Source organism: Streptomyces sp. NPDC048248, assembly GCF_043201875.1.
GTDB lineage: Bacteria > Actinomycetota > Actinomycetes > Streptomycetales > Streptomycetaceae > Streptomyces.
The window spans coordinates 337,641-452,983 of record NZ_JBICZL010000008.1 but is presented as its reverse complement, the minus strand read 5'-3'; the positions used below and the strand labels follow the sequence as shown (position 1 = coordinate 452,983).

98 protein-coding genes (1 of these 98 only partly in view) are annotated in these 115,343 nt (G+C 72.2%); 65 read left to right on the top strand and 33 right to left on the bottom strand.

What is annotated here, in order from left to right; all coding sequences use genetic code 11:
• The 3 genes from ACGFZW_RS20200 to ACGFZW_RS20190 all read left to right on the top strand — a co-directional run.
• Positions 1-883 carry the 3' portion of a FecCD family ABC transporter permease gene (locus ACGFZW_RS20200; protein ID WP_393894504.1) on the top strand. Its footprint begins 122 nt before the window's first position, so 883 of the gene's 1,005 nt are visible here — the last part of the coding sequence; its start codon lies off the left edge, out of view; it ends in the stop codon at positions 881-883.
• A 146-nt stretch (positions 884-1,029) separates the two neighbouring features.
• Positions 1,030-2,091: a FecCD family ABC transporter permease gene (locus ACGFZW_RS20195; protein WP_393894531.1), complete on the top strand. Its 1,062-nt coding sequence runs from the start codon at positions 1,030-1,032 to the stop codon at positions 2,089-2,091.
• Positions 2,092-2,287: 196 nt separating this feature from the next.
• Positions 2,288-3,172 carry an ABC transporter ATP-binding protein gene (locus ACGFZW_RS20190; protein ID WP_393894503.1) on the top strand — a complete coding sequence of 295 codons (885 nt, stop codon included), beginning with the start codon at positions 2,288-2,290 and terminating at the stop codon, positions 3,170-3,172.
• 42 nt (positions 3,173-3,214) lie between these two features.
• On the opposite strand, the gene ACGFZW_RS20185 is transcribed toward ACGFZW_RS20190, so the two are convergent.
• On the bottom strand, positions 3,215-3,562 hold the full coding sequence (locus tag ACGFZW_RS20185; protein ID WP_393894502.1) for a sterol-binding protein: 348 nt from the start codon (positions 3,560-3,562) through the stop codon (positions 3,215-3,217).
• 248 nt (positions 3,563-3,810) lie between these two features.
• Here ACGFZW_RS20185 and ACGFZW_RS20180 point away from each other — a divergent pair, with 248 nt between their 5' ends.
• The 6 genes from ACGFZW_RS20180 to ACGFZW_RS20155 all read left to right on the top strand — a co-directional run bounded on the left by ACGFZW_RS20180 (position 3,811) and on the right by ACGFZW_RS20155 (position 10,763).
• Positions 3,811-4,143, top strand: coding sequence for a hypothetical protein (locus ACGFZW_RS20180; protein ID WP_393894501.1), 333 nt, complete (start codon positions 3,811-3,813; stop codon positions 4,141-4,143).
• Positions 4,144-4,150: 7 nt separating this feature from the next.
• The gene (locus ACGFZW_RS20175) at positions 4,151-4,966 is read left to right on the top strand and encodes a TlyA family RNA methyltransferase (RefSeq protein ID WP_393894500.1); all 816 of its coding nucleotides are present in this window, start codon (positions 4,151-4,153) and stop codon (positions 4,964-4,966) included.
• Between the two features lie 59 nt (positions 4,967-5,025).
• Complete coding sequence (locus ACGFZW_RS20170; RefSeq protein ID WP_393894530.1) at positions 5,026-5,904, top strand: NAD kinase; 879 nt, start codon at positions 5,026-5,028, stop codon at positions 5,902-5,904.
• 553 nt (positions 5,905-6,457) lie between these two features.
• Entirely contained in the window at positions 6,458-8,185 is a 1,728-nt protein-coding gene (gene recN / locus ACGFZW_RS20165; protein ID WP_393894529.1) for a DNA repair protein RecN, read from the top strand.
• A gap of 108 nt (positions 8,186-8,293) precedes the next feature.
• Complete coding sequence (locus tag ACGFZW_RS20160) at positions 8,294-9,082, top strand: hypothetical protein (protein WP_393894499.1); 789 nt, start codon at positions 8,294-8,296, stop codon at positions 9,080-9,082.
• A 529-nt stretch (positions 9,083-9,611) separates the two neighbouring features.
• On the top strand, positions 9,612-10,763 hold the full coding sequence (locus tag ACGFZW_RS20155) for a glycosyltransferase family 4 protein (RefSeq protein ID WP_393894498.1): 1,152 nt from the start codon (positions 9,612-9,614) through the stop codon (positions 10,761-10,763).
• A gap of 47 nt (positions 10,764-10,810) precedes the next feature.
• Here ACGFZW_RS20155 and ACGFZW_RS20150 read toward each other — a convergent pair whose 3' ends face one another.
• Positions 10,811-12,466: a PucR family transcriptional regulator gene (locus tag ACGFZW_RS20150; protein ID WP_393894497.1), complete on the bottom strand. Its 1,656-nt coding sequence runs from the start codon at positions 12,464-12,466 to the stop codon at positions 10,811-10,813.
• Between the two features lie 218 nt (positions 12,467-12,684).
• Positions 12,685-13,728: a LacI family DNA-binding transcriptional regulator gene (locus ACGFZW_RS20145; protein ID WP_393894496.1), complete on the bottom strand. Its 1,044-nt coding sequence runs from the start codon at positions 13,726-13,728 to the stop codon at positions 12,685-12,687.
• A gap of 141 nt (positions 13,729-13,869) precedes the next feature.
• Here ACGFZW_RS20145 and ACGFZW_RS20140 point away from each other — a divergent pair, with 141 nt between their 5' ends.
• The 3 genes from ACGFZW_RS20140 (at position 13,870) to ACGFZW_RS20130 (ending at position 17,600) form a co-directional block, all read left to right on the top strand.
• Positions 13,870-14,988 carry a glycoside hydrolase family 16 protein gene (locus ACGFZW_RS20140; RefSeq protein ID WP_393894495.1) on the top strand — a complete coding sequence of 373 codons (1,119 nt, stop codon included), beginning with the start codon at positions 13,870-13,872 and terminating at the stop codon, positions 14,986-14,988.
• The gene (locus ACGFZW_RS20135; protein ID WP_393894494.1) at positions 14,985-16,154 is read left to right on the top strand and encodes a beta-1,3-glucanase family protein; all 1,170 of its coding nucleotides are present in this window, start codon (positions 14,985-14,987) and stop codon (positions 16,152-16,154) included. The genes ACGFZW_RS20140 and ACGFZW_RS20135 overlap by 4 nt, the downstream gene beginning before the upstream one ends.
• Positions 16,155-16,271: 117 nt before the next feature.
• On the top strand, positions 16,272-17,600 hold the full coding sequence (locus ACGFZW_RS20130) for an MFS transporter (RefSeq protein WP_393894493.1): 1,329 nt from the start codon (positions 16,272-16,274) through the stop codon (positions 17,598-17,600).
• 73 nt (positions 17,601-17,673) lie between these two features.
• On the opposite strand, the gene ACGFZW_RS20125 is transcribed toward ACGFZW_RS20130, so the two are convergent.
• Entirely contained in the window at positions 17,674-19,479 is a 1,806-nt protein-coding gene (locus ACGFZW_RS20125; RefSeq protein WP_393894492.1) for a glycoside hydrolase family 15 protein, read from the bottom strand.
• 418 nt (positions 19,480-19,897) lie between these two features.
• On the opposite strand from ACGFZW_RS20125, the gene ACGFZW_RS20120 reads away from it, so the two are divergent.
• From ACGFZW_RS20120 to der, 14 genes are all read left to right on the top strand, one after another.
• Entirely contained in the window at positions 19,898-21,553 is a 1,656-nt protein-coding gene (locus ACGFZW_RS20120; RefSeq protein ID WP_393894491.1) for a CTP synthase, read from the top strand.
• Positions 21,554-21,644: 91 nt separating this feature from the next.
• The gene (locus tag ACGFZW_RS20115; protein ID WP_393894490.1) at positions 21,645-22,271 is read left to right on the top strand and encodes an NUDIX domain-containing protein; all 627 of its coding nucleotides are present in this window, start codon (positions 21,645-21,647) and stop codon (positions 22,269-22,271) included.
• A gap of 176 nt (positions 22,272-22,447) precedes the next feature.
• Complete coding sequence (locus tag ACGFZW_RS20110; RefSeq protein ID WP_393894489.1) at positions 22,448-24,637, top strand: tetratricopeptide repeat protein; 2,190 nt, start codon at positions 22,448-22,450, stop codon at positions 24,635-24,637.
• Positions 24,638-24,805: 168 nt separating this feature from the next.
• A complete protein-coding gene (gene ald / locus ACGFZW_RS20105; protein WP_393894528.1) occupies positions 24,806-25,921 on the top strand; it encodes an alanine dehydrogenase in 1,116 nt (371 codons plus the stop codon).
• A gap of 487 nt (positions 25,922-26,408) precedes the next feature.
• Positions 26,409-27,425 (top strand): ParA family protein, encoded by a 1,017-nt coding sequence (locus ACGFZW_RS20100; protein WP_393894488.1) that lies wholly within the window; start codon positions 26,409-26,411, stop codon positions 27,423-27,425.
• Positions 27,410-28,054: a hypothetical protein gene (locus ACGFZW_RS20095; RefSeq protein ID WP_393894487.1), complete on the top strand. Its 645-nt coding sequence runs from the start codon at positions 27,410-27,412 to the stop codon at positions 28,052-28,054. The genes ACGFZW_RS20100 and ACGFZW_RS20095 overlap by 16 nt, the downstream gene beginning before the upstream one ends.
• 187 nt (positions 28,055-28,241) lie before the next feature.
• A complete protein-coding gene (locus tag ACGFZW_RS20090) occupies positions 28,242-29,528 on the top strand; it encodes a segregation/condensation protein A (RefSeq protein WP_393894486.1) in 1,287 nt (428 codons plus the stop codon).
• A 65-nt stretch (positions 29,529-29,593) separates the two neighbouring features.
• The gene (gene scpB / locus ACGFZW_RS20085; RefSeq protein WP_393894527.1) at positions 29,594-30,241 is read left to right on the top strand and encodes an SMC-Scp complex subunit ScpB; all 648 of its coding nucleotides are present in this window, start codon (positions 29,594-29,596) and stop codon (positions 30,239-30,241) included.
• Entirely contained in the window at positions 30,241-31,392 is a 1,152-nt protein-coding gene (locus ACGFZW_RS20080) for a pseudouridine synthase (protein ID WP_393894485.1), read from the top strand. Before scpB ends, ACGFZW_RS20080 begins: the two co-directional genes overlap by 1 nt.
• A gap of 202 nt (positions 31,393-31,594) precedes the next feature.
• On the top strand, positions 31,595-31,957 hold the full coding sequence (aroH, locus tag ACGFZW_RS20075; protein ID WP_393894484.1) for a chorismate mutase: 363 nt from the start codon (positions 31,595-31,597) through the stop codon (positions 31,955-31,957).
• A complete protein-coding gene (locus ACGFZW_RS20070) occupies positions 31,954-33,039 on the top strand; it encodes a prephenate dehydrogenase (RefSeq protein ID WP_393894483.1) in 1,086 nt (361 codons plus the stop codon). Before aroH ends, ACGFZW_RS20070 begins: the two co-directional genes overlap by 4 nt.
• Positions 33,040-33,137: 98 nt before the next feature.
• Positions 33,138-33,860, top strand: a complete 723-nt coding sequence (gene cmk, locus ACGFZW_RS20065; protein WP_393894482.1) for a (d)CMP kinase — start codon at positions 33,138-33,140, stop codon at positions 33,858-33,860.
• Positions 33,857-34,513, top strand: coding sequence for a lysophospholipid acyltransferase family protein (locus ACGFZW_RS20060; RefSeq protein ID WP_393894481.1), 657 nt, complete (start codon positions 33,857-33,859; stop codon positions 34,511-34,513). Before cmk ends, ACGFZW_RS20060 begins: the two co-directional genes overlap by 4 nt.
• A gap of 69 nt (positions 34,514-34,582) precedes the next feature.
• Positions 34,583-36,043: a ribosome biogenesis GTPase Der gene (gene der / locus ACGFZW_RS20055; protein WP_393894480.1), complete on the top strand. Its 1,461-nt coding sequence runs from the start codon at positions 34,583-34,585 to the stop codon at positions 36,041-36,043.
• Between the two features lie 90 nt (positions 36,044-36,133).
• On the opposite strand, the gene ACGFZW_RS20050 is transcribed toward der, so the two are convergent.
• Entirely contained in the window at positions 36,134-36,469 is a 336-nt protein-coding gene (locus ACGFZW_RS20050) for a hypothetical protein (protein ID WP_393894479.1), read from the bottom strand.
• A 117-nt stretch (positions 36,470-36,586) separates the two neighbouring features.
• A complete protein-coding gene (locus ACGFZW_RS20045) occupies positions 36,587-37,369 on the bottom strand; it encodes a hypothetical protein (protein WP_393894526.1) in 783 nt (260 codons plus the stop codon).
• Between the two features lie 305 nt (positions 37,370-37,674).
• Between ACGFZW_RS20045 and ACGFZW_RS20040 the strand changes: the two genes are divergently transcribed.
• From ACGFZW_RS20040 to ACGFZW_RS20025, 4 genes are all read left to right on the top strand, one after another.
• The gene (locus ACGFZW_RS20040) at positions 37,675-38,256 is read left to right on the top strand and encodes a transglycosylase family protein (RefSeq protein WP_393894478.1); all 582 of its coding nucleotides are present in this window, start codon (positions 37,675-37,677) and stop codon (positions 38,254-38,256) included.
• A gap of 267 nt (positions 38,257-38,523) precedes the next feature.
• Positions 38,524-39,783: a glycosyltransferase family 4 protein gene (locus ACGFZW_RS20035; RefSeq protein WP_393894477.1), complete on the top strand. Its 1,260-nt coding sequence runs from the start codon at positions 38,524-38,526 to the stop codon at positions 39,781-39,783.
• Positions 39,780-40,835: a hypothetical protein gene (locus ACGFZW_RS20030; protein ID WP_393894476.1), complete on the top strand. Its 1,056-nt coding sequence runs from the start codon at positions 39,780-39,782 to the stop codon at positions 40,833-40,835. Before ACGFZW_RS20035 ends, ACGFZW_RS20030 begins: the two co-directional genes overlap by 4 nt.
• A gap of 161 nt (positions 40,836-40,996) precedes the next feature.
• Positions 40,997-41,956, top strand: a complete 960-nt coding sequence (locus ACGFZW_RS20025; RefSeq protein WP_393894475.1) for a helix-turn-helix transcriptional regulator — start codon at positions 40,997-40,999, stop codon at positions 41,954-41,956.
• Here ACGFZW_RS20025 and ctaD read toward each other — a convergent pair.
• Positions 41,925-43,604 carry a cytochrome c oxidase subunit I gene (gene ctaD / locus ACGFZW_RS20020; protein ID WP_393894474.1) on the bottom strand — a complete coding sequence of 560 codons (1,680 nt, stop codon included), beginning with the start codon at positions 43,602-43,604 and terminating at the stop codon, positions 41,925-41,927. The two genes, ACGFZW_RS20025 and ctaD, sit on opposite strands and share 32 nt — an antisense overlap.
• 535 nt (positions 43,605-44,139) lie before the next feature.
• On the opposite strand from ctaD, the gene ACGFZW_RS20015 reads away from it, so the two are divergent.
• The gene (locus ACGFZW_RS20015) at positions 44,140-44,355 is read left to right on the top strand and encodes an I78 family peptidase inhibitor (protein WP_393894473.1); all 216 of its coding nucleotides are present in this window, start codon (positions 44,140-44,142) and stop codon (positions 44,353-44,355) included.
• Positions 44,356-44,461: 106 nt separating this feature from the next.
• Here ACGFZW_RS20015 and ACGFZW_RS20010 read toward each other — a convergent pair whose 3' ends face one another.
• Together ACGFZW_RS20010 and ACGFZW_RS20005 are read right to left on the bottom strand one after the other, a co-directional pair.
• Entirely contained in the window at positions 44,462-45,502 is a 1,041-nt protein-coding gene (locus tag ACGFZW_RS20010; protein WP_393894472.1) for a phosphatase PAP2 family protein, read from the bottom strand.
• 263 nt (positions 45,503-45,765) lie between these two features.
• On the bottom strand, positions 45,766-46,962 hold the full coding sequence (locus tag ACGFZW_RS20005) for a hypothetical protein (protein ID WP_393894471.1): 1,197 nt from the start codon (positions 46,960-46,962) through the stop codon (positions 45,766-45,768).
• A gap of 211 nt (positions 46,963-47,173) precedes the next feature.
• Between ACGFZW_RS20005 and ACGFZW_RS20000 the strand changes: the two genes are divergently transcribed.
• On the top strand, positions 47,174-48,802 hold the full coding sequence (locus ACGFZW_RS20000) for an MFS transporter (protein WP_393894470.1): 1,629 nt from the start codon (positions 47,174-47,176) through the stop codon (positions 48,800-48,802).
• A 224-nt stretch (positions 48,803-49,026) separates the two neighbouring features.
• Positions 49,027-50,220: an acyl-CoA dehydrogenase family protein gene (locus tag ACGFZW_RS19995; protein WP_393894469.1), complete on the top strand. Its 1,194-nt coding sequence runs from the start codon at positions 49,027-49,029 to the stop codon at positions 50,218-50,220.
• A 172-nt stretch (positions 50,221-50,392) separates the two neighbouring features.
• Here the strand turns inward: ACGFZW_RS19995 and ACGFZW_RS19990 are convergent, their stop codons facing one another.
• The 3 genes from ACGFZW_RS19990 to ACGFZW_RS19980 form a co-directional block, all read right to left on the bottom strand.
• Positions 50,393-50,842 (bottom strand): cell division protein SepF, encoded by a 450-nt coding sequence (locus ACGFZW_RS19990; protein WP_393894468.1) that lies wholly within the window; start codon positions 50,840-50,842, stop codon positions 50,393-50,395.
• A gap of 446 nt (positions 50,843-51,288) precedes the next feature.
• Positions 51,289-52,239 carry an ABC transporter substrate-binding protein gene (locus ACGFZW_RS19985; RefSeq protein ID WP_393894467.1) on the bottom strand — a complete coding sequence of 317 codons (951 nt, stop codon included), beginning with the start codon at positions 52,237-52,239 and terminating at the stop codon, positions 51,289-51,291.
• On the bottom strand, positions 52,236-52,742 hold the full coding sequence (locus tag ACGFZW_RS19980; RefSeq protein WP_393894466.1) for a GNAT family N-acetyltransferase: 507 nt from the start codon (positions 52,740-52,742) through the stop codon (positions 52,236-52,238). The genes ACGFZW_RS19985 and ACGFZW_RS19980 overlap by 4 nt, the downstream gene beginning before the upstream one ends.
• Before the next feature lie 647 nt (positions 52,743-53,389).
• On the opposite strand from ACGFZW_RS19980, the gene ACGFZW_RS19975 reads away from it, so the two are divergent.
• The 6 genes from ACGFZW_RS19975 to ACGFZW_RS19950 all read left to right on the top strand — a co-directional run bounded on the left by ACGFZW_RS19975 (position 53,390) and on the right by ACGFZW_RS19950 (position 60,461).
• The gene (locus ACGFZW_RS19975) at positions 53,390-54,307 is read left to right on the top strand and encodes an amino acid ABC transporter permease (protein ID WP_393894465.1); all 918 of its coding nucleotides are present in this window, start codon (positions 53,390-53,392) and stop codon (positions 54,305-54,307) included.
• The gene (locus ACGFZW_RS19970; RefSeq protein ID WP_393894464.1) at positions 54,304-56,232 is read left to right on the top strand and encodes an FAD/NAD(P)-binding protein; all 1,929 of its coding nucleotides are present in this window, start codon (positions 54,304-54,306) and stop codon (positions 56,230-56,232) included. Before ACGFZW_RS19975 ends, ACGFZW_RS19970 begins: the two co-directional genes overlap by 4 nt.
• Positions 56,233-56,349: 117 nt before the next feature.
• Positions 56,350-57,138, top strand: coding sequence for an amino acid ABC transporter ATP-binding protein (locus ACGFZW_RS19965; protein WP_393894463.1), 789 nt, complete (start codon positions 56,350-56,352; stop codon positions 57,136-57,138).
• A gap of 186 nt (positions 57,139-57,324) precedes the next feature.
• Positions 57,325-58,110: a DUF1684 domain-containing protein gene (locus tag ACGFZW_RS19960; protein WP_393894462.1), complete on the top strand. Its 786-nt coding sequence runs from the start codon at positions 57,325-57,327 to the stop codon at positions 58,108-58,110.
• 277 nt (positions 58,111-58,387) lie between these two features.
• Complete coding sequence (locus ACGFZW_RS19955; RefSeq protein ID WP_393894461.1) at positions 58,388-59,293, top strand: S1 family peptidase; 906 nt, start codon at positions 58,388-58,390, stop codon at positions 59,291-59,293.
• A 178-nt stretch (positions 59,294-59,471) separates the two neighbouring features.
• Positions 59,472-60,461, top strand: coding sequence for a slipin family protein (locus ACGFZW_RS19950; protein WP_393894460.1), 990 nt, complete (start codon positions 59,472-59,474; stop codon positions 60,459-60,461).
• 78 nt (positions 60,462-60,539) lie between these two features.
• On the opposite strand, the gene ACGFZW_RS19945 is transcribed toward ACGFZW_RS19950, so the two are convergent.
• Positions 60,540-60,671, bottom strand: a complete 132-nt coding sequence (locus ACGFZW_RS19945; RefSeq protein ID WP_393894459.1) for a hypothetical protein — start codon at positions 60,669-60,671, stop codon at positions 60,540-60,542.
• Between the two features lie 523 nt (positions 60,672-61,194).
• Between ACGFZW_RS19945 and ACGFZW_RS19940 the strand changes: the two genes are divergently transcribed.
• Complete coding sequence (locus ACGFZW_RS19940; RefSeq protein ID WP_393894458.1) at positions 61,195-62,226, top strand: S1 family peptidase; 1,032 nt, start codon at positions 61,195-61,197, stop codon at positions 62,224-62,226.
• Between the two features lie 97 nt (positions 62,227-62,323).
• Here ACGFZW_RS19940 and ACGFZW_RS19935 read toward each other — a convergent pair whose 3' ends face one another.
• The 3 genes from ACGFZW_RS19935 to ACGFZW_RS19925 form a co-directional block, all read right to left on the bottom strand.
• A complete protein-coding gene (locus ACGFZW_RS19935) occupies positions 62,324-63,130 on the bottom strand; it encodes a metallophosphoesterase family protein (RefSeq protein WP_393894525.1) in 807 nt (268 codons plus the stop codon).
• 144 nt (positions 63,131-63,274) lie between these two features.
• The gene (locus ACGFZW_RS19930; protein ID WP_393894457.1) at positions 63,275-63,712 is read right to left on the bottom strand and encodes a subtilase-type protease inhibitor; all 438 of its coding nucleotides are present in this window, start codon (positions 63,710-63,712) and stop codon (positions 63,275-63,277) included.
• 411 nt (positions 63,713-64,123) lie between these two features.
• Complete coding sequence (locus tag ACGFZW_RS19925; RefSeq protein WP_393894456.1) at positions 64,124-64,783, bottom strand: TetR/AcrR family transcriptional regulator; 660 nt, start codon at positions 64,781-64,783, stop codon at positions 64,124-64,126.
• A 125-nt stretch (positions 64,784-64,908) separates the two neighbouring features.
• Between ACGFZW_RS19925 and ACGFZW_RS19920 the strand changes: the two genes are divergently transcribed.
• Entirely contained in the window at positions 64,909-65,673 is a 765-nt protein-coding gene (locus ACGFZW_RS19920) for an SDR family NAD(P)-dependent oxidoreductase (protein ID WP_393894455.1), read from the top strand.
• A gap of 64 nt (positions 65,674-65,737) precedes the next feature.
• Here the strand turns inward: ACGFZW_RS19920 and ACGFZW_RS19915 are convergent, their stop codons facing one another.
• Positions 65,738-66,796: a DUF3533 domain-containing protein gene (locus ACGFZW_RS19915; protein WP_393894454.1), complete on the bottom strand. Its 1,059-nt coding sequence runs from the start codon at positions 66,794-66,796 to the stop codon at positions 65,738-65,740.
• Positions 66,797-67,075: 279 nt separating this feature from the next.
• On the opposite strand from ACGFZW_RS19915, the gene ACGFZW_RS19910 reads away from it, so the two are divergent.
• Both ACGFZW_RS19910 and ACGFZW_RS19905 read left to right on the top strand, forming a co-directional pair.
• Positions 67,076-70,615 carry a PHP domain-containing protein gene (locus ACGFZW_RS19910; RefSeq protein WP_393894453.1) on the top strand — a complete coding sequence of 1,180 codons (3,540 nt, stop codon included), beginning with the start codon at positions 67,076-67,078 and terminating at the stop codon, positions 70,613-70,615.
• Complete coding sequence (locus tag ACGFZW_RS19905) at positions 70,612-71,742, top strand: helix-hairpin-helix domain-containing protein (protein WP_393894452.1); 1,131 nt, start codon at positions 70,612-70,614, stop codon at positions 71,740-71,742. Before ACGFZW_RS19910 ends, ACGFZW_RS19905 begins: the two co-directional genes overlap by 4 nt.
• On the opposite strand, the gene ACGFZW_RS19900 is transcribed toward ACGFZW_RS19905, so the two are convergent.
• A complete protein-coding gene (locus ACGFZW_RS19900) occupies positions 71,733-72,371 on the bottom strand; it encodes a pyridoxamine 5'-phosphate oxidase family protein (protein ID WP_393894451.1) in 639 nt (212 codons plus the stop codon). The two genes, ACGFZW_RS19905 and ACGFZW_RS19900, sit on opposite strands and share 10 nt — an antisense overlap.
• Before the next feature lie 305 nt (positions 72,372-72,676).
• Between ACGFZW_RS19900 and ACGFZW_RS19895 the strand changes: the two genes are divergently transcribed.
• A complete protein-coding gene (locus tag ACGFZW_RS19895; RefSeq protein ID WP_393894450.1) occupies positions 72,677-73,528 on the top strand; it encodes an esterase/lipase family protein in 852 nt (283 codons plus the stop codon).
• An 87-nt stretch (positions 73,529-73,615) separates the two neighbouring features.
• Here the strand turns inward: ACGFZW_RS19895 and ACGFZW_RS19890 are convergent, their stop codons facing one another.
• From ACGFZW_RS19890 to ACGFZW_RS19880, 3 genes are all read right to left on the bottom strand, one after another.
• A complete protein-coding gene (locus ACGFZW_RS19890; RefSeq protein ID WP_393894449.1) occupies positions 73,616-74,629 on the bottom strand; it encodes a lytic polysaccharide monooxygenase in 1,014 nt (337 codons plus the stop codon).
• Positions 74,630-75,090: 461 nt separating this feature from the next.
• Positions 75,091-75,318 (bottom strand): hypothetical protein, encoded by a 228-nt coding sequence (locus tag ACGFZW_RS19885; protein WP_393894448.1) that lies wholly within the window; start codon positions 75,316-75,318, stop codon positions 75,091-75,093.
• A 196-nt stretch (positions 75,319-75,514) separates the two neighbouring features.
• A complete protein-coding gene (locus tag ACGFZW_RS19880; protein ID WP_393894447.1) occupies positions 75,515-76,219 on the bottom strand; it encodes a response regulator in 705 nt (234 codons plus the stop codon).
• Positions 76,220-76,361: 142 nt separating this feature from the next.
• On the opposite strand from ACGFZW_RS19880, the gene ACGFZW_RS19875 reads away from it, so the two are divergent.
• The 4 genes from ACGFZW_RS19875 (at position 76,362) to ACGFZW_RS19860 (ending at position 80,785) form a co-directional block, all read left to right on the top strand.
• Positions 76,362-77,345, top strand: coding sequence for a Bug family tripartite tricarboxylate transporter substrate binding protein (locus ACGFZW_RS19875; RefSeq protein ID WP_393894524.1), 984 nt, complete (start codon positions 76,362-76,364; stop codon positions 77,343-77,345).
• The gene (locus tag ACGFZW_RS19870) at positions 77,342-77,866 is read left to right on the top strand and encodes a tripartite tricarboxylate transporter TctB family protein (protein WP_393894446.1); all 525 of its coding nucleotides are present in this window, start codon (positions 77,342-77,344) and stop codon (positions 77,864-77,866) included. Before ACGFZW_RS19875 ends, ACGFZW_RS19870 begins: the two co-directional genes overlap by 4 nt.
• 3 nt (positions 77,867-77,869) lie before the next feature.
• Positions 77,870-79,441 (top strand): tripartite tricarboxylate transporter permease, encoded by a 1,572-nt coding sequence (locus ACGFZW_RS19865; RefSeq protein ID WP_393894445.1) that lies wholly within the window; start codon positions 77,870-77,872, stop codon positions 79,439-79,441.
• Positions 79,442-79,597: 156 nt separating this feature from the next.
• Positions 79,598-80,785 (top strand): methyltransferase domain-containing protein, encoded by a 1,188-nt coding sequence (locus tag ACGFZW_RS19860; protein WP_393894444.1) that lies wholly within the window; start codon positions 79,598-79,600, stop codon positions 80,783-80,785.
• 14 nt (positions 80,786-80,799) lie between these two features.
• On the opposite strand, the gene ACGFZW_RS19855 is transcribed toward ACGFZW_RS19860, so the two are convergent.
• Positions 80,800-81,747, bottom strand: a complete 948-nt coding sequence (locus ACGFZW_RS19855; RefSeq protein ID WP_393894443.1) for a GNAT family N-acetyltransferase — start codon at positions 81,745-81,747, stop codon at positions 80,800-80,802.
• Positions 81,748-81,996: 249 nt separating this feature from the next.
• Here ACGFZW_RS19855 and ACGFZW_RS19850 point away from each other — a divergent pair, with 249 nt between their 5' ends.
• The 3 genes from ACGFZW_RS19850 to ACGFZW_RS19840 all read left to right on the top strand — a co-directional run bounded on the left by ACGFZW_RS19850 (position 81,997) and on the right by ACGFZW_RS19840 (position 84,221).
• Complete coding sequence (locus tag ACGFZW_RS19850; RefSeq protein ID WP_393894442.1) at positions 81,997-82,386, top strand: GntR family transcriptional regulator; 390 nt, start codon at positions 81,997-81,999, stop codon at positions 82,384-82,386.
• A 76-nt stretch (positions 82,387-82,462) separates the two neighbouring features.
• Positions 82,463-83,239 carry a dimethylargininase gene (gene ddaH / locus ACGFZW_RS19845; protein ID WP_393894441.1) on the top strand — a complete coding sequence of 259 codons (777 nt, stop codon included), beginning with the start codon at positions 82,463-82,465 and terminating at the stop codon, positions 83,237-83,239.
• A gap of 19 nt (positions 83,240-83,258) precedes the next feature.
• Positions 83,259-84,221, top strand: a complete 963-nt coding sequence (locus ACGFZW_RS19840; protein ID WP_393894440.1) for a pirin family protein — start codon at positions 83,259-83,261, stop codon at positions 84,219-84,221.
• Between the two features lie 144 nt (positions 84,222-84,365).
• Here the strand turns inward: ACGFZW_RS19840 and ACGFZW_RS19835 are convergent, their stop codons facing one another.
• The 3 genes from ACGFZW_RS19835 to ACGFZW_RS19825 all read right to left on the bottom strand — a co-directional run bounded on the left by ACGFZW_RS19835 (position 84,366) and on the right by ACGFZW_RS19825 (position 87,300).
• Positions 84,366-84,641, bottom strand: coding sequence for a hypothetical protein (locus ACGFZW_RS19835; protein ID WP_393894439.1), 276 nt, complete (start codon positions 84,639-84,641; stop codon positions 84,366-84,368).
• 148 nt (positions 84,642-84,789) lie between these two features.
• The gene (locus tag ACGFZW_RS19830; RefSeq protein WP_393894438.1) at positions 84,790-85,902 is read right to left on the bottom strand and encodes a DUF5925 domain-containing protein; all 1,113 of its coding nucleotides are present in this window, start codon (positions 85,900-85,902) and stop codon (positions 84,790-84,792) included.
• Positions 85,903-86,061: 159 nt separating this feature from the next.
• Positions 86,062-87,300, bottom strand: coding sequence for a S8 family peptidase (locus ACGFZW_RS19825; protein ID WP_393894437.1), 1,239 nt, complete (start codon positions 87,298-87,300; stop codon positions 86,062-86,064).
• A 325-nt stretch (positions 87,301-87,625) separates the two neighbouring features.
• On the opposite strand from ACGFZW_RS19825, the gene ACGFZW_RS19820 reads away from it, so the two are divergent.
• From ACGFZW_RS19820 to ACGFZW_RS19810, 3 genes are all read left to right on the top strand, one after another.
• Positions 87,626-88,432, top strand: a complete 807-nt coding sequence (locus ACGFZW_RS19820) for an SGNH/GDSL hydrolase family protein (RefSeq protein ID WP_393894436.1) — start codon at positions 87,626-87,628, stop codon at positions 88,430-88,432.
• 262 nt (positions 88,433-88,694) lie between these two features.
• A complete protein-coding gene (locus ACGFZW_RS19815) occupies positions 88,695-88,958 on the top strand; it encodes a hypothetical protein (RefSeq protein WP_393894435.1) in 264 nt (87 codons plus the stop codon).
• Positions 88,959-89,350: 392 nt separating this feature from the next.
• Entirely contained in the window at positions 89,351-91,090 is a 1,740-nt protein-coding gene (locus ACGFZW_RS19810) for an amidohydrolase (protein WP_393894434.1), read from the top strand.
• Positions 91,091-91,131: 41 nt separating this feature from the next.
• On the opposite strand, the gene ACGFZW_RS19805 is transcribed toward ACGFZW_RS19810, so the two are convergent.
• Complete coding sequence (locus tag ACGFZW_RS19805; protein WP_393894433.1) at positions 91,132-92,388, bottom strand: type ISP restriction/modification enzyme; 1,257 nt, start codon at positions 92,386-92,388, stop codon at positions 91,132-91,134.
• Positions 92,389-92,594: 206 nt separating this feature from the next.
• Here ACGFZW_RS19805 and ACGFZW_RS19800 point away from each other — a divergent pair, with 206 nt between their 5' ends.
• Positions 92,595-93,986 (top strand): MFS transporter, encoded by a 1,392-nt coding sequence (locus ACGFZW_RS19800; protein ID WP_393894432.1) that lies wholly within the window; start codon positions 92,595-92,597, stop codon positions 93,984-93,986.
• Positions 93,987-94,041: 55 nt separating this feature from the next.
• Here the strand turns inward: ACGFZW_RS19800 and ACGFZW_RS19795 are convergent, their stop codons facing one another.
• Both ACGFZW_RS19795 and hmgA read right to left on the bottom strand, forming a co-directional pair.
• Positions 94,042-94,791 (bottom strand): GntR family transcriptional regulator, encoded by a 750-nt coding sequence (locus ACGFZW_RS19795; RefSeq protein WP_393894431.1) that lies wholly within the window; start codon positions 94,789-94,791, stop codon positions 94,042-94,044.
• Positions 94,792-94,807: 16 nt separating this feature from the next.
• Positions 94,808-96,142, bottom strand: coding sequence for a homogentisate 1,2-dioxygenase (gene hmgA, locus ACGFZW_RS19790; protein ID WP_393894430.1), 1,335 nt, complete (start codon positions 96,140-96,142; stop codon positions 94,808-94,810).
• A 167-nt stretch (positions 96,143-96,309) separates the two neighbouring features.
• On the opposite strand from hmgA, the gene ACGFZW_RS19785 reads away from it, so the two are divergent.
• The 7 genes from ACGFZW_RS19785 (at position 96,310) to ACGFZW_RS19755 (ending at position 106,901) form a co-directional block, all read left to right on the top strand.
• Entirely contained in the window at positions 96,310-97,014 is a 705-nt protein-coding gene (locus tag ACGFZW_RS19785; RefSeq protein WP_393894429.1) for a TetR/AcrR family transcriptional regulator, read from the top strand.
• Positions 97,015-97,190: 176 nt separating this feature from the next.
• A complete protein-coding gene (locus ACGFZW_RS19780; RefSeq protein WP_393894428.1) occupies positions 97,191-99,500 on the top strand; it encodes a molybdopterin-dependent oxidoreductase in 2,310 nt (769 codons plus the stop codon).
• Between the two features lie 120 nt (positions 99,501-99,620).
• A complete protein-coding gene (locus tag ACGFZW_RS19775; RefSeq protein WP_393894427.1) occupies positions 99,621-101,078 on the top strand; it encodes a CitMHS family transporter in 1,458 nt (485 codons plus the stop codon).
• A gap of 54 nt (positions 101,079-101,132) precedes the next feature.
• Positions 101,133-102,425 (top strand): MFS transporter, encoded by a 1,293-nt coding sequence (locus ACGFZW_RS19770; RefSeq protein ID WP_393894426.1) that lies wholly within the window; start codon positions 101,133-101,135, stop codon positions 102,423-102,425.
• Between the two features lie 208 nt (positions 102,426-102,633).
• Positions 102,634-104,028, top strand: a complete 1,395-nt coding sequence (locus tag ACGFZW_RS19765) for an aldehyde dehydrogenase family protein (protein ID WP_393894425.1) — start codon at positions 102,634-102,636, stop codon at positions 104,026-104,028.
• 220 nt (positions 104,029-104,248) lie between these two features.
• The gene (locus ACGFZW_RS19760; protein WP_393894424.1) at positions 104,249-105,331 is read left to right on the top strand and encodes a Zn-dependent alcohol dehydrogenase; all 1,083 of its coding nucleotides are present in this window, start codon (positions 104,249-104,251) and stop codon (positions 105,329-105,331) included.
• A gap of 193 nt (positions 105,332-105,524) precedes the next feature.
• A complete protein-coding gene (locus tag ACGFZW_RS19755) occupies positions 105,525-106,901 on the top strand; it encodes an MFS transporter (protein ID WP_393894423.1) in 1,377 nt (458 codons plus the stop codon).
• 13 nt (positions 106,902-106,914) lie between these two features.
• Here ACGFZW_RS19755 and ACGFZW_RS19750 read toward each other — a convergent pair whose 3' ends face one another.
• Together ACGFZW_RS19750 and ACGFZW_RS19745 are read right to left on the bottom strand one after the other, a co-directional pair.
• Positions 106,915-107,991 (bottom strand): urea transporter, encoded by a 1,077-nt coding sequence (locus ACGFZW_RS19750; protein WP_393894422.1) that lies wholly within the window; start codon positions 107,989-107,991, stop codon positions 106,915-106,917.
• Positions 107,992-108,174: 183 nt separating this feature from the next.
• On the bottom strand, positions 108,175-108,816 hold the full coding sequence (locus tag ACGFZW_RS19745) for a TetR/AcrR family transcriptional regulator (RefSeq protein WP_393894421.1): 642 nt from the start codon (positions 108,814-108,816) through the stop codon (positions 108,175-108,177).
• A 124-nt stretch (positions 108,817-108,940) separates the two neighbouring features.
• Between ACGFZW_RS19745 and ACGFZW_RS19740 the strand changes: the two genes are divergently transcribed.
• Together ACGFZW_RS19740 and ACGFZW_RS19735 are read left to right on the top strand one after the other, a co-directional pair.
• Entirely contained in the window at positions 108,941-110,101 is a 1,161-nt protein-coding gene (locus ACGFZW_RS19740) for an acyl-CoA dehydrogenase family protein (protein ID WP_393894420.1), read from the top strand.
• 128 nt (positions 110,102-110,229) lie between these two features.
• Positions 110,230-110,859, top strand: a complete 630-nt coding sequence (locus ACGFZW_RS19735) for a TetR/AcrR family transcriptional regulator (RefSeq protein ID WP_393894419.1) — start codon at positions 110,230-110,232, stop codon at positions 110,857-110,859.
• An 81-nt stretch (positions 110,860-110,940) separates the two neighbouring features.
• Here ACGFZW_RS19735 and ACGFZW_RS19730 read toward each other — a convergent pair whose 3' ends face one another.
• Positions 110,941-111,402 (bottom strand): MaoC family dehydratase, encoded by a 462-nt coding sequence (locus ACGFZW_RS19730; protein ID WP_393894418.1) that lies wholly within the window; start codon positions 111,400-111,402, stop codon positions 110,941-110,943.
• Between the two features lie 164 nt (positions 111,403-111,566).
• Between ACGFZW_RS19730 and soxR the strand changes: the two genes are divergently transcribed.
• On the top strand, positions 111,567-112,175 hold the full coding sequence (gene soxR, locus ACGFZW_RS19725) for a redox-sensitive transcriptional activator SoxR (protein ID WP_393894417.1): 609 nt from the start codon (positions 111,567-111,569) through the stop codon (positions 112,173-112,175).
• Positions 112,176-112,224: 49 nt separating this feature from the next.
• On the opposite strand, the gene ACGFZW_RS19720 is transcribed toward soxR, so the two are convergent.
• The gene (locus ACGFZW_RS19720; protein WP_393894416.1) at positions 112,225-113,667 is read right to left on the bottom strand and encodes an amidase; all 1,443 of its coding nucleotides are present in this window, start codon (positions 113,665-113,667) and stop codon (positions 112,225-112,227) included.
• Positions 113,668-113,864: 197 nt separating this feature from the next.
• Positions 113,865-115,241, bottom strand: coding sequence for an OFA family MFS transporter (locus ACGFZW_RS19715; RefSeq protein WP_393894415.1), 1,377 nt, complete (start codon positions 115,239-115,241; stop codon positions 113,865-113,867).
• Positions 115,242-115,343: the final 102 nt, after the last annotated feature.

Sequence of the window (115,343 nt, the reverse complement as noted above, 5' to 3'; positions counted from 1 at the left end):
GTGGCACGGAGTCTTCGACTACTCCGGTTCCGATACCGACGTGGTCGTGCGCGATCTGCGCTTCCCGCGCACCCTGCTCGCGCTGCTCGTCGGTGCCGCGCTCGGCCTTGCCGGCACCGTCATGCAGGCACTGACCAGAAACCCCCTCGCCGACCCCGGGGTGCTCGGCATCAACGCCGGCGCCTCCGCGGCGGTCGTCTCCGCCATCAGCTTCTTCGGCGTCACCTCCCTGACCGGATATGTGTGGTTCGCGTTCGCCGGCGCTGCGGTCGTCTCCGTCGCGGTGTACGTCCTGGGCGGCACCCGCAACGCCACCCCCGTACGGCTCGCGCTCGCCGGCACCGCGCTGACCGCCGTCCTCGTCGGCTACATCAACGCCGTCAACCTGATGGACACCGCGGCGCTCGACAAGATGCGTTTCTGGACGGTCGGTTCGCTGGCTTCCGCCACCATGCCGACGGTCACCCACATCGCGCCGTTCCTCGTGGTGGGCGGCGTGCTCGCGCTGCTGCTCGCCCGGCCGTTGAACGCCGTCGCCCTCGGCGACGACCAGGCGCGGGCCCTGGGTGCCCGGCTGACCCGCACCCGCGTGCTGGCGATGCTCGCCGTCACACTGCTGTGCGGCGGCGCGACCGCCGCCTGCGGCCCGATCGTCTACGTCGGGCTGATGGTGCCGCATGTCGTACGCGCCATCACCGGGCCCGACATGCGCTGGATCCTGCCGTACTCGGCGGTGCTCTCGCCGGTCCTGCTGCTCGGCGCGGACATCCTCGGCCGGGTCGCGGCCCGGCCCGGCGAGTTGCAGGTCGGCATCGTCACGGCTGTCGTCGGCGGACCTGTCTTCATCTATCTCGTACGGCGTCGGAGGATGGCCCAGCTGTGAGCGCGACCGTGAAGCCCGGAAAGGGCGGGCAGCCCGAGACGCCCGAGATATCCGAGAAGGGGGCCGACGACGTGACGGAGAAGGGGCGCCGCACGCCGACCGGTCCGGGCGCGAAGCGCGGTGCGGGAGAGACGGCGCCGCGGCGGGTGATCCCGGTGCGCACCGCGGGCGGGCTCTCCCTCCGGCTCGATCTGCGTGCCGTCGCGACCGGACTTCTGCTGCTCGTCGTCGCACTGGCCGTGGCCGTCGCGCTGATCGGCTCCGGCGACTACCCGATGACACCGGGCGAGGTGCTCAGCACCCTGACCGGTGGCGGCAACCCCGGCCAGGCATTCATCGTGCAGGACCTGCGGCTGCCGCGGGTCCTGGTGGGGCTGATGGTCGGCGCCGCGTTCGGCATCTCGGGTGCCGTCTTCCAGACCGTCTCGCGCAACCCCCTGGGCAGCCCCGACGTCCTCGGCTTCGCCCAGGGGTCGTCCGTCGGGGCGCTGGTCGTCATCGTCTACTTCCAGGGCGGCACCTTCGCCGTCGCCGCCGGCGCGGTCGTCGGCGGTGTCTTCACCGGCCTCGCCATCTTCCTGCTCGCCTGGAAGCGCGGTATCCAGGGATACCGCTTCGTGCTCGTCGGAATCGGCGCCTCCGCGATGCTCTACGCCTTGGTGCTCTACCTCCTGACGAAGGCGAACATCTTCGAGGCGACCCGCGCCACCACCTGGATGACCGGTTCGCTCAACGGCCGGGACTGGTCCCAGGTCTGGCCGTTGGCCGCCGTCTGCGTCGTCCTCATCCCGCTGGTGCTCCTCCAGGGGCGGCCGTTGCGCATGCTGGAGATGGGCGACGACGCCGCGTACGCGCTGGGCGTCCGGGTCGACCGGGTGCGCGTGGTGACCCTGTTCGCCGCGGTCCTGCTGGTCGCCTCGGCCACCGCAGCGGCCGGTCCCATCTCGTTCGTGGCGCTCACCGCACCCCAACTGGCGCGACGGCTCCGCCTCCCGCGCTTCCGCAAGGGCGCCCGAAGCGCTCCCACGCCCGGCCCCAACCTGCTGTCGTCCGCCCTCATGGGCTCTGTGCTGCTGGTCGCGGCCGACTGGGTCTCGCAGGGTCTCTTCGGCGCGGACCAACTGCCGGTGGGCGTGCTCACCGGAATGCTGGGCGGCGGCTATCTGCTGTGGCTGCTGGCCACCGAGCGCAAGGCCGGGCGGATATGAGCGCGGGCACGCCCGGTGCGAGGGACGGTGCGACGGCCGGTAGGGCGGTCGGGGCCGAGCCCGGCGGACGGACGACGAGCCCGCCTCCGGCGGCCGGTGACCGCCCGGCGGCGGACGCGCCGCGCGGCGCACACCGGTGCGCCCCACCGCGGACGCCGGACCACAGCAGCGACACGACAACCCCAGGAGCCCCGAAGTGAGCCGTCTCACGGCCGAGAACGTCACCCTCGCCTACGACCAGCGGGTCATCGCCGAAGACCTCTCGGTCCGCATCCCCGACCACTCCTTCACGGTCATCGTCGGCCCGAACGCCTGCGGCAAGTCCACCCTGCTGCGTGCCCTCTCCCGGATGCTCAAGCCGGCCGCCGGGTCGGTACTGCTCGACGGCTCGGTGATCTCCTCGCTCCCGGCCAAGAAGGTCGCCAGGACCCTCGGGCTGCTGCCGCAAACCTCGGTCGCACCCGACGGCATCACGGTGTCGGACCTGGTGGCGCGGGGCCGCTACCCCCACCAGGGCCTGCTGCGCCAGTGGTCGGGCGAGGACGAGCGGATCGTCCAGGAGTCGCTGGCCGCGACCGGCATCACGGGCCTGGCCGAGCGCTATGTCGACGAGCTCTCGGGCGGCCAGCGGCAGCGCGTGTGGATCGCGATGGCACTCGCCCAGCAGACCCCGCTGCTCCTGCTGGACGAGCCGACGACCTACCTGGACATCCAGCACCAGATCGAGGTTCTCGACCTGTGCGCCGAGCTGCACGAGGAGCAGGGCCGCACGCTCGTCGCCGTCCTGCACGACCTCAACCACGCCGCCCGCTACGCGACGCACCTCATCGCCATGAAGGACGGCGCGGTCGTCGCCGAGGGCGCCCCGGGGGAGATCGTCACGGCGGAGCTGGTGGAGGACGTCTTCGGGCTCGGCTGCCAGATCATCGACGATCCGCAGACGGGCACGCCCCTGGTCATCCCGGCCGCCCGCACCCCCCGCAACGGCGGTAGCCGGAGCGGCGGCGGTCTGCCCGGGACGGAGACGGCCCAGGCCGACGGGACGGCGGGCCGGAAGGATCGCGTGCACGCGGGTTCGTGAAAGCGGGCCGCGTCCGGGGCGGTCACCTGGCGGTGGCCGGCGCTACAGCAGCGTCCGCAGGCGCAGCAGGTCGCGCAGGCCGGCTTCCAGCTTGACGCGGCCGGTGCCCCACGCCTTCGCGAAGTTGAGGCGCCCGTCCACCAGGGCGACCAGATCGTCCCCGGCCATGGCGAGACGGATCTCCGCCTTGTGCGGCGGCGGGCCGGGCACGTGGGTCACGTCCTGGATGCTGCCGTTCGCCAGCCGCCCGAGGAACGTGACGTCGAGGTCCGTGATGCGGCAGCTGAGGGAGCGGTCGAGCGCGGCGGCGCTGCGCACGCCGCCGTCCGCCGAGGAGAGGTTCTGGGCCAGCCGGTCGAGCGCGGCGCGGCACTGGTCGAGGGTTGCCATCGTGATCGACGATACGCCAGGTCGGGGGCGGCTCGTACGCCGTCGAGGGGCTTGCGCAAGGTAGCGTCGGGGGCATGGAAGAGCCGACGTCAGGCCCGGAGCCGGAAGGGCCCGCCGCTGCCGCGGACCCGGGCGTGCGCACGGGGCACGAGGACCGGGCGGGCAGCGCGTCAGGAACAGCCGGACCCGCCGGGCCGGCAGGGAGCCCCTGGCCTGCCGGGAACGCCGTGAGGGCTCCTGGGACGGACATGACAGCCGGGGCGACGGACCCTGCCGGGGCGGCGGAAGCCGTGGCGCCCGACGGGGCCGCAGAGCCGGTCGGCACCCCCGAGCCCGTGGAGCCGACCGACCCCGTGGGGCCCGCGGCGCCGCAGCCGATCGGGATCGCGCTCACGCCGACCGGCGACGCCGCGGTCGACGCCCGGCTGCGGCGGCTCGCCGACGCCGACCACCTCCCCGCGAGTGGCCACCTCCAGGTGTACGAGGATGTGCACCGTGGGCTGCGCGACGCGCTGGCCGCCCTCGACCAGCGCCCCGGGCCGCCCGCCCCTTCCTCGACGACGCACGACAACAGGAGCTGAACCACAGGTGGCAGGAGTGGCACGACGCCGACTCGACGCGGAGCTGGTGCGCCGCAAGCTGGCCCGCTCACGCGAGCACGCGAGCCAGCTGATCGCCGCGGGGCGGGTGACCGTCGGCGGGGCGACCGCGACCAAGTCCGCCACCCAGGTCGAGACCAGCGCCGCCGTCGTCGTACGCGAGGACGAGGGCGACCCCGACTACGTCTCGCGCGGCGGCCACAAGCTCGCCGGCGCGTTCGCCGCCTTCGTCCCGCAGGGCCTGAAGATCGAGGGCCGGCGGGCGCTGGACGCGGGCGCCTCGACCGGCGGCTTCACCGACGTGCTGCTGCGCGCCGGCGCCGAGCACGTCGTCGCCGTCGACGTCGGCTACGGACAGCTGGCCTGGTCGCTGCAGAGCGACGACCGGGTCACCGTCAAGGACCGCACGAACGTACGCGAGTTGACGCTGGAGCAGATCGACTCCACACCCGTCGACCTCGTCGTCGGCGACCTCTCCTTCATCCCGCTCGGGCTCGTCCTGCCCGCACTGGTCGGCTGCGCGGCGCCCGACGCCGACCTGGTGCTGATGGTCAAGCCGCAATTCGAGGTCGGCAAGGAACGGCTGGGCAGCGGCGGAGTGGTGCGCAGCGCGGAGCTGCGCGCCGAGGCGGTGCGCGCGGTCGCGGGCCGGGCCGCCGAACTGGGACTTGGCATTCTTGGCGTAACCGCGAGCCCGTTGCCCGGACCATCGGGGAATGTCGAGTACTTTCTGTGGCTGCGCGCCGGGGCGCCTGCACTCGACCCGGCGGATGTCGACCGTGCAGTGGCGGAGGGGCCCCGGTGACCACAACCCAGGCAGTTGAAGGCAGCGCAGCACACGAGCGGGACGGCGTGGAGCGGACCGTGTTCCTGCTCGCGCACACCGGCCGCCCCGCGGCCATCCGCAGCGCCGAACTCGTCGTCCAAGGCCTGCTGCGCAGCGGTATCGGCGTGCGGGTGCTGGCCGAGGAGGCTGCGGACCTGCCGCTGCCGCCGTCCGTCGAGCGCGTCGAGACGGAGCCGTGCGCCGCCGAGGGCTGCGAACTGCTGGTGGTGCTGGGCGGGGACGGCACGCTGCTGCGGGGCGCGGACTTCGCGCGGACGTCCGGCGTGCCGATGCTGGGCGTCAACCTCGGCCGGGTCGGCTTCCTCGCCGAGGCCGAACGCGACGACCTCGACAAGGTCGTCGACCGGGTCGTCACCCGCGCCTACGAGGTGGAGGAGCGGATGACGCTCGATGTCCTCGTCCGCAACAACGGCAATGTCGTGCACACCGATTGGGCGCTGAACGAGGCGTCGGTGGAGAAGGCCGCACGGGAGCGGATGCTGGAGGTCGTCACCGAGGTCGACGGCCGTCCGGTCTCGCGCTTCGGCGGCGACGGGGTGGTCTGCGCGACACCGACCGGCTCGACGGCGTACGCCTTCTCGGCCGGCGGCCCGGTGGTCTGGCCCGAGGTCGAGGCGCTGCTGATGGTCCCGATCAGCGCGCACGCCCTGTTCGCCAAGCCGCTGGTCACCTCGCCGAATTCGGTGCTGGCGGTGGAGGTCCAGCCCAAGACGCCGCACGGCATCCTGTGGTGCGACGGCCGGCGCAGCGTCGAACTCCCCGCCGGCGCACGGGTGGAGGTGCGCCGCGGCGCCGTCCCGGTACGCCTCGCGCGCCTGCACCACGCCTCCTTCACCGACCGTCTCGTCGCCAAGTTCGCCCTGCCGGTGGCGGGGTGGCGGGGGGCACCGCACTAGGGGGACCGGGGACCGGGGACCGGGGAGCGGCGGGGGACACCGTGCCGTGCCTTGGTGGGCCGGGAGCTTCGGGCGTCGGACCCGGCTACGGAATCCGGCCATGGAAACTGCCGGGAGAGCTGCCGGGCCGCCCGAGGGATGTCCGGCAGCTCCCCTCGTGGACGGCTTCCCGATGACCGGGCCCCGGGAATCGACATGTCGATGGACACGGGGAGGGGCGCCGGCCGTCGGAGCGCGGCAGGGCAATGCCGTGATCCGGATCCGACTCCGGACCGTGGTCCCGGCTCCGGCCCGCAGCCCCGCACCCGCCGACGAGCCGGGTACGAATGCACCTTTCGTTCGGTACGTACGCGGCTTTCCTTCGTGCGTGAGCGGTCCGGCGGCCGGGTGCGGCCGGCTGCTGCCGGGCTCCCATCTGGGCCGCGAGGGCCTGCCCCAGGAGGAATCCGACGGGTGGCGGGTGGGTTTTCGGCGGCTTCCGGGGCAGGGGAGAGGGGGAGGCCGTCGCGGGGGGACCTCGGGACCTCGTAAGGTCGTATCCGTGTTGGAGGAGATGCGGATCCAGTCCCTGGGCGTCATTGATGACGCCGTTGTCGAGCTGTCCCCGGGCTTCACGGCGGTGACGGGCGAGACAGGCGCGGGCAAGACCATGGTCGTCACCAGCCTCGGCCTGCTGCTCGGCGGGCGCGCCGACCCCGCCTTGGTGCGGATCGGTGCCAAATCGGCGGTCGTGGAGGGCAGGATCACGACGGCCGACGGCGACCCGGCGGCCGTACGGGCCGAGGAGGCCGGTGCGGAGCTGGACGACGGCGTGCTCCTGATCAGCCGCACCGTCTCCGCCGAAGGACGCTCCCGCGCCCATGTGGGAGGCCGGTCGGTACCGGTCGGACTGCTGGGGGAGTTGGCCGACGATCTTGTCGCGGTGCACGGCCAGACCGACCAGCAGGGTCTGCTGCGGCCGGCACGTCAGCGCCAGGCCCTGGACCGCTACGCCGGCGACGCGGTCAGCGTTCCGCTCGCCGCCTACGCCACCGCCCACCGCCGGCTGCGCGCCGTCGCGAGCGAGCTGGACGAGCTGACGACCCTGGCCCGCGAGCGGACGCAGGAAGCCGATCTGCTGCGCTTCGGCCTGGAGGAGATCGCGGCGGTCGAACCGCTGCCCGGGGAGGACACCGACCTCGCCGCCGAGGCCGAGCGGCTCGGGCACGCCGAGGCGCTCGCCTCCGCGGCGACCGCCGCGCACGCCGCGCTGGCCGGTGACCTCGAAGACCTGGAAGCCGTGGACGCCACCACCCTGGTCGCCGGTGCCCACCGCGCGCTCGACGCCGTACGCAGCCACGACCGGGAGCTGTCCGCACTGGCCGACCGGCTCGGCGAGATCGGCATTCTCCTGTCGGACGTGGCGGGCGAGCTGGCCGGCTACGCCGACGGCCTGGACGCCGACCCGCTGCGACTTGCCGCCGTCGAGGAGCGCCGTGCCGCCCTGACCCAGCTGACCCGCAAGTACGGGCAGGACATCGCGGCCGTGCTGACCTGGTCCGAGGAGAGCGCCGCTCGCCTCGCCGAACTGGAGGGCGACGACGACCGGATCGGTGAGCTGACCGCCGAGCGGGACGCGCTCCGCGCCGAACTGGGCCAGTCGGCCCAGGCGTTGACCGATGCCCGCACCGCGTCGGCGAAGGAGTTCGCCGACGCCGTCACCGCGGAACTCGCCGAACTCGCCATGCCGCACGCCCGGGTGAGCGTGGAGATCCGGCAGGTCGAGGTGGCGGAGGACGCCGACGGCATCGAGGTCGGCGGCCGTAACGTCGCCTACGGCCCGGCAGGCGCCGACGAGGTCGAGCTGCTGCTGGCCCCGCACCCGGGCGCACCGCCCCGGCCGATCGCCAAGGGGGCGTCCGGCGGTGAGCTCTCCCGGGTGATGCTCGCCGTCGAGGTGGTCTTCGCCGGCTCCGACCCCGTGCCGACCTACCTCTTCGACGAGGTCGACGCGGGCGTCGGCGGCAAGGCGGCCGTCGAGGTCGGCCGGCGGCTCGCCAGACTCGCGAAGTCGGCACAGGTCGTCGTCGTCACGCACCTTCCGCAGGTCGCGGCGTTCGCGGACCGGCAGCTCCTCGTCGAGAAGACGAACGACGGGTCGGTCACCAGGAGCGGTGTCACCGTCCTGGAGGGCGAGGAGCGCGTGCGGGAACTCTCCCGGATGCTGGCCGGCCAGGAGGACTCCGAGACGGCCCGGGCGCATGCCGAGGAGCTGCTGGAAACGGCGCGTTCCGGACGCTAGCGGCCCGCGGAGCGTGTCGGGTCCGCACCGCAGGGGCGGCGGACATCAGGATCTCGCCCTCGGAAGACGGGCGTGGTGCGCGGCATGGCGTCGCGCGAGGGGAGAGACATGGCGGCAGCAGACACCGGCGCGTGGGGGCGGATCGCGGCGCTCGCCGGGGCGGCGGGAGCCACCAGGACGGCATACGCGGCGCTCAGGAACCGGCCGCCGGGCGGCGCGGCGCGCTGGGAGCGGACGAACTACGCGGGCCGTACGGTGCATTTGCACGCCGGCCTCGCGACGGCCTTCGGCACCGCGTTCGCCGCCGCCACCACGCCGGGACTGCCCGCACGGACGAGGGGCGCCGCAGCGCTGGCGGTGTTCGCCGCGGGCGGCTGCGGGGCGTACGACGACACGGTCGGCGCAGGCGATGCCCGGCGCGGCTTCCGGGCACACCTCTCGGCCCTGCGCGGCGGGGAGGTCACCACCGGGGCGGTGAAGCTGTTCGGGATCGGCGCGGCCGGGCTGGCCGCGGGCGCGCTGCTCAAGGAACGCCCGGTCGACAAGGTGCTGGCGGGCGTGGTGATCGCCGGCTCGGCCCATCTGGTGAACCTGCTGGACGTCCGGCCCGGTCGGGCGGCCGGTGCCGTGGTGGCCCTCGGCGCGCCGGGACTGCTGCGCCGCGGACCGGCCGGCCCGTTGTCCGCCGTGCCCGTGGGTGCCGCGGCTGCCGTCGTCGGTGACGATCTCGGGGAGCGCACCATGCTCGGGGACGCCGGGGCGCACGCCCTCGGTGCGGGCCTCGGGCTCGCCATCGCCACCGGAAACGGCCGCAAAGGGCTACTCGCCCACGCCGCCGGGCTGATCGTGGCCGCGGCCGCGGGGGAGCGCGTCAGCCGGGCCGCCGGCGCACTCTGACCACGGGGCCCCTGATCAGGGGGCGCTTCCGGCCACCATTCCGACGCAGTCCGGCCTCTTTGGCCGCCTGCGGTCCGGCGTGCGTCGCCAAAGCCGGAGCGCGGCGCCCTTTCCCGGCGTGGAGCGGTTCTCCCCGGCGTGCGTCAGGCTGTCCGGCGTACGCCCGAGCCAACCTCGAACGGGTGTCGAGGCGGGCGGTTTGTCGCCCATGTGGGTGAACCCGTGGATGTGCGGGTGAGACTTCCCACCGGAACGGCATACAAGCGGTGCGGAATTGACGCCGCCGGGCTGGCATCCTGGGCGCGGTGCGCAGCGTCGGGCGCGCTCGCCACGTCCTGCCCCGGTGGAGGTCGTCGGTGCGGCCGGCCTCGCCTGCCGCACCCTTCGCGGCGCTCCCCGGCCCCGCGCACGACCCCGCACCACCCCGACGCCGCACGACCACGCAGCAACCGCTGCACGCAGCCCGCAGTTCCCGGACCGCCCCCGCCGGGCGGCCCGTACCGTCCACCGACACAGGAGCCCCGACCACGTGAGCAGCGTCCCGACCTCGTCGCACGGGCAGTCGCCGCTGCGCACGGTCCAGGTGCTGGGGCACGGCAGCGCCGGCAGCGCGGCACACGTGCGCTCCTTGGCGGAAGGACTGGTCGCGCGCGGGGTACGGGTGACCGTATGCGCCGCTCCCGAAGCCGAGGAGACCTACGACTTCACCGGCGTCGGAGCGCGGTTCACCCCGGTCGCCCCTCGTATGGACCCGGCCGGTGTGGCGGCACTGCGCAGCGCCTGCTGGGGCGCCGACCTCGTCCACGCGCACGGCCTCCGGGCCGGACTGCGGGCCTCCATGGCCCTGCGCGGCCCCCGGGGAGCACACGTACCTCTGGTCATCACCTGGCACACAAAGGCGCACACCGCGGGCGCGCGTGCCGGGCTCGTGCATCTGATGGAACGGCGGGTGGCAAAGGCAGCCGCTGTCGTCCTCGGCGTCTGCTCCGACCTCGTGGACCGGGCGCGCGAGCGGGGCGCACGCGATGCCCGTCTCGCGCCGGTCGCCATCCCCCGGCCCCGGCCCGGCGGCGCGCCGCCCGCGTCCGAGGACGAGGAGTGCAAGCGCGACAAGGAGCGGGCCGAACTGGGCGCCGTGGACCGCCCCCTGCTGCTCGCGGTCGGCCGCCTCGACCAGGGCCAGGGCCACGACCTGCTGCTCGACGCGGCGCACGCCTGGTGTGGCCGTGATCCGCAACCGCTGCTCGCCATCGCTGGGGAGGGGGACCAGCGGCTCGCGCTCCAGCGGCGCATCGACAACGAGCTGCTGCCCGTCCAGCTGCTCGGCCGCCGCGACGACGTACCCGAACTCCTCGCAGCCGCCGACCTGGTGGTGCTGCCCAGCCGCTGGGAAGCCCGTTCACTGATCGCCCAGGAGGCGCTGCGGGCAGGTGTGCCGCTGGTGGCGACCGACACCGGAGGCACCCGGGAGCTGGTGGGCAGCGGAGCCGAGCTGGTCCGCTACGGCGATGCCGCCGCCCTGGCCCGTACGGTCCTCGACCTCCTCGCCGACCCCGCCCGCCGGGACGCCCTGGCCGCGGCGGGCCGGGCCCAGGCGGCCGGGTGGCCAACCGAGGACGACACGGTCGCCCAGGTGCTCAGCGTCTACGACGAGCTGACGCAGCCGGTTCTGCCGGCCTAGGGCGGGGCGCTCTTCCCTCGCTTCGCCGCCCCCTTCGTCCCCCTGGGCTACGCCTTGTCCGCGGGCCGGTTGTCCGTGTGCCGTCGGGCGCGCAGGGCCAGCCGCAGGCCCAGGACCGTCTGCGGGTCCTCCAGGTCCGTTCCGAGAAGCTGGCCGATACGGGCCAGGCGGTCGTACAGGGTCTGCCGGTTCACATTGAGGTCACGGGCGGTCTCGGCCTTGCGGCCCGCGCTCGCCAGATACGCCTCCAGTGTCGGCAGCAGCGGCTGGCGCGCGCCCCGGTCATGAGCGAGCAGTGGGCCGATGGCGCGCTCCACGAAGTCCGCGAGGACGCCCTGCTCACCGTGTTCGCGCATCCGCCACAGCAGCAGCTCGATGTCCAGTCGGCGCGCGTCGTACCAGGTCTGTTCCGGCAGCCCCTGCGCCGCGGCCGCCGCCTCCGCGGCATGGCGCAGTCCGGGCCCCGCTGCCGCCCAGTCGCCCGTCGTGCCCACGACGACCACGGGCCGGTGCGCGGACGGCCGGTCGACGCCCGCCCGCACGACGCCCGCGCGCAGCGCCTCGGCGATGCGGTCCGCGACGGTGTCCCGGTCCTGGCCCGCGCGCAGCGCCACCAGCACCGGGACCCGTCCTTCCACGGGCCGTACGCCGAGCAGGACGGGCACCCCGGTGGCGGCGAGTTCCTCGCGCAGCGTCTGCGCGAGGAGCGCCCAGCTGCCGGGAGTGGGCAGTCCGGCGGGCAGCCGCATGACCACCGGGAACACGGGCGCCTCCGGACCGGGGCGGAAGCCCAGCAGGCGCGCCTGGCCCGGTGCCTCGGCCGCGGAGATCCGGCCCTCCGCGAGATCGGCGAGGAAGTCCCCCCGGCCGCGGGCGGCGAGCACCTCCTCCTGACGGGACTGCAGCATGACCACGGCCAGCAGGTCGGCGGCGCGTTCCGCGGCGATCCGGTGGACCTGCGCCACGGGGGTGTTGACGGGCAGCAGGACCAGACGGGCGCGCACCGCGTCGGGGCCGTGGCCGCCGCCGGGCACGTCGATGCGGACGCCGGTGTCGCGCAGGCCCTCCCAGGCCAGCAAGGGGTCGGCGTCCGCCGGGCCGCCGCTGTCGTCGTCGCCATCGGGTCCTGCCGCGTACAGCGGGCTGCCGTCGGGGGCCTCCAGGCACAGCGGATTACCGGTGAAGACGGCCAGCAGGCGGAGCACCTCGGGAGCGCCGCCGCCGCGCAGCAGGACGTCCGTACAGCGGCGCAGGATCTCGTCGGCCCGTCGCAGCAACAGGTAGTGGCTGTTGATGATCTCGGTGTGGATCGCCTCGGTCACCGTGACGTAGGGGACCTCGCGATGCAGCTGGATCAGCGGAAGCCCGCAGTCGCGTGCGCTGTCGACCATTGCCGAGGGCAGCGCTTCGAAACGCGAACCCAGCTCCACGACGAGAGCGGCGATCTCGCGGTCGGCGAGCTTGCGGATGAAGGCGCGCTGCTCGGAGGGCCGCGCGCCCAGCCCGAGGCCGGTCGTCAGCAGCAGCTCGCCGCCCTTGAGCAGCGAGGCGATGTGCGGGACCTCCCCGGCGTGCACCCAGCGCACCGCCCGGTCCAGGCGGTCCTCACCGGCCACCACCTCCGGCAGGCCCCGACGCAGCGCGGGCAGCTCCAGTGCCCTGCGTACCGTGATCTCGGCTTCGATTTTCGCTTCCGGCCCCATGGCGTCGAACGGTACCCGCACTCCGCTATCCGGAACGCCCAGGTCCGCCTCCGGTGCCGGGGCGTGGCACGGGCGAGCGGTGCGCGGAAGGGGCGTGGGCCGGGTGGTACGAGGTGTGGGTGCGGCACAGGGAGGGGCGAGCGACAGGCGGGGTGGGTGCGGTGCCCGGCCGTACGGTCCGCGGCGCCGCTCCCGGCTCCCCCGCCCGCCCGGCCGGCTCACCCCGACTCCCGCACCACCAGCTTCGCCTCGGTGACCACCGGTGCGAGGTCCTCGTCGTCCGCCTTCCGCGGGCCCAGCCGACGGAGCAGCAGCCGGGCCATCACCCGGCCCATCTCCTCGACGTCCTGCCGCACCGTGGTCAGCGGCGGGTCCGCCCAGGCCGCCGGCTCCAGGTCGTCGTAACCGACGATCGCCACCTCGTCCGGCACTCGTCTCCCGCGGGCCCGCAGGGTGCGCAGCGCGCCGTTCGCCATCAGGTCGGAACAGGCGAAGACCGCGTCCAGGTCCGGCGCCGAGTCCAGGAGTTCGGCCATCGCGCGCTCGCCGCCGCTCGCCGTGAACCCGCCGTCCGCGATCAGCCGCGGGTCCGGCTCTGCCGTGCCCAGCGCGTCACGGTAGCCGTCGAGGCGGTCGAGGGCGGACGTCTGGTCGAGCGGTCCGGTGATGACGGCGATCCGGCGCCTGCCCCGGCCGAGGAGATGCCGTACGGCCTGGCGTGCGCCGTCGCGGTTGTCGGTGTCGACATAGAGCGGCCGGGGCGCACGGTCGGCGCCGCTCCAGCCGGGCCGGCCCCCGTAGACCGTGGGCAGCCCGGCGCGCTCGGCCATGCCGGGCAGCGGGTCGTCGCGGTGCAGCGAGAACATCAGCGCACCGTCGACATGCCCGGCCGACAGATAGCGGCCGATCCGGTCGTAGTCGGCGCGGTGCTCGACGAACAGCAGCAGCAACTGCATGTCGGCGGCGGACAGTTCGCGGCTGATGCCGCGCAGCTGGCGACCGAAGAAGGGGTCGGAGAAGACCCGGGTCTCCGGCTCCGCGATGACCACCGCGATCGCGCCGGTACGCCGGGTGACCAGCGAGCGGGCCGCGCTGTTGGGTACGTACCCCAGCTCGGTCACCGACTGCAGGACCCGCTCCTGGACCGCGGCCCGTACGCCCGCACCCCCGTTGACCACGCGGGACACCGTCGCACGGGAGACCCCGGCATGCGCCGCGACCGCCTCGAGCGTCGGCCGTGGGCCGTTCGGTTCAGACACCATCCAACTCCTTTTTCCACGCGGTGACTTGACGGTGCGCCGTCGAGTCGGCAGGGTTCACCGCACACGATATGAGAGCGCTCTCACGACGTGTACCCCCCAAGAACTCCTCACTACCCCCCACCGTGCCGAGGAGAGAATGTCATGAGCATGAGAGTGAGCAGGAGAACACGAACGAGAGCAGTGTTCTTCGCCGCGAGCACAGCACTCGTCACGACCTGCGCCCTTACCCTTCCGACGGCTTCGGCCGAGGAATCGGCCCCCCGAGCCGGGCAGTCGACCACCGACCGGCGCTCCGCCGACGACCGGACGACCTCCCGGGCCCTCCAGGAAGTCTGGCGCACCGACTTCGACGGCGCCGCCGGATCGCGTCCCTCCGCCGACGACTGGATCATCGACACCGGCACCGGCTATCCCGGTGGCCCCGCCAACTGGGGCACCGGCGAACGCCAGACCTACACCGACCGCCCCGAGAACCTCCAGCTCGACGGGGACGGCCACCTCAAGATCACCGCATTGAAGGACGGCGGCAACTGGACCTCGGGCCGTATCGAGTCGCAGCGCACCGACTTCGCGGCCCCGGCCGGCGGCAAGCTCCGTATCGAGGCGAGCATCCGGATGCCCGACGTCTCCGGTGACGGTGCGCTGGGCTACTGGCCGGCGTTCTGGACGCTGGGCGCCGACTACCGCGGCAACTACTGGAACTGGCCCGGCATCGGCGAGTTCGACATCATGGAGAACGTCAACGGCATCAACAAGGTCTGGGGCGTGCTGCACTGCGGCGTCAACCCCGGCGGGCCGTGCAACGAGACCCAGGGCAAGGGAAACTCCCGCGACTGCCCGGACACCGCCTGCCAGGCCGGATTCCACACCTACGCGCTGGAGCTCGACCGTACCGACAGCGCCGCGGAATCGCTGAACTGGTATGTCGACGGCCAGAAGTTCCACACCGTCAACTCCTCGGAGATGGACGCCGCCTCCTGGGCGAACGCGACCCACCACGGGCACTTCCTGCTGCTCAACCTGGCGATGGGCGGGGCATTCCCGGACGGCGTGGCCGGCTCGGCCACCCCCACCGACGGCACCGAGCCCGGCGGCTCGCTGCTCGTCGACCATGTCGCCGTCTCCGTCGAGCAGCCCGCGAAGGCCGCTGACGCCACCCGAGGCGATCCACCCCCGATGTCCCGGTCCGCGCGGGCGGCCCAGCCCGACCGGTCCGCACCCGCCGCCCGGCGCCCCGTACCGCAAGGAGCCACCTCGTGATCACTCGTCGCAACCTCCTCGGCGGTCTCGCCGCCGGCGCCGCCACCGTCTCCGGAATGGCCCTGGCCGGCCGTGCCATCGGAGCCCCCGCCCCGGCCGGCCGGGCCGCTGCGGGCATGCCGTTGCACATCGTCAACCACTCCGGGGCGTACGCCAACTCCTCGGTCTGGATCTACATCGTCGGCAACGACGGCACCCAGCAGGTACGTGTCACCCCCGAGGGGGAACTCAAGCCCGTCGCACTGGCCGACAACGGCTCGGACGGATTCACCGACTACGCCATACCGCTCGCCGCGAGCGGCACCACGACCCTCCAACTGCCCCGGATGTCCGGCCGGATCTACACGGCGCTCGGCAGCAAGCTCAAGTTCAAGGCGGTCGAGGACGGCGACGGCAAGGCCGCGCTCGCCTATCCGGCGGGCTGGGTCGCCGGCGACCCCAACTACGACGTCCTGCACGACTGCGCCGAATTCACCTACAACTCCGGTGGTATGTACTGCAACACCACCATGGTGGACATGTTCAGCGTGCCGCTGGCGATCAAGCTCACCGGCGCGAAGGACCAGACCACCGGCACGCTCAAGGACGGCGCCCGCGCCAAGGTCTTCGCCGACGTCAAGGGCGCCGAGGGCTTCGACGCGCTGGTCATCGACGACAAGCGCATCATCGCCCCGGGACACGGCCTCGACAGCGGCCTGTTCGGCAAGGACTACTTCGCCCCTGCCATCGACGAGGCGTGGTCCGCCTACGAGTCCAAGGACCTGTCCGTCACCACCAACGCGGGCACCTTCACCGGCCGGGTCAGCGGCGGCAAGCTCGCCTTCACCGGCCCCGGTTCGGTCTCCTTCGACAAGCCCTCCACCCGCGACGTCCTCTTCTGCGACGGCACGCTCGCCGCACCCAACGACGGCACGCTCGGGCCGGTCGCCGCCATCCTGGGCGCCGCACTCAACCGCTCCACGCTCGCCTCCGACGCCGCCCAGCCCGGCACCGACCCCGCCGCCTTCTACCAGGCACAGCTGACCAACCACTACGCCAAGGCCATGCACGCGGCGACCCAGGACGGCAAGGCGTACGGCTTCGCCTTCGACGATGTCGCGGGGTTCGCCTCGTACATCGAGGACGGTGCGCCCAAGGAGATCACCCTGACGCTGACCCCGTTCTGACCGGTCCGCCACGGGTGGCGGCTCGTGCGGTACCGGTCCCACCGCCGGCTCCCGCGTCCCGTGACGCGGCCGGAAATGCGGAGACGCGCCCCGGCCCCCGCTTCTACGCTGAGTCGCATGTCAGGTACCGCACAAGCCCGCAAGGACCCTGACGACCGCGGGAGACCGCACACCGTGACACCTCAGGACCCGGACCGTGCGACCGTTGCCGCCGTGCAGCGCCGCACGCTCCGGGTCCTGGTGTCCGCGCAGGTCGTCGCCGGTATCGGAATGGGCTCGATGCTCTCCTCCGGGGCGCTGCTCGTCGCGCGGCTCACCGGTTCCGAGGCCCTCGCGGGCCTCGCCACCACCTCCGTCACCCTCGGCGCCGCGCTGCTCGGCATCCCGCTCGCCGCGCTCTCCCGATCCCGGGGCAGGCGGGCGGGCCTCGGCGTGGGCTGGCTGTTGGCCGCCGCCGGGTCACTGACGGTGCTCGTCGCCGCGCACCTCGGCTGGTTCCTCCTGGTCCTCGCCGGGACCCTGCTCATCGGATCCGGTACCGCCGCCAACCTGCAGTCCCGCTACGCCGCCGCCGACCTCGCCGAGGACGCTCACCGGGCGCGCGCCCTGTCCCTGGTGGTGTGGTCCACCACGGTCGGCAGCGTCATCGGGCCCAACCTCAGCGGCCCTGGGGAACCGGTCGCACGCGCCCTGGGACTGCCCGAGGAGGCGGGCACCTTCGTCTTCTCCGTCGGTGCCTTCCTGGCCGGCGCGGCGCTGATCTGGTTCCTGCTGCGACCTGACCCCCTGCGCCTCGCGGCCGCGCGGGCGGGCGCACACGTCCCGGCCGGCGTCACGGAACCCGTCGCACCCTTCCGCACCCGGATCGTCGCCGCCGTGCGGCACGTCCGTACCTCGCGGCCGGCGCTGCTCGGCCTGTCAGCCGTCGTCCTCGGTCATGCCGTGATGGTGTCCGTGATGACCATGGCGCCGCTGCATCTCACCCATCACGGTGCCGCGTTGAGCGCCGTCGGCTTCAGCATCAGCCTGCACATCGCCGGGATGTACGCGCTGTCGCCGCTCGTCGGATGGCTCACCGACCGGCTGGGCCGGGTCCGCGTGATCCTCGCCGGCCAGGCCGTCCAGGTCTGCGCCGCCGTCACCGCGGGTATCGCGGGCGGCGCGCCGTGGGCCGTCGCCGCGGGTCTGTTCCTGCTGGGTCTGGGCTGGTCCTGCGCCACTGTGGCCGGCTCGACGCTGCTGACGGAGTCCACCGCGGCCGCGCACCGCTCCGAGGTGCAGGGGCTCGCCGACACCCTGATGAATCTTGCCGGCGCCGCCGGTGGCGCGGTCGCCGGCGGCATCGTCGCACTGATCGGCTTCGGCGGCCTCAACTTCGCCGTCCTCGCCGTGCTCCTCCCGGTCACCGCCCTGGCGCTTGCGCCACGTACGCGGGACCGGGCATGACCGGCGCCGAGCGGGGCAGGGCCACGCGGCCGGAGCGGACGTGGAGTCCGCCGACCCGGCCCCGCCCGCCGATCTACCCGCCGTACGCCCCGCTCGCCGTCAGCCGCAGTGCCGTGTCGATCAGCGGGACGTGGCTGAACGCCTGCGGGAAGTTGCCCACCTGACGCTTGAGCTTGGGGTCCCACTCCTCCGCCAGCAGACCCAGGTCGTTGCGGAGCGAGAGCAGCCGCTCGAAGAGCTTGCGGGCCTCCTCGACGCGTCCGATCATCGCCAGGTCGTCGGCGAGCCAGAACGAGCACGCCAGGAACGCGCCCTCCTCGCCCTCCAGGCCGTCCACGCCGAGGTCGTCCGCGCCGGAGGTCGGGTAGCGCAGCACGAAGCCGTCCTCGGTGGCCAGCTCCCGCTGGATCGCCTCGATCGTGCCGATGACGCGCTTGTCGTCCGGGGGCAGGAAGCCCATCTGCGGGATCAGCAGCAGCGAGGCGTCCAGCTCCTGCGAGCCGTAGGACTGGGTGAAGGTGTTCCGCTCCTTGTCGTACCCCTTCTCGCAGACGTCCCGGTGGATGGTCTCGCGCAGGTCCTTCCACCGCTCCAGCGGGCCGTCCACGTCCCCGGACTCGATCAGCTTGACCGTGCGGTCCACCGCGACCCAGGTCATCACCTTGGAGTGCACGAAGTGGCGGCGCGGACCGCGGACCTCCCAGATCCCCTCGTCCGGCTCGTCCCAGTGCTGCTCGACCCAGCGGATCAGCTTCAGCTGCAGCACCGAGGCGTAGTCGTTACGGGCCAGACCCGTCATGTGCGCCAGGTGCAGGGCCTCGGTGACCTCGCCGTAGACGTCCAGCTGAAGCTGGCCCGCGGCACCGTTGCCGACCCGTACCGGCTGTGAATTCTCGTACCCCGGAAGCCAGTTGAGTTCGTTCTCGCCCAACTCGCGCTCACCGGCGATGCCGTACATGATCTGCAGGTTCTCCGGGTCGCCGGCCACCGCCCGCAGCAGCCACTCGCGCCACGCGCGCGCCTCTTCGCGGTAGCCGGTGCGCAGGAGCGACGACAGGGTGATCGCGGCGTCCCGCAGCCAGGTGAAGCGGTAGTCCCAGTTGCGGACACCGCCCACGCACTCGGGCAGCGAGGTCGTCGGCGCCGCAACGATCCCACCGGTCGGCGCGTAGGTCAGCGCCTTGAGCGTGATCAGCGAGCGCACCACCGCGTCCCGGTAGGGGCCGTGGTAGGTGCAGTGCTCGACCCACTCGCGCCAGAAGTCCTCGGTGGCCGTCAGCGACGCCTCGGGCTCCGCCAGCGCCGGCGGCTGGTGGTGCGAGGGCTGCCAGCTGATCGTGAAGGCGATCCGGTCGCCCGGCCGGACGGTGAAGTCGGAGTACGTCGTCAGGTCCTTGCCGTAGGTGTCCACGGAGGTGTCCAGCCAGACCGAGTCCGGTCCCGCGACCGCGACCGTGCGGCCGTCCACCTTGTGGACCCATGGCACGACCCAGCCGTAGGAGAACCGCATCCGCAGCGCGGAGGTCATCTGGACGCGTCCGCTGACCCCTTCCACGATGCGGATCAGCTGCGGTGCGCCGTCACGGGGCGGCATGAAGTCGATGACCCGTACCGTTCCGCGCGGTGTGTCCCATTCCGACTCCAGCACGAGCGAATCGCCCCGGTAGCGGCGGCGGTCGGCGGGCAGCGGCTTGCCCTCGGGGCCGTGCGAGGGCCCCATCCGCCAGAATCCGTGCTCCTCGGTGCCCAGCAGTCCGGCGAAGACCGCCGGCGAGTCGAAGCGGGGGAGGCACAGCCAGTCGACCGTGCCGTCCCGGCACACTAGGGCGGCGGTCTGCATATCGCCGATGAGTGCGTAGTCCTCGATGCGCCCGGCCACGTGCCTCTCCCGTCGAACTGGAGTGACGCCCCCCACGGGACGTGTGATGTATCCGTCCTGCCCATGAAACGTCGCCGAGCAGCGGGACCGGAAATCGGGGCGGGGGTGGTGCCTTCCCGGACGGCTCGATTGCGAGTGTCCGAGCAGGATACGACGCACGCGGATGATCTGCGTGACCCTCGCGTCGAGTGGGGTGGTCCGAACGGGTGGCCTGTGTCACGTGAGAGTCCGGGTGCGTGGCCGGGAGCGACCATGCCAGGTCGCTGATAGCCTGGTACCCCGTGGACCGGTGGGACCCCAGAGCTGTCACGGCAGATGTCACGGCACCCCCGAACCGCAGCGAAGGCACCCCTGAAACTCCAGGTCGGCGCCGCATCGCACCTCTCCACCTCGCGACCACGGGAGTTCCCTCTTGGCCATGCCGCCCAAATCCACGACGACCAAGCACCTCTTCGTCACCGGGGGCGTCGCCTCCTCGCTCGGCAAGGGGCTCACGGCCTCCAGCCTGGGTGCGCTCCTGAAGGCGCGCGGCCTGCGGGTCACGATGCAGAAGCTCGACCCCTACCTCAACGTCGACCCCGGAACGATGAACCCGTTCCAGCACGGTGAGGTCTTCGTCACCAACGACGGAGCCGAGACCGACCTGGACATCGGCCACTACGAGCGGTTCCTCGACGTCGACCTCGACGGCTCCGCGAACGTGACCACCGGCCAGGTCTACAACACCGTGATCGCCAAGGAGCGGCGCGGTGAGTACCTCGGCGACACCGTGCAGGTCATCCCGCACATCACCAACGAGATCAAGCACCGCATCCGGCGGATGGCGACCGACGACGTCGACGTCGTCATCACCGAGGTCGGCGGCACGGTCGGCGACATCGAGTCGCTGCCGTTCCTGGAGACCGTCCGCCAGGTCCGCCACGAGGTCGGCCGGGACAACGTCTTCGTCGTGCACATCTCGCTGCTCCCGTACATCGGCCCGTCCGGTGAGCTGAAGACCAAGCCGACCCAGCACTCGGTCGCGGCGCTGCGCAACATCGGTATCCAGCCCGACGCGATCGTGCTGCGCGCCGACCGCGAGGTGCCCACCGCGATCAAGCGCAAGATCTCGCTGATGTGCGACGTCGACGAGGCCGCGGTCATCGCGTGCCCGGACGCGCCGTCCATCTACGACATCCCCAAGGTCGTGCACGCCGAGGGCCTGGACGCCTTCATCGTGCGCAAGCTGGACCTGCCCTTCCGTGACGTGGACTGGACCCAGTGGGCGGACCTGCTGGACCGCGTCCACAACCCCGGCCACGAGGTCAAGGTCGCGCTGGTCGGCAAGTACATCGACCTGCCCGACGCCTACCTCTCGGTCACCGAGGCGCTGCGCGCCGGCGGCTTCGCGAACAAGACCCGCGTGAAGCTGAAGTGGGTCACCTCCGACGACTGCAAGACCCCGACCGGGGCCGCCGAGCAGCTCGCGGACTGCGACGCCGTCTGCATCCCCGGCGGCTTCGGCGACCGCGGTGTCGACGGCAAGGTCGGCGCGATCACCTACGCCCGCGAGAACAAGCTGCCGCTGCTCGGCCTGTGCCTGGGCCTGCAGTGCGTGGTCATCGAGGCGGCCCGCAACCTGGCCGGCATCGAGGGCGCGAACTCCACCGAGTTCGACCCGGCGGCGGCCGACCCGGTCATCTCCACGATGGCCGAGCAGATGGACATCGTCGCCGGTGAGGGCGACATGGGCGGGACGATGCGGCTGGGGATGTACCCGGCCAAGCTCGCCGAGGGCTCGATCGTCCGTGAGGTCTACGACGACCAGCCGTACGTCGAGGAGCGCCACCGCCACCGCTACGAGGTCAACAACGCCTACCGCGGTGAGCTGGAGAAGAAGGCAGGTCTGCTGTTCTCCGGCACGTCCCCCGACAACAAGCTCGTCGAGTACGTCGAGTACCCGCGCGAGGTGCACCCCTACCTGGTCGCCACCCAGGCGCACCCGGAGCTGCGCTCCCGCCCGACCCGCCCGCACCCGCTCTTCGCGGGCCTGGTCAAGGCGGCCGTCGCCCGCAAGACGGGTGCCGGGAAGTAAGGCACGGCACGACGGATACGGTTGCCGGGGTACGGCCTCTTCGAGGTCGTGCCCCGGTTTCTGCGTTGAGGCTCACCAAGGAGGACGCCGCATGGCGATCAAGGACACCCCCGAGGAGTGGACGGTCACCGCGACCACGACGCCGTTCACCGGGAAGAAGACCAGCGTGCGCACCGACGAGGTCGTCATGCCGGACGGCTCCACCGTCACCCGCGACTACCAGGTGCACCCCGGTTCCGTCGCCGTCCTCGCCCTGGACGACGACGGCAACGTACTGGTGCTCTGCCAATACCGTCACCCGGTCCGCCAGAGGCTCTGGGAGATCCCGGCCGGACTGCTCGACGTCCCCGGCGAGAACCCGCTGCACGCCGCGCAGCGCGAGCTGTACGAGGAGGCGCACGTCAAGGCAGAGGACTGGCGGGTGCTGACCGACGTCTACACCACCCCCGGTGGCTGCGACGAGGCCGTACGGATCTTCCTCGCCCGCGACCTCTCCACGGCCGAGGGGGAGCGCTTCGAGGTCTTCGAGGAGGAGGCCGACATGGAGCTGGCGCGGGTGCCGCAGGCCGAGCTGGTCCGCGGTGTGCTCGCCGGCGAGCTGCACAACAACTGCCTCGTCGTCGGCGTTCTCGCGCTGACCGCGGCCCAGGGCGGCGAGGGGCTGGACGCGTTGCGCCCGGCCGAGGCGCCGTGGCCGGCCCGCCCGTTCGAGAGCTGATCCGGCCGGTCGCGCCGCCGGCCCTCCGTCTTCCGGTCCGATGATCTGCTGATCCGATCGAGTGACTCAACCGCCCTGCTCAGCACGGCTTGTGACGGGGTGTGAACTACCCTCGGTCGCATCCCCGTCCGCGTCCGCGGCGGGCTCGTACGCGCAGGTGGACGGGAGCGTGGCCGGTGACGGATCAGGCGGTGGGCGGGGGGCACCTCCCGCCGGAGACGGCGGGGCGGCCCGCCACGGCGGCGCGCGATCTGCAGGCGTCACCACCCCGCCAGGACGGCGTCGCCGGCGGCCCGCAAAGTCGCCGCGGCGCCCCTGAGGGGACCGCCCCGGGGGCTCCCGCCGCGCCTCCGGCGTCCCGTTTCGCCGGCCGGCGCCGGGAGCTCAAGGCGCTCCGCGCCGACATCGCGCGGACCGGCCTCGACACCCTCTCCGGCCGCAGGGGAGCCCGCAGTCGCGTCCTGCTCATCGCGGGCCGCCCCGGGGCCGGCCGCACCGCCCTCGCCGAGGAGCTGCTGCGCGAACTCGCGGACGACTACCCCGACGGTGTGCTGCGGGCCGCTCTGACCGCGCCGGGCGGCGAACCGGTCGGCACCGACCGCACCGCCCGTGAGCTGCTCACCGCGCTCGGTGTCGACTCCCCGCCCGGCGCGACCGAGGACGAGCTGACGGAGAGCCTGCGGGCCGCGCTCGCCGATCGCCGCGCGCTGCTCTTCCTGGACGACGCACCAGGCGCCGAGCAGGTCGAGGTACTGCTCCCGGACGCCCCGGACTGCCTGGTGGTGGTGGTCTCACAGGGGCCCCTGACGGGCATCCCCGATGTGCGCCCCTGCACCGTCGGCGGTCTGGACAGCGCGGCGTGCGTGGAGATCCTCGCCCGGTTCGCGGGGCCGACCCGCATCACCGTCGACCCGCGGATCGCGGAGGCCGTCGCCGAGGAGTGCGGTGGACAGCCCGCAGCTCTGGTGCTGGCCGGCGGCTGGCTCGCCGCCCGGCCCAAGGCGTCGATCTCCGACCTGCGCAACGAGCTGCACGGCGTCCCGCTGCCCGAGGACCTGCCGACGGGCACCCGCCCGCTCTACCGGGCGTTCCGGCTCGCCTACGCCGCGCTGCCGCCGCCGGCCGCCCGGATACTGCGGCTGCTCACACTGGCTCCCGGCGGTCTGATCGACGCGCACATCGCGTCCGCGCTGGCCGGCTGCTCGGTCGCCGCGGCCACGACGATGCTGCACGACTTCGTCGCCCTCGGCCTGCTGCGGCCGGCCCCCGACGAGGAGACCGGAGCCGACGAAGCGGCCGGCTCCTCATCGGCCCGCGCTTCCGGCAGTGTGCCGCATCCGCGCTACCAACTGCCCGGCTGTCTGGGACCGTTGGCGCATGAGCTGCTCCTGGAGCACGAGCGGCCCGCGGACATCCAGCTGGCAAGGGCCCGGATGCTGGAGCGCACCGTGCGCCTGCTCCAGTCCTGCCGCGCCATGGGCGAGCCGGCCGATTCCCCCGCGCGCCAGAAGGTCGCCGGGTTGCCGCGCTCGCTGCGCTTCCCGTCCGAGGACGCCGCCGCGAGCTGGCTGCGCAGCCGCCGTGACGCGCTGCTCGACGCCGCCAGGGTCGCTGTCGCGGACGGCGAACTCGACACCCTGGACCGGCGGTTGATGGCCGCGCTGACCCGGACGCTGCTCGCCCACCTGGGAGCGCAGGCGGCCGCGCCGGACCTCTACGCACTGCACGGACTCGTCCTGGAAGTGGCCAGGCGGCGCGACCTGCCGCACGAGAAAGCCGCCGCACTGCTCAATCTCGCGGACCTCGACGGCCGGTGCGGACGGACGGAGGAGGCGCTCAGCGGCTACCGCGGAGCGCTGGAGGCCGCCCGCTCGGTGAAGGACCCGGTGGCCACCGGCCGGGCGCTGGAGTCACTGGGCGGTACGTACTCCGAGCTGGGCGACTGGCAGCGGGCCGCCGACTGGTACGGACGGGCGCTTGAGCTGCGGCTGGCCCGCGGGGAGAGCGCCGACGCCGCGCGGCTGCACGGGCGGATCGGCGGCGCGCACACCTATGCGGGCCGGTGGGGCGACGCGCTGAAGGAGTGGCGGGCCGCCGCCCGGACGTACCGCAGGCTCGGCGACGTGGCGGGGCAGGCGCGGGCGACCGGCGAGGTGGCACGGGTCCAGGAGTACGCGGGCCGGCCCGAGGAGGCCCTGCGGACCTGCATGGAGGCGCTCGAATGCGCCCGCGGCGCGGGTGACGGACGTCTCGAAGCGGCACTCCAGCTACGGATTGCGGACACCCTCGAGCGGCTCGGCGACCCAGCCGCAGCACGGCTCCATCGGGCCGTGGGAGAGCGACTTCTCGAAGATCACCCTCTGTGACCTACGAAATCGGTAGTGGTCATCGAAAAGATTGAAGCTTTGCAAGGCTAGACAACGAGAGCTCCTTCAATAGACTGGGTGGGCCGCGTACGGCGCGGTCAGTTCCGTCATGCACCGCATGAGGGGATAATTCCTCCTGCAACCTCTCTTACAAGGACCGTGATCGACGTGAAGGTCGGCATCCCCCGCGAGGTCAAGAACAACGAGTTCCGCGTGGCCATCACGCCCGCCGGCGTGAACGAGCTGGTTCGCCACGGCCACCAGGTCTTCGTCGAGAAGGACGCCGGCCTCGGCTCGTCCATCACGAACGAGGAGTACGTCTCCGCCGGCGCCGCCATCCTCGGCACCGCCGACGAGGTCTGGGGCACCGCCGACCTCCTGCTGAAGGTCAAGGAGCCCATCGCGGAGGAGTACCACCGCCTCCGCAAGGACCAGACCCTCTTCACCTACCTGCACCTCGCGGCCTCCCGCGAGTGCACGGACGCGCTGCTGGACTCCGGCACCACGGCCATCGCCTACGAGACCGTCGAGACGGCCGGCCGCCAGCTGCCGCTGCTCGCCCCGATGTCCGAGGTCGCGGGCCGGATCGCCCCGCAGGTCGGCGCGTACCACCTCATGCGTCAGGCCGGCGGCCGCGGTGTGCTGCCCGGCGGCGTCCCCGGTGTCCACGCGGGCAAGGCCGTCATCATCGGCGGCGGCGTCTCCGGCTGGAACGCCCTGCAGATCGCCGTGGGTCTCGGCTTCCACGTCACGCTGCTCGACAAGGACATCAACAAGCTCCGCGAGGCCGACAAGATCTTCGGCACCAAGGTGCAGACGATCGTCTCCAACGCCTTCGAGCTGGAGAAGGCCGTCGTCGAGGCCGACCTCGTCGTCGGTGCCGTCCTGATCCCCGGCGCCAAGGCCCCCAAGCTGGTCACCAACGAGCTCGTCGCCAAGATGAAGCCCGGAAGTGTCCTTGTCGACATCGCGATCGACCAGGGCGGCTGCTTCGAGGACTCGCGTCCCACCACGCACGCCGAGCCGACCTTCCCGGTCCACAACTCGGTCTTCTACTGCGTCGCCAACATGCCCGGCGCGGTCCCGAACACCTCCACCCACGCGCTCACCAACGCCACGCTGCCCTACATCGTGGAGCTGGCGAACCGCGGCTGGGTCGAGGCGCTGCGCCGTGACCCGGCGCTGGCCAAGGGCCTCAACACGCACGACGGCAGGGTGGTCTACGGACCCGTCGCCGAGGCGCACGGCCTGGAGGCCGTCGAACTGCGCACGCTCCTGGGCTGAGCGTCAACCGCGAGCGTCAACGCTGCACATCCGGCCGGGCCTTGTCGACAAGGCCCGGCCGGTCGCATGTACGAGTCCGCGGATGTCCGACGCCGGCGGGCCGGCTCTCAACTCGCCGTGAACGTAACCCTTTAACCGATTCGCACACCCCCGAAACCTCGGTCTGATGCCGCCTGCGCCCTTGACATCGAGGGGTTCGGTTGCCGACACATCGTGCCGGGTCCGGTGGATTGTGTTGCTGCGAACGCCCGACACGCCATAGAGTCGCCAACCGTCGGCATGGTGCCACGCTGACCTATCGATAAGTTTCCTGGTCACATCCAAGGAGGTACGACGACTTGTGAATGAGTCGACATTTTCTCCCGGAGGTGGTCGACCAGGAGTCGTTGCACGGGGCCAAGGTCCCTCGGGGCTCAAGGCTGTCGGCTCCGTCGCAGTCCACACCTTCGCAGCCCACCAGAGCACGACCACGACAGCCCACGAAAGCATGGACGGCCATCACGTGAACGCCATGGCCGGCGACCGGGGCAGTGGAGATCCCGCCCGTCTCGCCGACTACGACGACCTGCCCGAGGGGCACTTCTACGATCCCGACGCGGAGTACGAGCCGGACCCGGAGTACGCGGCGACGCTCGCTCCGGACGCGGCCCGTCAGCGCCGCGAGCGCGTCGGCCCGACCGGGCGCCCGCTCCCGTACTTCCCGATCCCCGGACCGCTGTCGGATCACGGCCCCGCCAAGATCATCGCGATGTGCAACCAGAAGGGCGGGGTCGGCAAGACCACCTCGACCATCAACCTGGGCGCCGCACTCGCCGAATACGGACGACGGGTGCTGCTCGTCGACTTCGACCCGCAGGGTGCCCTGTCGGTCGGACTCGGCGTCAACCCGATGGAACTCGACCTGACGGTCTACAACCTGCTCATGGAGCGGGGCATGTCGGCCGACGACGTCCTCCTCAAGACCGCGGTCCCCAACATGGACCTGCTGCCCAGCAATATCGACTTGTCGGCGGCAGAGGTGCAGTTGGTCAGCGAGGTCGCGCGCGAGTCGACACTGCAGCGCGCGCTCAAGCCGCTGCTCGCGGACTACGACTACATCGTCATCGACTGCCAGCCCTCGCTCGGTCTGCTCACCGTCAACGCCCTGACGGCGGCTCACAAGGTCATCGTCCCGCTGGAGTGCGAGTTCTTCGCGCTGCGCGGCGTGGCGCTGCTCACCGAGACGATCGAGAAGGTCCAGGAGCGGCTCAACCCCGAGCTGGAGCTGGACGGCATCCTGGCGACGATGTACGACTCCCGCACCGTGCACAGCCGCGAGGTGCTCGCACGTGTCGTGGAAGCCTTCGACGAGCACGTCTACCACACCGTCATCGGCCGTACGGTCCGCTTCCCCGAGACGACCGTCGCGGGCGAGCCGATCACCACGTACGCCTCCAACTCCGTGGGTGCGGCCGCTTATCGTCAGCTCGCCAGGGAGGTGCTCGCCCGGTGTCACGCCGAGTGAGTCTGCCCGGAGCCGACGAGCTGTTCCGCACCACCGGGGGGATGGGGCTGCAGCCCTCGTCTCCCCGCCGCACGGCGAACGGCTCCCCGGCCAACGGCGAGGCACCTCGGGTGCCCGCGCCGGCCGGGGAGAGCACTCCGGCCCCGACCGCGCCGGAGGCGCCCCCCGTTGTACGGGCGCGCCGACCGGCGACGGTCGCGCCGGCCGGTGACGGCGGCCCGGGGGCTGCACGCACGGCTCCGCCGGCAACCCCGGCCGAACACAGCGGCCGTGAGACGGACGCGGACGGGCCCAAGGGGCACCGGACGCCGACGGGCCGGTCCGGCCGGGCCGACGACGACGCGGCAGCGGCGGCCGCCCAGGCCGGCGGGCAGAGCCGCCGTCGTGGCGGCGGGCGCGGCGCCAACCGGCGTCCCAGCGGCCGGGAGCGGCACGACGAGAAGATCACGGTCTACGTCTCCGCCGAGGAACTCATGGACCTGGAGCACGCGCGCCTGGTGCTGCGCGGTGAACACGGTCTCGCCGTCGACCGCGGCCGGATCGTGCGCGAGGCGGTGGCCGTCGTCCTCGCCGACCTGGAGTCGCGCGGAGACGCCAGCATCCTGGTACGGCGGCTGCGCGGACGTTAGGCCGGGGCCGGGCGGTCCGGCCCGGGCCGGTTTCCGTACGCCGCACGCTGCCGTGCGGCGTCCCCGGCGGCGCGGTCCTGACGGGATAGCCTGCCCACTCGGTGGGGCGGCCCCGGTGAGGCCGGGCCGAGTCCCTCCGTGACCAGCCCGTCGCCCCGGCGCGGGGACCGCAGCAGCATGGACCGCGATGCCGACGACCCACGACGACGCCCCTCCGCCCCGCCCCCGCCGCACCCTCGGACGCGGCCCGGCCGTGGACCCCGTACCGGGGGAGCCGGCGTCCCCGGCGGAGGACCCGGCAGTCGCCCCTGAGCGGGCCGCGGTGCCCGACCCGGCCACCGCACCGGAATCCGCCACCGCACCGGAAGCAGCTACTGCGCAGGAGCCGGTCATCGTGCCCGGTCCGGCTGCCGAACCGGCGAGTGCGCCGGAGCCGCCCGTCGAGGCCGAGGGCAGGGTGTCCGCCGCCGCCCACGGCGGGGAGCCGGACCCGTCCGGTGCCACGGATGCCGCAGATCCCGACGCCGGAGTGGCCGACGAGGCCGACACCGAAACCCCCGCAGAGGCCGGTGACGGCAGGTTCACGGTGCGGCTGGACAACTTCGAGGGCCCCTTCGACCTCCTGTTGCAGTTGATCTCCAAGCACAAGATGGATGTGACCGAGGTCGCACTGTCGAAGGTGACCGACGAGTTCATGGCGCACATCCGCGCCATGGGGCCGGACTGGGACCTGGATCAGACGACGGAGTTCCTGGTCGTCGCGGCCACGCTGCTGGATCTGAAGGCCGCCCGGCTGCTGCCCGCGGCGGAGGTGGAGGACGAGGCCGACCTCGCGCTGTTGGAGGCCCGTGACCTGCTCTTCGCGCGCCTTTTGCAGTACCGCGCGTACAAGAGGATCGCGGACATCTTCAGCGACCGTCTGGCGGACGAGTCGCGGCGCTACCCCCGTACGGTCGGTCTGGAGCCGCACCTCGCGGAGCTGCTGCCCGAGGTCGTCATCAGCATCGGGGCGGAGGGGTTCGCGAAGCTGGCGGTGAAGGCGATGCAGCCCAAGGCCAGGCCGCAGGTCTACGTCGACCACATCCACGCGCCGTTGGTGAGCGTGCGGGAGCAGGCCGAGGTGATGGTGGCGCGGCTGCGGGAGGCGGGGGAGAGCAGTTTCCAGGAGCTGATCGCGGACGCGCCGGACACCCTCACGGTCGTGGCGCGCTTCCTGGCCCTGCTGGAGCTCTACCGGGAACGGGTGGTGGTCCTGGACCAGGAGGAGGCGCTGGGGGCGCTGACGGTCCGCTGGACGGGCTCCGAGGGCTCCCGGCCGGTCGTCACGGACGAGTTCGACCAGGAACCGGCCGCGCAGGCCGCCGTGGCGGCGGCGCGGCCGGAAGAGTCACAGGAGCTGGGCGACGTGCGAAATCCGGATGAGCCGGACGAGCAGGACGGTTCGGACGGGCCGGAAGAGGAGGAGCGGGCGTGAGTGGTGGTCAGGAGACCCAGGGGACCGACGCGGCCTACGAGGTCACCGAGAGCGGTGCGGGCGAGATTCCTGTGCCGGAGCAGGCCCACGAGGCGCCGGCCGGAGCGCTCGGCGTCGCCGAGCTGGACCTGAAGCCCGCCCTGGAGGCCGTGCTGATGGTCGTCGACGAGCCCGCCACCGAGGAGCATCTGGCCCGGGTGCTCCAGCGGTCCCGGCGCTCGGTCGCGCTGGCCCTGCGCGAGCTCTCCGACGACTACGCCCGCCAGGGGCGGGGCTTCGACCTGCGGCTGGTGGCCGGCGGATGGCGGTTCTACTCCCGTGCCGAGTACGCGGACGCGGTGGAGAGCTTCGTCCTGGACGGGCAGCAGGCCCGCCTCACCCAGGCCGCATTGGAGACTCTGGCCGTGGTCGCGTACCGTCAGCCGGTCAGCCGTTCCCGTGTTTCGGCCGTACGCGGCGTCAACTGTGACGGTGTGATGCGCACACTCCTCCAGCGAGGTCTGGTGGAGGAGGCGGGGACGGAACCTGAAACAGGTGCGATCCTGTACAGGACGACGAACTACTTTCTGGAGCGGATGGGCCTGCGCGGCCTGGACGAGCTCCCGGAGCTCGCACCGTTCCTCCCGGAAGCGGACGCGGTCGAGGGCGACTCACCGGAAGGTATCCCGTCGTTCGACGTAGACGACAGCGGCGACTCTCAGACGGATCATTGATGCGAAGCAGCGGCAGGAACAGCGGAAACCAGAACAACGCGGGCGGCGGCGACCGCCGACGCTCGGGTGCGGGGGGCCGCGACGACCAGCAGAAGCGCGCGGGCCGGCCCCGTCCCGAAGAGCGCCGCTACGACGTGGGCGGATCCGGCGGCACCGGAGGCTCCTCCTCCGGCCGCGGCGACGAGCGCAAGGGCGGCGCCCCGAAGAGCGGTGGCAGCCGGGGCGCGGCAGCCCGCGGCGGCGCCAAGGGCGGCCCCCGTACGGGCGCCGCGGGCAAGGCGGGCGGTCCCGGCGGCAAGGGCGCCGGTCCGCAGCGCGGCCGCGGCCAGGGGCCCGCACGCTCCCGTGAGCTGGACGCCAAGATCGAGGAGCGCAACCGCGCCCGCCACGACAAGCCCCAGGTCAAGACCCCCAAGACCTTCGGTGACCAGGAGGGCGAGCGGCTGCAGAAGGTGCTCGCCAGGGCCGGTATGGGTTCGCGGCGGGCCTGCGAGGAGCTGATCGACCAGGCGCGCGTCGAGGTCAACGGCCAGATCGTCATGGAGCAGGGCGTCCGGGTCGACCCCGAGAAGGACGAGATCAAGGTCGACGGCCTGACGGTCGCGACCCAGTCGTACCTCTTCTTCGCGCTGAACAAGCCGGCAGGCGTCGTCTCCACGATGGAGGACCCCGACGGCCGCCAGTGCCTGGGCGACTACGTCACCAACCGCGAGACGCGGCTGTTCCACGTGGGCCGGCTGGACACCGAGACCGAGGGCATCATCCTGCTCACCAACCACGGTGAGCTGGCCCACCGCCTGACGCACCCGCGCTACGGCGTCAAGAAGACCTACCTCGCCGCGATCCAGGGACCGCTCCCGCGTGACCTGGGCAAGCAGCTCAAGGACGGCATCCAGCTGGAGGACGGCTACGCCCGCGCGGACCACTTCCGGGTCGTCGAGAACACCGGGAAGAACTACCTCGTCGAGGTCACCCTCCACGAGGGCCGCAAGCACATCGTGCGCCGGATGCTCGCCGAGGCCGGATTCCCCGTCGAGCGGCTCGTCCGCACGAGCTTCGGCCCGATCCCGCTGGGCGACCAGAAGTCGGGCTGGCTGCGCCGGATGACCAACACCGAGGTCGGCATGCTGATGCGCGAGGTCGAGCTCTAGGACCTACGGGCGCGGGCGCCCGGCTGCCCCGCCCGAGCTGCACCCCTCGGCCGTCACGGAGACGGCCGAGGGGTGTTCTCGTGTGCCGTGCCGCCGGTTCCCCGGTCAGGAGCTGAGGTACGGCTGTCGGTGGGCCTCGTTACCCTTGATCTGTGCGTGCAGGTGCGCGCGACGCGGCACACAGACGCAGGGGAGCAGTGACGTGGCGGTAAGAGCGGTCCGCGGGGCCGTCCAGCTGGAGCGGGACGACGCGGAGCACATGCAGGAGCAGGTGGCCGAGCTGCTCACCGCCATTCTGGAGCGCAACGGCCTCGTCCAGGACGACCTGATCAGTGTGTGGTTCACCGCCACCCCCGATCTGCACAGCGACTTCCCGGCCGCCGCCGCGCGGGGCCTCGGCATCACGGACGTGCCGTTGATCTGCGCCCAGGAGCTGGACGTGGCCGGCGCCATGGAGCGCGTGGTGCGGGTGCTCGCGCATGTCGAGACGGACCTGTCCAAGGCCGGGATCGCCCATGTCTACCTCGGCGCTGCCGGGGCGCTGCGAAAGGACGTCGCGCAGTGAGGACCGCACTCGTCGTCGGCACCGGCCTGATCGGCACCTCGGCCGCCCTCGCGCTCAACGCGCGCGGCGTCCAGGTCCACCTGGAGGACCACGACCACGCCCAGGCGCTGACGGCCGCCGCTCTCGGCGCGGGCACCGCGGAGCCGCCCCCGGGCCCGGTCGACCTCGCCATCGTGGCCGTGCCGCCGGCCCACGTCGCCTCCGCGCTGGCCGATGTCATGCGGCGCGGCGCGGCTCGCGCGTACATCGACGTGGCGAGCGTCAAGGGCGGCCCCCGCCGCGAGCTGGAGGCGATGGGCTGCGACCTGTCCGCCTACCTCGGCACCCACCCGATGGCCGGCAAGGAGCGTTCGGGGCCGCTCGCCGCCACCGCCGACCTCTTCGAGGGCCGTCCCTGGGTGCTCACCCCGACCCGCGAGGGCGACACCGAGGTGCTCAATCTCGCCCTGGAGCTGGTCGCGCTCTGCCGCGCGGTGCCCGTGGTGATGGACGCCGACGCCCACGACCGCGCCGTCGCCCTGGTCTCGCACACCCCGCAGCTGCTCTCCAGCCTCGTCGCGGCCCGTCTGCGGGGCGCCGACGAGACCGCCGTGCGGCTGTGCGGTCAGGGCATCCGGGATGTGACAAGGATCGCGGCCTCCGATCCGGCCATGTGGATCGACATCCTGTCCGCCAACCCCGGCCCGGTCGCCGATGTGCTGTCCGAGGTCGCCGCCGACCTGGACGAGACGGTCCGGTCGCTGCGCGCACTGGAGTCCGCCGACGAGGACAAGCGCGGCACCGGCGTGGGCGGCATCGAGGACGTCCTGCGGCGCGGCAACGCCGGGCGGGAGCGGGTGCCGGGCAAGCACGGCGCCGCCCCGGCCGTCTACGAGATCGTCGCCGTCCACATCGGGGACCAGCCCGGTGAGCTGGCCCGGATCTTCGCGGACGCCGGCCGGGTGGGGATCAACATCGAGGACGTCCGCATCGAGCACGCCACCGGTCAGCAGGCCGGTTTCATCCAGCTCACGGTCGAGCCCAAGTCCGTACCGGCGCTGACCGCGGAGCTGCGGGAGAGGGGCTGGTCGATCCGGCAGTGAGACCGTGGACGGCGCCATGCGGGTGAGCCAGTAACCTTGTCCGAGGTCTGTATGGCCCGTGGACCCCCGCCCCGTGTACAAGAAAGGTGTTCGTCACCGTGGAAACCGCCGCCCGGACCGCCCCGGCTGCAGTGATTGTCGCCATCGACGGCCCCGCTGGCACGGGCAAGTCCAGCACGTCCAAGGCCGTGGCCGCCAAGCTCGGCCTCGGCTACCTCGACACCGGTGCCCAGTACCGCGCGATCACCTGGTGGATGCTGACCAACGGCATCGACGTCAAGGACCCGGTCGCGGTCGCCGACGCCGCCGCCAAGCCCGTGATCGTCTCCGGCACCGACCCGGCCGCCCCGACCATCTCGGTCGACGGCCTGGACGCCGCGGGCCCGATCCGTACGCAGGAGGTCACCGGCGCGGTCAGCGCCGTCAGCGCCGTCCCCGAGGTGCGCACCCGCATCACCGACCTGCAGCGCTCCATCGCCGCCGAGGCGCCGCACGGCATCGTCGTCGAGGGCCGGGACATCGGCATCACCGTCCTGCCCGACGCCGACCTGAAGGTCTTCCTCACCGCCTCCGCCGAGGCGCGGGCGGCCCGCCGCAGCGGTGAGCTCAAGGGCAAGGAGGCCGGAGACCTGGCCGCCACCCGTGAGGCCCTGATGAAGCGGGACGCCGCCGACTCCTCCCGCAAGACCTCCCCGCTGGCCAAGGCCGACGACGCCGTCGAGGTGGACACCACCGAGCTGACCCTGGAGCAGGTCATCGAGTGCGTGGTGACCCTCATCGAGGGTGCGAGCGCCGAAAAGGCGGGACGGGTCGCTCGGTGACCGAAAGCGCCAAGGCGCCGAGCCCGGCGGGTGCCGCGGTCGGCAGGCGGATCGGCATCGGCTTGATGTACGGCCTGTGGAAGCCGCGGGTCCTGGGCGCCTGGCGGGTTCCCGCCGCCGGCCCGGTGATCCTCGCGGTCAACCACTCGCACGGCCTCGACGGCCCGATGCTGATGGGCACCGCGCCGCGGCCGGTGCACTTCCTGATCAAGAAAGAAGCCTTCGTCGGCCCGCTGGACCCGTTCCTGCGTGGCATCGGGCAGCTGAAGGTGGACCGCAGTACGGCCGACCGCAAGGCGATCACCGACGCACTCGGCGTGCTGGACAACGGCGGGGTGCTGGGCATCTTCCCGGAAGGCACCCGTGGCGAGGGCGACTTCGCGTCCCTGCGGGCCGGTCTCGCGTACTTCGCCGTGCGCTCCGGCGCTCCGGTCGTCCCGGTGGCGGTGCTCGGCAGCACCGACCGCAGGAGCCGGCTGACACCTGCCGTACCGCCGCTGCGCGGCCGCGTCGACGTCGTCTTCGGAGACGGCTTCGCGGCGGGCGACGGCAGCGGACGGCGCACCCGCAAGGCGCTGGACGAGGCGACCGTGCGGATCCAGGAGCGGCTGACCGCCCACCTGGCAGAGGCCAGGCGCCTGACCGGGCGCTGACCGAAACTTGAGTAGTGGGCCGCGCACGAGCGGCCCACCGATGACGAAGATGAACGAGGAACGGACTTCATGAACGACCAGATCCACACCGGCGACGAGCACGGTGCGCTTGGCGACGCCGAGTACGCGGAGTTCATGGAGCTCGCCGCGCAGGAGGGCTTCGACCCCGAGGAGGTCGAGGGCGACATCGCCGCGGCCGGCCACGGCCCGCTGCCCGTCCTCGCCGTCGTCGGACGCCCCAATGTCGGCAAGTCGACCCTGGTGAACCGCATCATCGGCCGCCGTGAGGCGGTCGTCGAGGACAAGCCCGGCGTCACCCGTGACCGCGTCACCTACGAGGCCGACTGGAACGGCCGCCGCTTCAAGGTCGTCGACACCGGCGGCTGGGAGCAGGACGTCCTCGGCATCGACGCCTCCGTCGCCGCCCAGGCCGAGTTCGCCATCGAGGCCGCCGACGCGGTGGTCTTCGTCGTGGACTCCAAGGTCGGCGCGACCGACACGGACGAGGCCGTCGTCAAGCTGCTGCGCCGCTCCGGCAAGCCGGTCGTGCTGGTCGCCAACAAGGTGGACGGCCTGTCCGGCGAGGCCGACGCGGCCGCGCTGTGGTCGCTGGGCCTCGGCGAGCCGCACCCCATCTCCGCGCTGCACGGCCGCGGCACCGGCGACATGCTCGACGCCGTCCTGGAGGCGCTTCCCGAGGCGCCCGCGCAGACCTTCGGCACCGCCCTCGGCGGCCCCCGCAGGATCGCGCTGATCGGCCGTCCGAACGTCGGCAAGTCCTCGCTGCTGAACAAGGTCGCGGGCGAGGAGCGGGTCGTCGTCAACGAGATCGCCGGCACCACCCGCGACCCGGTCGACGAACTGATCGAACTCGGCGGCAAGACCTGGAAGTTCGTGGACACCGCCGGTATCCGCCGCCGGGTGCACCTCCAGGAAGGCGCCGACTACTACGCCTCGCTGCGCACCGCGGCGGCTGTGGAGAAGGCCGAGGTCGCGGTCGTCCTGATCGACGCCAGCGAGTCCATCAGCGTGCAGGACCAGCGGATCATCACGATGGCCGTGGAGGCCGGGCGTGCCCTGGTCATCGCCTACAATAAGTGGGACAACCTCGACGAGGAGCGCCGCTTCTACCTGGAGCGGGAGATCGAGCGGGACCTCGTCCAGGTCCCGTGGGCGATGCGGGTGAACGTCTCCGCGCGCACCGGCCGCCACATGGAGAAGCTCGTTCCGGCGATCGAGACCGCGCTGGCCGGCTGGGAGACCCGCATCCCGACGGGACGGCTCAACGCCTTCCTCGGCGAGATCGTGGCCTCCCACCCGCACCCGATCCGCGGCGGCAAGCAGCCTCGCATCCTCTTCGGCACCCAGGCCGGCACCAAGCCCCCGCGCTTCGTGCTCTTCGCCTCCGGCTTCCTGGAGGCCGGCTACCGCCGCTTCATCGAGCGCCGGCTGCGTGAGGAGTTCGGTTTCGAGGGAACGCCCATTCACATCTCGGTGCGCGTGCGGGAGAAGCGCAGCCGGAAGAAGTAGGCACGCGCCTCCCGGTCTCACGCAACGCGCCCCCCGCCCTCACGAGGGCCGGGGGCGCGCTGCGTTCGGAGCCGTCGCCCGCCGCTGGTGTCAGTGGCCGTGCTGGCGGTGGTCCCGCGGCCCCGGCGGCAGCGCCGCGGGGACATGACGCGGGTGGTAGGGCTGCCGGCCCACGACTTCCCAGTGGCCCGAGGACGCCGCCGTGCGTCCCCAGTTTCCGGTGCCGCGCAGGGCGTCGGAGACCTCCGCCTCATCCGTCCGGTCCCCGGGCAGCGCCCGGAAGGAGCGTCGGTACTCGGCGTACAACGCGTCGTAGATCGGCGTGGCCGAAGCGCGATCGGCGGCGTGCGTCGGTTCGTGCGACGAGCGCATGCCGGGGATCGGGTGCGGATACTGGGCGCGGGAGGAGGGGTCGTATGAGTGCACGTCTGTGCCAACGACCCTGATGCCCCGGGGATGCGGCTTTCGGGCGGAAATGGCTGATCGCGGGGGTAATCCGGCCAATTCAGGCGGACTGCCCCCGCGATCGGTGTACCGGTCGGATCAGGTGCCGGCCAGCGGCATCGCCGCCGCGACCAGAACGCCGTCCGCGGCCGCCTTCTCCAGCGCCTGCCGCATCAGGTCCTCACGCGGCTGGTGGCCGATGGTGCCGACGGGCGCCGCGTACATCAGCACGGTCTTGGCCTTGTTCGCCGCCGCGCGCCAGCCGTCGGAGACGGCCAGCGGCTGGTGTGCCTGCCACCACGCGGACTGGTTGTTGGCGGTGCCCGGCTGGAGGACGGCGTGCAGCTTGCCCATGGCGAGGAGTGCGGACCAGCCCGGGTTCGGGGCGGGCAGCTGGTTCATGTCCGTGACGGGGCTGAAGCCCTGTTCCAGGAGCAGCGGCAGGAAGTCGTCGTTCATGCTCGTCGACCCGGGGCGGGCGATCGGGCCGTTGGGCTCGACGACCAGCGCCGGGCGCAGTTCGCCCTCGATCAGTACCAGGCCGCAGGTGATCCCGAGGGTCGCCTGACTGCCGGTGGGGGCCGGGGCGGGCTCCGGGGTGCCGGCGGCGGCGTCCTCACCGGTGATGGAGCGCACGGCTCCCTGGAGCTGCTCCTCCGATACGGGGACGACCTGCGAGGGGATGCAGGTCGCATGCGCGAACGCGAGCACCGCGGTCTCCTCGCCCACGAACAGGACGGTGCTGGTGCGCTCCTGCTCGCTGTCGCCGGGGGTGCGGCATGAGGTGCAGTCGTAGCTGCCGGGGGCGTCGCCACCGGCCAGCAGGCGGTCGGCTTCTTCGTCGCCGATCTCGGCGCGAACGTCGTCGCTGACGTCGAGCATGCGCGGCACGGGTGGCTCCTCGATCTCTGAGCGGCTGCCGGGCGGTCTCCCGGCTCGTAGAGGAACAACGGGCGACCTGCGGCAGGGGTCACGCGCGGGCGGGAACAGAATCGAACCGATCGACGCACAGCGGAATTCGGTGGAGATACGTGACGAAGGTGCGTCTCAAGCGGTCACACGTCGCCAACCTCTGCGCAGAGCCCGGCGCAGGTGGCGGCTCGCGATACACCGGACCGGGTGGGCCCGTCCCGCCGGGGGCGCGGCATCGGCCCGCCGCGCCGTGGCGCTGCTTAACGTCACCGGTTATGTCTGACTACCCATCAGTCGCATGGCGCTTCCCGGCCCGGGCCGGGCTGCTCGCCGCGGGAGCCGCCGCGCTGCTGCTGTGCCTGCCGGCGGAGGCCGGCGCGGAGCAGCCAGGGGCGGCCGGGCCCCGCGGCGGCCCGGCTCCGTACGCCTGCGCCGAGGACCAGTGGCCGTGGGGCTGCATGGCCGAGTGCGAGAGCGGCGGTGACTGGCACATCAACACCGGCAACGGCTTCTACGGCGGTCTGCAGTTCTCGCAGCGCACCTGGAAGGGCTTCGGTGGCTCCGCCTACGCGGCCAGGGCCGACCTCGCCACCCGCGACGAGCAGATCGAGATCGCGGAGAAGGTCCTCGCCGTCCAGGGCTGGGGTGCCTGGCCCGCCTGCTCCAAGCGCTACGGGCTGAGCGGCAAGACCTATGCCGTCCCGCCGGGCGACTCCCTCGACGGGGTCACGCAGGAGCTCCGGCTGCGCGGTGAATGGCCGGTGCTGTACCGCGCGGACAGGGGCGCCAAGGGGGCGCGGCACGCACGGCTGCGGACCGGTGCGCGGCCGGCGCACTCCGGTCACCCGAGGCGGTGACTTCGCGAGGCGCCGGCGCACCTCCCCTCGGTGTGCCCACAGGCCGTGATGTCCGTAGGTGGAGGGATTTCACGGCCCAGAGGTTCCCTCACTTGTCTACCGATGCCCTAACTTTTTCGGAACAACTTGGCGAAAGCCCCCAACCCGGAACCTCGTTTCGCGGTCCTACCGTTCAGCAACTGGGCGTACGAAGCCGTCGGGAGGGGCGCGCGGCGTGGCCCACGGGGCGACCAGGCACCACGGAAGACCAGGGGACACGGGGGACGGATGCACATCTCATTCCTGATTCACAATGCATACGGCATAGGGGGGACGATCAGGACCACGTTCAACCTGGCCCGGACGCTCTCCGAGCGGCACGACGTGGAGATAGTGTCCGTGCTGCGGCACCGTGACGCGCCGGTGTTCTCCCTCGGCCGACGGGTGGCACTGCGTCACCTCGTCGACATCCGGGAGAGCAGCCCCACCTACGACGGCGCCGACCCCGCTTACGCCCGCCCCGCCAAGGTCTTTCCGTCCGCCGAGGGCCGTTTCGGCCAGTACAGCGAACTCACCGACCGCCGGATCGCCCAGCATCTCAACGGGATCGAGGCGGACGTCGTGGTGGGCACGAGGCCGGGGCTGAATGTGCACATCGCCAAGCAGGCGCGCCGCGGCCCGGTCCGTATCGGCCAGGAGCACCTCACCCTCGACACCCACAGCCGGGCCCTCAAGTTGGCGCTGCGCGGCGCCTATCCGCGGCTGGACGCGGTCACCACCGTCACCGAGGCCGATGCCCGCGCCTACCGCCGGACGCTGCGACTGCCGGGAGTCCGTGTCGAAGCGGTGCCCAACAGCGTGCCCGCGTCCGGCCTGGAGCCGGCCGACGGCAGCGGGAAGTGGGTCGTCGCGGCCGGCCGGCTGGCGCGCGTCAAGCGCTACGACATCCTCATCCGCGCCTTCGCCCGGGTCGCCGCCGAGCGGCCCGACTGGCGACTGCGGATCTACGGCGGCGGCGCCGAGAAGGCCGCCCTGCGCGACCTGATCGACGAACTCGGCCTGTACAACCACGTCTTCCTGATGGGGCCGGCCAACCCCCTGGAGCCCGAGTGGGCCAAGGGGTCCATCGCCGCGGTCTCCTCCAGCCTCGAATCCTTCGGGATGACGATCGTGGAGGCCATGCGCAGCGGCCTGCCGGTCGTCGCCACCGACTGCCCGCACGGCCCCGGCGAGATCATCCGCGACGGGGTGGACGGCAGGCTGGTGCCGGTCAACGACCCCGAGGCGCTGGCGGGTTCGCTGCTGGAACTGATCAACGACGACGCCGCCCGCAAGCGGATGGGCGGCGCCGCACTCGCCGCGTCCGCCCGTTTCGATCCCGCCACGGTCGCCGAGCGCTACGAATCGCTCTTCGGCGACCTGCTGACGCAAAGACGGGGCAGCCGCGTGCGCGGCACCCTTCATCGCACCCGAGGAGCACTGTTGAGCGGCGCTTACGCCACCAAGGACGCGGCTCGCGCCGCACTGAGAGGGGTGCGGACGGTATGAACGCGTCGACGCAGCTCCCCGCGAGCGGACACCACGCGAAGGAGCACCCGGACATCGACCGGACACCGGCGGTGCCACTTGCCGGGGGAGCCGGAGCCACCGGCCCCGCGGAGCAGGGCGGCGAGGCGGCCCCCGCCGCGACGGCAGGCGAGCACGCGAGCGCGGCCCGGGTCCCCGAGGTGCTGAAGGCCGACTGCATCGCGGACTCCGCGGGCGGTCTGACCTTCGATCTGAACGCCCCTCAGGACCTGCCCACCGCGTGGAGCGCGGCGCTGGTGCTGCGGCGGCGCGGCAGCGAAAAGGAAGCGAACGGCGGCACGGACGGGACGGACGAGGAGGTGCGTCTGCCGCTCGGCCCGAACGGCTCCGGGCAGCTGCGCGCCGTGCTGCCCAGCACCGTCGCCCTCGCCGAGGGACGCTGGAACGCCTACGCCGACCTCGGCGACGGCCAGGACCCCCGGCGTCTGCTGCCGGGCGTCAACGACCTGCGGTCGCTGGTGGACCGCAGGCCGCTGACGGGCATCGGCCGGCTCGGTGTGCGCATCCCGTACGCGACCAAGTTCGGCAACCTCGCGCTGCGCAGCTGGCTGCGCGGTCCGCATGCCGAGGCCGGTGACATCCTCGTGGCGCCCGACGGCCTGACGGTCTCCGGCCGGCTGTACGGCGCGGTACCGGCCGACGGCGCCCGGGCCGAGGCCCGTGCCCGTCGCTCCGCCCCGGCCGACGGCGGGTCGGCTTCCGGCACCCCCGTGGTCGTCACGGCCCCGTTGACCGTCGACGGCGCGCGCTTCACCTTCACGCTGCCGTTGGAGGAGCTGGCCGGCCGCTGGAAGCGCGGCAGCGAGCCGTGGGATCTCTGGCTGCGTCCCGCCGAAGGCGCCCGGCCGGTGCGCATCGCCCGCCTCCTGGACGACATCGCGGACAAGAAGCAGGTCTTCAGCTACCCGGCGCTCGCGGTGCAGGCACCGGCGGGGCAGGTCAAGGTCGGCCCGTATTACACGCTCGACAACGACCTGGCGATAAGGGTCGCGGGACCGGCCGACGAGGCGTAGCCGGACGCGAGGTGACGACGGCGGTGCGGGCTCGCACCGCCCTTCGTGCTGTCCGAACGCCGCCGGGCGGTGGAGGCAGGCCGAGCCGGGCCTCACGCCCGGACATGGACGTCTCACGCATGCGGACAGTACCTGTCCGCAAACGCTGCGAGACTTGGCCCATGTTGGACACCTCGGCACGGCTGCTCCGTCTGCTCTCCCTGCTGCAGGCGCATCGGGACTGGTCGGGCGGGGATCTCGCCGACCGTCTCGGCGTCACCCCGCGCACCGTCCGGCGCGATATCGACCGGCTGCGCGAGCTGGGCTACCCCGTGCACTCCACGCCCGGCACCGCCGGCGGCTACCAGCTCGGCGCCGGTGCCGAGCTGCCGCCGCTGCTCCTCGACGACGAGGAGGCGGTGGCCGTCGCGGTAGGGCTGCGCAGCGCCGCCGAGGGCAGCGTCGAGGGTATCGAGGAGACCTCGGTGCGGGCGCTGGCGAAGCTGGAGCAGGTGCTGCCGCACCACCTTCGGCGCCGGGTCGGCGCGCTGACCGCCTTCACCGTGCCGATGCCCGGCAGGACCGGCGGCCCGCGGGTGGACGCCGCCACCCTGACCGAACTCGCGCACGCCTGCCGGGACTGCCAACGGCTGCGCTTCGACTACGTCTCCCATGACGGCACGGTCACCCGCCGCAACGTCGAACCGCACCGGCTGGTCTCCACCCAGCGCCGCTGGTACCTCGTCGCCTGGGACGTCGACCGCGCCGACTGGCGCACCTACCGCGCCGACCGCATCACACCGACCCCGCCGCACGGCCCGCGGTTCACGCCCCGGCCCCCGCCCGCGGAGGATCTCGCGGCGTACGTCTCCGAGGGCGTGTCCACCCACGCCTACGCGGAGCGGGCGACGGTCCTGCTGCGGGTGCCGATGGAGCGGGCCGCGGCGCGCATCGGTCCTTCGGCGGGGGTCCTGGAGGCGGTCGACGACAACAGCTGCCTGCTGCGCACCGGCGCCCACAGCCTTGACGTGATGGTGATCCACCTCGTGCTGACCGGTTTCGACTTCGAGGTCCGTGAGCCGCCGGAACTGCTCGATCGCATACGGGAGGTCAGGGACCGGTTGTCCCGGGCGCTGGGATAGCGGCGGGCGGCTTGCCCACCCCGGGGTGGTGCAGGTCGAAGGCCGGTGACTCGGAGCGGATCTTGGGCATGGTGGTGAAGTTGTGCCGCGGCGGCGGCGAGGAGGTCGCCCACTCCAGGGAGCGGCCGTACCCCCAGGGGTCGTCCAGCGTCGTTCTGGTCCCGTACTGCGTGGTCTTCCAGACGTTGTAGAGGAACGGCAGCGTGGAGGCGCCGAGCAGGAACGAGCCGATGGTGGAGAGGGTGTTCAGGGCGGTGAAGCCGTCCGCGCTCAGGTAGTCGGCGTAGCGGCGCGGCATGCCTTCCACGCCCAGCCAGTGCTGGACGAGGAAGGTGGTGTGGAAGCCGACGAACAGCGTCCAGAAGTGGATCTTGCCGAGTCGCTCGTCGAGCATCTTGCCGGTGAACTTGGGCCACCAGAAGTAGAAGCCGGCGAACGTCGCGAAGACCACCGTTCCGAAGACGACGTAGTGGAAGTGACCGACGACGAAGTACGAGTCGGTGACGTGGAAGTCCAGCGGCGGCGAGGCCAGGATGACGCCGGTGAGCCCCCCGAACAGGAAGCTCACCAGGAAGCCGATCGCCCACAGCATCGGGGTCTCGAAGGACAGCGAACCGCGCCACATGGTGCCGATCCAGTTGAAGAACTTCACCCCGGTCGGCGCCGCGATCAGGAACGACAGCAGGGAGAAGAACGGCAGCAGCACCGCGCCGGTCACGAACATGTGGTGCGCCCAGACCACCACCGACAGACCGGTGATGGCCATCGTCGCGCCGATCAGCATGATGTAGCCGAAGATCGGCTTGCGGGAGAAGACCGGGATGATCTCCGTGATGATCCCGAAGAACGGCAGCGCGATGATGTAGACCTCGGGGTGGCCGAAGAACCAGAACAGGTGCTGCCACAGCAGCGCACCGCCCCACTGGGGATCGAACACCACCGCCCCCAAGCGCCGGTCCGCCTCCATCACCAGCAGCGCGGCCGCGAGGACCGGGAACGCGAGCAGCACCAGGATCGACGTGAACAGCACGTTCCAGGTGAAGACCGGCATCCGGAACATCGTCATGCCGGGTGCCCGCATGCCGATGATGGTGGTGATGAAGTTGACCGCGCCGAGGATGGTGCCGAAACCGGCCAGCGCCAGGCCCATGATCCACATATCGGCGCCGAGGCCGGGGGTGTGCGTCGGGGAGTTGAGCGGCGCGTACGCCGTCCATCCGTAGCCGGGGCCGCCGTCCGGCGTCAGGAAGCTGCCCACCACGATCAGCGCGCCGAAGAGGTAGAGCCAGTACGAGAGCATGTTCAGCCGCGGAAAGGCGACGTCGGGGGAGCCGATCTGCAAGGGCATGATCTCGTTGGCGAAGCCCGCGAACGCCGGGGTGGCGAACAGCAGCAGCATGATCGTGCCGTGCATCGTGAGCGCCTGGTTGAACTGCTCGTTGCTGACGAGCTGGAGGCCGGGGCGGGCCAGTTCGGCGCGCATCACCAGCGCCAGCAGGCCGCCGAACAGGAAGAAGCCGAAGGAAGTGATCAGGTAGAGATGCCCGATCTTCTTGTGGTCGGTCGTGGTCAGCCAGTCGACCAGGATCGAACCCCGGCGCCGTGCCCCGGTCGGCCGGATGCTCGCTCGGGCGGTGTCCGTACCCATCCGCCGCACCTCGTTCCTCAAGGGTGTACTGGGGGCCGGGGCCATGATGCTCGGGACGGGAGTGGAGTGCGAGGGGGCGCTCCGGCCGTGCCCGGCGGGATCTGAGGCCCCGTCATCGCGGCGGGCGGCGGCGGGTGGGGCCGCGGCGGGGTGTCCGGGACGGCCGGCGGAGGGCGGCCATGGGCGATGTGCGGGAAATGTGTGTGGAGTGTGTCTCGTTGGCCAATTGCCCGGTGGCCGATAAAGCACTTCGGGTAAGGGAAATGCGCACCGGACGGCGGATTGTTTTCCCAACTCTGTCCGGCGTTGTCCGGGCCGGCTGCACACCGCTTCGCATTTGATCAAGGAGGAATTCAGGCAGCTTTGTTTTCCACCCGGTTGCGGCATCACACGGCACGTACGGGTGACGCGAGTTCCCGCAAACGCAGGAGCCTTGGCTGTGACACAAGTGTGACCAATGGCAGACCCGGAAGGCACCGGCGTGTGCGACAGAAGGGCCTTCCGCGCTCCGGTACGGGCGCCTAACGTGGCTGTCATGGCACCCGAACCGAACCTTCCGAACGAACCCCAGGACGACACCGAGGCATATATCGGTCTCGCCCAGCAGGACGCCGAGGAGCGTGCCCGCGCGCGCGGCTGGACCACCGTCCGTTCGCTGCCGCCCGGCGCGATCATCACCATGGAATACCTCGTCGGCCGGCTCAACTTCGAGGTGAAGGACGGCGTCGTGCACCGCACCTGGCAGGGCTGACCGCCCTCGCGTACGACGAAGGCCCCGGCTGCTCCCTCAGGAGCGGCCGGGGCCTTCGGTGCGGGGTAGCGGGTGTGCGTACCGGCCCCGCGGTCGGGGGAAGCGGTCAGCCGGTCCCGTTACGGCCCCGCCCGGACGTCGGGCTCAGCGGGGTGCTGCGCGGGACGCGGTCCGCGTGCGGCGGCCTGCGGCTGCCCGCGGGGGTTACCGGTGAGCGCTCCGAGCGGGAGGTGTGCGGCCGTGCCGGGTGGTGCGGCCAGCCGTCCGGCGCGCGGGTGGCCGCGCCGCGGCCGCCCGTACCGACGCTGACGGCCTCGCGTACCAGCGCCTCGCCGTCCGCGCCGACACGCTGCCGTGAGATGCCGGGGGCCAGTGCGCCGGCCGGCAGCGGGCCGCGCAGCGAGTCGGGGCGCAGTCGCAGCCACAGGCGCAGCAGGACGCCCATGATGCGGTCCTCGACCCAGGTCAGACCGGGCTCCAGCCACGGCAGCGCCAGCAGCACCAGCAGTCCGGCGGCCCAGCCGAGCAGTACGTCACTGACCCAGTGGGTACCGAGGTAGACGGTGGTCATGCCGACGCCCAGGGCGCCCAGTGCCGCGATCACCGACAGGGTGCGGCGGCGCAGCGGGGTGGTCGCCAAGTAGGCCAGCACACCCCAGGTGACCACGGCGTTCGCGGTGTGACCCGAGGGAAATATATCGCCGCCGAGCCACATCTCGTTCGAGCCGACGGTGGTCGCGTAGTGCGGGCCGAGCCGGCTCATGCCGAGCTTGGCGGCGCCAACGGTCACGTTCAGCAGGAGCAGTGAGGCGCCCAGCACCAGCAGCGGGTGGAGGTTGCGCTGGCGCCAGCACCGCCAGCCCAGCCAGGCGGCCACCGCCACAGCGGTCGGTCCGCGCTGCCCCAGGACAACGAAGTAGTCGAGGAAGGCATGGATCTCAGGCCATTGCTTGTACGGCTTGAAGAACATGACTTGCCAGTCGAATGTGACCAGCCATGAAGTGGCCAGCACTCCGACCACGATCGCGATGTACACCGCCAGCGTGCCTCCGAACAGCCACAGGCGGGTCCGGGTCATGCGTGGTAGGGGTCGGGCGCGATCGGTCGGGCGCTCCTCCATCTGGTCGAGCTTGTCATCGGTACGCACTCAATCGACGTTACCGCGTGTGATGTAGCTGCTTGGTCAAACTGTGAGCTTTGTAATGACGATGTGATGTGGAATGGGTCTCAAACAGGGCGTGGAGGCGGGGATTTGGAAGTGAATTCGAAGCGATTCGGATTCCCCTCGCGACGTCCGCGTGTCGCCGCTGTGAGCGCCTTATCTGCTTTTCCTCGCGGGAGTTTATCCCCGATTCGCCCGGGCGTCGCGGGATGTTTCCCGCGACGCCCTTACGGAGGGGCGTCTTCCGGTCACGGTGGGCCGGAGCCGTTCAGCCAGAAGGCGCCGTACAGCGCGGAGCCCACCGCGACCACCCCGATGACCAGGCACGATCGTGCCGGGCGCAGACGCGCGAGCCCCACCGCGACGGGCAGCAGCAGTGGGTAGGCCGGCAGCATCAGCCGCGGCTTGGAACCGAAGTACCCCTTGGCGGTCAGTGCCAGGAGCAGCACAGCGCCGCCGTAGACCAGCAGCGGTAGCGGCTGTCCCATCCGCACTCCGCGGACGTACAGCCAGATGACCAGCGCGAGACCGATGAGCAGGCCCAGCCCGGCGGCGAAGGCGGGTCCCGACAGCAGGTCCCCGATGAAGGAGCCGAACGCGATTCCGCCGTCGAAGCCGTTGCCCCAGCCGCCCTGGACGTCCAGATAGCCGGTGAGGAGGCTGCCCTGCCGCGCGCCGACCCACAGGAAGTAGCCGCACCAGCCGAGCGGGGCGATCAGTACGCCGAGCAGCATGCCCCGGTGGCGGCCGCCGAAGGCCGCGCGCAGTCCCACGCCGCCGGCCCGCTCGTTCCACACCGTCACGGCCGCGGTGATCCACACGGCCGCCACGACCGCGGCGCCCACCGGCCGGGTCAGCCCGGCCAGCGAGGCCAGCACCCCCGCCCAGACCCAGCGCCCGGTCAGTACGCAGTACACGGCCCAGGCCGCGAGGGCGGTGAACAGCGACTCCGAGTAGGCCATCGACTGCACGATGCCTACCGGCAGGGCGGCCCAGAGCGCCGCGAGGGCCACCCCCGCACGCTGCCCGTACAGGCGCTCGCCGGTCGCGTACAGCGCCCAGGCCGCCCCCAGCGACGCGGTCCAGGTCACGATCATCCCGGCGTCGGCCGCGGACAGCGGCAGCAGCGCGGCCAGACCCCGTTCGAGCCAGGGCAGCAGCGGGAAGAACGCCAGGTTCGAATGCACATCGCCGTTGGCCAGCTGCACGCTGTAGCCGTAGCCCTGCTCGGCGACGCGGGTGTACCAGAGGGCGTCCCAGCGCGCGGTGAGCAGCGTGTGCCAGTTCTTGCCGTTCGCCGCCGACCACACCGCGAGTACGACCAGGCCCAGCAGCCGGATCGCCGCGTACGCCGCGAGGGCGGGCGCGGCCCGGCGCAGGGCGTCCCGGACGGCGGGCCCGCGCACTGTCCGGCCGGGGGCGGCGGTCGAGGCAAGATCGTTCACCCGGACGATTATCCAGGGTGAAAGAAGCGCCTCTGCCTGCGGCGTCGAGGGAACGCGAGGACCTGCGATGCGCGTCTCATCGTGAGGTGAGCCACGCAGGCCCCCGGGTGATTCGCGTAGTCTGACGTATCAACTCGCCCGTGCCGCCGGTTCACCCGGGGCGTTTTCGCGCCCTGCTCCGCGGCCGCGAGAGCATGACAGGAGGTACTGCATGTCCGGGACGACCGCGTCCGACAAGGGGCGGACGGCTGGTGTTCCCCGGCTCTCAGGCGGCGGTGCGAGCCGCTGGACCGTGCTGATCGTGCTCTGTGTCAGCCTGCTCTTCGTCGCGCTGGACACCACGATCCTGTACGTGGCGGTGCCCTCGGTGACCGAGGATCTGCGGCCGGGCCCGGTGGAACTTCTCTGGATCGTCGACGTCTACCCGCTGATAGCGGCGTCGTTGCTGATCCTCTTCGGCACCCTCGGCGACCGGGTGGGGCGCCGGCGCATCCTCCTCCTCGGCTACGGCCTGTTCGGTGTCGCCTCGGCCGCCGCGGCGCTGGCGCCGAACCCGCAGACCTTGATGGTGGCGCGTGCCCTGCTCGGCATCGGCGGCGCGATGATCATGCCCGCGACGCTGTCCATCCTGCGCCAGGTCTTCCCCGACCGGCGCGAGCGCGCGGTCGCCATCGGCGTGTGGAGCGCGGTGGCGGCGGTCGGCGCCGCGGTCGGCCCGGTGCTGGGCGGCTTCCTCGTCGAGAACTTCTGGTGGGGCTCGGTCTTCCTCATCAACATCCCGATGATGGCCGTGATGCTGCTGATAGGCCGCTGGCTGCTGCCGGAGTCGAGGGGTGAGCGCAACGGGCCCTGGGACGTGATCGGCGCCATCATCGCGGCGCTCGGCGTGCTGGGCATCGTTCTCGGGGTCAAGCGCATCGGCAGCGGTGAGGCCGTGCTCGGCCTCACCACCCTCCTCCCCATCGTCCTCGGCACCCTGCTGCTGGTCCTCTTCGTCCACCGCCAGCGACGCCGCGTACACCCGCTGATCGATATGCGGCTCTTCGCCCGCCCGGCGTTCGGCACCTCCGTCGGCTGCATCGTGCTGGCGATGCTCGCCCTGGTGGGCCTCCAGCTGATCGCCGTCCAGTACCTCCAGCTCGTGCTCGGACTGAGCCCGCTGGAGACCGGACTGCGGATGCTGCCCCTGGTCTTCGCCGCCATGGCGGCCGGGCTCACCGGCTCGCGGATGCTGCAGGCCGTCGGGCCGCGCGCCATGGTCTCGCTCGGCTTCGTCCTCACCGCTGTCGCGGTGCTCTGCCTGACCGCGATGAACGACCAGGACCGCGTCTGGCTGCTCTCCCTCGGCTTCGTGCTGCTGGGATTCGGCTTCCAGTCCACCCTGTTCGGGGCGTACGAGTCGATGCTCAGCGAGGCTCCGGCGGAAGCGTCCGGCGGAGCCGCCGCCATCGGGGAGACCTCCTACCAGCTCGGTGCGGGCATCGGCGTCGCACTGCTCGGCAGTGTCATGAACGCCGCCTACGCTCCGGGCCTGTCCCACGTCGACGGTGTCCCCCGGGGAGCCGCCGCCTCGGCGTCGCACTCGCTGGGCGAGGCGTACAAGGTCGCCGCGGGGCTGGGGGAGTCGGCCAAGCACGCGCTGCGCGAGGCCGCTCGGGAGTCCTTCGTCCGCGGACTGCACGTCACGCTCGTCGCCAGCGCGGTGCTGCTGCTCGTAGGGGCGGCGATCGCACTGCGGCTGCCGCGTCGGGCCGCGGACTCCGCGGAGCGGGCCGAGGGCGACAACGCCACGGGCGTCAGCCGCGACAGTGAACCGGCTCCCGCGAACACCGGCCGCTGACAGCCGCAGCGTGGCCGCACCCCCGAGGCGCGAACCGTGTCCTCTCCATACGTTTTGTGGGTATCTGTAGGGAGTTCGTCCTGACGGTGCCGGCTGCGGCCCCGGGTCCGGGGCTCGCCGCGCTTCGGCGCCCCTTGCCCGCCGGGCCGCGGTGGCCGTACCGTCGGAGACGCAATAACTACCACTGCTAGTTTTTCGCGCGCTGAACCCGCCGGAGGCCCGCCATGTCCGCCAAGTCGTCCTCGCTGCCGCCGTTCGATCCTCGTGACCCCCTGGGCATCGACGATCTGCTCACCGACGAGGACCGCGCCGTCCGCGGCACCGTCCGCCAGTGGGCCGCCGACCGTGTCCTGCCGGACATCGCCGACTGGTACGAGCGCGGCGAACTGCCCGGCATCCGCGAACTCGCCCGCGAGCTGGGGTCCCTCGGTGCGCTCGGGATGTCCCTGACCGGCTACGGCTGTGCGGGCGCCTCCTCCGTTCAGTACGGGCTGGCGTGCCTGGAGCTGGAGGCCGCCGACTCCGGCATCCGCTCGCTGGTCTCCGTCCAGGGCTCGCTCGCCATGTACGCGATCCGGCGCTTCGGCTCCGAGGAGCAGAAGCAGCAGTGGCTGCCGCGGATGGCTTCCGGCGAGGTCATCGGCTGCTTCGGCCTGACCGAGCCGGACCATGGCTCCGACCCCGCCGGGATGCGCACGTACGCCAAGAAGGACGGCGCGGACTGGGTCCTCACCGGCCGCAAGATGTGGATCACCAACGGCTCGGTGGCCGGCGTCGCCGTGGTCTGGGCCGGTACCGACGAGGGCATCCGCGGTTTCGTCGTCCCCACCGACACCCCCGGCTTCTCCGCCCCCGAGATCAAGCACAAGTGGTCGCTGCGCGCCTCGGTGACCAGCGAGCTGGTGATGGACGAGGTGCGGCTGCCCGCCGACGCCGTACTGCCCGAGGTCACCGGCCTGCGCGGCCCCCTGAGCTGCCTGAGTCATGCCCGCTACGGCATCGTCTGGGGCTCCATGGGCGCCGCGCGCGCGAGCTTCGAGGCGGCCCTCGACTACTCCAGGACCCGGGAGCAGTTCGGCCGGCCCATCGGCGGCTTCCAGCTCACCCAGGCCAAGCTCGCCGACATGGCCGTGGAGCTGCACAAAGGGATCCTGCTCGCCCATCACCTCGGGCTGCGGATGGATGCGGGGCGGCTGCGCCCCGAGCAGATCAGCTTCGGCAAGCTCAACAACGTGCGCGAGGCGATGGAGATCTGCCGCACCGCCCGGACCATCCTGGGCGCCAACGGCATCTCGCTGGAGTACCCCGTCATGCGCCACGCGACCAATCTCGAATCGGTGCTCACCTACGAAGGCACCGTGGAGATGCACCAGCTGGTGCTCGGCAAGGCGCTGACCGGCCTCGACGCCTTCCGCTGAGCGGGCGTCCGGCCTGTGGGCCGGCCTCCGGCGTCGCAGGATCGACGCAGCACGCACCGACCCGTCGGCCGGTGCGCAGCGGCCGCCCCCTCCGGGAGGCGGCCCCGCGCGGCTCGGCAGGCTGCCCTCTGCGGGGGCGGCCGCCAAGCCGTGCTCAGGGCACGGGGGTCCGTCAGCTCTGGTTGAAGAAGCCGCCGTTGCGATGCCCGTCGGCCTCGCCGCTGACGACCTGGTAGTCGGCGGGAGTGAGCAGGAAGACGCGGGTGGCGACCCGCTCGATGGAACCGCGCAGCCCGAACGTCAGGCCGGCGGCGAAGTCCACCACGCGCTTGGCGTCGATGGGATCCATGGACGTCAGGTTCACGATCACCGGGACGCCGGCCCGGAAGAGCTCCCCGATGCCACGGGCGTCACCGAAGCCGTCCGGGGTGACCGTGGCGATGCGGGTGCCCTGGTCCTGGGCGGCCCGGTCGGCCACCCGGACCCGCGGGTCGGTCACCCAGGGGGTGCTGCCCGTCTCGCCGGGCTCGGGTCCCTCGGCGTAGTCGTCGTCGTAGTAGCGCTCGTCATCGTTGTCGTCGACGAGGCCAAGCCAGGCACTCGCCTTGCGCACCGATCCCATGGACGCCTCCTCTCACCCGCGGTCTCTGTGTTCCGCCTCTCTATCGTCGTCCATGAGACGGAGGTGGTGCCAAGTGGATAGCCGCCGCTCGGGGGGTTCGTGACACATCTGGTGCATTGAGGGTGGCATGTCGTCAGGTCTCCTACCCCGAAAGGGAACTGACTGTGCGCCCGAGGTGACCGATCGTTACGCGCCCGACGGGGCTGACATGTGGTCAGCGCCGCCCGGACCGGACCGCCGGGTAGGTTCACCCACCGGACCAGGGTCGATGATGGTGCCTCAGGTTGACGGCCGGGAGGTGGGCCGAGGATCGGGCGAGTGTTTCGGCGGAGGGACTTTGACAGGGGCGCCGATTCCCTTCCGGTTTTTCCGGGGGCTGCTGTCACCGGCGGCCACGGGAGTGCCCTACCCGGGGCCGCCGGTGCGCGGGGCGGCTCAGCGGCCGGTCACCGGATCTCCGGCGGGCTGATCCGCGACGTGGTGATCGCAGACTTCTCGGTGCCCCACTTCTTCAGGATGCGGCCGTAGGTGCCGTCCTTCTTCAGCCGGTTGACCGCCGCCTGAACGGCGGGCGCCAGCGGGGTGTCCTTCTTGAACGCGAACCCGACGTCGAGGCGCTTGAACTCGTTGAGGAACCGCAGGCCCTTCTGCTGCCGAACGGCGTAGCGCAGCCCGTTGATGGTGCTCATCACCACGTCGGTGCGGCCCTGCTGCAGAGAGATCCACAGGGCGCCCTGTTCGGCGTAGGTCTTGACGTCGTACGGCTTCTCGCCCGCCTTCGCGCACAGGGGCCGGTGCTGCTCCAGGGTTGCCTCGAAGGTGGTGCCCGCACCGGTGGCGACGGTCAGACCGCACAGTTGCCGCAGCGAGGTGACCTTCTTCAGCGAGTTCCCCGCGCGGACCGCGAAGCCCTGTCCGTCATTGACGTAGGTGACGAAGTCGATGGTCCTGCGGCGGTCGTCGGTGACGCCGAAGTTGCCGGTGCCCAGGTCGTACTTACCGCTGCCCAGGGCGGGCAGGATCGCCTCGAAGCTCGCCACTTCCCGCTTGAGCCGCAGACCGAGGACCTTGCCGACCGCGTCCGCGAAATCGACGTCCTGGCCGGCCAGGGTCTTGCCGTCGGCGAGGTAGGTCGCGCTGGGCGGGGCGCCGACGCTGGTGGCGAGGGAGAGGGTGCCCCGCTCGCGGACGTCCGCGGGCAGCAGCTTCGCGACGGCCGGGTCCTTCTCGACCTGGGAGACCACATCCGTGGTGGGGAGCTCGGCACCGGCCTCCGGCGGGCCCGCCGGCGAGCCGGCTGCCGGGTCGCCGGTGCCACAGGCGGTGAGCGCCAGGGCCGCGGTGGCGACGAGGGCGGCGGCCCGCGGCGCGGTGCGGCGGGGCGTGGAGGTGGTCATGGTCGTGGGTTCTCCAGATGCTTCTCGAACGGCAGCGGGCCGATCGTCTCCGGGGCGGCGGACAGGTCGAACAGCGGGCGGTAGCCCGCGGCGAGGTAGAGGCCCTTGGCCTCCGGTTGGCGCGGACCGGTCGTCAGGTAGAGGCGGCGGTAGCCCCGTTGGGCGGCGTCCTGTTCCAGCGCTTCGAGGACCCGGCGGGCGAGACCGCGCCTGCGGTGCGCGGAGTGGGTCCAGATGCGCTTGAGTTCGGCCGTGTGCGCGTCGTGGCGGCGGTACGCGCCGCCGGCGACCGGGCTGCCGTCCTCCAGGAGCAGCAGGAACGCGCCCCGTGGCGGAGCGAATTCGGCGGCCGGGTACTCCAGGCTCAGGTCGACGGGCTTTTCGTAGCGGGTGCTGTATTCGTAGGTGAGTTCGTCCAGCAGGGGTCGGGCGAGCGGGTCGGAGACGGTGGTGTGCAGGACGGTCACCGCGGCGGAGCGCGGCGGCCCGGGCGCGGCGGTCACCGGCCCGCCTCCGGGCCCGGCGAGGGTGAGGCCGAGTCGTATGCCCGAGGGGCGGGACACCGTAGGTACCCATGACGGGTGCGGTGCCGGGGGTGAGCGTGGTCGGTCGTGACACCGATGCGCATGTCGCGCCCTTCTGCGAGCGTGCCGACGGAAATGAAGGAACGAATGAGCGAATGAAGGAATGACGGAGCGAGGGAGGAGGACTGGGGGCCGGGCCGGCGGGGTCACGGAGCCGGGGCGTGGTGGCGCCCGGGTCCGGGCATGCGAGGGGAGGGTGCGTCGCTCGGCGACGCGAGGTGTGAAGGCGCGCGGTGGAGGAGAGGGAACCGCGAAGCGGCCCGGCCTCAGCGGCGGCGGGCCTCAGGGCAGGGCGTCAGCTCAACAGGACGACGACCACACACGACCGAAGTCGATGTGGTCGCGGGTGACCAGCCGCTGCCATGAATACATGCGCCAAGTGGAACAGGCATCCGTTTGTGCGTCAACCGGACTGTGACGCACTGCTCACAGTGTGGACAGCCTTGACAGCAGGGCGTGTTGTCCTCATAACCTCAGGGGCCGGTCGTGCTGAGGGGCTCGACCGTCCTGCCTGTGTGAAGGCGCTCCACCCGTGTTCGATCACTGAATCCACGGAGCCCGCACACATGCCTGTGAACGATTCCCTGGTCACCGACGCCTCCGCGCAGTCGGACCGTCGCTCCTTCGCCCCGCCTGACACCCCGTCCGACGACGACGCCCTCAAGGTTGTCCCCGTACGCCGCACCGGTCAGTGGTTCGCCGCCGGCGTGGTCGTGCTGCTGCTCGTCATGGCCGGCAACTCCGTCGTCCGCAACGAAGCCTTCCAATGGGACGTCGTCGGCGATTACTTCACCACCACCGCCGTGCTGCGCGGCCTCGGGCTCACGCTGTGGCTGACCGTTGTGGTGATGCTCCTCGGCTTCGCCCTCGGCACCCTGCTCGCCGTCTGCCGGCTGTCCTCCAACAGGATTCTGCAGGGCGTCAGCTGGGGCTACGTCTGGCTCTTCAGGTCGATGCCGATCCTGGTCCAGCTGCTGTTCTGGTTCAACATCGGCGCGCTCTATCCGCAGCTCGGCCTCGGTATCCCGTTCGGCCCGGAGTTCTTCACCGTCAAGACGGTGAACCTGCTGGGTCCGGTCAGTATCGCGATCATCGGCCTCACCCTGCACGAGGCCGCCTACGCCGCGGAAGTCGTCCGCGGCGGCATCCTGTCCGTCGACAGGGGCCAGTGGGAGGCCGCCCAGTCACTGGGCCTGGGCGGCCTGCGCCGGCTGCGCCGCATCGTGCTGCCGCAGGCGATGCGCGCGATCGTGCCGCCGGCCGGGAACATGCTGATCGGCACTCTCAAGGGCACCTCCATCGTCAGCGTCATCGCCGTCCAGGACCTGCTCTACTCCGTCCAGCTGGTCTACCACCGCACCTACCAGGTCATCCCGCTGCTGCTGGTCGCCACCATCTGGTACATCGTGGTCACCTCGGTGCTCGGTGTCGGCCAGCACTACATCGAGCGGCACTACGCCCGCGGAACGGCCGGGGCCCGATGAGGCCGTCCCTGGTGATCGTGGGAGCCGGGCCACGGGGCAGCGGACTGGTCGAGCGGATCGCCGCCAACGCCGGTCACCTGTACGGCGACACACCCCTGGACCTGCACCTCGTCGATCCGCACCCACCCGGGGGCGGCCGGATCTGGCGCCATGACCAGTCCCCGCTGCTGTGGATGAACTCCACCGCCGAGGACGTCACGATGTTCACCGACGAGAGCGTGGAGCTGGCAGGGCCGGTACGTCCCGGACCCTCGCTCGCCGAGTGGGCCGCCGCGGTGCGCGCGGGCGAGCACACCGTCGCACCGCATCTCGCCGCCGCCGTCGAGGCCCTGGGGCCGCGGGACTTCGCGGGCCGCCGGCTGCAGGGCGCCTACCTCGGCTGGGTCCATGACCGGTCGATCGCCGCGCTGCCCCCACGGATCGCCGTCCACGAACACCGTCGCACGGCCGTGCGGGTGTCCGGTCCGCGCGACGGGCGGCAGCAGGTGTGGCTGGACGGGCGATCGGAGCCGCTCGTCGCCGATGCGGTGGTGCTGGCCCTCGGCCATCTGGAGTCCGCGCCGTCGCCCGAGCAGCAGGCACTGACCGCCTTCGCCGCCCGGCACCAACTGACATATCTGCCACCGGCGTTCACCGCGGACAGCGACCTGAGCGCGCTGCGGCCCGGCGAGCCGGTGCTCGTCCGCGGCTTCGGGCTGGCGTTCGTCGACCTGATGGTGCTGCTCACCGAGGGGCGCGGCGGTACGTACACGACCGGCCCCGACGGGGATCCGGTCTACCGTCCCTCGGGACGCGAGCCCGTCCTGCACGTCGGGTCGCGGCGCGGGGTGCCCTACCACTCCAAGATCGGTTACGAGCTGCGCGGCGAACGGCCGCCCGTACCGCGCTTCTTCGGGCCGGCACAGGTCGATGCCATGCTGGCCCGGCAGGAGGACCTCGACTTCCGGCGCGACGTCCTGCCTCTGATCGACAAGGAACTGGGCTTCGCGCACTACCACCGGCTGTTCACCGCGCACCCCGACCGCACCCGCGTGGCCTGGCCGGACTTCGAGGAGAAGTACGCCGCCGCGGATCCGGGGAGCGCCGCACTCCAGGCCCTGGTCGAGGCATCGGTCCCCGACCCCGCGGACCGGCTGGACCTGGCGGCTCTCGACCATCCGCTCGCGGGGGTGACGTACCCGGACGGTGAGGCCCTGCAGGAGGGGCTGCGCGACTACATCGAGGCCGACCTCGACCGCCGCCACGACCCGGAGCACAGCCCCGACCTGGCGGTCTTCCTCGCGCTGCTGTCGGTCTACGGCCAGCTGGTCCGTATCGGCGACCGCGGCCCGTGGTGGCACGGCTTCTTCAGCTACCTCGCCTCCGGGCCGCCGGGACCGCGGCTGCGGCAGCTGCTCGCCCTCTCCCGGGCGGGTGTGGTGCGGTTCCTCGGGGCGGACACCACCGTCACCGCCGACGAGCGCCGGGGGGTGTTCCGGGCGCGGAGCGCCGCGGTGCCGGGGGAGACGGTCGAGGCCGGGGCGTTGGTGGAGGCGCGGCTGCCGGAGCCGACGGTCGAGCACACCGGGGATGACCTGCTGCGCGGGCTGCACGCCGACGGCGCGGTGTCGACGCAGGGCGGACTGCTGGCCGTGGACGCCGCCGACGGCCGGGTCCTGGACCGGGCGGGCCGGCCGCACCCGCGTCGCTTCGCCCTCGGTCCGCACACCGACGCCCGGTCCGGCGGCGCGTTCGCCCGCCCCCGTACCAACGCGCCCGCCTTCCGCCAGAACGACGCCACCGCGCGGGCACTGCTCACCCTCCTCCGGGACCTGGCCGCACCGCCCGCCGCGCCCCGCTCGCGGGCGACCACGCCCGCCACCTCCTCCGTCCCCGCTCCCCGCGCCGCACCGACCTCCGGGGAATCCCGTGTCGCCGACCTGTGAGGCGCCCGCCGCGCAGACCGCCCCCATGGTCCTCACCGTCCGGTGCATCCTCCTGACCGGCGTGTTCTCCGCCCTTCAGCACCACGTCGAACGTCACTACGTCAAAGGAGCCACGCGATGAGCACCACCGCGACGCCCGCCACGCCCTCCGCCATGGTCGAGCTCCGCGCCGTCCACAAGAGCTTCGGCCCGCTGGAGGTGCTGCGCGGCGTCGATCTGCAGGTTCGCACCGGCGAAGTCGCGGTCATCCTGGGGCCGTCCGGCTCGGGCAAGTCCACCCTGCTGCGCACCATCAACCATCTGGAGAAGGTCGACAGCGGCCGGATCAGCGTGGACGGCTCTCTCGTGGGCTACCGCAGATCGGGCGACAAGCTCCACGAGCTGCGCGAACGGGAGATCCTCAAACAGCGCACCCACATCGGCTTCGTCTTCCAGAACTTTCACCTCTTCCCGCATCTGACGGTCCTGGAGAACATCACCGAGGCACCCGTCTCCGCTTTGCGACGGCCCAGGAAGACCGCGCTGGCCGGTGCCCGCACCCTGCTGGACCGGGTGGGTCTCGCCGACAAGGCGGACGCCTACCCCCGGCAGCTCTCGGGCGGCCAGCAGCAGCGGGTGGCCATCGCCCGGGCGCTCGCCCTGGAGCCGAAGGTGCTGCTCTTCGACGAGCCGACCTCCGCGCTCGACCCGGAGCTGGTCGGTGAAGTCCTGGACGTCATCAGGGACTTGGCGCACCAGGGCACCACCATGATCGTGGTCACCCATGAGATCGGCTTCGCCCGCGAGATCGCCGACACGGTGGTCTTCATGGACGGCGGCCGGATCGTCGAGCAGGGGCCGCCCGGCCAGGTCCTGGACAGCCCGCGCCACGAACGCACCGCGGCCTTCCTGTCCAAGGTGCTCTGACACCGCACCCCCTGTTTCACAGGCCGGCGACTCGTCCGGGGCCGGGGCGTTGCGACCGCGACCGCGGACGTGATCCCCACCCGACCCCATCGCCCGGAGGTCGGCCTGCCCCGCGAGGGAATAGCCCGGCACGACATCGTGCTCCCACTTGAGACTGCCGCAGCCGGCAGGGAAAAGGTGACCGTTATGAGCAGTCCCCCCGCACAGGAGTGGCAGGAGTGGCACGACCGGCGCGTCGCGACGGTCTCCCAGCCGTACGGCCCGCTCGCGCTGACCGGCACCCACTGGCTCAGCGACCACCCCGGCGGCCGTGTCGAGGGCCTGCCCGGCACCTGGACCGAGGAGGGTGACCACGTCCTGCTGCGGGCCTCCGCCGCCGACGGCCTCAGTGTCGACGGCAAGCCGCTGGACGGCGATATCCGGCTCGGCCAGGACACGGCACCCGACCACACCAGAGTGACGCAGGGGGAGCGGCATCTGCTCGTGTTCCGCCGCGAGGGCCTGTGGGCGGTGCGGGACTTCGACCCGCAGGCCGCAGCCCGCCGCACCTTCACCGGTATCGATGTCTACGCGCACGACGACCACTGGGTGCGGCCCGGTCTGTTCCGCCCGTACGCGCAGGGGCGTACCGTCCGGGTGCCGAACGCCGACGGGCAGCACCGTGGCCTCGGCCTGGCGGGCGAGCTGGCCTTCACCCTCGAAGGCGACGAGCACACGCTGCAGGTCGCGATCGAGGGCGACGGTTCCCTGTGGGCGGTGCTCGCCGACGCCACCAGCGGCGACGAGAGCTACCGCTTCCGCTTCCTGCGGCCGCCCGCGCCCGCCGAGGACGGCACGGTCACCGTCGACTTCAACCGCACCCTGCTGCCGCCGTGCGCCTTCGCCGACCACTTCCTGTGCCCCTTCCCGCCGCCCGGCAACACCCTGCCGTTCGCCCTGCGGGCCGGTGAGCGCAACCGTCTCACCCGCTGATTCGTCCTGGCGCCGACCGCGAGGTCGGACACCGCCCCGGCAGCCGCGAGAGAGGCTGCCGGGCCGGTGCGCCGTGCGCCCGTGACGGGCGGCCACCGGGTATCCGGCACGAGACATTCGTGAGGCCCTCTTGCGCCGCAGGGGTGGTGGACCCGAGACTCCCGACCAGCGCTTGTCAGGGGCACGCAGAAAATGAACGTGCGGATTCTTGCGTGCCCTTCGGCTGCGCCTCACGGGCCGCCTACAGGTGGCCCCACGATCCCCTCGGAGGAATCACGTGAGGAACGAGCGCACCACCCCCCGCAGCGGCGTAGCGAGACGCACCCGGCTGATCGCCGTGGCGTCCGGACTGGTGGCCATCGGAGCCGTCGCCATCCCCACCGCCAACGCACAGAACCCCGCTCCCGACAAGGCGTACAGCGCCACCCAGCTCTCCGCGGCCGGTAACGCGGTCCGCACCGCGGACGTCGCGGGCACCGCCTGGCGGGTCGACAAGGCCGCCAACGAGCTGGTCGTCACGGCCGACAGCACGGTCTCGCAGGCCGAGATCGCCAAGATCGAGCAGGCCGCCGGCGGCAACGCCGGTGCGGTGCGCATCGAGCGCACCTCGGGAACCTTCCGCAAGCTCATATCCGGCGGCGACGCCATCTACGCCCCCAGCTGGCGCTGCTCCCTCGGCTTCAACGTCCGCAGCGGCAGCACCTACTACCTGCTGACGGCCGGTCACTGCACCGATGGCAACCCGCCGTGGTACGCCAACTCCGCGCACACCACGAGCATCGGCCCGACCGCCGGATCCAGCTTCCCCGGCAACGACCACGGCATCGTGAAGTACACCTCGTCCGTGGCGCACGCCGGGACGGTCGGCAGCCAGGACATCACCAGTGCCGGCAACCCGACCGTCGGCCAGTCGGTCACCCGCCGCGGTTCCACGACCGGCACCCACAGCGGCAAGGTCACCGCGCTGAACGCCACCGTGAACTACGGCGGCGGCGACATCGTCTCCGGCCTCATCCAGACCACCGTGTGCGCCGAGCCCGGCGACAGCGGCGGCCCGCTCTACGCCGGGACGAAGGCCCTCGGCCTCACCTCCGGCGGCAGCGGCGACTGCACCTCCGGTGGCACCACGTTCTTCCAGCCCGTCACCGAGGCCCTCAGCGCATACGGCGTGAGCGTCTACTGACCGGCTGACATCCGTACGGATCGACCGGACCGCGTGGTCCGGTAGCAGAAGGGCCCTCGTCCGCCGGCGGACGAGGGCCTTGCCGTGCCAGGACGGCCCGCGCCCGTCCCGGGAAACCGGGCATACCATGGTTAATGCGAGGTAATCGGGCGAAAGTGGCACAGGTCAGGGGTCCGTGATGGTCGAAGAACTGGTGACGGCCGGAGTGGCGCTGGCGTCGGTGGGCGCCGTGTACCTCATATCGGCGGCGCGTGTGGTCAAACAGTACGAACGCGGTGTGGTGCTGCGGCTGGGGCGGCTGGCGTCCGAGGTGCGCGCGCCGGGATTCACCATGATCGTTCCGGGCGTGGACCGACTGCGCAAGGTCAACATGCAGATCGTCACGATGCCGGTGCCGGCCCAGGAGGGCATCACCCGCGACAACGTGACGGTCCGGGTCGACGCGGTGGTCTACTTCAAGGTCGTGGACGCCGCCGACGCGGTCATCGAGGTCGAGGACTACCGCTTCGCGGTCTCCCAGGTCGCCCAGACCTCTCTGCGCTCCATCATCGGCAAGAGCGATCTGGACGATCTGCTCTCCAATCGCGAAAAGCTCAACGAGGGCCTCGCGGTGATGATCGACAGCCCGGCACTGGGCTGGGGCGTACGGATCGACCGGGTCGAGATCAAGGATGTCTCCCTGCCGGAGACGATGAAGCGGTCGATGGCCCGGCAGGCCGAGGCCACCCGTGACCGGCGCGCCCGGGTGATCAACGCCGACGCCGAGCTCCAGGCGTCGAAGAAGCTGGCCGAGGCGGCGCAGGCGATGTCCGACCAGCCCGCGGCGCTGCAATTGCGGCTGCTGCAGACCGTCGTCGCGGTGGCGGCGGAGAAGAACTCCACCCTCGTGCTGCCCTTCCCGGTGGAGCTGCTGCGCTTCCTGGAGCGCTCGGGGCTGCAGGCCCAGGCGCAAACCGAGCAGACCCAGGCGCAGACCGAACAGGCCGAGGCGGAGCGGGACAGCGCGCGGCGCCCGGCTCCCACCGTGAAGCGGACCCCGGCCATGACGCCGACTGCCGCGAGGGGTGCTGCGACCGCCGCAAGGTCCCGCGCGGCCGTCGAGGACGGCTTCGGCGGCGCGCTCCCGCCCGAGCTGGAGGACCTCCCCGAGGCCGAGAACCTGACGTAGGGCGGCGGGCCCGGGGGTGCGACCGTCGTCGGCGCTCTGCCGGCCCGGCGCTGCTCGACCACGCGCGCCCTCCTGACCTCACTCACCGAAGGCTTCGTCGCCGCCGTCCGGGTGCTTGCTGAACGCGCACGCGTCAACCTGAACCGGCGGCTGGTCGATGCCCTGCGGGACGCGCACGCGGATGTTCAGGTGCGGGTTCGCGTCTCGCATCCACCCGCGAGGGCGAGGCGCAGGCGGTCGCTCGGCGGCGGCGGGCATGTGAGCGGGGGCGATTCGTAGCGCGGGGCGCGTGAGCCGGGCCGATCCATGGTGCGGGGAAGGTACCCGGAGGGGGACGGGTGCCCGGGCGGGTAGCGCGAGCGGGAAGGTACGGATGGTTTCCGGTCAGGTGTGGCCCTCACACATTTCTGGGCGTCGAGTGCGCCATGTGGCGCCTGATGTCCGCAGTCAGGATCTCGGTGCGCGGATATCGGTGTGACCGCGGTGTGAAGAAGCGGTGAACTACCGGACCCAAGACCGGAACTCGGTCTTGTGCACGAGTGAGTGCGATGGGAATACTCGGCTCCGCACGTTGGCATGGACGCGACTCCCCGAGGTCGCCATACGGGGGTGACCCGTTCGTGTCTCGAAGTCCCACATTCTCCGGGCCCGCGTGATTCCCCACACAGCGGGCTCTTCCCCCCACGGAGGCTTTGAGTTGAAGCACCGACGCATACCCAAGCGACGCGCCCTCATGGCAGGTGCCGGAGCGCTGGCCCTCGCGGCCACCGCCACCATCACCCTGGCCAACGCCAACGCGACCCCGGCCACCCCCACCGTGGCCAAGCTGACCTCCGCCGCCGCGACCACGCTGGCGTCGCATCTCAAGACCGGCACGGCCGGCGCGTTCTACGACGCCAAGGCCAAGAAGCTGGTGGTCAACGTCGTGAACGAGACCGCGGCCAAGGCCGTGCGGGCCAAGGGGGCGGAAGCGAGACTGGTCCGCCACACGCTCGCCCAGCTCGACTCGGCCCGGCAGACACTCAAGACGAAGGCGACCATCCCGGGCACCTCCTGGGGTGTCGACCCGCAGAGCAACAAGGTCGTGGTGACCGCCGACCGCACGGTCAAGGGCGCCAAGCTCGACCGGCTCACCAAGGTCACCGAGAGCCTCGGCGACAAGGTCGTACTCCGGCACACCAAGGGCGAGTTCAAGCGCTTCATCGCAGGCGGCGACGCGATCTGGGGGAGCGGCTCGCGCTGCTCGCTCGGCTTCAACGTCGTCAAGGACGGCCAGCCGTACTTCCTGACCGCCGGCCACTGCGGCAACGCCGTGCAGAGCTGGTCCGACCAGCAGGGCGGCTCGGAGATCGCGACCACCGAGGAGTCGAGCTTCCCGGGCAACGACTACGCGATCGCCAAGTACACCGGCGACACCGCGCACCCGAGCGAGGTGGACCTCTACAACGGCAGCACCCAGAAGATCACCAAGGCCGGGGACGCCACGGTGGGCCAGAAGGTGCAGCGCAGCGGCAGCACCACCCAGCTGCACGACGGCACGGTCAAGGCGCTGAACGCCAGCGTCAACTACCAGGAGGGCACCGTCGACGGTCTGATCCAGACCGACGTCTGCGCCGAGCCCGGTGACAGCGGCGGCGCGCTCTTCGACGGTGAGACCGCGCTCGGTCTGACCTCCGGCGGCAGCGGCGACTGCTCCTCGGGCGGCGAGACCTTCTTCCAGCCGGTGCCGGAGGCCCTGGAGGCTTACGGCGCGCAGATCGGCTGACCCGTACCGCACGGCGCCGAAGGGCCATGCCCCGATCGGCACCGGCACCGGCCCCCGGAACGCTTCGGCGTCCGGGGGCCGGTGCCGTTCCGCGCACTCACTCCGCGGCCCGCGCCGGCCGGCCGTCCCCGGGGCCGAACGCGGCCAGCGCCTCCTCGGCGGAATGCCGGGCCCGGACGTAGGTGTCCGCCCACTCGGCCGCCGCCGGGAAGCCCGACTCCCGGGCGATCCGGTCGCAGGCCGCGTCGTGGTCGAAGGGGGTGTGCCGCAGGGTGACCGCACCACCGCCGGGCCCGAGCAGCGCCCAGTGCGCGCCCGGTCGGCCGTACGGCATCCCGACGCTGCCCGGATTGACCACCAGCCGGCCGTGGGTGAAGCGGACGAACGGCACATGGGTGTGCCCGCACACCACTGTGCGTACGATGTCGGGCACCCCCTCCAGAACCTCGGCCCAGCGCTCCGGCCGCGAGTCGACCAGCACCATCTCCTCGTCGTCACGTGGTGTGGCGTGGCAGAAGAGGACCGGCCCCAGACCTGCCACCTCCCGGGTGACGGTGGCGGGCAGCGAGCGCAGGAAGTCCTTCTCCCGCGGAAGGAGTTGCCCGGCCGCCCAGGCGCTGACCGCATCGCCTGCCGCGTCCGGCCGTCCGGCTGTCAGCTCGCGGTCGGCGTTGCCGCTGATCCACACCGCGCGCTCGCCGAGGGCACGCAGCCGCTCGAAGGTCTGCCGGGGGAGCGGCCCGGCGAGCAGATCGCCGGTCAGGACGACGTGCCGGGCGGTGCGTACGTCCGGCTCCTCCAGCACGGCTTCCAGTGCCGGCAACACGCCGTGGATGTCGGAGAGGACGGCGACCGCCTCCGTACGGTGCGTAACTGGCGCTCCGTCAGAAAGCTTGATCGACATGTCAGTTGCACGGTGATCGGCCATGACCCCGAGCTTAGGAGCCGTGCGTGTGCCGCACGCGACGATCCCCGGGCGCCGCCGTCCGGCGCCCGGGGATCGGACCCCCGGCGCCGTGCCGGCGCCCGGGGAGTGTGGACCGCTCCGTCAGAACTCGAAGACCGAGCCCCTGCTGCCGTTCATCGCGCAGGGGTTGGCGTAGGTGTAGCTGTGGGACACCCGGCGGCCTTCCCAGACGCCGTCCGCGGTGACCACGACGGGGTCCCACTCCTTGGTGCACAGTCGATCGGCCGTGGTGCCGGTGATCTGGGTGAAGTCCCCGGCGGCGGAGCGCAGCTGGGCGCAGGCGGCTCTCGGGTTCGGGTGGCTGCCGGTCGCGCTGGGCGTACAGGTGAGCGTCACCGCGCGCTGCACTGTGGCAGTCGCCCGGCTCTCGCCCTGGCCGACGGTCAGAACCAGAGCCGTCGGGGCGTAGAGCCCACCGCTCCGCGCGGGCTGCGCCGGTGCGGCGGCCTGTGCGGTGGTGGCCAGTGCGCCGAGAACCAGCGCCGCGCCGAGCGCGATTCCCCCAGTGATGTACCGCATGACGAACACTCCTTTGGTCGAAGGTGCAGATACCGGACGGGAGTCTGGCCCAAGGGCACCTTGAACGCACGCCGGGCGACCACTTTGAGTCGTTGGACGCAAGCGGTGAGTAATGGCGAGAACGTCACGGTGGAGATGTGAAGAGGGTGTGACGTTATGGTGCCCTACCTGCGGAGATGCGACTCTCGATGCCGTGCAGGGACGCGCGTAGATCGGGCGCGGAAGGAGTGAATCCGGCCGCCGACCGGTCGTTCGGGCGGGTATCGATCTCCGCCGATTGGCCGAAGAGCGGGCCGGAGTACCCCTCCGTATCGATTCCATGCCCGGCGGCGGCAAAGAGACGGAAACCCTCCGTGCGCCTCGAGGCGCTCCGGAGGGTGCGTGCGGTGTCCCCGCAAGGGGCCAGGCGCGCTACCCCTTGCGCCGGTCCAGCTCCGGCAGGCCCGCGGTGAGTGCGTGCAGGCCGCGCCCTGCCAGCTCCGCGGGCCCGTCGGGGCCGTCCATCGGCGCGTCACCCGCGGCCCACTCCTCGACCGCCACCCGCATCGCGGTGTTCGCGGCGGCCGCGGCCAGCCGCAGTTCCAGCGGGCCGGCGCCGGTCAGCTTCGCCAGGACCGGCATCAGCGCCTCCTCGGAGTCGTGGTGCACCCGATGCCAGACGGCGCGCAGCGCGGGGTCGCCCGGCATCGCCCGCAGGAGTCCGCGGGTCCGTCGCAGTGCCTCTTCGGCCGTTGCGTCCGCGGGGGTCAGTGCCTGTCGCGCGGCCCGCTCCAGCGCGGCCCGCGCCGGCGGTGCGTCCGGCCCGGCGGCCGCCGTGGCCAGGTCGTCGATCCACTCCCTGACCCCGACGGCCAGGAGCGGGGCCACCGCGTCCTCCTTGGTGCGGAAGTAGCGGTAGAAGGTGCGCAGTGCGACGCCGGCGGTGCGGGCGATCTCCTCGGCGGTGACGGCAGCGCCCCTCTCGGCGAACAGGGCAGCCGCCGTGCGGGCGATCTCCAACTGGGTCTCGGCCTTCCGTCGCTCGGTGAGGGAGGGGCGGGGGGAGGTGACGGGACGGGGCGCGGTGGGCATGGGATCAGCTTACGGAGTGCTGCGACAGATAGGCGCATCATGCGAATGTGGCATGTTGTGTCAAAGAGGCGTACGGTGCCGCCTGTCCCATCGAGAACGACCTGTCCCACCTGGAACGGAGCACCATGAACCGCTTTGACGGACGCCGCGCCCTGATCACCGGAGCCGGCTCGGGCATCGGCCGGGCCACCGTTCACCGGATCCTCGCCGAGGGCGGCCGGGTGGTGGCGGCGGACGTCGATGCGGAGGGCCTGCGGGCCACCGCGGAACGGGCCGCCGCGGACGGCGCGGGCGACCGGCTGGAGACGGCGGTGCTGGACATATCCGACGAGGCGGCGGTCCGGGCAGCGGTCGCCGCCGCGGTGTCCGGGCTGGGCGGCCTGGACGTCCTGGTGAACGCGGCAGGCATCCTGCGCTCCTCGCACACCCATGAGACCGGCCTGGACTTCTTCAACAAGATCCTCGCGGTCAATCTGACCGGTACCTTCCTGATGATCAGGGAGGCGCTGCCCGCGCTGCTGGAGGGATCGGCGCCGGTAGTGGTCAACTTCAGCTCCACCTCCGCCTCGTTCGCTCACCCGTACATGGCGGCGTACGCGGCGAGCAAGGGCGGAGTGCAGTCGCTGACGCATGCCATCGCGAGCGAGTACAGCAAGCGGGGGCTGCGCGCGGTGTGTGTGGCGCCTGGCTCCATCCGCTCCGGGATGACCGTCGCCCCGGGCCTGCCCGAGGACGCGGACATGAGCCTGTTCGGGAAGCTGATGCCGGCCATCGGCGAGGGCTTCGCGGGCCCGGAGACCGTCGCCGGCGTCATCGCCATGCTCGCCTCGCAGGACGGCGCGTTCATCACCGGCACGGAGATCCGGATCGATGGCGGCACGCATATGTGAACGGGTGGACGTGCGGCGGGCGCGGCGCCCGGAGGTGTCGCGCCCGTACGTCCCGTCGGCCGGTTCAGGCCGGTAGCCGTTCCCCGCCGGAGCCCTTGTCGGTGTTCTTCCGGTGGAGCGTGGCGAGCACGAGGGTGATCAGGGTGCCGGCCACGGCCCACGCGGAGAGCACCAGCAGCGGTCCGGTCGTCGCGTTCCCCCGGAAGTACGCGATCGAGCGGGCCGTCCAGGTGCCCGCGCCCGGTGGCAGCGCCGGCCCGATCGCCTGCCAGAACGGCGGCAGCAGCGGATAGGGATAGGCGCCGCCCGCACTCGGGTTGCCCAGGATCACGATCACCAGGATCGCCAGGCCGATGCCGACGATGCCCAGCAGCCCCTGGAAGGCCAGAGTGGTGGCCCCCACCGCGAAGACGACCAGGGCGCCCAGTCCCCACATCCCGAGGACGCTGCCCGGCAGCGCGGTCAGGACGGACCCCACGATGATCGCGCCGGCCAGGCCCGCGAGGATCGAGTAGAGCGCCAGCACGGTCAGCCGGATGACCGCCCGCTGTCCGTTGGCGGGCCGGGCCCCGGCGCTGATGGCGAGGACCGCTGCGCACAGATAGCCGCCGACGCACCAGCCCACAACGAGGTAGAACGATGACAGGCTCCGGCTGTCGCCCGCGTCGGCCGGCGTCGCGTCCACGGTGCGTACGGTGCGCCGCTGTTCCTTCTCCGCCGCCCTGATCACCTGCTCGACCGCCTGGGACAGCGAGGCACCGCCGCCGCTCGCGATCAGCAGCCGGTCGGTGCTGCCGCGCGGATCGACGATCAGCGCGCCGTCGATCTCGCGGTCGTTGAGCTGCCGCAGCGCTTCCGCCTCCGAGGGGGCGGTGCGCGGATCAAGAGGGGACCCGGGCAGCCGGTCCAGCTTGCCGACCAGCTGTCCGGCGGTCTGCGGAGGAGCGACCAGCGCGAGTGGTACGTCCCGCGGCTGGGGGTGGTGGAAGGCGCCGGTGTACGACGTGATGAACGCGATCATCAGCCCCAGGACGCCGGTCACCAGCAGCGAGGCCCGGGCGGTCACCGCGTTCTTCACCTCCGCCAGGAGGGTGGTGGGGGTGCCGTCGTCCGTGGTGGCCATGCGCCGCTCCTTGCCCCGTACCGGGGTCGTGCCGTGATGATCTCGGGCGTTGTGGTCCATATCTTCCGTTCGGGCCGGAGGCGGCGCAGATCGGGTGGGGCCGATTGACGCAAGGGAGGCGGAAGGAAGGGGAGGTCACGGGGGCGCGGAGGGGAGGGATACGTCCAGGGGCTCGCTCCTCCCCGCGTTCGTACGAATGTTCGAGTGAGGGGTTATGGTGGAGAGGGAAACAAGGGACTCGGGGATAGCCAGGGGGCCGATGAGGTGCAGGAGGTGCGGATGCCAGGGTTCACGCATCTGCACACCGCTTCGGCCTTCTCCCTGCGCTACGGCGCCTCCCGCCCGGAGCGCCTCGCCGAGCGCGCCGCCGAACGGGGCATGGACGCCCTCGCGCTGACCGACCGGGACGGCCTCACCGGAGCCCTGCGATTCGCCAAGGCAGCCGCCGAGGCCGGTGTCCGCCCGCTCTTCGGCACCGAACTGGCCGTAGGGGAAGGTGAGTCGACACCCCCGGGCGCCGCGCCCCGGCGCGCTCCGGCCCCCGCCTCCCGCGCCGTCTTCCTCGCGCGCGACGGAGCAGCCGGCTGGGCGGCCCTGTGCCGCCTGGTGTCGGCCGCCCACGCCGAGCGGCCCGAGCGGCCGGTCCTCCCCTGGAGTGCCCTGGAGTCCGCCCCGGCCGGCCTGAGTGTCCTGCTCGGGCCGGACTCCGGGGTCGGCAGGGCGCTGGCCGCAGGCCGCCCGGACCACGCCGCCCGGCTCGTCGCCCCCTGGCGCGAGCGGTACGGCGAGGCGCTCCGCCTGGAGGTCGTCGACCACGGGCGGACCGGCGACGGCCCGGGGTCTCGGCGGCTGGCCGCCCGCACTCTCGGCTTCGCCGTCACTCAGGGCCTGCGTGCCGTCCTGACCAATGCGGTCCGCTATGCCGACCCGGAGCAGGGGCCCGTCGCCGATGTCCTGGACGCCGTCCGCCGCGCGGTGCCCGTGGACCGCCGCCCGGAGGGCAGGGACAGCGGTGAGCGGTGGCTCAAGGACGCCGCCGCCATGAGCGGGGCCGCCGAGCGGATCGCCGAGGCGGCCGGCTTCCGGCGCGACCTCGCCCACCGCCTGCTCGCCATGACGGAGGGGACCGCGGGGGAGTGCCGGGCCCATCCGGAAAGGGACCTCGGGCTCGGACGAGCCCATGTCCCCGAACCCCCACCGGCCGGCACCCGGCACCGCACGGCCGCCCGGATGCTGCGCTCGCGCTGTGCCGCAGGGATGGTGCTGCGCGGCTACGACCGGGACCGCGAACGCTGGGTGCGGCTGCACGACGAACTTCAGGTCATCGAACGACTCGGCCTCCCTTCGCACTTCCTGACGACCGCTCATGCCGTCGATTCCATAAGGCAGTTGGACATCCGGTACGCACCCCGGGGGGACGGTGCCGGATCCCTGGTCAACCACCTCCTGGGGATCGCGCACGCCGACCCCGTCGCTTACGGGCTGTCGGCGGAGCCCTTCCTGTCCGAACGGCAGGCGGGACCGCCCGCAATCGGCGTCGACGTCGAATCCGCCCGTCGGCCGACGGCCCTCCGGGCGATCCTCGACCGCTTCGGCGCGGAGCGGGTCGCCACGGTCTCGACGCCCGAGACCTACCGGGTACGGCATGCCGTACAGGACGTCGGCGCCGCCCTGGGCGCGCCCCCGGAACTGGTGGACCGGCTGGCTGCGGCCTTCCCGCGCATCCCGCCCCGCGACGCCCGGACGGCGCTCTCCGGGCTCCCGGAACTGCGCGGGGCGCGGGAAGCGGGTGGCGAGCGACTGTGGGAGCTGGTCGAGGCCCTGGACGGGCTGCCGCGCGGCCGCGCCGTGCATCCGAGCGGGGTGCTGCTCTCCGGCGCCTCGCTGCTGGACCGTACGCCCCTCCTGCCGGGCGGCGCCGCGCCCACCCCGGGGCGGGACGGAGCAGGAGCCGTCTCGTTGGCGCTGTCCCCCTTCGACCCGGCGGACACCGCGGACCTCGGGCTGCTCACGCTCGATGTGCGGGGAGTGCGGGCGCAGTCCGCGATCGCGCACGCGGTCGCCGAGATCGGCCGGGCCGGCGGGCGCCGCCCCGACCTGGACGACCCGGCGCAGGTGCCGCAGGACGACCCCGCCACCTACGACCTGATCCGTTCCACCGACACCCTCGGCTGCCCCCGGATCGAATCGCCGGGCGGGCGCGAGCTGATCGAACGGCTGCGACCGGACACCATCGACGATCTGGTGCTCGCCGTCTCGCTCCACCGCCCCGGGCCGGCCGCCGACGATGTGGCGCAGTCGGTCGTGGAGGCCCGGAACGACCTGCGGACGGCCCGCCCCGCGCACCCCGACCTGGAGGAGACCCTGCGCGGAACCCACGGCGTCGTGGTCTTCCGGGAGCAACTCATCGAGACGCTGCGGATCATGACCGGCTGCACGTGGGAGGAGGCCGAAGCCAAGCGGCGCGCCTTGGCGCACACGGAAGCGCGCAGTCGCGTGCACGCCTGGTTCGCGGCGCGTGCCGAGCGGCGCGGATACGCACCCGAGGCCATCGCGCAGGCATGGCGCAGCGTGGACTTCGGCGCGTACGACGTCTCCAAGGCGCAGGCGGTCGCCCTCGCGATACCCGTCCACCAGTCCGCCTGGCTCAAGGCGCACCACCCAGCGGCCTTCTACGCCGGGCTGCTCACCCATGACCCCGGGCGGTATCCGAAGCGGCTGCTGCTCGCGGATGCGCGGCGCCGCGGCGTGCCGGTGCTGGCGGTGGACGTGAACCGGTCCTCCGTGACCAATCGGATCGAACTGGTGTCCGGTTCGGCGTCGGGCGACGCTGCGGTCTGGGGACTCCGGCTCGCCCTCTTCGAGGTGCACGGCATGAGCGCGGCCGAGGCACAGCGGATCGAGGCGGGGCGGCCCTACCTCTCGCTCCGGGACCTCTGGCAGCGGGCCCGGCCGGGCCACCCCGTGGCCGAACGCCTCGCCCGGGTGGGGGCGTTGGACGCCTTCGGCGCGACCCGGCGCGATCTGCTGCTGCACATCGCCGAGCTGGACCGGAGCGGCTCCGGACAGCCGGGACGCCCGGCGCTCCCCGCTCCCGCCGACCTCGGTGACGTCGAACGGCTCAGCGCCGAGCTGGGTGCCCTCGGCAGGGGCGCCTCCCGGCATCCGATGGCCGACCACCAGGAGTTCCTCACGGAGCTCGGCGCATTGCAGGCCCGGATGCTGCGCCAGGCCAGGAACGGTGAGACGGTGCTGGTCGCCGGGGCCAAGGCAGCTACCCGGACACCACCGGGCGGCTCGGGGCGCGGGTTCGTCCGCACCACTCTCGACGACGGCACCGGTCTTATCGACTGCGCCTTCGACATGGCCCCCGGGCCCGGCGGCCCGGCAGCGGCGGCCGGTCATGGGGCGTGCGCGCAGACCGTCCTCCACTCCTGGCTGCTGCTGGTACGCGGCACGGTCCGGCAGCACGGAGCGGGCAGCTTCAGCGTGCTCGGCGGCGCCGTCTGGAACCTCGCCGAACTGGCTGAACTGCGCCGCCAGGGCGGCCTGGAGGCGGTGACCGTGCGCCTCGCCGAGGGGTCCCGGTCAACTGCGGAGCCGGTCGACCCGGGCGCGGCGGCCCGCCCGGACGCGGCACACACCTCCGGGGCCGTGGCCGGCGCGCACCCGACGGACGCGGCGACCGCCGCACGGGGGCGCCCCAGTCGGCTGGAGACCGGGCAGGAACTGCCCCCGGACACCGGTCTCCAGCCGTCCGGGGTCCGCGCGGCCACCGTCCGCAAGCTCTGGCACGCGAGCCCGGGGAGCGTGGGATGAGCCCCGCGCCGGACCCGTCCACCACGCCGCCACCGGGCGAGGAGAACCCCGCCGTGCCGTCGGCGGCCACCGGTGCGCCACGGTCGCCCGGCATGCTCCATGTGCGCTTCCGGGACGCCGCTGACACTGCCGTGAGCGCCGAGGTGTACGAGGAACTCCTGGGACTGCTGGCGCAGTTCACCCCGGTCGTCGAGGCGCTGCCGCCGGACGCGGCGCTGGCCGATGTCCGCGGGGCGCGGCGCTTCTTCGGCCGGGACGCGGCGGGCATCGCCGAACTGGTGCGGCTGCGTGCCCAGGCGTGGCACGGCGTGCGGTGCACGATCGGCATCGGCGCCAATCCGCTGCTCGCGAGGATGGCGGCCCAGGAGGCCGCGCCCGGAGAGATCCGGGCCGTCCCCGGCGACCGGGAATCCGTCGCCGCGTTCCTCGCCGGCCGGCCGGCCTCCGCGCTGTCCGGGGTGGGGCCCGCGACCGCCCGCACCCTGTGTGCGTACGGTCTCGACAGCATCGGCCGGATCGCCGCCGCGCCGCCCGCGACCCTGCAGCGGATCCTCGGGGCGAAGGCAGGCCGCGCCGTGCACGAGCGGGCACGTGGTATCGATCCGACGCCGGTCCTGCCCAATGCCTCCGCCCGCTCGATGGGCGCGGAACACCGCTTCGCGCACGACGAACTGGATCCGGCGAGGCGCCGCCGGGCGCTGCTCTCCCTCGCCGACGACCTCGGGGCACGGCTGCGGACGACCGGGCAGGCGGCCCGTGCGCTCACTCTCACCGTCCGCTACGCCGACCGCTCCGTGACGACCCGCACCCGTCGGCTGGCCGAACCGACCGCGCACGGACCGGCGCTGACCGACACGGCCTACGTCCTGCACGCCGCACTCGGCCTGCAACGGGCGCGGGTACGGTCCGTCGCGCTGCGGGCGGAGGATCTGTGCCGCGCCGAACTCGCCACCCGCCAGCTGATGTTCGACCCGGCGGAGGACAAGGCGCACCGCATCGAGGCCGCCGTCGACCGGGCCAGGGCGCGCTTCGGGACCGCGGCGGTGCGGCCGGCGGCGAAGCTCGGCACCGGGCGGCAGCCGCCGTGGCCGGCCGGCAGGGCAGGCCCCCGGGCCGTTCAGCCGTAGAGGCGCTCGGCGTACCGCGGGCCGTAGTGCTCCTCCAGGGTTTCCAGCGGGAGGTCCTGGGCCTCGACGCCCTTGACGATCCGCGCCCGCGACGGCAGCGCGTCCGGCTCCCAGGTCTCCGGCTCCCACAGCCGCGAACGCAGGAACGCCTTGGCGCAGTGGTAGAAGACCTCCTCGATCTCCACCAGCAGGGCGAGCCGCGGTCGGTTGCCCTTGACCACGAGGTCGTCGAAGAACGGGGCGTCCCGCAGCAGCCGCGCGCGGCCGTTGATGCGGAGGGTGTCGCCGCGTCCGGGCACGAGGTGGTTCAGGCCGACGTAGGGATTGGTGAGGACGTTCGCGAAGCCGTCCAGGCGCCTGTTGCCCGGGCGGTCCGGGATCACGAGGGTGGTGTCGTCCAGGACATGGGTGAAGCCCGCGGGGTCGCCCTTGGGTGAGACATCGCAGCGGCCCCGGGCGTCCGAGGTGGCGATCAGGCAGAACGGGGAGCGAGCCAGCCATTGGCGGTCGAGGGCGTGCAGCCGGTCCCGGGTCTTGTTCGCGGCGTGCGCCGTCGGTTCGCCGATCAACTCGCGCAGCTCCGCCTCCGACGAGATCTCGTCGAGGCCCGCCAGATCCGCCTTCGTCACCGCAGTCTCCCCTCGGCCACCGGACCTTCACGTGCGTGACGGCCGTGCGATCGACTCTACGGGAGCCCTCCGACAACGCGGCCGGACGCGACGTGCGCGATGCGGGACGGCGGGTGACGCGGCGCGGACCCCGGACGTCCGGTGAGGGTTGTGTGCTGCTTCCTTCACCGTCACGTGGCTGGCCCTCGCTGCTTACCCGGCCGTAACTTTAACTTTCAGTCAACAAGCTTGGCCCTTGCGATCCGGATCGCAGGTGAACGGCTCACCGGGCACTTCGGAGACCCCTCACCCGCAAGGAGCACCGTATGAAGCTGCGTTGGACGCGTACGCTCACCCTGCTTCCCGCCCTCGCCCTGGCCCTCGGTCTCACCACGGCCACCCCAGCCGCCGCCGACGCCACCGTCAGCAGCGGCTGGAACAACTACTCCTGCAAGCCCTCCGCCGCGCACCCCCGGCCGGTGGTCCTGGTGCACGGCACCTTCGGCAACTCCGTCGACAACTGGCTGGGTCTCGCGCCCTACTTGGTGGCGCGCGGCTACTGCGTCTTCTCCCTGGACTACGGCCAACTCCCCGGCGTCCCGTTCTTCCACGGGCTGGGCGCGGTGGACGAGTCCGCACAGCAACTCGCCACGTACGTCGACCGGGTGCTGGGCGCCACAGGGGCCCGCAAGGCCGATCTGGTGGGGCACTCCCAGGGCGGCATGATGCCGCGGGTGTACCTCAAGTTCCACGGCGGCGCGGACAAGGTGAACGCGCTGGTCGGGCTGGCACCCAGCAACCATGGCACCGATTTGAACGGGCTGACCGATCTGCTGGATCAGTTCCCCGGCGCGAAGGACTACGTCGACGCCTTCACCCCCGGTCTGGCCGACCAGATCGCCGGGTCGGACACCCTCAACCGGCTCAACGAGGGCGGCGACACCGTCCCCGGCGTGCACTACACCGTCATCGCCACCCGGTACGACGAGGTCGTCACGCCCTACCGGACGCAGTTCCTCGACGGCCCGGACGTGCGCAACGTCCTGTTGCAGGACCTCTGCGCCGTCGACTTCTCCGAGCACGTGGCGATCGGCCTCTTCGACCGGATCGCCTTCCACGAAACGGCCAACGCGCTCGACCCGGCCCACGCGACCCCGACGAACTGCGCGTCCGGCTGACGCAGGGCGGCCCCGGCCCGCAACCGGGGCCGGGGCCACCTTGCGTGGCCGGGCGGCCGACCGCGTCACCGCGGCCGGCCGTCAGACTCAGCCGCGGAGCCGGGCGGCCTTGCGACGGCCGGTGGCGAACAGGAACGCGGCGCCGACGGCCAGTACGGCGGCGCCGCCGACCGCGAGCGGAGCGGTGGAGCTGTCGCCACCGGTCTCGGCCAGCCGCGTGCCGTCGACAGGCTTGCTGCCGCCGCCGTTGGGCTGCGGGGCGTTGGCGTCCCCGGCGTCCGCCAGGGCCGGGTCGTCCGCGCCGGCCGACGGGGCTTCGGCGTGGGTGTGGGCGTCGTCGTCGCCGTGCCCGTTGTGCTCGACGGTGGACTTGCCCGCCCCCGCTGCGATCTGGGTGTCGGTCGGCGCGGACGCCGACGGCGCCGGGGCCGCGGTCTGCGCGGAGCTGCCGGCTGCGCTGCCGCCGTCCTTGCCGAACACCACGTCGGAGCAGGTGTAGAACGCCTCGGGGCTGTCCGAGCGCTGCCAGATGCTGAAGATCAGGTGGCGCCCGCTCCGCGCCGGCACCTTGCCGTCGAAGACGTAGTCGCCGTTCTCCATCTTCGGGTCCGTCACGTTCACGAACGGCTTCGCTTCCAGGTCCGACCACTTCAGCGGCTTCGTCGGGTCGTAGCCGTCCTTCGTGATGTACAGCTCGAAGGAGCCCTTGTGGGGAGCGGTGCCCTTGTAGCGGAAGGTGTGGCCGCCGGCCTGCATCGCGCTCGACGGCCAGTCGGCGCGCGGCAGGTCCAGGCCCTTGTACTTGTCGTTCCCCGCGCTGCACAGCTCCCCGTCGGGGATGATCTCCTTCGACTTGCCCGCGGCGTTGGCGATGTTGACCGCGTTCCAGTCGTAGAAGGCCTGCACGCCGCTCGCCGCCACCGCGGCCTTGCACGCCGCGGACCGCGGGCTCTCGGGGCCCTCCGCGTAGCAGGCCGAAACCCGGCTGACCGGGTCCGTCATCGAACCGTGCGCGGCGGCAGGACCCGCGGCGAGAGCGGTGAGGGCGAGCGGGGCGATGCCCACCAGTGCGATCCCGGTGGCCTTGCGACGAGCGGTCATCGTGGGGGTCTCCTTCATCAGGTACATCGAGCGGGGTGAGGACGAAAAGGGGGCGGTGGGGGGTCGGAAGGCACAGCCGGTGCCGCCCCCCGGTGAACGGCGCCGACGGCACCCAACTCCGCCTTGCGAGCAGCACGCTAGCCCCGCTGAACAGCAGATTTGAGGGACGAAGGCCGATCCGGTGGATCCTTATGGTGCGGTTAAGGAAGGGCTAAGCGGGGGCACAGGCAGGGGAGGTGAAAAGGGGCATCCGGGGCGGGAGTTGCGGGGATGTGCCGCCCTCCTCCCGGACCTCTCGGGCTGCTCCGCCCGGTCCGGCCGACGCACCGTGCTCACCTGGCGCTTCCGTTGCTCCCCCCTGTGCGCTCTTGCGGGACGGCCTTCCGGGCTGCACGGTCGAGGAGGCTGCTCCCGGAGGCGTTGCCCGGACGGGAAGGTGGGAGGGCTCTGTGACCTTGTCATCACGATGGGCTCGCGAGACGTTCGGCGTCCTGGCGGGACCGCTCGCCGAAGCCGTGCCGGCCTGCCTCATACGTGCCCACGAACGCGCCAGGGACGGCCATCACGGTGTGCACACCCGGACGCTGGAGGCGTACGGGCACGGCTTGCACGCGGTGCAGTACGAGGGGCTGGTGGAGCTGGACCTGGGGTTGGAGGAGGTGCAGGAGGTGCACCCCGACCTCGGGCAACTGCCCGGGTGTCGGCCTGATGCTCGTCGCCTACGCGTGTTCCATGGACCGCGGCGTGATGCGTCTGGAGTGGGGATCCGCGGAGCGGAGAGCCGCCGACCGCCATCTTCTCCGGCACCACCACGAGCCGCTGCCGGTGCCCGTTCCCGGTCGGACGGATGGTGCATGACGCCGCCCTCGCCGCGGCCGTGACCGCTCAGGCGATCCAGCGGTAGCGCCGCTCCGGTCGGCCCGTGCCGCCGTAGCGGAGCGAAACTTCCGCGCGACCCGTTTCGGTGAAGTACTCCAGGTAGCGTCGCGCGCTCACCCGGGACAGCTCACCGGCCGCCGCGCATTCGGACGCGGACAAGCCCTCGGTGTGCCCTCGCAGGGTGCGCTCCACCAGTTCAGCGGTGTGCGCGGCAAGGCCCTTGGGCAGCCCCCGGGAGCCGGGCGGGCGGGTGCCGAAGATCTGGTCGACGTCCTCCTGGCTGGCTTCGCCCAGCCGGTCGAGCCGGGAGCGCACCGCCGCCACATGCCGCAACTGCTCCTGAAGAGAGGTGCGGTGGAACGGTTTGATCAGATAGTGCAGGGCCCCGGCCCGCAGGGCGTCACGGATGATGTGCGCATCGCGGGCGGCGGTGATGAACAGCGCGTCGACGGGCTGCCGCGCCTCGCGACCGGGCTCCCCGCGGGCCGCCTCCTCCCGGGCACGCAGTTCGCGCAGCACGCTCACCCCGTCCATGTCCGGCAAATACACGTCCAGCAGTACGAGATCGGGCCGCAGCCGCTCGGCCGCGCGCAGCGCCTCGGCGCCGCTGTGCGCCACGCCCGCGACGGAGAAGCCCTCCGTGGCGGCCACGTAATGGCTGTGGAGCTTGGCGACCATGAAGTCGTCGTCGACGACCAGGACCTCGGTCATCACACGCGCCTCTCCATGACCACAAGTTTCATAAGGACCCTTAATACCGGAAGCGAGACGCGAGGTTAACCCCCCGGCAACATGTGGCCCGCATCACACCGTCCACCCCCCGCCGGCCAACCACAGAAGGGTGGTGTCACCTGTGCGTCCGCGCACACCCCTCGCTCTGCTCGCGGCAGCGCTGCTGGTCCTCCTCGGGCCCCCGCTGCTCACCTCCGGCAGCGGCGCCGAGACCGGCACGCAGATTCCCGGCCTGAAGATCATGGTCCCCAACACCCCGGGCGGCGGTTACGACATCACCGCCCGTACGGCCGCCAAGAGCATTGAGGACGCCGAACTCAACCACAACGTCGAGGTGTACAACCTGCCCGGCGCCGGGGGCACGGTCGGACTGAGCCGGCTGGTCAACGAGCACGGCAACGGCAAGCTCGTGATGTCCATGGGGCTCGGGGTGGTCGGCGCGGTGCACACCAACCACGCGCCCTCCACCCTCGGCGACACCACTCCCATCGCCCGGCTGACCGAGGAACCGGACATCGTGGTCGTCGCCAAGGACTCGAAGTACAAGACCTTCGGCCAGCTGCTCGCCGACTGGAAGAAGCGGCCCGGCAAGATGCCGGTGGGCGGCGGATCCTCGCCCGGCGGCCCGGACCACCTGGCGCCCATGCTGATGGCCAAGGCCGCCGGCATCACCCCCAGGACCGTCAACTACGTGCCGTTCGACGGCGGCGGTGAACTGCTCGCCTCCGTCCTCGGCGGCAAGGTCGCCTTCGGCGTCTCCGGCCTCGGTGAGTACCTCGACCAGATCAAGTCGGGCGAACTGCGGCTGCTCGCCGTCACCGGCCCGAAGCGCGTCCCCGGATTCGACGCGCCGACGCTCAAGGAGTCGGGCGTGGACGTGGAGTTCACCAACTGGCGCGGCATCGTCGCCCCGCCCGGTCTGTCCACCACCGAACGCGACAAACTGATCCACCTGTTCACGAAGCTGCACGACTCCCCGCAGTGGAAGGACGCCGCCAAGCGCAACGGCTGGATCGACGCCTTCGCGACCGGCGAGACCTTCGGCCGCTTCCTGGACGCCCAGGACCGGCGGGTCGACAGGGTGCTGAAGGAGCTGGGGCTGTGACGACCTCCGAGACCGCCCGCCGTACCCTGCGCGAACGCCTGCGCGGCCGCTCCGAACTCGGCGTGTGCGCCCTGCTCCTCGGCCTCGGCATCCTGGTACTGACCGACGCCGTCACCATGGACACCGACTTCGCCCAGCGCGGCCCGGTGGGCCCGACCACCGTCCCGTTCGTCGTGGGTGCCCTGCTGCTGCTCGTCGCCGTCCTGCTCGCGGTGGACGTGCTGCGCGGCGGCCGCGGCGAGGCGGAGGGCGGCGAGGACGTCGATCTGACCGAGCCCGGTGACTGGCGCACCGTCGCGCTGCTCGTCGGAGTCTTCCTCGCCAACGCCGTCCTCATCGGCCCGCTGGGCTTCCCGATCTCCGGCGCCCTCCTCTTCTGGGGCTCCGCGTACGCGCTGGGCAGCCGCAACCTCACCCGCGACCCGCTGATCGCGGCCGGGCTCGCCCTGGCCACGTTCCTGGTCTTCAACAACCTGCTGGGCGTCCCGCTGCCCGGCGGCCCGCTGATGGGGGTGCTGTAACCGATGGACTCCCTGAACTCCCTCCTCGACGGCTTCGGTACGGCGCTCACCCCGCTGAACCTGCTGTGGGCCGCCATCGGTGTCCTGCTCGGCACCGCCATCGGCGTGCTGCCCGGCATCGGCCCCGCCATGGCGGTCGCGCTGCTCCTGCCCGTCACCTACGGACTCGATCCCACCGGCGCGTTCATCATGTTCGCCGGCATCTACTACGGCGGCATGTTCGGCGGCTCCACCACCTCGATCCTGCTCAACACGCCGGGCGAGAGCGCCGCCGTCGTCGCCGCCATCGAGGGCAACCCGATGGCCAGGGCCGGCCGGGGCGCCCAAGCGCTCGCGGCGGCCGCCATCGGCCACTTCGCCGGCGGCATGATCGGCACGATCCTGCTCGTCGTCCTCGCCCCCACGGTGGCCGCGCTCGCCGTCGACATCGGCGCCCCCGACTACTTCGCCATCATGGTCCTGGCGTTCATCGCTGTGACGTCCGTCCTCGGCAGCTCCCGCATCCGCGGATTCGCCTCCCTCCTGATCGGCCTCACCCTCGGCCTGGTCGGCCTGGATCAGATGACCGGCCAGCAGCGGCTGACCTTCGGCTCCCTGCAACTGGCCGACGGCATCGACGTGGTGATCGTCGCGGTCGGGCTGTTCGCCATCGGCGAGGCGCTGTGGGTCGCCGCCCACCTGCGACGCTCCTCCGGCGAGTCGATCCCCGTCGGCCGCCCCTGGCTGGGCCGCGCGGAGCTGCGCCGCACCTGGAAGCCGTGGCTGCGCGGGCCGCTGATCGGCTTTCCGTTCGGTGCCATCCCGGCCGGTGGCGCGGAGATCCCCACCTTCCTGTCGTACGTCACCGAGAAGAAGCTCAGCAAGCACCGCGACGAGTTCGGCCGGGGCGCCATCGAGGGCGTGGCCGGTCCGGAGTCCGCGTCCTCCGCGTCCGCGGCTGGCACGCTGGTGTCCATGCTGACGCTGGGCCTGCCCACCACGGCGGTCGCCGCCGTCATGCTGGCGGCCTTCCAGCAGTACGGCATCCAGCCGGGACCGCTGCTCTTCGAGCGGGAGCCCGACCTGGTGTGGGGCCTGATCGCCTCCCTGTTCGTCGGCATGGTGCTGCTGCTCGTCCTCAACCTGCCGCTGGCTCCGGTCTGGGCGAAGCTGCTGCGGATCCCGCGTCCGTACCTCTACGCGGGCATCCTGTTCTTCGCCGCGGTCGGCGCGTACGCCGTCGGCGGCGAGGCCCTGGACCTGGTGATCCTGCTGGTCATCGGCCTGATCGGGCTGGGCATGCGGCGCTACGGGCTGCCGGTGCTGCCCGCGGTCATCGGGGTCATCCTCGGCCCGGCCGCGGAGCAGCAGCTGCGCCGGGCACTGCAGATCAGCGACGGCAGTGCCGTCGGCCTGGTCAACACGCCGTTCGCGGCGACCGTCTACACCGTGATCGTCATCCTGCTGGCCTGGCCCTGGATCAAGCGGCTGGTGCCGCGAGGACGGAGCGGGCCGCGATCGGGAACGGGGTCCGGGTCGGGGCCCGGGTCGGGGTCCGGCTCCGGGGAGGAGACGGCCGGTAGCGGCGGCCGGTGAACGGTGGTGGCCGGCGGGGCGAACCCGCCGGCCACCACGTACAACCCGGCGGCGCTAGCGGCCTGTCGGGCGCTCGACCTCCCCGCGCATCCAGGGGCGGGGGGAGAGCTCAGCTGCTCCCCGGCCGTTGTCAGTGGGCGCTGGCACCATCGGTACATGACCACCGACCAGCCCGCCCGCCGGCGGGAAGCGCCACTGCCCGGTACGGACGCCGCCTACTGGGATTCCGCCGCCGAGACCTTCGACGACGAGCCCGACCACGGCCTGCGCGATCCAGCCGTCCGCGCCGCCTGGGCCGAGCGGCTGCGTTCCTGGCTGCCGTCCGGGCCGTCCGACATCCTCGATCTCGGCTGCGGCACGGGGAGTCTGGCCCTGCTCGCCACGGAGCAGGGCCACCGCGTGACGGGCGTCGACCGCTCGGCCGCCATGGTCGTGCGGGCACGCGCCAAGCTCGCCGGGCGGGAGGCGGACTTCCTCGTCGGTGACGCCGCCGCTCCGCCCGTGGGGGAGCGGCGCTTCGCCGTCGTCCTGGTGCGTCATGTCCTGTGGGCGCTCCCCGACCCGTCGGCCGCCCTGCGGCACTGGGCCGGGCTGCTGGCTCCCGGCGGTCGGCTGGTGCTGATCGAGGGCCGCTGGGGCGAGGCCGACCCGATCGGCCTCACGGCAGCTGAACTCATCGCCCTCACCGCCCCGTTGGCGGCATCCACCCGACTGGAAGACCTCTCCGGCGACCCCGTTCTCTGGGGCAAGGAGGTGCATGACGAGCGCTATGCCCTGATCGCCTGTCCGGACCGCACACCCGAGGCCACCCCACCGCGCCCCGGCGCCGCCGTCCGGCCCGCCCGGCACACCGAAGTCGTCGACGTCCACCTGGTGTTGCGCCGAGGCGACGAGGTGCTGCTCGCCCGCCGCTCCGGTACCGGCTATGCGGACGGCCTGCTGCACGCCCCGTCGGGACACGCCGAGGACGGCGAGGACGTGCGGGAGGCCATGATCCGCGAGGCCCATGAGGAGTTGGGGCTGCGGCTGACACCGGCCGATCTGCGCGTCGGCCTGGTCATGCAGCACCGCGCCCCGGCCCCGGCGCAGCCCCGCATCGGCTGGTTCTTCGAAGCGGCCCACGGCGCGGGCGGCGAGCCGGAGAACCGCGAACCGGACAAGTGCTCGCAGCTGGCGTGGTTTTCGCTGGACGCGTTGCCGGACGACATGGTCGCGTACTGCCGGGCGGGGCTGGACGGTCTGCGGGCGGGCCACCGATTCCTGCTCCACTGGCACCGGGCGGGCGACAGCATCGCCTACGATCCCTCGGTCCCCGGCCGCGCGGTCGCTCTGGACGGGCCGTAGCCGCAGGGGTGCCCTCAGCCCGGGTCGCGGTCCCGGCCTCGCTGAAGGTCGCGCACACACCGCCATTCGGCGCCGAACGGGCGGTAGCCGAAGGCCCGGTTGATGGCGAGCATCGGGGCGTTGGTGGCGTCGTTGCCGGTGAAGGCGGCGGTGCATCCGGCGTCCCGGGCGCGGCGCAGCGAATCGGTCTTCGCGAGCCGGGCCAGACCCCTGCCCCGGAAGGCGCGTCGGGTGCCGGTCATCCCCGAGGAATAGCGGCCGAGGCCGTCGACCTCGGCCAGGGTGTAAGCCGCGACGTCCCCGTTCACGGTCACCACCGAGCTGAGGTTCCAGTCGATGTCCGGGTGCTCCCAGGTGTGCAGCAGCCAGTCCTCGTAACCCATGGCGTCGCACGCGACCTCGCCCGGCTCGTCCGCGGTCGCCTCGGCGTCCGCCTCGAACAGCGGGCGCGGGTCTGCCCCGAAGTCCGCGCCGGTGCGCAGACGGACGCCGGGCGGCAGCGGGGAGGGGAGGGGCGGCAGGTCGGCGGCCCGCAGATCGAGACGGAGGAAGCGGGCCGGGCGGGTGCGGCGGTAGCCGCGGCGCTCCGCGAAGGCGAGGGAACCGTGCTCGTGGACGGCCCAGGCGTACAGATGGGTGGCGCCGGCCTCGGACAGATGCGCCTCGGCCGCGGTCAGCAGCGCCGACCCGACGCCCCGGCCCCGGTGCTCCGGGTGCACCTGCGGGGTCGCGGCGCTCCGCCCCGGCAGGCTGCTGTCGTACAGCAGGGCGCTGCGGACGGCGCCGACGATCCGGCCGTCCAACTCGGCGACGAACAGCCGCAGATGCTGGGCCGCCGGCGCGCAGGCGACATCCCAGGCGATGCCTTGCGGAGTGGAGAGGAGGTACGGCAGCGCGGCACGCCGCAGGTCTGCCACGGCCTTGGCGTCGGCGGGCCGGAATTCGCGCACGGTGAGCGTCATGGCTGCGGACGGTACGCCGCCCGACCCTTCTCTGCCTCCCTATTTCCACCGGAAGATGCCCGGTTGCCCAGCGGCGGCGGCACCCGCCCCGCAGCCGCCCGGAGCGGTGCCGGCCGCGGCGCGAAAGCGCCCCGATCCCGGCGCGGCCGGCGCTCCTGGCGCACAATGGGTGCGACAAAAACCGCGCACCGGCGGATGCCCGCACCCCACGCACCCGCCCGGCCCCCCACCAGCACCAGGAGCGCCACCGTGTCCCCCCAGACCCTGACGATCACCATCGACCCGGACGCGGCCGACGCGCCGTACGAGCAGGTACGCACCCAGATCGCCGACCAGGCCAGGGACGGTGCTCTGCCGGTCGGCTACAAGCTGCCGACCGTCCGCGGCCTGGCCGAAGACCTCGGTCTGGCTGCCAACACCGTCGCCAAGGCCTACCGCGCCCTGGAATCCGACGGTGTGATCGAGACCCGGGGCCGCAACGGCAGCTTCATCGCGGCCGCAGGCGAGGCCGCCGACAAGGAAGCCGCCGCGGCCGCCGAAAGCTACGCCCGGCGTGCCCACCGGCTGGGCCTGGACCGGCGCGCCGCCCTCGCCGTCGTCGAGGACGCCCTGCGCGCGGCCTACGGAACCAGCACCTGACCGCACCCAGCGCCACCCTGAGACGACCCCGCCGCCGGCTCCCCGGCGAGGCGCCCCTCCACCCCGAAGGAATCGCATGCCCAGTCAGCAGGCACTCGTCCGCCGCCCCTCCCCGCGCCTCGCCGACGGCCTGGTCACGCACATCGACCGGCAGCCGGTCGACGCCGCCCTCGCCCTGCGCCAGTGGGAGGGCTACGTCCAGGCGCTCCGCGACCACGGCTGGCACACCACCGAGGTGGACGCTGCCGACGACTGCCCGGACTCCGTCTTCGTCGAGGACACCATGGTCGTCTTCCGCAACGTCGCGCTGATCGCCCGCCCCGGCGCGGATGCCCGCAAGCCCGAGACACACGCCGCACGGGCCGCGGCCGAGGCACTCGGCTGCTCGGTCAACGAGGTCCGGGCGCCCGGCACACTCGACGGCGGCGACGTCCTGAAGATCGGCGACACGGTCTACGTCGGCCGCGGCGGGCGCACGAACGCCGACGGCGTACGTCAACTGCGCGCCGCCTTCGAGCCGTTGGGTGCCCGTGTGGTCGCCGTGCCGATGAGCAAGGTGCTGCACCTGAAGTCCGCGGTCACCGCACTGCCGGACGGCACCGTCATCGGCTATCCGCCGCTCGTCGACGACCCGGCCGCGTTCCCGCGCTTCCTGCCGGTCCCCGAGGAGGCCGGGGCGCATGTGGTGCTGCTCGGCGGCGGCAGGCTGCTGATGGCCGCCAGCGCGCCCAAGAGCGCCGAGCTCTTCGCCGACCTGGGCTACCGCCCGGTCCCCGTGGACATCGGGGAGTTCGAGAAGATGGAGGGCTGCGTGACATGCCTGTCCGTACGTCTGCGCGAGCTGTATGCCTGAGCGCGCATATCGTGGCGGTATGAGCAACCTCGATCTCCGGCCGGCACCCAACCTGTGCGGGGGAAACGGCCGTACGGGACCGGTCCGCGACGTCCAGCCCGGCAAGCAGGTGCCCCTCGGCGAGAGCACCGTCGTCCGCCGGCTGCTGCCCAACCTCGGGCGGCGGATGGTCGGCGCCTGGTGCTTCGTCGACCACTACGGTCCCGACGACATCGCCGACGAGCCCGGGATGCAGGTGCCACCGCATCCGCACATGGGCCTGCAGACCGTCAGCTGGCTCCACGAGGGGGAGGTGCTGCACCGCGACAGCCTGGGCAGCCTGCAGACCGTACGGCCGCGCGAGCTGGGCCTGATGACGTCAGGACAGGCCATCTCCCACTCCGAGGAGTCCCCGCACGGCCACCCGCGGCTGCTGCACGGCGCCCAGCTGTGGGTGGCACTGCCCGGCGAACACCGCCATGCAGCGCCGGCCTTCGAGCACCACGCCGACCTGCCCGTCATCACCGGTGGGGGCGGCCTGTCCGCCACCGTCATCCTCGGTGAGCTGGCCGGTGCCACCTCGCCCGGCACCACCTACTCCCCGCTCGTCGGCGCCGACCTCACCCTCGCCGCTGGTACCGACGCGCGCCTGCCGCTCGACCCGGACTTCGAGTACGCGGCGCTGGCCATCTCCGGGGAGACCGAGGCCGACGGTGTGCGCCTGGCGCCCGGTGCTCTGCTCTACCTCGGCTGCGGACGCACCGAACTCCCCTTGCGATCCGAGGACGCCGGCAGCCTGATGCTGCTGGGCGGCGAGCCGTTCGAGGAGGAGATCGTGATGTGGTGGAACTTCGTCGGCCGTACCGGCGAGGAGATCGCACAGGCCCGCGCCGACTGGATGGCCGGCACCCGCTTCGGTGAGGTGCACGGCTACGACGGCGCCCGACTGCTCGCGCCCGAGCTGCCGCCGGTGCCGCTGAAGCCGCGAGGAAGGGCACGCTGACCTGCGGGCATGGTCGGGAGCGTGGGCTGCCGGAGCACGCGTTCAGTGCCTGAACGGCTGCTCATGCCCTACTTCAACGGTAAGCAGCGCACGCCCCTGCCGCCACCCTGCGCGCTCCGCCACCTCGTATGCCCGCCACACGCCTCACATCTGCTGCGGGAAGACGTAATAGGACTCCAGCGGGCCGCCCGCGATGTGCACCAGCCTGACGAAGGACACCTGATCCTCGTCGTTCGACAGGTGATCGAGCACTCTGGTGTCGATACAGACGCCGTTCACCCTGAACTCGGGCTCCAGCCGTTCCCTGAGGAACTTCTCCGGGTCGGCGCTCAGGATTTCCCACTCTCCTTCGCCGAGTTCTATGTCGAAGATTTCGAGGGGATACGATTCCCCCTCGCCTTTCCGGACCGCCTTGGCCATGGCGCGCTCCTTCCGAAGAGAGCTCTCCCCTCCTTTCAGCTTGCGCCCTCCAACAGCCTGGGCAAGTCGAGCGAACGGGCGGCCGCGGCTTCTCCCGTGGGCGGGAAGCGCGGGTGCGCGACCGGGAATTCGCACCACGGCGCGGCCCTCACAGATACATCCCCGCGTCCGCCCCCGCGTCCTGGGCCGGGACCGAGGCGGGACGGGTGCCGCGGCGCAGGGCGAAGAGTTCGGCGAGGGAGGCGCCGTCGCGGCCGATGCCCTCTTCGGTGCCCAGCCAGTTCACCGCTTCGGTGCGGGTGAGCGGGCCGACCTCGATGCGGGCCAGGCAGCGGCCCGGGCGGACCACCGCGGGATGCATGCGCTCCAGGTCCTCGTTGGTGGTGACGCCGACCAGGACGTTGCGCCCCTGGCCCAGCAGACCGTCCGTCAGGTTGAGCAGTCGCGACAGTGCCTGGCCGGCGGTGTGCTTTGCCTCGCCGCGGATGAGTTCGTCGCAGTCCTCCAGGAGCAGCAGGCGCCAGCGGCTCTTGCCCGTGCCGTCCTCCTCACCGATGGCGATGTCCATGAGGTAGCCGACGTCGTTGAACAGCCGTTCCGGGTCGAGCACGCAGTCCACCTGGCACCAGTCGCGCCAGGAGCGGGCGAGGGTGCGCAGCGCGGAGGTCTTGCCGGTGCCGGGCGGGCCGTGCAGCAACAGCAGCCGGCCGGCGATCTCCTCCGGCGCCACCTTCATCAGCCGGTCCATGGCATCGGCCACCGGCGCGGTGTAATTGGGGCGGATCTCCTCCCATGTGCCCGCGGAGATCTGCCGGGACGTCCGGTGCGGGCCGCGGCGCGGTGAGAAGTACCAGAAGCCCATCGCGACGTTCTCCGGCTGCGGCTCCGGTTCGTCCTCGGCGTCGTCCGCCGCCTGCCCCAGCACCTTCTGGGCCAGCTCGTCGCTGACGGCCGTGACCGTCACATCGGCCCCGCGGTTCCACCGGGAGACCAGCAGGGTGAACCCGTCGCCCTCCGCGAGGGTGGCGCTGCGGTCATCGTCGCGGGCGGAGCGCAGAATGCGCGTGCCGGGCGGAAGCAGGGTCAGCCCGGACTTCACCCTGTCCACGGAGCGGCTGCGGGCGTACGGCTGCTCTCCCTTGGCGAACCGCCCCAGGAAGAGCGCGTCGATGACATCGGAAGGGGAATCGCTGTCGTCCATGTTCAGACGGATCGGAAGGGACTCCTCGGCGGCGGACGGCTGGACGTGATCGGCAGACATGCCGCCATGATCTGTCACGGCACCCGGTCCGGCACGTGGATTATCCCGGTGTTTTCCCCGGACAGAACAGAACCGTTACGTGGAAACCGGGCGCCGGGGCCGCGGGACGCCCGCAAGCGCCCCGGGCGATGTGCCGCCCGGGGCGCCGAGGGGACCGTGTTACGGGACGATCTTGAGCAGTTTGTTCGGCGATCCGGTGCCGGGGTTGGTCACGACTCCGCCGGTGGCGCCGTTCGTCAGGGCCGAGGCGACCGCCGCAGGGGTGGCGGTCGGGTGGCCGGCGAGGTAGACCGCGGCGGCGCCCGCCACGTGCGGGGACGCCATCGAAGTGCCGGAGATGGTGTTGGTGGCGGTATCGGTGGTCTTCCAGGCACTGGTGATGCTGCTGCCGGGCGCGAAGAGGTCCACGCGCGAGCCGTAGTTGGAGTAGCTCGCGCGCGCGTCGGTGGAGGTCGTCGCGCCGACCGTGAGCGCCTCGGGGACGCGCGCCGGCGAGTAGTTCTGCGCGTTCGCCCCCGAATTGCCGGCGGCGACGGCGTAGGTCACCCCGCTCTTGATGGAGTTCTGCACGGCGGTGTCCAGGGCCGCGTCGGCGCCCCCGCCCAGGGACAGGTTCGCCACCGAGGGGCCGCTGTGGTTCCTGGTGACCCAGTCGATGCCCGCGACGACCTGGGCGGTGGTCCCGGAACCCGCGTTGTTCAGCACCCGCACCGCCACGATCCTCGCCTTCTTGGCGACGCCGTAGGAGGTCCCGGCCGCGGTCGCCGCGACATGGGTGCCGTGCCCGTTGCCGTCCTGGGCGGTGTTGTCGTTGTCGACGGCGTCGTAGCCGTTCGCCGCCCGCCCGCCGAAGTCCTGGTGGGTGACGCGGACGCCGGTGTCGATGACGTAGACGGTGGCGCCGGAGCCCGCGGTGTCCGGGTAGGTGTACTTCTGGTCGAGCGGCAGGTTCGTCTGGTCGATCCGGTCCAGTCCCCAGGACGGCGGGTTGGTCTGGGTGCCCAGGGCGTGCAGTGTGCGGTCCTGGAAGACCTGGTCGACGGCCGGGTCCGCGGCCAGCCGTCTCGCCTGCGCGGCGGAGAGCGTGGCGGCGTATCCGTTGAGGGCGGCCGTGTAGGTGCGCCGCACGGTGCCGCCGTACTCGGATATCACGCTTCTGCCGTGCGCCGAGGCGGAGGTGAACCCGGCGTCGCGCTTCAGGGTGACGAGGTAGCTGCCGCGCACCGCGTCGGCGGCACCGGCACCCACGACGGTGCCCTCGGCGGGCGCCGCGTGGGCGGGGAAGGACAGGGCGCCGAGGGCGGCGGCTGCCGCGGTCGCGGTGAGCGCGGCGGCGATCCGCAGCCGGGCCGAACGGTTCGGGGTGGAGCGCGGGGTGGTGTTACGCATCACTGCCATCGCGAGGGAGTCCTCCTCATCGGTGGCGCGCCGTGGTGCGCGCGCGAGGGATGTGGCGTACGGAGCCGTACGCGCCGGGCGGTGCGGAGGTGTCCGCTGACCACCCGTCAAAAGGTTGGGCGAGCAGGGCGCATGTATCAACACTTCTGTCGGGATGTCATATGCACGTCATAGCAAAGCAATGTCAGCTCCGACATGGCGGACGAGATCCCCATGGATCGTCAGATTTGCCGTGAAGCATGCATCAGCTTTGGCATGGACACTTCCGGTTACCGGTGAGTCCTGCTACCACGGATGAGGCAGAGACCCTGCTGAGGGAGGTTCCATGAGACTGTCCCGATTCGCGGCCACCACGGCCGCCTTCTTCGTCACCACGGCGCTCGCGCTCACCGGCACGAGCGCCGCCGCATCAGGCCGACAGGCCGCAGCCACCGGCTATACGGCCCTGGGCGACTCCTACTCCTCAGGAGTCGGGGCCGGCAGTTACGACAGTGCGAGCGGCGACTGCAAGCGCAGCACCAAGGCGTACCCGGCCCTCTGGGCCGCGTCGCACTCACCCTCGTCCTTCCGGTTCGCCGCATGCTCAGGTGCTCGTACGGGTGATGTCCTGAACAGCCAGCTCTCCTCGCTCGACAGCTCCACCGGGCTTGTCAGCATCACCATCGGCGGCAACGACGCGGGCTTCGCCGACACCATGACGACCTGTGCGCTCAGCTCCGAGAGCGCATGTCTGGCACGCGTCGCCCAGGCCGTCGACTACGTCCGCAACACCCTGCCCGCCAAGCTCGACGGGGTGTACACCGCCATCTCGCAGAAGGCCCCCTCCGCCCGCGTCGTCGTCCTGGGATACCCGCACTTCTACAAGATCGGCGGCAGTTGCATCGCCGGTCTGTCGGAGAAGTCCCGTACCGCGATAAACGGCGCCGCCGACGAGATCAACGGCGTCACCGCCAAGCGCGCCGCCGACCACGGCTTCTCCTTCGCCGACGTCAACACCACCTTCGCCGGCCACGAACTCTGTTCGGGTGCCGCCTGGTTGCACAGCGTGACCTACCCCGTCCTGGAGTCCTACCACCCCACGGCCACCGGACAGTCCAGCGGCTATCTGCCCGTGTTCAGCGGCGCCGCGTAGATCTCCCGCATTCCCGAAGCCGAGGAGGGGCCGGAATCCGGGCCCTCCTCGTGTTCCCGACGCCCGTGGCGCCAGGTGACCTCCCCCGCCCGACGGGCAATCAACTTGCCCTGGTCGATGCCCTGTACGCGATGTTCCGTATGGTGTTCGTCAACGTCGAAGCGAGGCAGGTGGATCCGTTGGGCGGTCTGCACGCGTGTCCTCCAAGAGAGATAGGGTTACCCTGCCCGGGCCGGGTGCCCTCGTACGGGTGGGGAGAGTCATGGAACAGATAACAGTGCGTAGCAGGGCGCGAGTCCCTGCCATCAACTGCGGTAGCGGCGCGTCCAGTGCGCGCCTCGACCGTCATCTCGCGGTGCTGGGCGGCCCCGCCGTCCCGCAGCGTGAGGCGCAGGGTGCGACGTCATTGATGCAGGAGCTCACCGCTCGTGATCACTCGCGCACGAGAGGGAGCCGCGGCGCCAGGGTCTCGCTGTTCGCACCGCTGCGCAGGCTGCGGCGTTCGCTGTTCGGCGGCCACGGCTGACCGTAGTACCCCTGAAGTAAATACCTCGGGCGACCACACCGTCCCGGCGCAGCGCTGCGATCCGATCGCGCATCAGGCCAAGGGCGTCACGCAGCGCGTCGGTGTGCTCGCCGGAGGCAGGAATCCTTCTCCGGAGCGCTCTGACGGCCTTCCCCTCACCCGGAGGCCGTTCGGTGCCCGGATACGAACCACCCGTCCCCGTGGCGGGTGGTTCTTTCTTTCCCCGTGACCGCCGCCGGCGCCTGGCGAGGCGCCGGCGGCGGTGCCCGTTCTTCGACGATTCCTGTCGATCGGTAACTCCGCTGTCACCCCGCGCTGTTGACGAAGCAACCATTCCGGGCCAGGGTGCTGATCGCTTGCGCCGTACAACTACCTCATTCCCGGAGGCGTTTGTGTGCGATCTGCACGACCACCACGAGCACGACGACCCCACCCTCACCTCGTCCGCCGGTGGCCTCAGCCGGCGCCGGATCATGCAGCTGCTCGGCGCCGCGGGCGTGGTCGGCGGGGTGACGGCGGGCGGTACGGACCCGGCCATGGCGGCGGCAGCGGACACCGCCGATGCGGACGGCGGATACCGCGCGCCCGCCGATCTGGCGAAGGACAGCCCCGCCAAGGACGCCGCGCTCGACTGGATCGACCGTAAGGCCGCCGCCATCACCGGCCTCAACGACGAGATATGGCAGCACGCCGAGCTCAGCCTCCGGGAGTGGAAGTCCTCGCTGGCGCAGGCCGAATTCCTGGAACGAGCCGGGTTCGACGTGCGCTTCGGCACCGCGGGATTCCCCACCGCCTTCACCGCGACCTTCCGTCAGGGAAGCGGCGGCCCGGTACTCGGCTTCAGCGGGGAGTACGACGCGCTCCCGGGGCTCTCCCAGCACAAGGGCGTCGGCCACCACGATCCGCAGGAGTACATCCACGACCCGTTCGCCCCTGGCTACGGCCCGGGTCACGGCTGCGGACACTGTGCGCTGGGCACCGCTGCCGCGGCGGCGGCCGCCGCGGTGGCGCAGGCTGCCCGCACCCACCGCTTGCCGGTCACCGTGAAGTTCTTCGGTTCCACGGCCGAGGAGCAGTTGATCGGTAAGACGTACGCGGTCAGCAAGGGGGTGTACGACGGCCTGGACGCCTTCCTCGACTGGCATCCGTCGACGTCCAATGCCACCGGCTGGGGCACCACCACCGCGATGACCGCGGTCACCTTCACCTTCCTCGGGGTGGCCGGACACGGCGGCACACCGCTCGGCAACAAGAGCGCGCTCGACGCCGCCGTGATGATGGCGACGATGTCGGAATTCCTGCGCGAGGAGAACCTCGCGCCGTCCGGCCGCCTGCACTGGGTCATCAACAACGGCGGTGACATCCCCAACGTCACCCCCGAGATCGCCGAGATCTCGTACTACGTGCGGGAGGGCAGTCCCGAGCGGGTGCAGGTGCTCCTGGACAAGGTCATCGCCATTTCCGAGGCCGCCGCGAAGGCGAGCCGCACCCGGGTCCAGCACAAGATCACGTCGGCCTGCTGGAACCAGTTGCCGTCGCGCTCCTTCGCGGAGCTGATGCACGACAACATGCGCACCATCGGCCCACCGGACTTCAGCGCCGGCGCGCAGCGGCTCGCGAAGGAACTGCAGAAGTCGCTGGGGCTGCCGCAGAAGGGCCTGCACGACGAGATCGGTGCTCTGACCCCGCCCAACCCGGTTTTCATGGGCGGAGGTTCGACCGATGTCGCGGACATCAGCTGGCAGGTCCCCACCGTCTCGATGGGCGCGGCGCTGGCCCCCGTCGGCACCAAGATGCACACCTGGTCCACGGCGTCCTGCTCCGGCGCCGGGCCCGGTCACGCGGCGCTGCTCGCCGCCGCCAAGTACCTGGCAGCGACCGCCGTCGACCTGCTCACCCAGCCGGCCCGGCTCAAGGCCGTCAAGGACGAGTTCGCCCGGCGCACCAAGGGCGTGACCTGGCGGACCGCGCTGCCGGACGGCTATGAGCCCCCGATGTACGAGCCGCCCGCCTGGTTTCTGGAGCGGACCGGGCAGCACTGGCCTCCGAAGAACATCACCTGGCCGCCGAAGCGGGTGGTGAGCCAGGAGACGTTCTCCTCGCTTGGGCCGGAGTTGGCGCCCCAGGCGTGAGCGGAGGCGTGGACGGGCGCCGGGGCGCGCGCCCCGGCGCCTCACAGCAGGGCGAACTGCCCTTCGGGGCCCTCTTCGTGGTGGTCGAGCACGGATGCCGGACGCCGCGCGGAGAGCGGCGCGGGGAGGACGCCGGCCGCCCGCAGCTCGGCCGCCCCGATCCCCGGTGCGTCGGCGGTCCGCCGGCGCAACTCCTCGACGGGCGCGCTCAGTTCTGCCAGCAGGGCCAGGACGGTGATCAGCTCCAGCAGGTCCGAGGTCCACTCCTGTGGCCAGGTCGCGGGGCGCAGTGCCGCCAGCGAACCGGCCTCGGCGGGCTCCGCGCCCGCGCCGGTGCGCTGCGCGAACCAGGCGTCGAGGACGCGTACACCGCCGGCGTGGTAGTCCCAGGCGCCCGGTGGCACCGGAGCGATCCGCCCGCTGCCCAGCAGCAGCGCCTCCTCGTCCCGGTCGTAGTCGAGCGTCTGCGGCAGGCCGCGTTCGGGGAGAGCTGAGCGTACGTAGGGCCGGCGGCCGCCCGGCATCCGGGGCCGCTTCGCCGCGCCCGGGCCGTCGGCTGACCCTCCGCCCGTACGGGCGCCGCGGGTCTGCAGCCACAAAAGCCGTCCCCCGAGGGCCACGCCGTCCTCCCAGACGGCCGGATCGGCGGGGAGCGGCACCACGCAGCCGTCGGGGGAGTGGTGGGCGCTCGCGGTGATCCAGGCGAGGAGTTCGGCGGGGGCGGCGGGGCGGGCAAGACGGCGGCCGAGCAGGTCGAGCAGGCCCGGTGCGAGGTTCGGCTCGATGCCGCCCGGCCGCCGGTGGAGCGGGTGGATCCGGCCGGGGCGGCCGGCCGGGGACCGGCCGTCCGGGAGCACCGCGGAGCACACCACGGCGGGGCCCGGCACCTGGGGCACCGCTCCCCACGCGACCGCGAACAGCTGGCGGTCGTCGGCCACCCGCCACAGCTCCGGCCGGGCGGTGTCGATCAGCCGATGGTCGGGCAGCAGCCATTGCTGGTCGAAGGGGCCGTGCAGCACCCGCTGGGGCGCGGGGCACGGCCCGCCCGCCCGCAGCAGCCGTTCGGTGGGGGTCGCCTGGCCGGGCAGCTGTCCGACGGCGGAGTGCAGCGTCCGGGCCCGGGACGGCCGGAACAGCCGCTCACGGGCCGTCGCGTCCTCGGCCGCCACCAGCCGCTTCCAGCGGGCCGTGAGGACCGCGGGGTCAGGGCCCATGACCCAGGAACGGCCGAGCCGCAGCGGCGCCACGGACCACGGCATCAGATCGGACAGCCGTGGCGCGTCCTGCTTCGCCGTCACGCGGAGCCCCTCCCGGACCGTTCGGTTGACCCCGGCATCGTAACCACGGGCCGGTGGCCGCGCCGGAAGCGCGCACCCCTGAGCACTCCTGCCCACGCGCCCTTCCGGTAACTGATCTTGGAGGGGTAGCGTCCACGCGGTACGCCCGATGCGCGGTGCGGCGTGGCTCCGCCCTGCGCGTGGGACCAGCTCAGGGGAGGACCGCCATGTCGGACACCGTCTCCCCCACGCCTGACCGGCGCGGGGGAACCCCCATCGGCGCGCGCGCCGCGGCACGGCTCGACCGGCTGCCGCCGTCCCGATGGCATCGCCGGATCACGCTCATCGTCGGCATCGGTGCCTTCTTCGACCTCTACGAGATCTTTCTCGGCGGCGTGCTCGGTGCGGTCCTGGCCGAACAGTGGCATCTCGGGCACACCGGGAAGTCCTGGGTGATCGCCTCGGGATTCCTCGGCATGTTCGTCGGCGCCAATGTGCTGTCGGTGCTCGCCGACCGCTTCGGACGGCGCCGGATGTTCATGGTGAATCTGGGCGCGTACTCGCTGTTCTCCCTGCTGTGCGCGTTCGCCCCGAACTTGGAGTGGCTGCTCGCGCTGCGCTTCCTCGCCGGCCTCGGCCTCGGCGCCGAACTGGTCCTCGTCGACACCTATCTCGCCGAGTTCCTCCCGCGCGCGGTCCGCGGCCGGTACATCGCCTATGCGTACACCTTCGGCTTCCTCGGGGTGCCGGTCGCCGCGCTGCTCGGGGCCCGGCTGGTGGCCGAACAGCAGCTGCTGGGCATCGAAGGCTGGCGCTGGCTGCTGGTCGGCGGCGCGCTCGGCGCCGCCTTCATCCAGCTGATGCGCAGCCAACTCCCCGAATCACCGCGGTGGTTGACGGTGCGCGGGCGGACCGGCGAAGCCGACAGGATCGTGTCCGGCATCGAGGAGCGGGTGGCGCGGGAGACCGGCACCAGCCTGCCGTCCGTCCCGGAGGTGGAGACCGTCCCGGAGCGGAAGGTGCCGCTGGGGGAGATGTTCCGCGGGGACTTCCGCCGGCGCACCGTCATGTGGTGGATCTTCCAAGTCCTGCAGACCGTCGGCTACTACGGCTTCGGGTCGCTGGCACCGGTGGTGCTCACCGAGAAGGGCCACACCGTCACCGCGTCCTTGCTGTACGCGGCGCTGAGCTTCTGCGGCTATCCGCTCGGGTCGGCGCTCTCCATCCCGCTCATCGACCGGATCGAGCGCCGCACGCTGATCATCGCCTCCGCCCTCGGCATGGCCGGCTGCGGCCTGGCCTTCGGATTCGCCTCCGCCACCTGGGCGATCGTCGCCTTCGGCTTCGGCCTGACGGTGTGCAGCAACGTCTTCTCCAATGCCTTCCACGTGTACCAGACCGAGATCTTCCCGACGGGGCTGCGCAGCAGCGCGATCGGCATCGCCTACTCGCTGTCCCGGCTCACCTCGGTCGTGCTGCCCTTCGTGGCGCTCAGTGTGCTGACCGACCTCGGGGCGGCCGCGGTGTTCGCGGGTTCCGCGATGTTGATGGTGCTGTTGTGCCTGGACGTGGCGCTGTTGGGGCCGCGAAGCACGGGGCGGAGCCTGGAGCGCATCTGAGCGCCCTCCCGGGGCTGTTCCGCTCCCGTGCCGCAGCCGTGCCGGACCGGCACGGTCAGTGCGCGTCCAGGGTGACCGTGAAGGAGAAGCGGTCGCCGCGGTAGCGGATCCGGGCGACGTCGACGGCCTGGCCGGCCTCGTCGTAGGTGATGCCGGTGTAGTGCAGGATCGGGCTCAGCAGCGGGACCCCCAGCAGCCGGGCGGTCTCCGGATCGGCCAGCCGCGCCTCGACGGTGTCGGTGATCCGGCTGATGCGGACGCCCACGGCGTCCCGCAGTACCTTCGTCATCGGCCACCGCTCCAGATCCGCCGGGTCGATCTTGGCGGCGACATCGGGCCGGACGTAGTTGCGCGCGTGGTTGGTGGGTTCACCCGTCTCCTCGTCGCCGCGCAGCCGGCCAAATCCGGTCACCTCCGCGCAGTCCGGGAAATACTCGGCCAGTTCGGCGGGCACCGGCACCGGCCCGTGCTCCAGCAGCGTGCTGGTCATCCCGGACTGCTGGGCGACGATCGCGTCCACCGAGCCGAGCAGCCGCACCGGCGAGCCACGCTGGGCGCTCGGCTCGATGAAGGTGCCGCGGCGCCGGTGCCGGCTGATCAGGCCCTCGGTCTCCAGTTCCTTGAGTGCCTGGCGCATGGTCAGCACGCTCACGCCGTAGTGCGCGGCGAGTGCGTCCTCGGTGGGCAGCCGCAGCGGCGCGTCCGGGGACCGGCCGAGTATGGAGGCGCGCAGGGACTGCGAGACCTGGTACCACAGCGGCAGCTTGCGGTTCAGGGCGAGCGAGTCGGGAGCGAAGGTGTTCACAGGGCGTTCCCCGGTCTCACGGGCGGAAGTGGCGCTGGAGACCCTGCCATACGTCGTCGTAGCCGGTCTGCAGATGCTCCGCGTCCCGGGCCTGCTCGGTGAGGGTCAGCGGCCAGCGGGTCTCGAACATGAAGGCCAGGCCGTCGTCGATCCGCTGCGGCCGCAGCTCGGCGGCGCTCGCCTTGTCGAAGGTCTCCCGGTCCGGGCCGTGCGCCGACATCATGTTGTGCAGCGAGCCGCCGCCCGGCACGAATCCCCCTGGGCCCGAGGTCTTCGCGTCGTAGGCGCCCTCGATCAGTCCCATGTACTCGGTCATCACATTGCGGTGGAAGTAGGGCGGCCGGAAGGTGTCCTCGCCGACCAGCCAGCGCGGCGCGAACACCACGAAGTCCACACCGGCGAGGCCGGGGGTGTCGGACGGTGAGGTGAGGACCGTGAAGATCGACGGGTCCGGGTGGTCGTAGCTGATCGAGCCGATGACGTTGAAGCGGTGCAGGTCGTAGACGTACGGCAGGTGGTTGCCGTGCCAGGCGACCACATCGAGCGGCGAGTGGTCGTAGGTAGCGGTCCAGAGGTTGCCGCAGAACTTGTTGACGACCTCGAACGGCCCCTCGATGTCCTCGTAGGCGGCGACCGGGGCGAGGAAGTCCCGAGGGTTCGCCAGTCCGTTGGCGCCGATCGGGCCGAGGTCGGGGAGCTGGAAGGGCTTGCCGTAGTTCTCGCAGACGTAGCCGCGCGCGGTGTCGTCCAGCAGCTCGACGCGGAAGCGGACGCCGCGGGGGATCAGCGCCACGTGGCCCGGTTCGGCGCGCAGCAGGCCGAATTCGGTGCGCAGCAGCAGCCCGCCGCGCTCCGGGACGATCAGCAGCTCGCCGTCCGCGTCGCTGAACACCCGCCCCGTCATGGAGGAGTTGGCGTGGTACAGGTGCACGGCCATGCCGGTGCGCTGTGTCGCGTCGCCGTTGCCGCCCAGCGTCCACAGGCCGTCCAGGAAGTCGACAGGGCCGGCCGGGTCGGGCAGCGGGTTCCAGCGCAGCCGGTTGGGGTCGGGGACGCAGTCGGTGAACGGCGCCGAGCGGATGGCGCGCCGCTCGGCGCGGACGAACGGCGGGTGCGCGGCCGAAGGGCGGATGCGGTAGAGCCAGGAGCGGTGGTTGTGGGCCCGCGGTTCGGTGAACGCCGAACCGCTCAGCTGCTCCGCGTACAGGCCGAGGGGGGCGCGCTGGGGGGAGTTGCGGCCCACCGGCAGGGCGCCGGGGAGAGCCTCCGAGCTGTGCTCGTTGCCGAAGCCGGAGGAGTACCCCAACCCTTCGGCCGTCTTCCTCGCCTGCTCGTTGCCCGTACCTGTCATCGCGTGCTCCCGCCGCTCAAGGAATCCTATGCAAGACCTTAGGATTGCTGCGGGAGCCCGTCAACGGAGACTTCCCGGCCGACCTGGCCGGATCTCTCCCGGCCCCGGCCGTGCCGGTATCCGCACGACCTGCTGTCGTCCGACCGAACCGAGGGCAGGATGGACGGGTGCAGCAGCCCACCCCGCCACCCGCCCCGCTCCGGCGCGTCCCCGTCCAGCGGCGCAGCGCCCAGCGCCTCGCGCGCATCCTCGACGCCTGCGCCGAACTGCTGGAGGAGACCGGATACGAGGACCTCAGCACCCGCGCCGTGGCCGGCCGGGCCGGGGTCCCGATCGGCTCCGTCTACCGCTTCTTCCCCCACAAGCGGGCCATGGCCGAAGCGCTCGCCCGGCGCAACCTCGACGCCTACGCGGACCGCATCACCGCTCGGCTGAGCGCCTCCGCCGAGCCACTGGCGTGGCGGCACGCGATGGACGTCGTGCTCGACGAGTACCTCGCCATGAAGCGGACGGTGCCGGGCTTCGCCCTGGTGGAATTCACCGTTCCCGCCCCGCAGGAGTCCCGGCAGGCCAACTACGAGGTGGCCGACCGGCTGCGCGAGCTGTTCGCCGGCCGGCTCGGCCTGGACGCCACCGACGAGGGGCTGCGCACCGCCTTCCTCGTCGCCGTCGAGACCGCCGACGCGCTGCTCCAGCTCGCGTTCCGTACGGACCCGGGCGGCGACCCGGCGATCATCACGGAGACCGGGCACCTGCTGCGGGCCTACCTCGGGCGGTATCTGGACGACGGCCCCGCGGGCGGCTCGGGCAGTGTTGACGTCAGGGCCGCTGATGGGCCTGATGGGCCGGGCGGAGGGATCGGCGCGGGCTGACGGCGGGCTCGCCCTCCCGGGCGGCCTCCGCGCGCGGTGCGCGCGCCCGTCACGGGGGCCGGTGGTGCGCCCTTCTCCGGCGAATTTCCGCCGGTGGGCTTCCCTCATGCGTACCGGTCGGTATGGTCGGTGCGTACGCGCACCGCCGCCGCCGGCACCGTCCCCGGGAGGGACCGATGAGTCGTACCGCCCTGCGCATCTGCCCGCTCTGCGAGGCCACCTGCGGGCTCAGCGTCACCGTCGAGGAGGACATCGCCGACGGGCGGGAACTGCTCGGTCAGGGGCGCATCACCGCAGCCCGTGGCGATCGCGACGATGTCTTCAGCAAGGGGTTCATCTGCCCCAAGGGCGCCGCCTTCGGCCAGCTCGACGCCGACCCCGACCGACTGACCCGCCCCCTGGTGCGGCGCGACGGGCAGCTTCGGGAAGCCGGCTGGGACGAGGCGTTCGCGGCCGTCCAGGCGGGACTGCGGCCGGTGATCGAGGAACACGGGGCGAACGCCGTCGCGGTCGTGCTCGGCAACCCCAATGTGCACACCGTCGCCGGCGCGCTCTACCCACCGGTCCTGCTCAGCACCCTGCGGACACGCAACGTCTTCACCGCCTCCACCGTCGACCAGATGCCCAAGCACGTCTCCAGCGGCCTGCTCTACGGTGACCCGCTGGCCATCCCCGTGCCCGACCTGGACCGCACCGACCACCTCGTGGTGATCGGCGCCAACCCGCTGGACTCCAACGGCAGCCTGTGCACCGCACCGGACTTCCCCGGCCGGCTCAAGGCGCTGCGGCGGCGCGGCGGGCGGCTGACGGTGATCGACCCGCGGCGCACCCGCACCGCCCGGATCGCCGATCGCCATCTGGCGATCCGCCCCGGCACGGACGCGCTGCTGCTCTTCGCCATGGTGCAGGTGCTCTTCGACGAAGGTCTGGTGGACCTGGGGGAGCGGGCCGCTCACATCGAAGGGGTCGCGGACGTCGAGCGGCTCGCTGCGGAGTTCACCCCGGAGGTGGTGGCGCCCGCCTGCGAGGTGCCAGCGGACGAGATCCGGACGCTGGCCCGGGAGCTGGCGGCCGCGGAGCGCGCGGCGGTATACGGCCGGATCGGTGCCAGCACCGTCGAGTTCGGCACCCTCACCTGCTGGCTCGTCGATGTGGTGAACATCCTCACCGGCAACTTCGACCGGCCGGGCGGCGTGATGTTCCCGCTGTCCGCGACCGGCGCGGCGCCCCGGCCGCCGAAGCCCGGCCGGGGATTCGCGCTCGGCCGCTGGCACAGCCGCGTCTCCGGCCACCCCGAGGCCAAGTCCGAGCTTCCGTTGGCCGCGCTGGCCGAGGAGATCGACACGCCGGGGGCGGGGCCGGGGCACCCGGGGGCGCCGGACGGCCCGGTCCGTGCGGTGATCGCCATCGCCGCCAACCCGGTGCTGTCCGCCCCGGACGGTGAACGGCTCGACCGGGCGCTGGCCGGTGCCGACTTCATGGTCAGCGTCGACCCCTACCTCAACGAGACCTCGCGGCACGCCGACGTCGTCCTGCCGCCGCCACCGCCCTCCCGCAGCGCGCACTACGACTTCGCCTTCAACGCCCTCGCCGTCCGCAACCAGGCCCGCTACACCCGGGCCGTGCTGCCGCTCGGCGAAGGGCGGCCCGACGAATGCGAGATCCATGCCCGGCTGATCCTGTGCGCGGGCGGCCAGGACGGCGCGGACCCCGGCCTGGTCGACGCGATGGTGATCGACGCGGCGCTCGGCAAGGCCGTCGCCGACCCGCACTCCCCGGTCCACGGCCGGCAGCCGGCCGAACTCGCGGCGGAGCTGACCGGCGAGAGCGGCGCCGAACGGCGGCTCGACATGATGCTGCGGCTCGGCCCGTACGGCGACGGCTTCGGCGCGGACCCCGAAGGGCTCACCCTGGCGCGACTGCTGGAGCGCCCGCACGGCATCGACCTCGGTCCGCTGACCCCTCGGGTGCCCGGCGTCCTCAAGACCCGCGGCGGGACCGTCGACCTGTGCCCGGAGCCGATCAGGGCGAGCGAAGCGGCGCGTCTGCGGACGACCCTCGCCCGGCGCCCCGAGGGCCTGTTGCTCGTCGGGCGGCGCCATCTGCGGTCCAACAACTCCTGGATGCACAACCTCCCGGCGCTGACCGGTGGCAGCAACCGCTGCACCGTGCAGGTGCACCCCCAGGACGCGGCGCGGCTGGGCCTGACCGACGGCGGCACGGCGCTGATGAAGGGGGACGGTGGAGAGCTGGAGGTGCCGGTGGAGGTCACCGACGCGGTGCGGCCCGGCGTGGTGAGCATGCCGCACGGCTGGGGGCACGACCGGCCCGGTACGCGGATGGGGGTGGCGGCCGCCGACCCCGGACGGAACGTCAATCAGCTCAACTGCGGCACCCGGCTGGACGTCCTGTCGGGGACCGCGGTGCTCAACGGGCTGCCCGTTCAGCTCGCCCCGGCGCCCTCGATCCCCGCCGCTCGCTCATGACCTGGTGTTTTGCTCGTATTGCTCGCACGTCAAGACCTTGTTAACGAAAGTTTGCGGCACCTAACGTCGCCACGACCGCCATCCCCGGTGGGTGTTCAAGGGCGAACGTGAGGTACCCCAATGCTGACAATCCTCGGATTTGTCATGATCGCCACCTTCCTGGTGCTGATCATGATGAAGAAGATGTCACCGATAGCAGCGCTCGTGCTCATTCCCGCTCTGTTCTGCGTGCTCGTGGGACAGGGCGGGAATCTGGGCGACTACGTCCTCAAGGGCATCGGTGACCTTGCCCCCACGGCCGCGATGCTGATGTTCGCCATCATCTATTTCGGGGTGATGATCGACGTCGGGCTCTTCGACCCGATCGTCCGCGGCATCCTGCGGTTCTGCAAAGCCGACCCGATGCGGATCGTGGTCGGTACCGCCGTGCTCGCAGCGATCGTCTCCCTCGACGGGGACGGCTCGACCACGTTCATGATCACCGTTTCCGCGATGTATCCGCTCTACCGCAGGCTGAAGATGAGCCTGGTGGTCATGACCGGTGTCGCCGCCACCGCCAACGGCGTGATGAACACCCTGCCCTGGGGCGGCCCCACCGCCCGCGTCGCCACCGCCCTCAAGCTCGACGCCGGCGACGTCTTCGTCCCGATGATCCCGGCGCTGGCCGTCGGCCTGGTCGCGGTGTTCCTCCTCGCCTACGTCCTCGGCCTGCGTGAGCGCAAGCGGCTCGGCGTCCTGACGCTCGGCGACGTCGTCGAGGAGAAGGAGACCGAGCAGGTCCTGGTCGGCGCGGGCGGCGGCAGCGCCACCGCGGCCGGGGGCGGCAACGCGTTCGGCAAGATGTTCCGGAAGATGGCCGCTTCCGGCGGCGCGGGCTCCACCGCCACTGCCACTGCCACCGGTGACGACGACACCACCGACGGCCCCGACGGCAGCTTCCAGGGTCTGGACCCGCAGCGCGCCACCCTGCGCCCCAAGCTGTACTGGTTCAACGCCGCGCTCACCGTCGCGCTGCTCACCCTGCTGATCATGCAGACGATGCCGATCCCGGTGCTCTTCCTCATCGGCGCCGCCATCGCGCTGACCGTCAACTTCCCGCAGATGAAGGACCAGAAGGCCCGGATCGCCGCGCACGCCGAGAACGTCCTGAACGTCTCCGGCATGGTCTTCGCCGCCGCGGTCTTCACCGGCGTGCTCACCGGCACGGGCATGGTCGAGCACATGGCCCGCTGGCTGGTCGACGGCATCCCGGACGCCCTCGGCCCGCACATGGCGATCGTCACCGGCATCCTGAGCGTCCCGCTCACCTACCTGATGTCGAACGACGGCTTCTACTTCGGCATCGTGCCGATCCTCGCCGAGGCCGGCGCCGCACACGGCGTCGCCCCCATCGAGATCGCCCGTGCCTCGCTCGTCGGCCAGCCGCTGCACATGTCGAGCCCGCTGGTGCCCGCGGTGTTCGTCCTCATCGGCATGGCCAAGGTCGAATTCGGCGACCACACCAGGTTCACCATCAAGTGGGCCGCACTGACCTCCCTGGTGGTCCTGTGCGCCGGTCTTCTCTTCGGCATCATCTAGGCGCAGGAACCCCTTGCCGCAACACCCCCCACACACGGAACGGAACAGCGCACCGTGACGGCACCCGCGAGGCCCGGCAGGAGCTGGCTGCTGCGTCTGGTCATCACCTTCTCCTTCGCCCAAGGAGCGGTGAGCATGGCCAGACCGGCCGTCTCCTACCGGGCCCTCGCGCTGGGCGCCGACGAACAGGCCATCGGCGTCATCACCGCCGTCTACGCCCTGCTGCCGTTGCTCGTCGCCGTCCCGCTCGGCCGCCGCACCGACCACGGCCGCTGCGCGCCGCTGCTGGTCGTCGGCGTTGCCCTGATCAGCGGCGGCTGCGCACTCAGCGGCCTCGCCGGCTCGCTGCCCGCGATGGCCGCCTGGAGCGGCGTGATGGGCCTGGGGCACCTCTGCTTCGTCATCGGGGCCCAGTCGATCGTCGCGCGCCGCAGTGCCCCCGCCGAACGCGACCGCAACTTCGGCCACTTCACCATCGGCGCCTCCCTCGGCCAGCTCGTCGGCCCGATCGCCGCCGGCCTGGTCATCTCCGAGCACGACGGCGCGATGGCCCCGACGAGCGCCACCGCACTGCTCGTCTCCGGCGCCGTCGGCGCGGTCTCCTACGTCGCGCTCTGGCGCCTGGAGCAGCGCACCCCGCCCTCCGCAACCGGCGCCACCGCACCCGAGCCGGCCGGGTCGCACGTCCCGGTGCGCGCCATCCTGCGCACCCGGGGCGTACCCGCCGGCATCTTCATGAGCCTGGCCGTGCTCTCCGCGACCGACATCCTGACCGCTTACCTCCCCGTCATCGGCGAGGACCGCGCCATCGCCCCCACCACCGTCGGCCTGCTGCTCAGCCTGCGGGCCGCGGCCACCATCGCCTGCCGGCTCGTGATGACGCCGATGATCCGGTGGCTGGGCCGCACCGCGCTGATGGTCGGCAGCTGCGCCCTGGCCGGCCTGCTGTGCGGCGGCATGGTGCTGCCCGTGCCGGTCTGGGCGCTCGCCGTGATGCTCACCGCGCTCGGCTTCTGCCTCGGCGTCGGCCAGCCGCTGTCGATGACCACCGTCGTCCAGGCGGCGCCCGACCGGGCCCGCTCCACGGCCCTGGCCCTCCGCCTCACCGGCAACCGCCTGGGCCAGGTAGCCGCCCCCGCAACCGCGGGCCTGCTCGCAGGCGTCGCGGGGACCGCCGCACCCTTCGTGATGCTCGGCGTGCTCCTGCTGGCCTCCGCCGGAACCGCGGTCGGAAAGAGCAGCCGCACCAGCGGCTCGCCGCCCCCCACGGCCGGCCACGTCCCCCGGCCCACGGACGGCACCTCGCCGGGACCCGTCCGGGACGGCTCCGGCCGGGCCGAGCGGTAGCTCCGTGGCCGTCGCCTCCCCCGCCGCGGCGTCCGCCGTCGGTCCTTCGTGCTCCGGTGCGCGTGACCGAGGGCACCCGCCGCATTCCCTGGCGCCCGAAAACTACCGACGCTAGTTTAGGAGGGTCCGGGCGGACGGCCGTGACGCCCACGGTCCCGACGGACACCCCAACGGGGATGACCACCAGCCGTCTCGGGAGGACCACGACGTGAAGCAGCACGACGCGATGTACATCGACGGAAGCTGGCGGCCCGCCGCGGGGAGCGGCACGATCGACGTCGTCAATCCGGCCGACGGCGAGGTCATCGCAGCGGTCCCGGCCGGTTCGGCGCAGGACGTGGACGCCGCCGTCCGGGCCGCGCGCGCCGCACTTCCCGCCTGGGCCGCCACCCCGCCCGCGGAACGCGCCGACCTGCTGACCGCGCTGCGCGACCAACTCGCGGCGCGCGCAGAGGAGATCGCCGAGACCGTCACAGCCGAGCTGGGCTCGCCCCTGGCGTTCAGCGCGGCCGTGCACGCCGGCGTCCCGGTCGCGGTGTGCGGTTCCTACGCCGAGCTGGCCCGGTCGTACGCCTTCGAGGAGAAGATCGGCAACTCCACCGTGCTGCACGAACCGGTCGGCGTGGTGGGCGCGATCACGCCGTGGAACTATCCGCTGCACCAGGTCGTCGCCAAGGTCGCGCCGGCGCTCGCGGCGGGCTGCACGATCGTGCTCAAGCCCGCCGAGGACACCCCGCTGGTGGCCCAGCTGTTCGCCGAGTGCGTCGACGCGGCGGGCATCCCGGCAGGTGTGTTCAACCTCGTCACCGGCCTCGGTCCGGTCGCCGGCCAGGCGCTGGCCGAGCACGAGGGGGTCGACCTGGTCTCCTTCACCGGCTCGACGGCCGTCGGCAGGAAGATCGGCGCGGCCGCGGGCGCCGCGGTCAAGCGGGTGGCGCTCGAACTGGGCGGCAAGTCCGCCAATGTCATCCTGCCCAGCGCCGACCTCGCCAAGGCGGTCGGTGTCGGCGTCGCGAACGTCATGGCCAACTCCGGTCAGACGTGCAGCGCGTGGACGCGGATGCTGGTGCACGAGGACCAGTACGCGGAGGCCGTGGAACTCGCCGTGACCGCGGTCGCCAAGTACGTGCCGGGCGAGCGGGTCGGCCCCCTGGTCAACGCCAAGCAGCGCGACCGGGTGCGCGGCTACATCGAGCAGGGCATCGCCCAAGGCGCGAAGGTCGTGGCAGGGGGCCCGGAGGCGCCCCGGGAGACCGGCTACTACGTGGCCCCGACCGTCTTCGCGGACGTCACACCGGAGATGACCATCGCCCAGGAGGAGATCTTCGGACCGGTGCTGTCGATCCTGTCGTACGCGGACGAGGAGGACGCCGCCCGGATCGCCAACGGCACCGTCTACGGGCTCGCGGGCGCGGTCTGGGCGGGCGAGGCGGAGGAGGCGGTCGCGTTCGCCCGCCGGCTCGACACCGGCCAGGTCGACATCAACGGCGGCCGCTTCAACCCCCTGGCACCGTTCGGCGGTTACAAGCAGTCCGGTGTCGGGCGCGAGCTGGGCCCGCACGGCCTGACCGAGTACCTCCAGACCAAGTCGCTGCAGTTCTGAGGCGCCGGGGTGGCGCGACGCGCTGCGGACCGCGGCGTCGCGGTCCGCAGCCGTGAGTCGGTGAGCCACGGGGGCACGCGGCGGCCGGTGGGCCGTCCGCCGCGTGCCCGCCGCCCCGTCCTGCCATTCCCGCCCGGCGTACCGCTCCTGCTTTCCTAGGTTCCGTCCGAGCCGCCCAACGCCTCTGTTCGCTTCTCTTTCCCGTCTCGAGGAGATCCCCGTGGTCCGCGCCGCCCTCCTGTCCGCCGTCAACGCCCCGCTCCGGGTCACCGAGATCGACCTGCCGGAGCCCGGTCCGGAGCAGGTCCGCATCCGTCTCGCCGCCGCCGGCGTCTGCCACTCCGACCTGTCGCTGTCCAACGGCACCCTCCGCCAGCCCGTCCCGGCGGTCCTCGGCCACGAGGGCGCGGGCACCGTCACCGCGGTCGGGCCCTCGGTGACCTCGGTGGCCCCGGGTGACCAGGTCGTCCTCAACTGGGCGCCGTCCTGCGGCGACTGCCACTTCTGCGGCCTCGCGGAGCCCTGGCTGTGCGCCAACTCCGGTCTCGCCGCGAACGCCCCGTACGCGCACCTCGCGGCCGACGGCAGTGAGCTCTACCCGGGCCTGGGCACCGCCGCCTTCGCCGAGGAGACCGTGGTCCCCGCGCACGCCGCCCTGCCGCTGCCCGACGGGGTGCCGCTCACCGACGCGGCGCTGCTGGGCTGCGCGGTGCTGACCGGCTGGGGCGCGGTGCACCACAGCGCCCAGGTGCGGGCGGGGGAGTCCGTCGCCGTCTTCGGTGTCGGCGGCGTCGGCCTCGCGACGCTCCAGGCGGCACGGATCGCGGGTGCGGGCACGATCGTTGCCGTGGACGTCTCGCCGGAGAAGGAGGAACTCGCGCGCGCGGCGGGCGCCACCGAGTTCGTGGTGGCGGGCGAGGACACCGCCAAGCGGATCCGCAAGCTGACCGGCGGCTTCGGCGCCGATGTCGCCGTGGAGTGCGTGGGCCGCGCCGAGACGATCCGTACGGCCTGGTCGTCCACCCGGCGGGGCGGCCGCACCACGGTCGTCGGGATCGGCGGCCAGGACCAGCAGGTGACCTTCTCCGCGCTGGAGATCTTCTACTTCGGCCGCACGCTCTCCGGCTGCGTCTACGGCAACAGCGACCCGGCACGGGATCTGCCGGTCATCGCCGAGCACGTCCGCTCGGGCGCGCTCGACCTGTCCGCCCTGGTCACGGAGCGGATCTCGCTGGACGGCATCCCCGACGCGTTCGACGCGATGCTGGCAGGCAAGGGCGGCCGGGCGCTGATCGTCTTCTGACGGGACGCGGCGGCGGGGCGGACCGCGCGACGGCCGGCCGGGGCGGAGTCCAGCGCTCCGACCGGCCGGCCCGGCGGGCGGGGAAAACTGATGCTGCGCGGTCCGTTGACGCCGTACCGGCCGGTCGGTACGGTCGCCCGACATCTTGGCGCCGCCCCCCCATCCCTCCCCGCACCCACCGGAGTGTGCACGCATGGACTCGGCCCCCTCCGCGACACAGGGCAACAGCAGCACGCCACCCTCCGCCCGGAACCGCCGCAAGGTCGCCACCGCCGCGGCCCTGGCCTCCGCCGTGGAGTGGTACGACTACTTCGTCTTCGGCATCGCCGCGGCGCTCGTGCTCGGCGACTCCTTCTTCCCCTCCGGCAGTGAGGCCGCGGGCGTCCTCGCCGCCTTCGCGACCTTCGCCGTCGGCTTCCTTGCCCGCCCCGTCGGCGGCGTCATCGCCGGCCATCTGGGTGACAAGAGGGGCCGCAAGCCCATGCTGGTCCTCGCGCTGACCGTGATGGGCGTCGCCACGACCGGTATCGGCCTGCTCCCTTCGTACGACAGCATCGGGATCGCCGCACCGATCCTGCTCGTCCTCCTGAGGGTGCTCCAGGGCATCGCGGTGGGCGCCCAGTGGGGCGGCGCGATGCTGATGGCCACGGAGTACGCCCCCGAGGGCAAGCGGGGGCTCTACGGCTCGCTGGTCCAGCTCGGTGTCCCCATCGGCGTGGTGACCGCCAACTCCGTCTTCCTGGTGGCCGGTGCGGTCACCGACGAGCGGACCTTCGGCAGCTGGGGCTGGCGGATCCCGTTCTTCATCGGCATCCTCGTGCTCGTCCTCGCCCGCTACATCCACACCCGGGTCGAGGAGACGCCGGAGTTCAGGGCCGCCGAGAACGAACTGGCCGCCGCCGAGGCGTCCGCCGACGCGCAGCGCTCGCCGCTGGGCACGATCATGCGGCACCACCTGGGCACCGTCCTGCTGGCCGGCGGCTCCTTCGCGGTGAACACCGCCACGTTCTACATCCTGATCACCGGGGTCCTGGACTACTCCACGCGCGAACTGCACATGGAGCGCACCTCGGTCCTCACGGTGTCGCTGCTCGTCAGCCTCACCCAGCTCGCCCTGATCCCGGCCTCCGCGGCGCTCTCCGACCGCATCGGCCGCCTGCGGGTCTACGCCGCGGGCGCCGTCGGTCTGCTCATCTGGGCGATCCCGATGTTCCTGCTCATCGACACCGCGTCGCTGGCCTGGATGGCCGTGGGCACGTTCGTCGGCAGCTGCTTCCTGAGCATCATGTACGGTCCGCAGGCCGCCCTGTTCGCCGAGCTGTTCACCGCCGAGATGCGCTACACCGGCGCGTCGCTCGGCTACCAGATCAGCGCCATCCTGGGCGGCGGGCTCGCGCCGTTCGTCATGGTCCTGCTGCTGGAGGCGACCGGCACCTCGATGTCGGTGTCGGCCTACATCATCGGGCTGTCCGTCATCGCGCTGGCCTCCATCTGGCTGCTGGCCCGCCGCGCGGCGGCGTCCCGTACGACCGTGGACGGTGCACCGAAGGCGGCGACCGCAAAGGGCTGACGGCCGGCAGGGCTCAGACGGCGGCCCGGCCCGGCTCGGGGCCCTCCGGTGCCGGGCCGCCCGGCTCGAAGGCCCGCTCCGGAGCGGGCGGCGGATCTCCCGCGCCGGGCACGGAGCCGGGTGCCCCTGCCCGGCGCAACCGGGGGAACGCCGGTGCCGCCGCCAGGAAGGCCAGCGAGACGAGGACGAACGGCCAGGTGAAGGTGTGACCGCCGGACGGGGCGAAGACGGCGGCCATCGTGGCGCTCAGGCCGGTCGCGGTGACCGCGCCGGCCAGGGCGTAGGCCAGGCTCCAGGCGTCGGCGGCGAGGAACACCCCGCACAGCGCCATCGCCACGAGCACCCCGTTGTAGCCCATCGTGCCCTCGGCCACCTGCTTCGCGGGTGCGCCCAGAGCCCAGGCGGTGAGGATGCCGACGCCGCTGCCCAGGCACGCCATCACGCCCGCGAGCCGGCAGGCGGCGAAGATGCCGAGCAGCAGGATCACGCCGACGTACCACTGCGGCATGAAGAAGATCTGCGCGATGTTGGCGAAGAACGCGCGCCACAGATCGGATCCCGCCAGCGCGGTGGGTCCGCTCGCGGGCCTGGCGAGTGCGGCCAGGCTCGCACCGTGGTGCCAGACCCGCTCGAAGCCCGGCGCTGCGATCGTCGCTGCGCTCGCCATCAGGCAGTACGGCAGGGTGAGTGTCGGCAGGCCCCAGGTGGCCAGTATCCGTGCGGCGGCGCCGGTGACGATGGTGACCACCACGCTCCCGGCGAGCGCCAGCACGGCGGTGGAGAGGTGGTCGGCGCCGAGGAACACGGCGAGCGCGACGGCCACCAGGCAGGCGTTGAAGCCTTCGAGGCCGGCCGTGACACGGCCGCCGTCCACGCCCAGGAGCCGGGCCGTCGCGGTACCGACCGCCGTGCCCAGCAGCCCGTACAGCGCGAACTCCCAGCCCGCGGCGCACAGCGCGAGCGAGATCACCGCACCGGCCCACGCGCTCCGCAGGAAGACGACCTGCCCCTTCCCCCGGAACACCTCGGTGACAAAGCGTCCGTAACCCGCGGTGAATCGACCGCACTTGGCCGTACTCGGCTCGCGCACGCCGCCTCCATGCCTCCCGCACCACGCCCTGCCCGCCAGGGACTGCTGGATTTTAGAGCCGCCCGCCGGCGCGGTGACACGGGGCCTCGGTGGTACGCGGGAGGAGCGCGGCTCCGGGGCATGCGGATGCGGGCCGGAGCGGGCCGCATCCAGGGGTCCCGCCACCAGGGCCTTCCATTCGGATCAGGCCGGGGGGACCAGCTCCGGGTGTTGCAGCGCGAGCCCGTCGACGAGGGCCTGCAGACCGGTTTCGAACGCGCCCTCGTCCACCTGGCGTTGGTGCTCGGCCAGGAGGTGCGCCTGGCCCAGGTGGGGATAGTCGGCGGGGTCGTACGCGCCGGGGTCGTCCACGAAGCCGCGGGCGAACGAGCCCAGTGCGGAGCCCGCCACGAAGTAGCGGACCATGGCGCAGACCCGGGTCGCCTGGGCGGGCGGCCAGCCCGCCTCGACCATGCCGCCGAACGCCGCGTCGGCCATCTTCAGGCCGGCCGGGCGGCGGCCGGGCCCCTGGGCGAGGAACGGCACGACGTGCGGGTGCGCGGCGAGCGCGGCGCGGTAGGAGCGGGCCCAGCCGAGCAGTCCGGTCCGCCAGTCCCCGCCGGTCTCGAACGCCGAGACGTCGACCTTCGCGATGACCGTGTCGGCGACGGCGTCGAGGATCTCGTCCTTCGTCGTGAAGTGGTTGTAGAGCGAGGGGCCGCTCACGCCCAACTCGGCCGCGAGGCGCCGGGTGGACAGCGCCGGCAGCCCTTCCGCGTCGATGAGAGCCAGCGCCGTGGTGACGATGCGCTCACGGCTCAGGAGGGGCTTGCGGGGTCGGGCCATGACGCACATAGTAGAGGCTGCCCGCCAAAAACTAGCAGTGCTAATTAACGCTTCGGGGTGATGCGGTGAGCGGACGCCGCGCCGCCCGAGCCGTCGCAACTGCGCACGTCACCGAGGGGTCCTGATGAACCTGGAGCTCAGCGAGGAGCAGACCGCCGTCCGGCAGCTCGCCGAGGATTTCGTCGGCCGCGAGATATCCCCGCACGTCACCACCTGGGACCGCGCCGAACAGGTCGACCGCGGCATCGTCAAGAAGCTCGGCGACCTCGGTTTCCTGGGCCTGACCGTCCCCGAGGAGTACGGGGGCTCGGGCGGTGACCACCTCGCCTACTGCCTGGTCACCGAGGAACTGGGCCGCGGGGACTCCTCGGTGCGCGGCATCGTCTCGGTCTCCCTGGGGCTGGTGGCCAAGACCATCGCGGCCTGGGGGGACGAGGCGCAGAAGCAGGAGTGGCTGCCGAGGCTCACCTCCGGGGCGGCGATCGGGTGCTTCGGCCTGACCGAGCCGGGCACCGGATCCGACGCGGGCAACCTCGCGACCCGCGCGGTCCGCGACGGCGGCCCCGGCGGGGACTGGATCATCGACGGCGCCAAGACCTTCATCACCAACGGCACCTGGGCCGACGTCGTGCTGCTCTTCGCCCGCACCGGCCCCGAGCCCGGTCACAAGGGGGTCAGCGCCTTCCTCGTGCCCACCGACAGCCCCGGTCTGGAGCGCCGCGAGATCCACGGGAAGCTCGGCCTGCGCGGCCAGGCCACCGCTGAGCTGGTCCTGGACGGTGTGCGGGTACCCTCATCCGCCATGCTCGGCCCCGCCGGGAAGGGGTTCTCGGTCGCCATGTCCGCGCTGGCCAAGGGCCGGATGTCGGTGGCCGCCGGCTGCGTGGGTATCGCGCAGGCCGCACTGGACGCGGCGGTCGGCTACGCGGGCGAGCGCGAGCAGTTCGGCAAGCCCATCGCCGGGCACCAGCTGGTCCAGGAGCTGATCACCGACATCGCCGTGGACGTGGACGCCGCGCGCCTGCTGACCTGGCGGGTCGCCGACCTGATCGACCGCGGGAAGCCGTTCGTCACCGAGGCGTCCAAGGCCAAGCTGTTCGCCTCCGAGGCCGCGGTGCGGGCCGCGAACAACGCCCTGCAGGTCTTCGGCGGTTACGGTTACATCGACGAGTACCCGGTGGGCAAACTGCTGCGGGACGCCCGCGTGATGACCCTGTACGAGGGCACCAGCCAGATCCAGAAGCTGCTCATCGGCCGAGCGCTGACCGGCGTCTCGGCCTTCTGACCGGCCGTCGGCCCCGCATCGCCGCCCGGCCGCCCGCCTCCACCGCGCCGCTAAGCGCTTGCTCAGCGGCGCGGTATGGTGTTCGATCCGTCGGAGGAGAGTCCCTGGCGGAGCGAGGAGCGTGCGCGATGGGTGCGGAGGCGGAACGGGCGGCCGAGGCCGGCGAGGAGTGGGCCGATGTGACCCCGGACGCCGCGCGGCGGCTGGTCTGCGCCGCCGTCGAGGCGTTCGCCGAGCGCGGCTATCACGCCACCACCACCCGCGATATCGCGGGCCGGGCCGGGATGAGCCCCGCCGCGCTCTACATCCACTACAAGACCAAGGAAGAGCTGCTCTACCGCATCAGCGGCAATGGCCACGAAAAGGCGCTGCGCATCATGGGGGCCGCCGCCGAGGCCGAGGGCAGTGCCACCGAGCGGCTCCGCGACGCCGTGCACGCCTTCGCCCGTTGGCACGCCGAGCACCACACCACCGCCCGGGTCATCCAGTACGAACTCCAGGCGCTCGGCGCCGAGCACTACGCCGAGATCGCCGGCCTGCGCCGCAGGACCGACCGGCTGCTGCGGCAGATCATCCAGGACGGCGCGGACAGCGGGGAGTTCCAGGCCGACGACGTGCCGGGCACCACCTTGGCCGTGCTGTCGCTGTGCGTCGACGTGGCCCGCTGGTTCTCCTCCGACGGCGCCCGCACCCCCGACGAGGTCGGCGAGCTCTACGCGGGCCTGGTGCTGCGCATGGTGGGCGCGGATCGGGTCTGACGCGTCGGTGCGCTGCCCTGCGCCCGCGGGCCGGGGAGGGCGGGCCCGCCCCGGCCTCGGCGACCGACGGCCGCTGCCGGATCAGAGGTAGAAGCGGCTGACCGACTCCGCCACGCAGACCGGCTTGTCGCCGCCCTCACGCTCGATCGTCACGGTGGTGGTGAGCTGCACCCCGCCGGAGACCTCGCTGACGTCCGCGATCCGGGCGGTGGCGCGCAGCCGCGAGCCCACCGGGACGGTGGCGGGGAAGCGCACCTTGTTGGTGCCGTAGTTGATGCCCATCTTCACGTTGTCGACCCGCATCAGCTGCGGCACGAGGGCGGGCAGCAGCGACAGCGTCAGATAGCCGTGCGCGATGGTGGTGCCGAAGGGGCCGGACGCGGCCTTCTCCTGGTCCACGTGGATCCACTGGTGATCGCCGGTGGCCTCCGCGAACAGGTCGATCCGCTTCTGGTCGATCTCCAGCCAGTCGCTGGTGCCCAGGTCCTCGCCGACCGCGGCCCGCAGTTCGTCGAGCGATCCAAACACTCGGGGCTCTGCCATCTCCGTCTGCCTCCTCAGGATCCGTACGCCGGGCCCGGGGCGCGTCCGGCGCGCGCCTCACCCGTACGCTTACTAAGCGCTTGCTCAGCATGCTGAGTGGGGGTACCCGCTGTCAACGCCTACGGACACCCGTGAGGCGGGGCCGGGTGTCCTAGGGTTGAGCCGTGCCCCAGCTTCCGTTCAAGGTCCATGAACTCTCCGTCGGCCAGCTCTCCGCACGGAGCGGCGCCGCGGTCTCCGCGCTGCACTTCTACGAGTCCAAGGGACTGATCAGCAGCACGAGGACGGCAGGCAATCAACGCCGCTACACCCGCGACGCCCTGCGCAGGGTCGCCTTCGTCCGGGCCGCGCAGCGGGTCGGCATCCCCCTCGCGGTGATCCGCGACGCGCTGGCGGAGCTGCCCGACGAGCGCACCCCCAACCGCGCCGACTGGGCCAGGCTCTCCGAGGTCTGGCGCTCGGAGCTGGACGAGCGGATCAGCCAGCTCGTCGAACTGCGGGACCGGTTGACCGACTGCATCGGCTGCGGCTGCCTGTCGCTGGAGAGGTGCGCGCTGTCCAACCCGTACGACAACCTCGGCGAACAGGGCACCGGGGCCCGGCGGTTGCGCGTGGACCGGAGTGTGAAGGACCCGGTGGCGGAGCGGGACGAGGACAACGGGGGCGGGGCGCGGGCGGCCGGGCCGGAGGCCGCCGCGGGGGAGTGCGAGGGCGGCGAGTGCGACGCCGATGCCTCCGCGGCTCAAGGGCGGGAGCACGCGCGGCGCCGCTGACCCCCCGCCGTGCGGGGGTGCCGGGCGCCGCCGCGAACCGAACCGCCTCTCACCACATGGAAGGCTTGCGTCCTGCCCACGGGCGGGCCCGCTCCAGCTGGGCGGAGAGCGAGAGCAAGGTGGCCTCGTCGCCGTAGCGGCCGCCGAGCATCACGCCGATCGGCAGGCCCGCGGCATTCCAGTGCAGCGGGACGCTCACCGCGGGCTGGCCGGTGGCGTTGTAGAGCGCGGTGAAGGGGGTGAACGCCCCGATGGCGGCGAACTCGGCCTGCGGGTCGGCGTCGTCGCGCAGCGACCCGACCGGCGCGGGCGGTGCGGCCAGCGTGGGCGAGAGCACCACGTCGTACCCGCCGTCCTGCGGCATCAGGCCGTCGGCGAGCGTCTGCGCGAGCATGCGGAAGGTGTACATCGCGCCCGCGAAGTCGGTTCCGGAGACCTCGGAGCCGCGGGCCCGCAGATAGCGGGTGAGCGGCATCAGCAGCTCCTCGCCCTCCGGCGGCACCGGACGGTTCGCGGCGATCACCGACCAGACCCTGGTGAAGGCGTAGCGGATGCCGTCGTCGGCCGGCAGCGCCAACTCCTCGACGCGGTGGCCCAGTTCGCCGAGCAGCTTCGCGGTCTCGGTGACGGCGGCGAGGCAGTCCGGATGGACGTCGGCATTCGGTATGGGCGCGTCGGTCAGGCAGGCGATGCGCAGCTGCCCAGGCTCCCGGCGGGCGTGTGCGGTGAAGGTCTCGCCGGGCGGGAGCGCGGGAGCCGTGAACGGGTCGCCGGGCATCGGGCCCGCGAGGACGTCCAGGAGGGCGGCCGCGTCGGCGACCGTGCGCGCCAGCGGCCCCGAGGTGCTCAGGCCCGTGATGTCGTGCAGCAGCGGGCCGCTGCTGACCCGGCCGCGGCTGGGCTTGATGCCGAACAGCCCGCAGACCGACGCCGGGATGCGGATGGAGCCGCCGCCGTCGCTCGCATGCGCGAGGGGTGCCAGGCCGCCGGCGACGGCCGCGGCCGCCCCGCCGCTCGACCCGCCCGCCGAGCGGCTGAGGTCCCAGGGGGTGCGGGCCGGCGGCGCGAGACCGTTCTCGGTGTAGCAGGGCAGCCCGAACTCGGGGGTGTTGGTCTTCCCCAGCATCACGGTGCCTGCGGCACGCAGCTTGGTGACGACGTGATCGTCGACGGGGGAGACGTCCTCGGCCAGGGCCCGGGAGCCCATGGTGCAGCGCTCCCCCGCGACGTGGTTGAGGTCCTTGACCGGCACCGGAACGCCGTGCAGCGGGGGAAGTTCCCGTCCCTCCCGGCGCGCCGCTACGGCCTCGCTCTCGGCCAGGGCGGCCTGCTCGCGGGTGAGCCGCGGAGTGCGGGTCAAGAAGGCGCCCAGGGTGTCGTCCAGCCGGTCCATCCGCTCCAGGTAGTGCTCGGTGAGCTCGACGGGCGAGAGGTCACCTGACCGGATGGCTGCGGCCTGTTCGAGCGCGGTCAGATCGTGCGGTGCGGCCATGGGACGTCCACCCTTTCGTGGGGAGCCCGTGCGGCCGGGATGCCGAGGCACGGGCACCCGGAACGCACGGGCAACAGCGTGCGCGGGTCAGCTCGTGAACAGTTGTTTCAGTTTCAGGGCGAGTTCGTAAAGGCCGTAGGCGAAGGGCACCCCCACCCAGAGCCAGACGGAGACCAGCAGCAGGGTGCGCCGTGCGGTCACTGGTCCGCTCCCTTCGGGTCGGCGGGGGCCGGCTCGGCGGCCGGCCGCTCCCCGGATGCGGGGGGTTCGTGGTGACGGGGGTGGACCGGCCGGACCGCCTCGTTTGCGGCGAAGCCCACCGCCAGCAGTCCGATCATGATGAAGAAGGACGTCGCGTAGAGATCAGGGCCGCTGTGGCCCGCGGCCTTCTGCGCGTCGGCGACGGCGTTGACGATCAGCGGGCCGAGGACGCCCGCGGTCGACCAGGCGGTGAGCAGCCTGCCGTGGATCGCGCCCACCTGATAGGTGCCGAAGAGGTCCTTCAAATAGGCAGGGACGGTGGCGAACCCACCGCCGTAGAAGGAGAGGATCACCGCGGCGCAGCCGATGAACAGCGGCTTGGAGGTGTCACCTGCCAGGGCGATCAGCAGGTACATCAAGGCCCCGACGCCGAGGTAGAGGCGGTAGACGTTCTTCCGGCCGGTCAGATCGGAGGTGGAGGACCAGATGATCCGGCCGAGCATGTTCGCCAGCGACAGCACGCCGACGAAGCCCGCCGCTGCTGCCGCGCTGACCGGCGCCGAGGACCCGGCGAAGAAGTCGGAGATCATCGGGGCGGCCTTCTCCAGGATGCCGATCCCCGCGGTGACGTTCGTGCACAGGACCACCCACAGACACCAGAACTGCGGGGTGCGCAGCGCGTTGCGGGCCGATACCCGGGCGGTGGTGACCAGCGGGCGGGCCGCGGCGACGGCCGCTGCGGCGGGGGGTTGACAGTCGGCGCCCGGGACGCGCACCAACAGCACCCCGAGCGTCATGAAGCCGGCATAGACCAGGCCCATGACGAGGAAGGTCCGCGCGATGCCGGCCGCGTCCGCCCCGAGGGCGCCGAGGAGTTGGGTCGACCAGGGGGAGGCGATCAGCGCGCCGCCGCCGAAGCCCATGATGGCGATGCCGGTGGCCATTCCCGGGCGGTCGGGGAACCACTTGATGAGTGTGGACACCGGGGAGATGTAGCCGATGCCCAGGCCGATTCCGCCGATGAAGCCGTAGCCCAGGACGATCAGCAAGTACCGGCCGGTGGCCGCGCCGAGGGCGGCGACGAGGAAGCCGGAGACGAAGCAGACCGCCGAGACGCACATCGCCCAGCGCGGACCGTTGCGCTCCACGAGCGTGCCACCGAAGGCCGCGGAGAGCCCCAGCATCACGATGGCCAGCTGGAAGGGGAGTGCGGAGGCCGTCCCGGACAGATGGAGGGCCGACTCGAGAGGGGGTTTGAAGACACTCCAGGCGTAGACCTGGCCGATGGCGAGGTGGATGGACAGGGCGGCGGGCGGGACGAGCCAGCGGTTCCATCCCGGAGGGGCCACCACGGTGCGCGAACGGGCGAGCATGCGGCGGAACGTACAACGTTCATCCACTTCGGGGGAAGGCCGTCTGCGCAATCCCCTGTACCCGGCAACGATTGCCGGGGGCGGGACAGACGGCCCGTCAAC

Bases quoted from the DNA above. Each gene is read 5' to 3' on its own strand.
- ACGFZW_RS20185 (WP_393894502.1), bottom strand. From the start codon at position 3,562: ATGGCAACCCTCGACCAGTGCCGCGCCGCGCTCGACCGGCTGGCCCAG.
- ACGFZW_RS20180 (WP_393894501.1), top strand. From the start codon at position 3,811: ATGACAGCCGGGGCGACGGACCCTGCCGGGGCGGCGGAAGCCGTGGCG.
- recN (WP_393894529.1), top strand. From the start codon at position 6,458: ATGCGGATCCAGTCCCTGGGCGTCATTGATGACGCCGTTGTCGAGCTG.
- ACGFZW_RS20160 (WP_393894499.1), top strand. From the start codon at position 8,294: ATGGCGGCAGCAGACACCGGCGCGTGGGGGCGGATCGCGGCGCTCGCC.
- ACGFZW_RS20150 (WP_393894497.1), bottom strand. From the start codon at position 12,466: ATGGGGCCGGAAGCGAAAATCGAAGCCGAGATCACGGTACGCAGGGCA.
- ACGFZW_RS20145 (WP_393894496.1), bottom strand. From the start codon at position 13,728: ATGGTGTCTGAACCGAACGGCCCACGGCCGACGCTCGAGGCGGTCGCG.
- ACGFZW_RS20140 (WP_393894495.1), top strand. From the start codon at position 13,870: ATGAGCATGAGAGTGAGCAGGAGAACACGAACGAGAGCAGTGTTCTTC.
- ACGFZW_RS20130 (WP_393894493.1), top strand. From the start codon at position 16,272: ATGTCAGGTACCGCACAAGCCCGCAAGGACCCTGACGACCGCGGGAGA.
- ACGFZW_RS20120 (WP_393894491.1), top strand. From the start codon at position 19,898: ATGCCGCCCAAATCCACGACGACCAAGCACCTCTTCGTCACCGGGGGC.
- ACGFZW_RS20115 (WP_393894490.1), top strand. From the start codon at position 21,645: ATGGCGATCAAGGACACCCCCGAGGAGTGGACGGTCACCGCGACCACG.
- ACGFZW_RS20100 (WP_393894488.1), top strand. From the start codon at position 26,409: ATGGACGGCCATCACGTGAACGCCATGGCCGGCGACCGGGGCAGTGGA.
- ACGFZW_RS20090 (WP_393894486.1), top strand. From the start codon at position 28,242: ATGCCGACGACCCACGACGACGCCCCTCCGCCCCGCCCCCGCCGCACC.
- ACGFZW_RS20080 (WP_393894485.1), top strand. From the start codon at position 30,241: ATGCGAAGCAGCGGCAGGAACAGCGGAAACCAGAACAACGCGGGCGGC.
- der (WP_393894480.1), top strand. From the start codon at position 34,583: ATGAACGACCAGATCCACACCGGCGACGAGCACGGTGCGCTTGGCGAC.
- ACGFZW_RS20045 (WP_393894526.1), bottom strand. From the start codon at position 37,369: ATGCTCGACGTCAGCGACGACGTTCGCGCCGAGATCGGCGACGAAGAA.
- ACGFZW_RS20040 (WP_393894478.1), top strand. From the start codon at position 37,675: ATGTCTGACTACCCATCAGTCGCATGGCGCTTCCCGGCCCGGGCCGGG.
- ACGFZW_RS20035 (WP_393894477.1), top strand. From the start codon at position 38,524: ATGCACATCTCATTCCTGATTCACAATGCATACGGCATAGGGGGGACG.
- ACGFZW_RS20030 (WP_393894476.1), top strand. From the start codon at position 39,780: ATGAACGCGTCGACGCAGCTCCCCGCGAGCGGACACCACGCGAAGGAG.
- ACGFZW_RS20025 (WP_393894475.1), top strand. From the start codon at position 40,997: ATGTTGGACACCTCGGCACGGCTGCTCCGTCTGCTCTCCCTGCTGCAG.
- ctaD (WP_393894474.1), bottom strand. From the start codon at position 43,604: ATGGGTACGGACACCGCCCGAGCGAGCATCCGGCCGACCGGGGCACGG.
- ACGFZW_RS20015 (WP_393894473.1), top strand. From the start codon at position 44,140: ATGGCACCCGAACCGAACCTTCCGAACGAACCCCAGGACGACACCGAG.
- ACGFZW_RS20000 (WP_393894470.1), top strand. From the start codon at position 47,174: ATGTCCGGGACGACCGCGTCCGACAAGGGGCGGACGGCTGGTGTTCCC.
- ACGFZW_RS19995 (WP_393894469.1), top strand. From the start codon at position 49,027: ATGTCCGCCAAGTCGTCCTCGCTGCCGCCGTTCGATCCTCGTGACCCC.
- ACGFZW_RS19990 (WP_393894468.1), bottom strand. From the start codon at position 50,842: ATGGGATCGGTGCGCAAGGCGAGTGCCTGGCTTGGCCTCGTCGACGAC.
- ACGFZW_RS19985 (WP_393894467.1), bottom strand. From the start codon at position 52,239: ATGACCACCTCCACGCCCCGCCGCACCGCGCCGCGGGCCGCCGCCCTC.
- ACGFZW_RS19975 (WP_393894465.1), top strand. From the start codon at position 53,390: ATGCCTGTGAACGATTCCCTGGTCACCGACGCCTCCGCGCAGTCGGAC.
- ACGFZW_RS19970 (WP_393894464.1), top strand. From the start codon at position 54,304: ATGAGGCCGTCCCTGGTGATCGTGGGAGCCGGGCCACGGGGCAGCGGA.
- ACGFZW_RS19965 (WP_393894463.1), top strand. From the start codon at position 56,350: ATGAGCACCACCGCGACGCCCGCCACGCCCTCCGCCATGGTCGAGCTC.
- ACGFZW_RS19960 (WP_393894462.1), top strand. From the start codon at position 57,325: ATGAGCAGTCCCCCCGCACAGGAGTGGCAGGAGTGGCACGACCGGCGC.
- ACGFZW_RS19950 (WP_393894460.1), top strand. From the start codon at position 59,472: ATGGTCGAAGAACTGGTGACGGCCGGAGTGGCGCTGGCGTCGGTGGGC.
- ACGFZW_RS19945 (WP_393894459.1), bottom strand. From the start codon at position 60,671: ATGCGAGACGCGAACCCGCACCTGAACATCCGCGTGCGCGTCCCGCAG.
- ACGFZW_RS19940 (WP_393894458.1), top strand. From the start codon at position 61,195: ATGGCAGGTGCCGGAGCGCTGGCCCTCGCGGCCACCGCCACCATCACC.
- ACGFZW_RS19935 (WP_393894525.1), bottom strand. From the start codon at position 63,130: ATGTCGATCAAGCTTTCTGACGGAGCGCCAGTTACGCACCGTACGGAG.
- ACGFZW_RS19930 (WP_393894457.1), bottom strand. From the start codon at position 63,712: ATGCGGTACATCACTGGGGGAATCGCGCTCGGCGCGGCGCTGGTTCTC.
- ACGFZW_RS19925 (WP_393894456.1), bottom strand. From the start codon at position 64,783: ATGCCCACCGCGCCCCGTCCCGTCACCTCCCCCCGCCCCTCCCTCACC.
- ACGFZW_RS19920 (WP_393894455.1), top strand. From the start codon at position 64,909: ATGAACCGCTTTGACGGACGCCGCGCCCTGATCACCGGAGCCGGCTCG.
- ACGFZW_RS19915 (WP_393894454.1), bottom strand. From the start codon at position 66,796: ATGGCCACCACGGACGACGGCACCCCCACCACCCTCCTGGCGGAGGTG.
- ACGFZW_RS19910 (WP_393894453.1), top strand. From the start codon at position 67,076: ATGCCAGGGTTCACGCATCTGCACACCGCTTCGGCCTTCTCCCTGCGC.
- ACGFZW_RS19905 (WP_393894452.1), top strand. From the start codon at position 70,612: ATGAGCCCCGCGCCGGACCCGTCCACCACGCCGCCACCGGGCGAGGAG.
- ACGFZW_RS19895 (WP_393894450.1), top strand. From the start codon at position 72,677: ATGAAGCTGCGTTGGACGCGTACGCTCACCCTGCTTCCCGCCCTCGCC.
- ACGFZW_RS19890 (WP_393894449.1), bottom strand. From the start codon at position 74,629: ATGACCGCTCGTCGCAAGGCCACCGGGATCGCACTGGTGGGCATCGCC.
- ACGFZW_RS19880 (WP_393894447.1), bottom strand. From the start codon at position 76,219: ATGACCGAGGTCCTGGTCGTCGACGACGACTTCATGGTCGCCAAGCTC.
- ACGFZW_RS19865 (WP_393894445.1), top strand. From the start codon at position 77,870: ATGGACTCCCTGAACTCCCTCCTCGACGGCTTCGGTACGGCGCTCACC.
- ACGFZW_RS19860 (WP_393894444.1), top strand. From the start codon at position 79,598: ATGACCACCGACCAGCCCGCCCGCCGGCGGGAAGCGCCACTGCCCGGT.
- ACGFZW_RS19855 (WP_393894443.1), bottom strand. From the start codon at position 81,747: ATGACGCTCACCGTGCGCGAATTCCGGCCCGCCGACGCCAAGGCCGTG.
- ddaH (WP_393894441.1), top strand. From the start codon at position 82,463: ATGCCCAGTCAGCAGGCACTCGTCCGCCGCCCCTCCCCGCGCCTCGCC.
- ACGFZW_RS19840 (WP_393894440.1), top strand. From the start codon at position 83,259: ATGAGCAACCTCGATCTCCGGCCGGCACCCAACCTGTGCGGGGGAAAC.
- ACGFZW_RS19835 (WP_393894439.1), bottom strand. From the start codon at position 84,641: ATGGCCAAGGCGGTCCGGAAAGGCGAGGGGGAATCGTATCCCCTCGAA.
- ACGFZW_RS19830 (WP_393894438.1), bottom strand. From the start codon at position 85,902: ATGTCTGCCGATCACGTCCAGCCGTCCGCCGCCGAGGAGTCCCTTCCG.
- ACGFZW_RS19825 (WP_393894437.1), bottom strand. From the start codon at position 87,300: ATGGCAGTGATGCGTAACACCACCCCGCGCTCCACCCCGAACCGTTCG.
- ACGFZW_RS19820 (WP_393894436.1), top strand. From the start codon at position 87,626: ATGAGACTGTCCCGATTCGCGGCCACCACGGCCGCCTTCTTCGTCACC.
- ACGFZW_RS19815 (WP_393894435.1), top strand. From the start codon at position 88,695: ATGGAACAGATAACAGTGCGTAGCAGGGCGCGAGTCCCTGCCATCAAC.
- ACGFZW_RS19800 (WP_393894432.1), top strand. From the start codon at position 92,595: ATGTCGGACACCGTCTCCCCCACGCCTGACCGGCGCGGGGGAACCCCC.
- hmgA (WP_393894430.1), bottom strand. From the start codon at position 96,142: ATGACAGGTACGGGCAACGAGCAGGCGAGGAAGACGGCCGAAGGGTTG.
- ACGFZW_RS19780 (WP_393894428.1), top strand. From the start codon at position 97,191: ATGAGTCGTACCGCCCTGCGCATCTGCCCGCTCTGCGAGGCCACCTGC.
- ACGFZW_RS19775 (WP_393894427.1), top strand. From the start codon at position 99,621: ATGCTGACAATCCTCGGATTTGTCATGATCGCCACCTTCCTGGTGCTG.
- ACGFZW_RS19755 (WP_393894423.1), top strand. From the start codon at position 105,525: ATGGACTCGGCCCCCTCCGCGACACAGGGCAACAGCAGCACGCCACCC.
- ACGFZW_RS19745 (WP_393894421.1), bottom strand. From the start codon at position 108,816: ATGGCCCGACCCCGCAAGCCCCTCCTGAGCCGTGAGCGCATCGTCACC.
- ACGFZW_RS19740 (WP_393894420.1), top strand. From the start codon at position 108,941: ATGAACCTGGAGCTCAGCGAGGAGCAGACCGCCGTCCGGCAGCTCGCC.
- ACGFZW_RS19735 (WP_393894419.1), top strand. From the start codon at position 110,230: ATGGGTGCGGAGGCGGAACGGGCGGCCGAGGCCGGCGAGGAGTGGGCC.
- ACGFZW_RS19730 (WP_393894418.1), bottom strand. From the start codon at position 111,402: ATGGCAGAGCCCCGAGTGTTTGGATCGCTCGACGAACTGCGGGCCGCG.
- ACGFZW_RS19720 (WP_393894416.1), bottom strand. From the start codon at position 113,667: ATGGCCGCACCGCACGATCTGACCGCGCTCGAACAGGCCGCAGCCATC.
- ACGFZW_RS19715 (WP_393894415.1), bottom strand. From the start codon at position 115,241: ATGCTCGCCCGTTCGCGCACCGTGGTGGCCCCTCCGGGATGGAACCGC.